Source organism: Thalassotalea agariperforans, assembly GCF_053470345.1.
Map to the genome: position 1 here is coordinate 1 of NZ_JBQMWH010000014.1, position 85,284 is coordinate 85,284.

The 85,284-nt window shown below is 37.9% G+C and carries 60 protein-coding genes and 1 riboswitch; of the genes, 39 read left to right on the top strand and 21 right to left on the bottom strand.

What is annotated here, in order from left to right; genetic code table 11:
• Window positions 1–430: 430 nt before the first annotated feature.
• Window positions 431–1,207: a type I methionyl aminopeptidase gene (gene map / locus ACSLUO_RS14850; protein ID WP_448249639.1), complete on the bottom strand. Its 777-nt coding sequence runs from the start codon at window positions 1,205–1,207 to the stop codon at window positions 431–433.
• Window positions 1,200–1,406, bottom strand: a complete 207-nt coding sequence (locus tag ACSLUO_RS14855) for a ParD-like family protein (protein ID WP_448249641.1) — start codon at window positions 1,404–1,406, stop codon at window positions 1,200–1,202. Before ACSLUO_RS14855 ends, map begins: the two co-directional genes overlap by 8 nt.
• Before the next feature lie 299 nt (window positions 1,407–1,705).
• Here ACSLUO_RS14855 and ACSLUO_RS14860 point away from each other — a divergent pair, with 299 nt between their 5' ends.
• Genes ACSLUO_RS14860 through ACSLUO_RS14895 form a run of 8 tightly spaced genes read left to right on the top strand, consistent with a single transcriptional unit; the run spans window position 1,706 to window position 12,762 of the window.
• Window positions 1,706–2,974, top strand: coding sequence for a family 16 glycosylhydrolase (locus tag ACSLUO_RS14860; RefSeq protein ID WP_448249643.1), 1,269 nt, complete (start codon window positions 1,706–1,708; stop codon window positions 2,972–2,974).
• Window positions 2,975–2,993: 19 nt separating this feature from the next.
• Window positions 2,994–4,685, top strand: coding sequence for a sodium:solute symporter family protein (locus tag ACSLUO_RS14865; RefSeq protein WP_448249645.1), 1,692 nt, complete (start codon window positions 2,994–2,996; stop codon window positions 4,683–4,685).
• Window positions 4,672–5,877 carry a glycoside hydrolase family 117 protein gene (locus ACSLUO_RS14870; RefSeq protein ID WP_448249648.1) on the top strand — a complete coding sequence of 402 codons (1,206 nt, stop codon included), beginning with the start codon at window positions 4,672–4,674 and terminating at the stop codon, window positions 5,875–5,877. The genes ACSLUO_RS14865 and ACSLUO_RS14870 overlap by 14 nt, the downstream gene beginning before the upstream one ends.
• A 1-nt stretch (window position 5,878) precedes the next feature.
• Complete coding sequence (locus ACSLUO_RS14875; protein WP_448249650.1) at window positions 5,879–7,069, top strand: glycoside hydrolase family 117 protein; 1,191 nt, start codon at window positions 5,879–5,881, stop codon at window positions 7,067–7,069.
• An 11-nt stretch (window positions 7,070–7,080) separates the two neighbouring features.
• Window positions 7,081–9,366 carry an FAD-dependent oxidoreductase gene (locus ACSLUO_RS14880; RefSeq protein WP_448249652.1) on the top strand — a complete coding sequence of 762 codons (2,286 nt, stop codon included), beginning with the start codon at window positions 7,081–7,083 and terminating at the stop codon, window positions 9,364–9,366.
• A gap of 20 nt (window positions 9,367–9,386) precedes the next feature.
• Window positions 9,387–10,565 (top strand): lactonase family protein, encoded by a 1,179-nt coding sequence (locus ACSLUO_RS14885; RefSeq protein ID WP_448249654.1) that lies wholly within the window; start codon window positions 9,387–9,389, stop codon window positions 10,563–10,565.
• Window positions 10,566–10,611: 46 nt separating this feature from the next.
• Complete coding sequence (locus ACSLUO_RS14890; RefSeq protein WP_448249655.1) at window positions 10,612–11,175, top strand: RNA polymerase sigma factor; 564 nt, start codon at window positions 10,612–10,614, stop codon at window positions 11,173–11,175.
• A gap of 3 nt (window positions 11,176–11,178) precedes the next feature.
• Window positions 11,179–12,762, top strand: a complete 1,584-nt coding sequence (locus tag ACSLUO_RS14895; RefSeq protein WP_448249656.1) for a LamG-like jellyroll fold domain-containing protein — start codon at window positions 11,179–11,181, stop codon at window positions 12,760–12,762.
• A 226-nt stretch (window positions 12,763–12,988) separates the two neighbouring features.
• Here the strand turns inward: ACSLUO_RS14895 and ACSLUO_RS14900 are convergent, their stop codons facing one another.
• A complete protein-coding gene (locus ACSLUO_RS14900; protein ID WP_448249658.1) occupies window positions 12,989–13,900 on the bottom strand; it encodes a dihydrodipicolinate synthase family protein in 912 nt (303 codons plus the stop codon).
• Window positions 13,901–14,313: 413 nt separating this feature from the next.
• Here ACSLUO_RS14900 and ACSLUO_RS14905 point away from each other — a divergent pair, with 413 nt between their 5' ends.
• The 4 genes from ACSLUO_RS14905 to ACSLUO_RS14920 all read left to right on the top strand — a co-directional run bounded on the left by ACSLUO_RS14905 (window position 14,314) and on the right by ACSLUO_RS14920 (window position 22,698).
• A complete protein-coding gene (locus ACSLUO_RS14905; RefSeq protein WP_448249659.1) occupies window positions 14,314–16,944 on the top strand; it encodes a TonB-dependent receptor in 2,631 nt (876 codons plus the stop codon).
• 185 nt (window positions 16,945–17,129) lie between these two features.
• Window positions 17,130–17,864, top strand: coding sequence for an IclR family transcriptional regulator (locus ACSLUO_RS14910; protein ID WP_448249661.1), 735 nt, complete (start codon window positions 17,130–17,132; stop codon window positions 17,862–17,864).
• Between the two features lie 154 nt (window positions 17,865–18,018).
• On the top strand, window positions 18,019–19,722 hold the full coding sequence (locus ACSLUO_RS14915; protein ID WP_448249663.1) for a glycoside hydrolase family 2 protein: 1,704 nt from the start codon (window positions 18,019–18,021) through the stop codon (window positions 19,720–19,722).
• A gap of 84 nt (window positions 19,723–19,806) precedes the next feature.
• On the top strand, window positions 19,807–22,698 hold the full coding sequence (locus tag ACSLUO_RS14920; protein ID WP_448249665.1) for a glycoside hydrolase family 2 protein: 2,892 nt from the start codon (window positions 19,807–19,809) through the stop codon (window positions 22,696–22,698).
• Window positions 22,699–23,027: 329 nt separating this feature from the next.
• On the opposite strand, the gene ACSLUO_RS14925 is transcribed toward ACSLUO_RS14920, so the two are convergent.
• Complete coding sequence (locus ACSLUO_RS14925; protein ID WP_448249740.1) at window positions 23,028–23,939, bottom strand: LysR family transcriptional regulator; 912 nt, start codon at window positions 23,937–23,939, stop codon at window positions 23,028–23,030.
• Between the two features lie 179 nt (window positions 23,940–24,118).
• On the opposite strand from ACSLUO_RS14925, the gene lldD reads away from it, so the two are divergent.
• Window positions 24,119–25,255 carry an FMN-dependent L-lactate dehydrogenase LldD gene (gene lldD, locus ACSLUO_RS14930; protein ID WP_448249667.1) on the top strand — a complete coding sequence of 379 codons (1,137 nt, stop codon included), beginning with the start codon at window positions 24,119–24,121 and terminating at the stop codon, window positions 25,253–25,255.
• 126 nt (window positions 25,256–25,381) lie between these two features.
• Here lldD and ACSLUO_RS14935 read toward each other — a convergent pair whose 3' ends face one another.
• The 3 genes from ACSLUO_RS14935 to ACSLUO_RS14945 all read right to left on the bottom strand — a co-directional run bounded on the left by ACSLUO_RS14935 (window position 25,382) and on the right by ACSLUO_RS14945 (window position 27,518).
• Window positions 25,382–26,767 (bottom strand): ATP-binding cassette domain-containing protein, encoded by a 1,386-nt coding sequence (locus ACSLUO_RS14935; protein WP_448249669.1) that lies wholly within the window; start codon window positions 26,765–26,767, stop codon window positions 25,382–25,384.
• Between the two features lie 91 nt (window positions 26,768–26,858).
• Window positions 26,859–27,290, bottom strand: a complete 432-nt coding sequence (locus tag ACSLUO_RS14940; protein ID WP_448249671.1) for a hypothetical protein — start codon at window positions 27,288–27,290, stop codon at window positions 26,859–26,861.
• Between the two features lie 6 nt (window positions 27,291–27,296).
• Window positions 27,297–27,518, bottom strand: a complete 222-nt coding sequence (locus ACSLUO_RS14945) for a hypothetical protein (protein WP_448249673.1) — start codon at window positions 27,516–27,518, stop codon at window positions 27,297–27,299.
• Window positions 27,519–27,783: 265 nt separating this feature from the next.
• On the opposite strand from ACSLUO_RS14945, the gene ACSLUO_RS14950 reads away from it, so the two are divergent.
• Entirely contained in the window at window positions 27,784–28,056 is a 273-nt protein-coding gene (locus tag ACSLUO_RS14950; protein WP_448249675.1) for a helix-turn-helix domain-containing protein, read from the top strand.
• A complete protein-coding gene (locus ACSLUO_RS14955; RefSeq protein ID WP_448249677.1) occupies window positions 28,049–29,293 on the top strand; it encodes a type II toxin-antitoxin system HipA family toxin in 1,245 nt (414 codons plus the stop codon). Before ACSLUO_RS14950 ends, ACSLUO_RS14955 begins: the two co-directional genes overlap by 8 nt.
• Before the next feature lie 188 nt (window positions 29,294–29,481).
• Here the strand turns inward: ACSLUO_RS14955 and ACSLUO_RS14960 are convergent, their stop codons facing one another.
• The 7 genes from ACSLUO_RS14960 to ACSLUO_RS14990 form a co-directional block, all read right to left on the bottom strand.
• Entirely contained in the window at window positions 29,482–30,162 is a 681-nt protein-coding gene (locus tag ACSLUO_RS14960) for an amino acid adenylation (RefSeq protein WP_448249679.1), read from the bottom strand.
• Entirely contained in the window at window positions 30,162–33,071 is a 2,910-nt protein-coding gene (locus ACSLUO_RS14965) for a UvrD-helicase domain-containing protein (RefSeq protein ID WP_448249680.1), read from the bottom strand. Before ACSLUO_RS14965 ends, ACSLUO_RS14960 begins: the two co-directional genes overlap by 1 nt.
• Before the next feature lie 137 nt (window positions 33,072–33,208).
• The gene (locus ACSLUO_RS14970; protein ID WP_448249682.1) at window positions 33,209–38,599 is read right to left on the bottom strand and encodes a glycosyl hydrolase; all 5,391 of its coding nucleotides are present in this window, start codon (window positions 38,597–38,599) and stop codon (window positions 33,209–33,211) included.
• 80 nt (window positions 38,600–38,679) lie between these two features.
• Window positions 38,680–40,191 carry a tryptophan halogenase family protein gene (locus tag ACSLUO_RS14975; RefSeq protein WP_448249684.1) on the bottom strand — a complete coding sequence of 504 codons (1,512 nt, stop codon included), beginning with the start codon at window positions 40,189–40,191 and terminating at the stop codon, window positions 38,680–38,682.
• 16 nt (window positions 40,192–40,207) lie between these two features.
• On the bottom strand, window positions 40,208–41,437 hold the full coding sequence (locus ACSLUO_RS14980) for an AGE family epimerase/isomerase (protein WP_448249685.1): 1,230 nt from the start codon (window positions 41,435–41,437) through the stop codon (window positions 40,208–40,210).
• Window positions 41,438–41,448: 11 nt separating this feature from the next.
• Window positions 41,449–42,609 (bottom strand): glycoside hydrolase family 130 protein, encoded by a 1,161-nt coding sequence (locus ACSLUO_RS14985; RefSeq protein ID WP_448249687.1) that lies wholly within the window; start codon window positions 42,607–42,609, stop codon window positions 41,449–41,451.
• A gap of 88 nt (window positions 42,610–42,697) precedes the next feature.
• Window positions 42,698–44,086, bottom strand: a complete 1,389-nt coding sequence (locus ACSLUO_RS14990; protein ID WP_448249689.1) for an MFS transporter — start codon at window positions 44,084–44,086, stop codon at window positions 42,698–42,700.
• A 66-nt stretch (window positions 44,087–44,152) separates the two neighbouring features.
• Between ACSLUO_RS14990 and ACSLUO_RS14995 the strand changes: the two genes are divergently transcribed.
• The 3 genes from ACSLUO_RS14995 to ACSLUO_RS15005 all read left to right on the top strand — a co-directional run bounded on the left by ACSLUO_RS14995 (window position 44,153) and on the right by ACSLUO_RS15005 (window position 47,955).
• Window positions 44,153–45,310 carry a LacI family DNA-binding transcriptional regulator gene (locus ACSLUO_RS14995; RefSeq protein WP_448249691.1) on the top strand — a complete coding sequence of 386 codons (1,158 nt, stop codon included), beginning with the start codon at window positions 44,153–44,155 and terminating at the stop codon, window positions 45,308–45,310.
• Between the two features lie 105 nt (window positions 45,311–45,415).
• Window positions 45,416–46,588: an AGE family epimerase/isomerase gene (locus tag ACSLUO_RS15000; protein ID WP_448249693.1), complete on the top strand. Its 1,173-nt coding sequence runs from the start codon at window positions 45,416–45,418 to the stop codon at window positions 46,586–46,588.
• A gap of 8 nt (window positions 46,589–46,596) precedes the next feature.
• Complete coding sequence (locus ACSLUO_RS15005; RefSeq protein ID WP_448249694.1) at window positions 46,597–47,955, top strand: phosphohexomutase domain-containing protein; 1,359 nt, start codon at window positions 46,597–46,599, stop codon at window positions 47,953–47,955.
• 84 nt (window positions 47,956–48,039) lie between these two features.
• Here ACSLUO_RS15005 and ACSLUO_RS15010 read toward each other — a convergent pair whose 3' ends face one another.
• Window positions 48,040–48,699, bottom strand: a complete 660-nt coding sequence (locus tag ACSLUO_RS15010) for a nitroreductase family protein (RefSeq protein ID WP_448249696.1) — start codon at window positions 48,697–48,699, stop codon at window positions 48,040–48,042.
• Window positions 48,700–48,877: 178 nt separating this feature from the next.
• Here ACSLUO_RS15010 and ACSLUO_RS15015 point away from each other — a divergent pair, with 178 nt between their 5' ends.
• Entirely contained in the window at window positions 48,878–49,789 is a 912-nt protein-coding gene (locus ACSLUO_RS15015; RefSeq protein ID WP_448249698.1) for a LysR family transcriptional regulator, read from the top strand.
• Between the two features lie 56 nt (window positions 49,790–49,845).
• On the opposite strand, the gene ACSLUO_RS15020 is transcribed toward ACSLUO_RS15015, so the two are convergent.
• Complete coding sequence (locus ACSLUO_RS15020) at window positions 49,846–50,817, bottom strand: alpha/beta hydrolase (RefSeq protein WP_448249699.1); 972 nt, start codon at window positions 50,815–50,817, stop codon at window positions 49,846–49,848.
• 63 nt (window positions 50,818–50,880) lie between these two features.
• Window positions 50,881–53,538, bottom strand: coding sequence for a glycosyl hydrolase (locus tag ACSLUO_RS15025; RefSeq protein WP_448249701.1), 2,658 nt, complete (start codon window positions 53,536–53,538; stop codon window positions 50,881–50,883).
• Window positions 53,539–53,865: 327 nt separating this feature from the next.
• On the opposite strand from ACSLUO_RS15025, the gene ACSLUO_RS15030 reads away from it, so the two are divergent.
• The 7 genes from ACSLUO_RS15030 to ACSLUO_RS15060 all read left to right on the top strand — a co-directional run bounded on the left by ACSLUO_RS15030 (window position 53,866) and on the right by ACSLUO_RS15060 (window position 63,395).
• Window positions 53,866–56,808, top strand: a complete 2,943-nt coding sequence (locus tag ACSLUO_RS15030) for a TonB-dependent receptor (protein ID WP_448249703.1) — start codon at window positions 53,866–53,868, stop codon at window positions 56,806–56,808.
• Between the two features lie 71 nt (window positions 56,809–56,879).
• A complete protein-coding gene (locus ACSLUO_RS15035; RefSeq protein ID WP_448249705.1) occupies window positions 56,880–58,550 on the top strand; it encodes a glycoside hydrolase 5 family protein in 1,671 nt (556 codons plus the stop codon).
• On the top strand, window positions 58,540–59,061 hold the full coding sequence (locus ACSLUO_RS15040) for an NUDIX hydrolase (RefSeq protein ID WP_448249707.1): 522 nt from the start codon (window positions 58,540–58,542) through the stop codon (window positions 59,059–59,061). The genes ACSLUO_RS15035 and ACSLUO_RS15040 overlap by 11 nt, the downstream gene beginning before the upstream one ends.
• A gap of 158 nt (window positions 59,062–59,219) precedes the next feature.
• On the top strand, window positions 59,220–59,606 hold the full coding sequence (locus tag ACSLUO_RS15045; protein WP_448249709.1) for a hypothetical protein: 387 nt from the start codon (window positions 59,220–59,222) through the stop codon (window positions 59,604–59,606).
• A gap of 24 nt (window positions 59,607–59,630) precedes the next feature.
• On the top strand, window positions 59,631–60,404 hold the full coding sequence (locus ACSLUO_RS15050) for a hypothetical protein (protein ID WP_448249711.1): 774 nt from the start codon (window positions 59,631–59,633) through the stop codon (window positions 60,402–60,404).
• Window positions 60,391–62,298, top strand: a complete 1,908-nt coding sequence (locus ACSLUO_RS15055) for a sialate O-acetylesterase (protein ID WP_448249712.1) — start codon at window positions 60,391–60,393, stop codon at window positions 62,296–62,298. Before ACSLUO_RS15050 ends, ACSLUO_RS15055 begins: the two co-directional genes overlap by 14 nt.
• On the top strand, window positions 62,298–63,395 hold the full coding sequence (locus ACSLUO_RS15060; protein WP_448249714.1) for a GDSL-type esterase/lipase family protein: 1,098 nt from the start codon (window positions 62,298–62,300) through the stop codon (window positions 63,393–63,395). The genes ACSLUO_RS15055 and ACSLUO_RS15060 overlap by 1 nt, the downstream gene beginning before the upstream one ends.
• Window positions 63,396–63,886: 491 nt before the next feature.
• Here ACSLUO_RS15060 and ACSLUO_RS15065 read toward each other — a convergent pair whose 3' ends face one another.
• Window positions 63,887–65,599: a protein adenylyltransferase SelO family protein gene (locus ACSLUO_RS15065; RefSeq protein ID WP_448249716.1), complete on the bottom strand. Its 1,713-nt coding sequence runs from the start codon at window positions 65,597–65,599 to the stop codon at window positions 63,887–63,889.
• A gap of 154 nt (window positions 65,600–65,753) precedes the next feature.
• Window positions 65,754–66,338, bottom strand: coding sequence for a TetR/AcrR family transcriptional regulator (locus ACSLUO_RS15070; protein WP_448249718.1), 585 nt, complete (start codon window positions 66,336–66,338; stop codon window positions 65,754–65,756).
• A 243-nt stretch (window positions 66,339–66,581) separates the two neighbouring features.
• Here ACSLUO_RS15070 and ACSLUO_RS15075 point away from each other — a divergent pair, with 243 nt between their 5' ends.
• The 9 genes from ACSLUO_RS15075 (at window position 66,582) to atzF (ending at window position 78,072) form a co-directional block, all read left to right on the top strand.
• Window positions 66,582–67,136, top strand: a complete 555-nt coding sequence (locus tag ACSLUO_RS15075) for a carboxymuconolactone decarboxylase family protein (protein WP_448249719.1) — start codon at window positions 66,582–66,584, stop codon at window positions 67,134–67,136.
• A gap of 159 nt (window positions 67,137–67,295) precedes the next feature.
• The gene (locus ACSLUO_RS15080; RefSeq protein ID WP_448249720.1) at window positions 67,296–67,946 is read left to right on the top strand and encodes a DsbA family oxidoreductase; all 651 of its coding nucleotides are present in this window, start codon (window positions 67,296–67,298) and stop codon (window positions 67,944–67,946) included.
• Window positions 67,947–68,197: 251 nt separating this feature from the next.
• A riboswitch (guanidine-I (ykkC/yxkD leader) is annotated at window positions 68,198–68,347 on the top strand.
• A gap of 54 nt (window positions 68,348–68,401) precedes the next feature.
• Window positions 68,402–69,445, top strand: coding sequence for a putative urea ABC transporter substrate-binding protein (locus ACSLUO_RS15085; RefSeq protein ID WP_448249721.1), 1,044 nt, complete (start codon window positions 68,402–68,404; stop codon window positions 69,443–69,445).
• Between the two features lie 107 nt (window positions 69,446–69,552).
• On the top strand, window positions 69,553–70,377 hold the full coding sequence (locus ACSLUO_RS15090) for an ABC transporter permease (RefSeq protein WP_448249722.1): 825 nt from the start codon (window positions 69,553–69,555) through the stop codon (window positions 70,375–70,377).
• A gap of 9 nt (window positions 70,378–70,386) precedes the next feature.
• On the top strand, window positions 70,387–71,157 hold the full coding sequence (locus tag ACSLUO_RS15095; protein WP_448249723.1) for an ABC transporter ATP-binding protein: 771 nt from the start codon (window positions 70,387–70,389) through the stop codon (window positions 71,155–71,157).
• A 2-nt stretch (window positions 71,158–71,159) separates the two neighbouring features.
• A complete protein-coding gene (locus tag ACSLUO_RS15100; protein WP_448249724.1) occupies window positions 71,160–71,879 on the top strand; it encodes an urea amidolyase associated protein UAAP1 in 720 nt (239 codons plus the stop codon).
• A 10-nt stretch (window positions 71,880–71,889) separates the two neighbouring features.
• Entirely contained in the window at window positions 71,890–72,528 is a 639-nt protein-coding gene (locus tag ACSLUO_RS15105; RefSeq protein WP_448249725.1) for an urea amidolyase associated protein UAAP2, read from the top strand.
• A 118-nt stretch (window positions 72,529–72,646) separates the two neighbouring features.
• A complete protein-coding gene (gene uca / locus ACSLUO_RS15110) occupies window positions 72,647–76,276 on the top strand; it encodes an urea carboxylase (RefSeq protein ID WP_448249727.1) in 3,630 nt (1,209 codons plus the stop codon).
• 11 nt (window positions 76,277–76,287) lie between these two features.
• The gene (gene atzF, locus ACSLUO_RS15115; RefSeq protein WP_448249729.1) at window positions 76,288–78,072 is read left to right on the top strand and encodes an allophanate hydrolase; all 1,785 of its coding nucleotides are present in this window, start codon (window positions 76,288–76,290) and stop codon (window positions 78,070–78,072) included.
• 127 nt (window positions 78,073–78,199) lie between these two features.
• On the opposite strand, the gene ACSLUO_RS15120 is transcribed toward atzF, so the two are convergent.
• The gene (locus ACSLUO_RS15120) at window positions 78,200–79,108 is read right to left on the bottom strand and encodes a LysR family transcriptional regulator (RefSeq protein WP_448249731.1); all 909 of its coding nucleotides are present in this window, start codon (window positions 79,106–79,108) and stop codon (window positions 78,200–78,202) included.
• Window positions 79,109–79,298: 190 nt separating this feature from the next.
• Here ACSLUO_RS15120 and ACSLUO_RS15125 point away from each other — a divergent pair, with 190 nt between their 5' ends.
• The 4 genes from ACSLUO_RS15125 to ACSLUO_RS15140 all read left to right on the top strand — a co-directional run bounded on the left by ACSLUO_RS15125 (window position 79,299) and on the right by ACSLUO_RS15140 (window position 83,082).
• Complete coding sequence (locus ACSLUO_RS15125) at window positions 79,299–80,267, top strand: LLM class oxidoreductase (protein WP_448249732.1); 969 nt, start codon at window positions 79,299–79,301, stop codon at window positions 80,265–80,267.
• A 13-nt stretch (window positions 80,268–80,280) separates the two neighbouring features.
• Window positions 80,281–81,123 (top strand): SDR family NAD(P)-dependent oxidoreductase, encoded by an 843-nt coding sequence (locus ACSLUO_RS15130; protein ID WP_448249734.1) that lies wholly within the window; start codon window positions 80,281–80,283, stop codon window positions 81,121–81,123.
• A 39-nt stretch (window positions 81,124–81,162) separates the two neighbouring features.
• The gene (locus ACSLUO_RS15135; protein ID WP_448249736.1) at window positions 81,163–82,149 is read left to right on the top strand and encodes a zinc-dependent alcohol dehydrogenase family protein; all 987 of its coding nucleotides are present in this window, start codon (window positions 81,163–81,165) and stop codon (window positions 82,147–82,149) included.
• 102 nt (window positions 82,150–82,251) lie between these two features.
• On the top strand, window positions 82,252–83,082 hold the full coding sequence (locus ACSLUO_RS15140; protein WP_448249737.1) for a DUF4437 domain-containing protein: 831 nt from the start codon (window positions 82,252–82,254) through the stop codon (window positions 83,080–83,082).
• A 442-nt stretch (window positions 83,083–83,524) separates the two neighbouring features.
• Here ACSLUO_RS15140 and ACSLUO_RS15145 read toward each other — a convergent pair whose 3' ends face one another.
• Window positions 83,525–84,823, bottom strand: coding sequence for a hypothetical protein (locus tag ACSLUO_RS15145; protein ID WP_448249738.1), 1,299 nt, complete (start codon window positions 84,821–84,823; stop codon window positions 83,525–83,527).
• Between the last annotated feature and the right edge of the window lie 461 nt (window positions 84,824–85,284).

Sequence of the window (85,284 nt, forward strand, 5' to 3'; positions counted from 1 at the left end):
TCGGTTTTAATCGATTTAGCGGCTTGCTTCGCAAACGCTTCAAGTTCTTTCTTATTCATAGTCTGCCTATCCTAAACCCTACATGGGTATTAATGATAGGCAGTTACACAGATTTTGTTACAGGGTCGACTACAGCTAGGACAACTACTCATACACTTCCTGCTTATTTGAGATGAAGAAGCCCTTTTTAAACAAGCCATCTCCGAATATTATTAAATTAACAAACTAAAATTTACTAATATAACCCTGTAATATCAAGTAATTAATTACTCTAATAACAATGTGATTGTAAAAAGATGGTTAAATGCACGCTGTCCCCGATAAATATTGATAAAGATTTAGTTCAACTATACCTCAATGGTATAAACCTAGACTCTAGCTATTTTGATGGCGTTCAGAATTCTGTATCAGTATCAAAGCAGTTTTAAGTTCAAAGCTGTCGTTCATCTTCGCGAAGGGTTAGCACTTCATAACCTGTTTCCGTAACTAAAATAGTATGCTCCCATTGGGCAGAGAGTTTTTTATCGCGTGTAACAACTGTCCAACCATCTTTTTTAGTTTTTATTTTCTTTGAACCTTGATTGATCATCGGTTCAATAGTGAAAGTCATTCCCGCTTCTAATGCTAAACCCGAATGAGGCTTTCCGTAATGGAGAACTTGCGGATCTTCGTGCATTTCGGTACCAATACCATGACCACAATATTCTCGAACAACGCTATAACCCGCCGATTCTGCATGCTTTTGAATAGCATGGCCAACATCGCCCAGCGTAGCTTTTGGTTTTACGGCCTTAATACCTTTCCACATAGCCTCATAAGTAGTTTTAACTAAGCGTTTAGCTTCAGCGCTTGTTGCACTGAAAGTATACATTTTACTTGAGTCACTGATAAAGCCGTTTTTTTCTAAGGTGATATCAACATTTAAGATATCTTTGGCTTTTAGAGGGTACTTATCATTGGGTACGCCATGGCATACCACATCATTTACAGAAGAATTCAGTGAATACTGATAACCATATTGCCCTTTACTCGCAGGCCGGGCGTTTAATTCATTAACAATGTAACTTTCTACTTTAGCGTCAATTTCTAGTGTTGTTATACCCTCACAAATAAAGTCATCGAGCATTTTAAACACTTGAGCTAAAAGCCTGCCAGACTCTCTCATGAAGTTAATTTCTGCTTCAGTTTTTATCATTGTTTTATTCATGTAATAACTCTTCAATCGTAAGATTTTCTTTTAGCAATTGATTTTTAATGATTTCATGAAAAGTAAGTGTTGGATTTAACTCCGCAAGCATACCCATTTTGATCCAAAATTCAGCTTGAGAGTTGATTGATCTAGACATGACATTACTCGATTTTCTAATTTCATCATGTAACTGATCAGATATTTTAACTATTCCCATTATACATTCCGTATATTATTCGTATACGAAACATATACTGAGTGATACTAGATGTCAATTCACTTATTTAATAACCTAATCGTTCAAACATCTAAAAAAGTTATAGAAAGTAATATTCACTTTGTTCGAACAACTGCTAACAACAGCTTATAACGCTACAGCCATCATTTTTTAGGCTCTTATATCACCTCAATTTAGGTATCTAAAATTTATTTTAACAAAACTAAGTGTCGCTTTAGGTCGTTCAACACAATAGCTTTTATATTCGTCAATTTATCGTATGTAATAAGGTATTAAATATGACAATCCATAAGCTATCACTCGTCGCTTTCTTATTATTAATAAGTAGCCCATTGAAAGCGGAACCTAAAGAAAAAATTAATTTAAATCAGTGGCAACTAGCTTGGAGTGATGATTTTAATTATTCCAACGAACAACTAGATGAAAACTGGATTTCGCAAAATGGATTAACTGAAAATCCGTGGGTACTTAGTAGCCGCTGGCGTGAAAATGCCGTTGTGAAAGATGGTGTTTTGCATTTAATGGCTAAAAAGGAAAATCGTGGTGGCAGCCAAGATTGGACAACAGGTAATATTTGGTCAAAACGCCAATTTCATTATGGCTATTTTGAGGCACGATACAAAATAGCGGCAGCTTATGGTACCAACAACTCTTTTTGGTTTTGGCCTAAAAACGGTGTACCCGAAGGTGAAAAGGCTTGCGAAATTGATATCAACGAAGGGCATTATCCCAACATTATAAACACCAATGTTCACAACTGGACCGACAAATACACACTTCCTAACGGTCGAGTTGCTCATTCGGATAATCAACTACATCACACTTTAGCAGGTCAACCTGATCATACCGTCGCACTTGTTAAACCAATTACAACCCAAAAAGTGCGATTAAGATCACAAAACCCAGCTTCTATTCACATCAACGAGTTTCGTGTATTTGCGCCATCAAAAAATGGCTATCCCGATCCCTTTGACACTGCACAACAAAAGCAACATCAAAATGTCGCATTAAATAACGACGTAACCATTAAAACCAACGGCATTTTTAACCGTCTACCTTCTGAAGAAAAATTTGCAATTGATGGTCGCGCAGATACTCGTTGGGTGTCTGAAAAACATGGCGATAAATTTCTTGAATTAGCTTGGTCGAAACCAATAGAAATTGGCGCAATTCAGTTTATCAATGGCTGGCTACAGGAATATGGCGCTGCCAAAGGTCATTATCGCAATCTAATAAGTGATTACGTACTTGAATACCACAATGGTACAAATTGGGTAGAAATTACAAATTATAACGCTGCAAATATTGCTGACTATTCGCAAGAATATCAAACCTATGGTTTAGAGTGGGATCAAGACTATTTTAAATTTTTCCTAAATGGTGAACTTTATTATCAAATGCGCAATGACGTTTGTTTCAGCGAAACAACCATGTTGTTTAGTTTAGCTATTTTAAAAGCATCGATTGCAGGACCTGTGACCGACGATATTGATGGCACAAGCATGGCCATAGACTGGGTACGTTATTACACCCGTAAACCAGAATAAAAAGTAGGTAGAATCTCATATGAATACAATTGATATCAGCGTCATCATCTTATTCACCTTATTAGTGGTGGGCTGTGGTATGAGCTTTTCCAGCTCAGGTAAAAATATGAAAAGCTTTTTCTCTGCTGGTGGCGCTTTGCCTTGGTGGATGAGTGGCCTTTCACTCTTTATGAGTTTTTTCTCGGCCGGTACCTTTGTTGTTTGGGGCTCCATTGCCTATAAACATGGTTGGGTAGCAGTAACAATTCAGTGGACCATGTGTATTGCAGGCTTGATTATTGGTTTTGTTATTGCTCCTCGGTGGCAAAAAACCCGCGTTTTAACCGCCGCAGAGTTTATCAAAGAACGTTTAGGCTCCAATGTTCAAAAGGTTTACACTTACATATTTTTAGCAATATCTAGCTTTTCAACGGGGGCTTTTTTATACCCAGTTGCCAAAATTGTTGAAGTTTCAACCGGTATTTCTATTGAACACACCGTGATTATATTAGGCATATTAATCTTAATGTATACCGCTGTAGGTGGCCTTTGGGCTGTGATCGTTACCGACATTTTACAATTTGTTGTATTAACGGCTGCAGTGCTTATCGTTGTTCCATTATCTTTCGACAAAATTGGCGGTATTAGTAACTTTATCGCCAAAGCGCCTGAAAACTTTTTTGCTTTCACTAATAGCGAATACACTTGGGGCTTTATCTTTGCATTCGGTTTCTACAATTTATTCTTAATCGCCGGAAATTGGGCGTACATTCAACGTTTTACCAGTGTAGCGACAAGTCAAGATGCCAAAAAAGTCGGCTGGTTATTTGGCGGGTTATATTTAATTAGTCCAATTGTTTGGATGATAGCTCCAATGATTTACCGCGCATTAAACCCTGAACTTAGCGGTTTTGAAAACGAAGGCGCCTACTTATTAATGAGTAAAGAAGTATTACCTATAGGAATGTTAGGTTTAATGCTTGGTGCAATGATATTTGCCACTTCAAGTTCCATTAATACCACACTTAATATCTCCGCCGGCGTTATTACTAACGACATATTTAAACACTTTAAACCAGATGCTTCACAAAAAACTTTGGTGCGTGTTGGCCGTATAGCAACAGGTTCTTTGGGTTTGATAACCATTGTCGTTGCTTTGTTTGTTCCAAAAATGGGCGGTGTTGTTGAAGTAGTTTTTGCCTTAGCCGCATTAACTGGTGGTGCACTTTTCTTACCACCAATTTGGTTATTATTCTCAAAATACCAAACAGGTAAAACAATTCTAGCAACCACGATTATTAGCCTAACAGTTAACGGTTTCTTCAAGTTTATCGCGCCTACCTCCTTCGACCTCACCTTGGGGCGTGCGTCTGAAATGATGTTAGGTGTTGGGTTACCGGTAGCATTACTCACAATTTTCGAACTAATTTTACGAATTCGTAAAATCGAAGCCCCTGGTTATAAAATATTTGTGAACGCAGCCGCCGAAAGAGAAAAAGCTGCACTAACAATAACCGAAAGTGAACATCAGTCTGATAATAACAAAGGTGTACGTGTCATCGGCTTTGGCATTACTTCCACCGGCGCAATTATGTTAGCACTGTCATTAATTTCCAAAAGTGGACAAAGTGTCGTCGCTTCATTAGGAGGTTTAATTTTCGCCATTGGATTGTTGTTATTAATTAAATTTCGTCGTCGCCCGCAGTCAGAGGTTCTAAATGGCAACTCATAAATCGCTTAAAAGTTTTCCTTGGTTAATTCCACAAAATAAACCTGAACGCCAATTAAGCCAAGCAATGGAACGTTTATACGATAACTATTTAACCCCTAGGCCAGAAGATAATCCGTTATTTACCAGCTTTAAATACACTAAGGTTGAGGGTTTCGATTATAACGGGAATGATGGCACCATATCTCGCCGTGACCCGTCTAAAATTATCAAAGTAGATGGCCTTTATTATATGTGGTACACCAAAAGGGATACCATCACGCCACCGCGCGGTGCTGAGCATTGCACCGATGAAATTCCTTCTACCGATTGGGATCTCGCGGAAATTTGGTACGCTACAAGTCATGACGGTTTTACTTGGCAAGAGCAAGGCGTTGCGATAACACGACCCGCTAAACCAGCGCTAGGTTGGCGTTCTGTGTCAACGCCAGATATTCTCGTATGGCAAGGTAAGTATTATCTTTATTATCAGGCTTTTATGGAAGCCAGCGGTCTTAAAGGTGATCATTGTCCTGTCACTATGTCTGTGGCAGAAAAGCCTAACGGACCTTGGTCACCTTGCGGAAAAATTATTGTACCCAATGGAGAACCTGGCAGCTGGGATCAGTTTTCAATCCATGATCCTTACCTGTTGGTATATCAGGATAAAATCCACTTATATTACAAATCCGCTTATGGTGATCGCCCTGAATATTTAGTTGGTAACGGCTTAGCGATCGCTGACAGTCCCTTAGGGCCATTTAAAAAGCACCCGCTTAATCCAATTTTAAACTCTGGCCATGAAACGACCTATTTCCCTTTTAAATCAGGTATCGCTGCTTTTGCTATTAGAAACGGTAACGAGAGTAACAGTATTCAATACGCACCTGATGGCGTGAATTTTTCATTGGCCTCAGTAACCTCGATGATGCCAGTTGCCGCAGGCCCTTATGTACCAGAAGCTTTTACCAACAGTGGTTTTGCATTGGGGTTACAGTGGGGAATGAGTCACTTTTCTGATAAAAAAGATCCAAGCACTAAGCACAGTTTTCTTGCCCGATTCGACTGTAATTTAATGCTTGATGTCGACAATACAGAAATGAAAGAGACTGATGTTATTCATGACCCCAACGTTTTCTTCGCACAAAGTTTAACGCCAGAACAACGAAAACACCGAGAAGAACTAGCCAAAAAACAAGCTAAAGAGAATCGATGAAATGACGACATTAAAAAGTTTTCCTTGGGATATTCCCCAAACCAAACCAGATCGTCCATTGAGCAAAGCAATGGAACGTCTATATGACAATTATTTAACGCCTAGACCAGAAGATAATCCGTTATTTACTAGCTTTAAATACACTTATCTTCAAGGTTTTGACTACGCTGATAATGACGGTACCGTTTCTCGCCGCGATCCATCGAAAATTATCCTTGTCGATGGTCTCTATTATATGTGGTATACCAAGCGTCATACACCAACACCACCACGCGGCCCTGAGGGTTGTAGTGATAGCATTCCTTCAACAGATTGGGACTTAGCAGATATATGGTATGCCACAAGTCGTGACGGTTTTACATGGCAAGAACAAGGGATTGCAGTTGCACGTCCTGAAAAGCCGAAGTGGGGATGGCGTTCAGTATGTACGCCAGATATTTTGCTATGGCAAGGTAAATACTATTTATATTATCAAGCGTTTGTAGAACCAAGCATGGTAAAAGGTGATAACTGCCCTGTCGCGGTTTCTGTCGCCGATACCCCTAATGGACCATGGCTACCGCACGATGAATTAGTAGTTCCCAATGGTGAGCCCGGTGCTTGGGATCAATACTCAGTACATGGCCCTTATTTGTTAGTATATAAGGATAAAATTCATTTTTATTACAAAGCGGCTTATGGTACACGACCTGAATATCTAGTCGGGATCGGATTAGCAACCGCAAGCCATCCACTAGGGCCATTTGAAAAGCATCCGTTAAATCCAGTATTGAACTCCGGCCACGAAACCACCTTCTTTCAATTTAAAGAAGGTATCGCAGCTTTTGCTATTCGTAATGGTAATGAAAGCAATAGTATTCAATACTCACCTGACGGGGTGAATTTTTCACTGGCTGCAACCACATCAATGATGCCGGTTGGCGCTAAACCTTATGATCCTCAGGCCTTTACTAATGAGTCTTTCGGCCATGGTATTCAATGGGGAATTAGTCATTTTTCCGATAAAAAAGATCCAACCACTAAACACAGTTTTCTCGCTCGCTTTGATTGTAACTTAATGCTGCAAGGCGGTAACACAGAGATGAAAGAGACAGATGTTATTCACGATCCAGAAGTATTTTTTGCTCAATCATTAACAAATGAACAAAAGCAAAAACGCCGACAATTAGCGATAGACGAATTAAAGAAATAGAAGAAACTAGCATGATAAAAGAACAATTTAATAAAAGTACCCGTATCAACAAAGTAACCAGCCTAAACACCGATTTTGTCGTCGCAGGTGGCGGCCTTGCCGGTGTTTGTGCCGCAATTACCGCTGCACGAGCTGGCAGTAAAGTCATTCTGATACAAGATCGCCCTGTTCTCGGCGGGAATGCTTCGAGTGAAGTACGTATTTGGGCGCTTGGTGCTACTTCACACATGGGCAATAACAATCGTTGGTCAAGAGAAGGCGGTGTTATCGACGAAATCATGCTGGAAAATTTAAAAACCAACCCTGATGGCAATCCTCTTTATTTTGACGCAATTTTATTAGACAAAGTCATTACCGAAGAAAATATTACCTTATTATTAAACACTGCCGCTTATCAGGTTAATAAATCATCCGATACGATAATTAGTAGTATTGAAGCATTTTGTAGCCAAAATTCCACCCATTACAAAATTGCCGCGCCATTATTTTGTGACGCAACCGGTGATGGCCTCATTGGCTTTAACGCTGGCGCAAGTTTCCGCATTGGTGCTGAATCTCGTAAAGAATTTAATGAACTGTTAGCAACCGAAGATGAATCAAATCAATTACTTGGTCATACCCTGTTTTTCTACAGTAAAAAAGTCGACCATAAAGTTGAATATAAAGCGCCAAGCTTTGCTTATACACAAGAAGAAATTGGTGCTATTCCTCGTTCAAAAAACATCCAAGGTCATGATTCTGGTGTGAAATTTTGGTGGGTTGAATACGGTGGCATTCGCGACACTATATATGAAACAGAAGAAATAAAATGGGAATTGTGGAAAATTGTTTATGGTATTTGGGACTATATTAAAAACAGCGGTAAATTCAAAGATGTTGAAAATCTCACGCTAGAATGGGTAGGCACGGTACCCGGTAAACGCGAAAGTCGCCGCTTTAACGGTGAGTATATGTTACGTCAACAAGACATAATAGAACAAACACAGTTTGAGGATGCTATTTCTTTTGGTGGCTGGGCTATCGATATTCACCCTTCAGAAGGCATATATAGTGATAAACCCGCTTGTTCACAATTCCATTCAAAAGGTGTTTATCAAATCCCTTATCGTTGTTTTATCAGCAAAGATATCGACAATTTGTATTTTGCAGGCCGAAACATCAGTGCTAGCCATATGGCATATGGTTCAACACGCGTTATGATCACTTGTGCTCATGGCGGTCAAGCTGTTGGTGAAGCAGCAGCAATGTGTAAAGATTTAAACGTCCAACCTAAGGCATTATTAACCACTGAAAATATGCGTAACCTACAACAACGATTAAATCGTTTTGGTCATGGTATTCCTGGTATTCCACTTGATAGCAGACAAAATAAAGCAACCTCTGCTGAAATCAATGTCAGTAGTGAATTTGTCCTTACTGGTTATCAAGCTGATGGTAGCTATCAATCACTCGCTCAAACGGTTGCCCAATTAGTTCCGCTTACGGCAGGTAAAGCCCCTAAAATTAGCTTAAATGTAAATGCAAAGCATGCAACCGAGATCACTTGTCAATTACGCACAAGTTTAAAACCAGAGAACTACACACCAGATGTCGTTCATAAAACGATCTCTCTGCCACTAGCAAGTGGTAAACAAACCGTAGCTTTCGACTTTTCCGATATCGACGTCATCGATCAATACGCCTTTTTCTGTTTTAGCGCCAATGATGCCGTTGAAGTTGCGATTTCATCTCAGCTTGTTACCGGAACTTTAGCCGTATTTAATAAAGTACATAAAGCCGTATCGAACAATGGTAAACAGGAGCCACCAGCAAATAGTGGCATTGAAGCATTTGAGTTTTGGACACCAGAAAGGCGACCTAAAGGACAAAACCTTGCACTGTCATTCTCACCAGCGATCCAAGCATATAACAAACAGCAAGTTATCAATGGATATTTACGCCCTTGGCTGAAAAGTAATGCATGGCTTGCTGATTTAACCGACAATCAACCTCAACTCACAGTAAGTTGGCCAGAAAAAACAGCAATCAAAGAAATCACCTTATACTTTGATTGTGATTACGACCATGCATTAGAAACCGTTTTAATGCAACACCCTGAAACGGTCATGCCATATTGTGTGCGCAACTATCGTATTAAGAGTGAAGACGGTACTCTGTTAGCAGACGTTAAAAACAATTATCAAACAATCAATAAAATTAAACTACCAAAAGTGGTTAATTGCCAAAAGCTTGTCATTGAGTTAGAGCATCCGTCTGATACCGTGCCAGCTGCATTATTTGAAATTGAAATAGATTAACCATTAAAAGGAAACAACCGGTGAGAAGTAATAGTTTACTAACAAAGGGCACCAAGCAACTGAAAATATTAGCAATCTGTCTTTTTGCGCTAGTAGGTAGTGGTTGTCAAAGCTCAACAAAAGTTAACGAACAGCCGCTTATTAACAACGTAGCTAACGACAACGATTATTTTTTAATTGGTGGCTATGGTATGACAGATAAATCAGGGGTTTATTTAGTCACTTACAATAAATCGTCACAAGAATTAACAAATGAAAAGCTAGTTGCACCGTCGTTTAACGCGGCCTATTTAGCGTGGCAACCACAAAGTAATACCTTATATAGCATAGCAACAGATGCCGAAAAATCGCCGCTAGTTAATCAATTTAGTTGGAATACCAGCAAACAACAGTTTGGCCTATACAATACAATGAAGATTGCAGGAAAAGGTATATGCCATATCAATGTTAACGATAAACTTCAGCAACTTGCTATCGCTAACTATACCAGTGGTAACATTAGTCGCTTTAGCATTAATGCCGATACAATAGACAATATTGGCGATTTTAAAAATATTGGTAAAAGTATTACAGCACGCCAACAAGCGCCATTTATGCATTATGTCGGCTGGGGAAATGAAAATCGTTACCTTTATGCGACAGATTTAGGTACTGATGAAATATTGGTGTTTGATAGTAAAGACAAAAACTTATCGCCAATACAACGTATAAAAATGCACCCTGGCGATGGCCCTCGCCATCTTGTTTTTCACCCAACTCAAAAGATAGTTTATAGTCTGAATGAGTTAAGCAATAGCATCAGCGTTTTTAAACAAAATAGTGACTCTGGCAAGTTAACCTTTATTGATAAATACTTATTAAATCCGAAAGAAAAAGCCGGTGTCACCAATATTGCGTCTGCAATTCGTATCGATAACAGTGGTCAACATTTGTATGCGGCCGTGCGAGGTGAGAATATGCTATATGGTTTTACAATCAACAGCCAAGGAAAGCTAAGCATGATCAACAAAGTATCAACGGGTGGCGACCATCCGCGTGACTTTAATTTTTCTCCCGATCAAGAGTATTTGGTTGTCGCTAATCAATTAAGCCACCAACTCAATATTATTTATCGTGATAAAAAGTCGGGAAAATTAACCACGACTACCACTAAATTGCCGATGACTTCGCCATCGTATGTGCAACATTTTAGCCGTTAGTGATCAACTAATACTGTAGCTGTAAATTGTGTTTGAGTAAGAGCCTATGACACCGTCCAATGACCTAGATGATATAACACTCATTAACATGACTCTCGATGGTCAACGTCACGCTTATTCGATATTGGTAAGACGTTACGAATCGGCTATCAGGGCTTGTTTAAGAGTGCGGCTAAATAATATTCACGAAGCTGAAGACTTAGCACAAGAAACGTTTATTCTCGCTTATGACAAACTTGAGCAATTCCAAAAGGACGCTACTTTTGCCCCTTGGTTACGCGGTATTGCAATTAATTTATTACGTAACCAACAACGCAAACATTCAGCAATCGCAGTGGGTGGAAATAACGAGCTTGAAAACTTAATCAATCAACAAATTGAACAAAATTACGACAGCAATAACGAAATTGATTTAATATCTCATCTTAGGTTATGCATAGCCAAACTTGATGATAAAATGCGTACCCTACTTAGCGAGCACTTCACTTTGGGTTACTCTCTAACTGAGCTCTGTAAAAAGTATGGTGATCGTCATTCAACCATGACCATGCGTATGTATCGACTCAGACAAAAGTTGAAAACCTGTATTGAAAACAAGGTTGAGGACTAAGCCGTGAAAGACTTTAAAATAAGTAAAGCGCAAGAAAAATTACTCGCTGATTATTTAGCAGGCGAAGACGTAGCTGAACAATTATTAGCTGAATGCCAAGAACATCCCGAATTACTAAAGGAAGTGAGTTCACTCATTGCCCAAGCACGCATTTTATCTGGGGAATTGGACAGCAACAATCACACCGAGATATTTGTCGAAGAAGTAAATGCTCGAATTAATGACCGTCAACAACCTTCTTTATCTGAACAAGTAAACCTGAAATTAATTGATCGCGAAGCCGCCAATAATTGGTTGGATAAGCCTTGGACTATGGCGGCCAGTATTGCTGCTTTTGTGTGTTTTATATTTATCGCCAGCCTTTTTGAAGATCAGCGAGATTTTGCTACTGTCACAAAAATTGCAGCGGTATCCAACAATGAACAACGGCTTTTTTTAGGTAACACTCTCGGCCAAGGCGATATTGAATTAGCGCATGGTTTTAGTGAAGTAACCCTAAAAAATGGTGTCGTATTAGTACTAGAAGCACCTGTTAATTTAACTTTAAATTCGCCTGATAATGTCACTGTACACCACGGTAAATTGGTTGCTCGTGTACCACAAAATGCTATCGGTTTTCGTATCGATACCCCAAGCGCAGAAATTATTGATTTAGGCACCGAATTCGGGGTCGATGTAAACGCCAACGGAGAATCACAAGTTCATGTTTTAGATGGAGAAGTTAAAGCAAGGGCTAATAAAAAACAAAGTTATCAACATGTTAAAAAAGACCAAGCTTTGTCTTTTGATTTAGCCAATAAAATAGAACATATTACCAGCAATCCAAAAGAATTTATGCGAGTTTTACCCGGAAAGTCTGCAGTTAAGCCTAGCTATTTACATTGGTCTTTTAACAACAAAAAAGCCGATGCTTTTACAGAAAACAGCCGTGGTTTCGACGATCATAACTATCCCGCTTATGATATGTCTGCTGAAGGAAATATCAAACAAATTACTGGTGTTTATGGACAAGCGATTGAATTTAATGGCAACGGCGATTGGCTGAAAACTGAATTCCCTGGGATCGAAAGCAACCACCCTAGAACTGTCAGTTTCTGGGTAAAAATTCCAAGCGATTTTTCTACAGATAACGCATATGGCATTCTTAGTTGGGGACTACAAGAAGATTATGCATCATGGCAAATATCCCCTAATCCAGAAACCGAAAATGGAGAGCTTGGTCGCTTACGCATAGGAACTTATAAGGCGCAAGTAGTGGGTAGTACCGATTTACGTGACGACCAATGGCACCATGTAGCGGTTGTTTTATATGGCGGTGAAACATCCGATATTTCTACGCACATATTGTTATATGTGAATGGCAAACTCGAAAAAACTAAAAATAAATCAATCGCCAAAATCAATACACAGCTTGACCATCCAAAATCGCGACCTCTAACCTTAGGCCGTAATATTGGCTATAATCCCAAAGCTAAACATGTTAGCCAAAATTATTTTAAAGGCAGTGTTGATGAACTTTTTGTGGTAGAAGCAGCACTTGATCAACAACAAATAAAAACCCTCATGGAGGAAAATAGACTTTATTAACTATCGTCATTTTTTTGAAGGATGTCGTAACGCTGCGCTTGTAACATAACAATAAATTTGCATTATAAGGTAAGTTTATGAAACGAATATTTGGCAACTTTTTAAGGCCTTAGCGCAGCCTTCTGCTTACATTGCTCACGGCATGTGATGTACAAAACGCCAACAAAGAACTTTTTATTCGAGTAAGTTAATGAGGCTTCAAAAATAAGCCTCAACGTTAAGCTCTTTATCTTTCATCACATTTCTCTATATAAGGCCACAAAAAACCTAATAAATGGTTTACCTCCAACTTGTCGGCATCATCCAATTTTGGCAAAGGCGCCCGAACAATATCGTTAGAAAGTACCCCTCTAGCGGTCAACACAAACTTAGTTAAACGCATACGATAAATCACCTGAATAAGTAGCATAGGTAAAGTTCGCATATATAAATCACGGGCAGCTAATTCATCATCGTTGTTATACAATTGCCAGATTTTTACTTTTAAATCAGTTAGCTCTGCTGCTGGCATAGCAGCAATCGCTCCACGCTTCATTTCGTCGATAAGATAACACGCGCCTCCACCAATAACTCCCTGTAAATGTTTTGGCGCAAGTTTTAGTAATTTTGTAATACGCGCACCTGAAGGCAAGGTTTCTTCTTTGATATATTTAACATTGGGTAACGTTGCAATAATAGAAGTAATAACTTCTGGTGATAATTCTGCGCCAATCGGCTGAGGCGCATTCTGTAATACGATATCTATTTCAGGATAAGCAGTACAAATATCTGCCATAAATTGATGGGCTTGCTCTGGCTCATGTAAAAACTGCGCGGGCAGCAAAATCATTATGGCAGTAATTCCATAAGGCTTGGCCAGCTTAATATTTTCAATAATTTCAAGAGAAGTTCCTTTCCCTACCCCATAAATTATAGGCAAACGTTGGTTATTAGTAACAGATATTACAGATAACAATTTAAGTCGTTCATTTAACGATAAATAATCATGTTCACTTGCGCTTCCAGGAAAAACTAGACCATTAGCCCCTGATTTTATACAAAATTCGACTACGCTTTCCATTGCTTGGCAGTCGATCTTATTATCTGAATCATAAGGTGTTGGTAATACAGGTAAAATTCCACTTAGTATTTTCTTCATACGGTTAGATAACTCATCAATTAAACTCCGCCTTACCTTTATTTGTAATTACACCAGCGGAGTGACACATAATTAATCAAAAACTTAATTAATTATATTTTTATGAGCCAGAGCCTTTCCGTCATATAACATCAATGAATGACGTTAAAATCACAATTTAACTAAGTAGCTACTTAATTAAACTTTAATTTGCTCCACAAATTTTACCTAACCGACTAACCGTAACATCAACAGACTCTCACTAAGATAGAAATAATTCTGCCAGTAATTATTTCATCTTAACAAAATAAATTGTTGCTATAATAGCTACACATTGTTAATTTAAAAATGTCACCAAATGTGACAATTAAAAAACTATAAAATTAAATACAGAGAGTTAATGTATTACTTCTGTAGCAATAGGAAGTTAAAAAATGAAGAAAAAATTACGCACTTTCCGTTACAGTGCAATAGCGTTATCTATGTCATTATCCTTAGCAAATAATGCTATAGCAGAAACAAACGATGAAGATGAAGGTATAGAAAGAATAGTCGTATCAGGAATACAACAGAACTTAACTCGGGCGGTTGCGGCCAAGCGATATTCATCACAATTTGTTGATGTAATTTCTGCTGATGACATAGGTAAATTGCCTGATGCTAACGTCGCGGAGTCATTACAACGTGTTTCAGGGGTTCAACTAGAGCGAGGGATTGGCGAAGGTAGCGCCGTTTCAATTCGAGGATTACGAGAAAACATCGTACTAATTAATGGTCGTCAGGTTTACAGCGGCGGCGGCCGTGGCGACGAAGGGCCAGATACATTAGACTCTTCAACTTATGGCTTGCTATCACTTATTCCATCAAGTTTAGTGTCAAGTATCGAAGTGTCAAAGCAATCAAGTGCAAGTGAAATTGAAGGTGCATTGGGTGGCGTAGTAAATATTGTAACGCGTAAACCGTTAGATAGTGACAAAGAAACCATTGTTACAAGTGTGACAGGCTCCTACGGTGAGTTATCTGGTGACGCCGGTTTAGAGTATTCAGGACTGTATTCTAATGTTTTTTTAGATGGCACATTAGGTGTACAAGTCGCGGCTTCTAAGTCTAATCGAGAATTTCAGGAAGACGGCCTAAATACATTCTCAGGATATGATTTGGTTGCAGGATGGGAAGGAACCGAACACACCGGAAAATTATTATTTAGAGATATGCGCTTTTGGCAAATTAATGATGAGCGCGATAAAACGGGTGTAAATGCTATCGTACAATGGAAACCAAATGACGACTTAGAAATTTATGCAGACACTTTCTTTTCAAAAGTTAAATCTGATCGTCATCGTAATTGGGTTGGGTTTTATAATTGTTGCGGATATAGTGATATTGAAGTTACTTCAGAACCAGGTATTGACGTAATCACAGCTGCAACGGTAAACCGCCCAATGCAAGGTAATAGTGAATTCGCGGATGCTACCGCCGAATTTAGTAGTAATGCTATTGGGGCTTCATTTTTTGCCAATGGCTGGACCTATTCAGGCGAAATAGCTTATACCAAGGCTGAAAATGTCATTGAACAAGATTTTATCCGTTTTCAAATGACAGATGCAACAGCGGTTAGTTGGGATCTGCACGCATCTGATGTGCCATCGTTAGAATTTAGCGAAACAGCGTTATTAGATAAAGAAAAACTAGCATTGACAATTTTGTTTGATAATCATTTTGTTAACGACACTGAAGACCTAGCGTTTAATTTTGATGCGAAAATTGAACTTGACCATAGTTTCTTTAGTGGTTTTTCGTACGGTGCCCGCTTCAATACATTTGAAACTGAAAATGATGGATATTATCGAGACATTAGCCCAAATTTAAATTTGGCTGAAATTGAGGCAAGTTCTATAGGTAACATTAGCCAAGAGTATAAAAATAATGATTTTTTCTCTGGTGATGCTCCAGTAACTACCCAACATTATTTAATAGCCAATGAAGCGAACTGGCATGGTTGCGAAACGTTGAGCAGTTTATTTGATAATGCTCAACAAGCACTTTGTGACTCGACCTCAGCCCCTGATCGAGAATACCGTAACACAGAAGATATTCGAGCAATATTTGTAAAAGCTGATTTCGATTCAGAATTATTTGGCCGCAATATATCTGGTAATTTTGGGTTACGTAACGTTGATAGAGACTTAACGGCTCGTGGCAATATTATTGATAACGCAGATAATTCAGTGAATCCATATGAAACTAAAGTTTCACACTCTGAGCTACTTCCTTCAGCCGTAATGAAAGTAGATTGGAATGACGATTTAGTTTTCCGCTTTGGTGGTGCTAGGGTTCTTTCGTTTCCTAATACGGCAGATTTAACTAGCGGGGTTGTGTTAGGCGACAACTTTACCGGTGTTGGTGGTAACCCATTATTAAATCCGATTGTTGCTAATCAATATGATTTCTCTGTTGAATGGTACTTTGATGATGCATCTTTGCTATCGGCGGGTTTGTTTTACAAAGACTTAAAGTCATTCATTATTGCAGCCGAAGAGTTTAGAAACTTACCTGGTATTAGTGAGCCAATTCAAACTCAAACGAAAAAGAATGGAGAAGAAGGTAAAATTAAAGGTATTGAGTTGTTATACCAACAACCATTTACTTTCTTACCTGGTTGGTTAAGTGATACAGGTATTATGACTTCATATACTTATATCGATAGTAAAACACCATTTATGGATGACAGTGGCAACAATATTCAATTGCCAGGGTTATCTAAAAATAACATCAACATAGTGACATACTATGAAAATGAGACATTTGGTGTCCGTTTAGCCTATAACTGGCGAGACGAATATATCGATTCTCTCGGTGTATCTGATCATGGTATTTATGTGAAAGCTTATGATGACCTTGTCGCTAGCGCTAATTGGAAAATTAGTGACAATATGAAGTTAAATTTTGAGGCGTTAAATTTACTAGATACTCGCCAACAACAATACCATGCTTATGAATATGCGATCCGCCGCAATGTAGAGTTTGGCCGTACTTACAAACTTACTTTTTCGGCTAACTTTTAAGTAATGGCTCTTGCCTTATTGCCCCTCAATAAGGTCTCTCCAAGTTGCGCCCCTGTCAAAAGGGGCGCCTTTTTTAAGTATTCATTGCTTAGAACACGTGCAGCCATTGTGTTTAGTCGCGAATACTATATTATATTCGAGTATCAAAAATTATTAATACGCATAGACATATAGACTCCTCATAAATGCCATCAGAAAAAAAAATTAAATCCCAATTAAATCAAAGTTTGATCGATGGTGTTGCTACTTTGCAAGAGCTTGCATTATCTACCGAACCAGTGGGTTGCCGTGAACTTGCACGTAGACTTCATATGGAGCCAACAAGAGTAAATCGCCTTCTCATTACGCTAGAATATCTTGGAATAGCTCGAAAAACGACTAAGCGAAAATATACAGCAGGCTCAGGTATGCATGTATTGGCAGCTCAAAGTTTATTTGCTTCGGGATTAATCAACCATGCAATAAAACCTATTGAATCACTTAAAAAATTTGGTTTAACTATTGCGCTAGGGATGCTTTGGCGTGATCATGTTAGCTACCTTTACCATGCTCATCCAGGTATGAAATCTACCGAGGCGATTGGTCGAATGGGATTATACCCAGCAAGTTCAGGCGGGGTTGGCTTAGCCTTATTAGCACAGCTTGAAGACCATAAAATTAAAGAAACTTATCAATATATCGAAGATATCCCCAATTATCCAAACGGGATTAATGAACTACTTACCGTGGTAGCAAAAACGAGGGAGCGAAGTTTTAGCTATGTAAAAACCGATGAACAAACTTCAACGTTAGCGATTGCCATAGGTGAGCCAGCATTTTGTGCCATTGGTGTTTCAGGTTGGATCCCCGAAAAAAACCTTAATGATATTTTGCCGAGTTTAAAAGCCGTTGCCAAACAAATAGAAAGTGAAATGCAATAGCACTCATCCCGTCAATAATTTGTGTCGTTATTTATAACTAAAGACAATAGTTTAAAAAACAGCAATGAAGATTATTATGACGACTCACCTAACACTTGTTAAAACGATACAACGCTTAAAGCAGCTATACTTCCTAATTATTATAAATTTATTCATGAGTTATAGCTGTTTAGCAGTAGAGAATAACTGGCAAATATCACTTAACGGTAATTGGCAATTCACAAATCAAAATTTTATTGACGAAAACACCTTATTAAGTAGCGATTTTACGCTTTGGGATAGTTTAATGGTACCTGGTAACTGGGATACCACCGAAAAGTATAAAACTTATTCAGGAAAAGCATATTACCAAAAAAGTTTTAACCTACCCGAGCAGTGGCGAGATAAAAATATTCGCTTAAAATTTAATGCTGTCTACCAAAGCGCAAAAGTTTGGCTAAATGGTCAATTGTTAGGTCAACATGTTGGCGGCTATACGCCATTTGAATTTAATCTTACGCCTTATATCAATTTTACAAAAACAAATTCGTTAGTAGTAATGGCCGACAATAGCTATCAACGTGGCGCTTGGTGGGCTTGGGGTGGTATAAGCCGAGATGTCAGCTTATCTGCCGATAATGATGTTCGTCTTGTTTATCAACATATTACTGCTATCCCTGATTTTGACCAACAAATCATTAATTATCAAATCAAATATAAATTACAAAATTACAGCAACAAAAAACAAACGGTTAATATCACATCATCAGTTCAAGACAATGAACAACACAAAAAGCAATTTTCTAATACCATCACCTTAGAGGGAAAATCAACGGGGTTTAAACAGATCAAGTTTGTTGATGATTTGAAAAATTACCACCTATGGCAACTGGATAATCCTTATTTATATAAGCTCAACAGCCAAATTAGTACCCAGCAGCAAACAATTGATCACAAAGTTGATAATTTTGGTATTCGTAAATTTGAAATACGTGGCGAACAATTTTATTTTAATAATCAAGCAATGCGTTTAAATGGTTTAAACCGAGTACATGACCATCCGGATCACGGCAATACAGAGCCTAAAGCGTTAGTAATAAGAGACATGCAAGACATTAAAAGCCTTGGTGGAAATTTTTCCCGCTTAATGCATGCTCCACTTTCAAAAAGCCTATTAGATGCCTGTGATCGTTTAGGTTATTTAGTGATCGGGGAAATTCCTGTTTGGGGTGATGATGACCCGCAATCTTTTCCAGACAACCCATTAACTAAACAATGGTTAAAAGAAATGATTGAACGTGATTTTAATCATCCTGCTATCGTCGGCTGGAGTGTTGGCAATGAATTGCGTGATCCCCTGCCGCCTTGGTCTGAAAAAACATTAACACCAAGTCAACTAGGCTATATTAACTCAATGTTAGATTATGTTGCCAAACTCGATCCTAACCGGCTAAAAACCTATGTGTCATTAACCGCTTTCAATGCCTCAACCAATAAAAGTAATGAGCCCTATGATAAATTAGATTTTATCTCCATCAATAGTTATGGAAACGCAACTCAAAAAGTAACCGCGACTCACCAAAATTTCCCAGGCAAACCCATTTTTCTATCGGAAGTCGGCATTAAACAAATCGGTGGTGGTGCTGGCGCGAGTTTAAATGAAGAACTTGTAGCCGAGCTAAAACAACTGAAAAACTACCCTTACCTTATTGGTTTTTCACTTTGGGCTTATAATGATTACCGCAGTAACTACAAAGGCACGCCAAAATCCGGCTACCGAGAATGGGGGATCGTAAATCAATATCGTGAGAAAAAAGCAGCGTATTATCAACTCAAAGATATTTTTAATTTCTGGTTAACACCAGCAATAAAAGAATAGTTTTTTTAATAAATAAGTGTCAATTCTTCTCCTCAATAACAATTAGTTATCAATATTAATAATATTAATAAAGAGAATGAAAAGATGTTTAGCAAAACTTTAGTCAAAAACAATAATCTATCCACCCTAGTACTGATTATATTTAGCTTGTTTATCAGTGCTTGTGGTGTTGTACAAAACCAATCAAGACAAAATGATAACCCGTTGTCTTTATCAACAAAGGGTGTTACCACACAAACTCAATCGTTAGCCGGTCAGTGGTCATTTAAAATAGATCGCTACAACGTTGGCCATAAAGAGCAATGGTGGGCTCAAAATTTAAATGTTGAACATTGGGACCAAATTAAAGTTCCAGGTGTTTGGGATGTATATGACCAATATCATGATTATACAGGCACTGCTTGGTATCGTTATCAGTTTGATAGCAAAAAAATCGCCGGATTAGACAAGGTACAACTTAATTTTGACTCTGTTTATCACGATAGCGAAGTTTGGCTCAACGGGACAAAATTAGGTGAAAATAACCTAGGTTTTATGGCCTTTAAATTTGATGTTTCTAAGCATTTAAAAACAACGGAAAAAAACACCTTAGTTGTGAAGGTGAACAACCGAGTAAAACGTGGAGCTGTCTGGAACTGGGGAGGGATACGTTTTCCTGTTTACCTAACTTATCAACCAAAAACACATTTAGAACAAGTTTATGTAACCGCAACGCCCAACTTAAAACAGGGCAACGCAAAGTTAAGTATCCGAACTAAAATTAATACTGATAAAGCTGATTTAAACAACGCCGAAGTCGAGCTTGATATTAGCTACAATAACAAAAATATTTATCAGCAACGTTTCTCTGCTCATAAAGCTATTATCGATGAAAATAACCACTTTAATATCACCCATAATTTAAGCTTAAATAAAGAGCAAGTTACTCTTTGGCACTTCAATGATCCAAACCTTTACAACATTAAAGCAACGCTTGTATTAAATGGAAATAAACATCACCAAATTAACGATAGATTTGGTATCCGCAAGGTAGAAACGAAGAATAATGCTCTTTATTTAAATGGTGAAAAAATCCGTTTAAATGGCTTTAATATGGTGCCCGAAGATAGATTCGATGGTAATTCACTACCATTATCACGTATCAAAGAAGACGTTGATCTATTAAAAACACTTAATGGTAATTTTGCCCGTTTATCAGGACCTGCATTGCCAAAAGCTTATTTAGATTACCTCGATGAAGTAGGCTTTTTATTAATTGAAGAAGTTGGTTTATGGGGCAAAGATAAACTTGTAGACCCTGATCATCCAATGCCTAAGGAGTGGCTAAAACGTTTAGTTAACGATCATTATAATCACCCATCGATTATTGGTTGGAGTGTTGGCAATGAAATTGGTGATCTAGACAAAAACCCTAAAGCATTAGAGTATGTAGAAGGAGCGATCAAACACTCAAAACAACTAGATCCGACTCGACTCGCTGTATATATTTCCTACTCTGCCGATTTCCAGGCAAATGACCCAACTATGTATTCTGATATTGTGATGTTTAATAAATATAACGATCATGAAGAACGACTGAAAGTTGTCCATAATTACCACCCAGAAAAAGCAATTTTCTTTTCTGAAATTGGTACTAAATTAGATGGTGTTGACCCTAATGAGTCTACGTTAGACCCGCAAAGTTTATGGAATGGATTAAAAAAACATCCTTATTTAATTGGTACTTCACACTTTGCTTTCAGTGATTATCGCAGTGATTGGAAAGATGAAAAACCAACTTGGACAACAGATTACTCAGAAAACCGAGCTTGGGGCGTGTTAACGTCTTATCGCACACCGAAACGTGCCTTTGATAAGTTAAAAAACTTTAATGCACCAGTTGAAGAATTAAAGCTAAAACAAATAAGTAACAATAATTTTGAAGTTTCACTACAGCCGAAATCAACCAATACCTTCCCTGCATTTGTTATGCGCAACTATCAAATCGCTTGGTTGGCGAAAAATGAGCAAGGTGAAATAAAAGATGCTGGAACTATTGATTTACCCACAATTACCCCTGGCGATAATGAACTAATCAACCGTTTCAAAGTGACTCAGTCTTTTGACAAACTTAGTGTTCATTTACTCGATCCTTTTGGTTATATCGTAAAACAAGCCGACATATTTCAAGCACTCCCCAAAGCGCCTGTTATTAAATCGATCTTTACTTCACTAGATATTATTCGTGTGACATATGATAAAACAGATATGGCAACAGAATATCAGCTTGAAGTGATAGATAGCGCAGGTAAAAAAATTCTTGGTAAAAAAACCATTAATAACTTTGCCGAAATAGCTAATTTAGAAAAAAATCAAGCTTACCAACTTAAATTAACGGCTATTAACCCATTAGGCGAAAGCAATAATAGTAGTTTTCAACCGGTAGCGACTACGCCAGCAGAATTACCGCCTGTAGTTTGGTCAATTGCCGCAAAAGACGATGCCTTTCATATCGGCTTTTCAGTACACCGCAAAGACTTTAAATATGAAATTCAATATGGTTTAGCTCCTGGTGATTACACAAAGAGTTTCCTCATTGATACTCACGGCGCCACTCGTATTCCTGCGCTAGCGCAAGGTAAAGATCATTATTTTCGTTTAAGAAGATTAGTTACAGGGAGTGTTGATAGCGAATGGACCGATGAATATAAAGTAATTATGCCAACGTCTAAAGGATTGAGAGCACCAAACGATGCTGTATTATTTTCGTCAACTGAAGGCGCTATCTTAGCTTTAACACCGATACAAGGCGCGACAAATTATCGTTTAAAGTGGCAACAAAATAATATCACACAAACACTTGATACAAATTTAGCATACTCTCCATTGATCGCTTTAAAGAAACTTAGCCTACAAAACATTGGCTCTGTCAGTATTGCTACAATAGATAACAATGGAAAAGTTGGCTCATATACAAATGTCAAAATGATCAAGTAACATCAACTTAAGAATATCAGCAAAACAATTATTAGCTGCCCTAGTAAATTCATTTTGCTAGGGTTAGCTCTTAATTCATAACAACGACAAAGCTAACTTTAGCAGCGACTCTCACACGCCAAATTTATCTATAGCCTTATAATAACGGTTGAATTACCTATGTTCACCGAGTTATTAAATTTCGCTAAAGAACTGTGTGTTTGGGAACAAATAAAAAATTACTCGCCTATTTCTATACAATAGAAATATTGCTTTTAAGCGTTTAGTAACAACTTACTAAACGCTTTGTTTATTGCAAACTATTAAAAAACAGCTACTTTACAGAGCATTTAACTATTAGCGATAAAATAATGAGCCCGCGATAAATAACACGATTTAATGTGCTCTATCAGTAGCTTTATTTTTTGAGGCAGTTGCTTGGTAAACGGATAAACCGCATAGACACCGAGCTTTTTCGCCACTAACAGCGGAAAAATATCAACTAGCTGACCATCACATAAATCATGATAAACCAAACACCTTGGCACATAGGCAATGCCATAACCGCCTAATGCGGCTTTTCGTAATGCTGCCGCATTATTAGTAGAGAATGAGCCAGATACCGTGACAAAATAATTGCCTTCGTCAGATTTAAACTCCCAATCACTCGCTCCAGTTGTTTGATAAACATAGCGTAAACAATCATGATTTTTTAATTCGTTAGGCACCATAGGCTGACCATTTTTACTGATGTAATCAGGGGAAGCACACACCACCCATTCAGAATCGATAATATGGCGAGCGATCAAACTTGAATCATCAAGACAACCGGTACGAATAACAAGATCATATCCGCCTTCAATTAAATCAACAAAGCGATTATCAAGTGACATATCAACACTTAAGCCTGGATGACTTTGGCAGAACTCACCTACCGCATCAGCAAGTAATAAATCGCCAGAGATAGTAGGTACCGACATTTTTATATGGCCTTTAACTTTATCACCAAAACCTGAAACGGCATCTTTAGCTTCTGAAGTTAATTGGCTCACCATGTTAGCTCGTTGAATTAACGCTCTACCTGCTTCCGTCAGCGTTAAACTGCGTGTGGTTCGATACAACAACTGCACACCCAGCTCTTTTTCTAAGCGCGCTATATGTTTACTGACTACAGAATTAGTCAGGTTATGTTCGTCAGCTACCTTGCTAAAGCTGCCAAGCTTAACCACCTGTGAAAACAAAATTAAATCATTCGCCAACATCATTATGTAACTTTTGGAAATAGTGTTTATCATTATCTACATTTATCACAAAAATATAAAGTATATAATTGCTTCAGTTACAAATATAAACATTGAACTTTTAATCAAGCTAACTAGATGCCCGACATGCTGATTTAGCAAACTTCTGGTAGTTACAAAATGATAATAGGACTAAAACCATGATTATTTCTGCATCGACAGATTACAGAAAAGCTGCACAAGCAAAGCTGCCACCTTTTTTATTCCATTATATTGATGGGGGTTCTTATAGCGAACATACCCTAAGAAAAAATACCGAAGATCTGGCTGAAATCGCGTTAAGACAGCGTGTATTAAAAAATATGTCGGAGCTTAATTTAAACACCGAAATTTTTGGTGAAAAATTAGCTATGCCTATCGCGCTTGCACCTGTTGGTCTTACCGGTATGTATGCCCGTCGTGGTGAAGTACAAGCAGCCAAAGCAGCTGAAAATAAAGGTTTGCCGTTTATCATGTCAACGGTTTCCGTTTGTCCAATTGAAGAAGTGGTACCGGCAATTGAACGACCAATGTGGTTCCAATTATACGTGCTAAAAGACCGCGGCTTTATGAAAAACGTACTTGAACGTGCCAAAGCTGCTGGTGTAACCACCTTAGTATTTACTGTAGATATGCCAGTACCTGGTGCGCGTTATCGAGATATGCATTCAGGCATGAGTGGCCCTAATGCTGCTGTACGTAGAATATTTCAATCGATGCTTCATCCACAATGGGCATTAGATGTTGGTGTATTAGGCAAGCCACATGATCTTGGCAACATTTCAACTTACCGCGGTGAACCAACCAAATTAGAAGATTATATTGGCTGGTTAGGTGCAAACTTCGATCCTTCAATTTCTTGGAAAGATCTTGAGTGGGTTAGAGAGTTTTGGGATGGTCCAATGGTAATTAAAGGCATTTTAGACGAACAAGACGCAAAAGATGCGGTAAGTTTTGGTGCTGACGGTATTGTTGTTTCAAACCATGGTGGTCGTCAACTTGATGGTGTTATGTCATCAGCTAAAGCATTACCTAGAATTGCTGATGCGGTAAAAGATAACTTAACCATATTTGCTGACTCAGGTATTCGTTCAGGCTTAGACGTTGTAAGAATGTTAGCTTTAGGAGCTGACTGTGCCTTACTTGGCCGTTCTTTCATCTACGCTTTAGCTGCTCAAGGGCAAGCCGGTGTTGAGAATTTACTTGATTTATATGAAAAAGAAATGCGAGTAGCGATGACCTTAACAGGTGCTAAATCAATTAAAGACTTAAACCGAGATTCTTTAGCCAAGTTTTAATTTGTTTTAAATTATTCTCTTAATCACAACTTATCACTTATAAAACTGAACTACTTTAGGGCTCTCTCCTCCCTATAGTGGTTTCAGTTTTTCCAAAAAATATTACGCACGGTTTAAGCAAGCCAATTACAACTTAATATGCTGTTTAAATAACGGTAAATGCTCGTCTGTACGATGGCTAACTAACAAAATAGTACTTTGCTGCTGCTCGGTCAGGTATTCTAAAAAGTTAAGAATACGATGACGATTTAACTCATCTAGCCCTTGAGTGGGTTCGTCTAAAATCAATAACAAGGGTGATTTAACTAAAGCTCTAGCAATTAAAGCAAGGCGCTGCTCACCATAACTTAATTGTTGAAACGGTGTGTTTTGATAGTCTAATAAACCAACTTGCTGTAACCATTGACGAGCAAGTTCAATATGGTGTTTTTCAGGTTGACGATATAAACCGATAGTATCGTAAAAGCCAGAAATCACCACCGTTAACAAATCACCATTAACACGGTATTGTCGATGTAACTCAGCACTAACAATACCCATTTGTTTTTTAAGCTCCCAAATACTTTCGCCTGAGCCCCTTTTGATCCCTAAGACACGCAGATCATTGCTATAGCACTGAGTACAATCTCCGGTAATTAAGTGCATTAAGGTTGATTTACCACTGCCATTACGCCCGCTGATCAAAGTATGTTGCAAGGGCTTTATTCGAACATTTAACTCACTAAAAACATTAACACCGTTGTAAGACACCTTGCCATTGTTAAGTTCAACTAAATAAGGATGATCATAATTTTCTCGATGTTTTAACGTAGCAGGCCAAGTTAAGTTGTTTTCTTTTGGGGTAAGTAAAACATCTAACTGTCGTTTGGTTTCTTCATTGTCAAATTCACCAATAACGTCAAGCTGACCACGTTCAATAAAAGCAATGTTTTTACACCAAGCAGGGATATCTTGGCGATTACTTAACAGCAAAATAATCGTGATATTGTTTTTAGCAAGCTCAGCTAACGCATTTGACAAAGCGTGGCATGAGTCGACATCTAAACTATCAAATGGGTTATCACAAATCAGCAACTCAACACCATTAAAGATAGCTTGTAATATTAATAACTTCCGGCCTTCACCAGTACTTAATTGTCGATAGCCAGTTTCCATGCGATGGCCTAAATTAAACGCCTTAATTAAAGGATCATCCAACTTTTCTTTTGGGAGAAAATCTTTCGCTAGCGTGCCAACGTCATTCGCATCAAGAAAATCACTGGCATCAAGTTTTAACTCATGCTCGTAAATTCGCTGCTGAGTTTCAAACGACACCATGCCAATTTTATCAGCCGGTGGTAGCGTTAATGTATCAACATGTTGTGGTATTAATTTTCCAGCGAACAACTCATCAATATATTGTTTACCTGAGCCATTTTTACCTAAAACGCACCAAGTGGCATGTTTATCTACCTGCCAATGATTAATCCTTAGTTGATGATGTTGTAAGTTGTTAATATCGATCATAAACATAAAATAAATACCAAATTGGTTGAATTAGCAAACCTACTTAGGCGGCTAATTTGAATAATTAAAGCACTATGTATAGCACTTATGAGCACGGTTAACGGCAGCGCCATTTATCTTCAGCTAATAACGCTTGTACTAGCTCGCTATTGTGATCTCGCTGAGTAACCCTAATACTCGGGTAGCCCGCTTTACGCACCGTTTGATGAAAAATAGCGGCTTGGTTTAATTTTTCCGATAAATTACTTTGGCTGCATTGGTTATTCAAACGGATCAACGCAAGCGCCCCAGCTTCTTGTATACTATTTTGCCGTATTTTAATTATCTTTTGCTTAAAATTTGCGTGCACCAACACATATTCTTCACCCATATGATAATCGAACTGATACGGAATGTTATGCTTAGTTAATTTTGAAAGAAACAAGCCATTGGCAAAAGATGAGTCAATCACCTCAATAGAATAAAATTCAGCTTCTTTACTACAACTTACACAAATAAGCATTAATAACACAATCAGAAAAATTTTCATGCTTGCTTAAGACCTTTCTATAATTTGTAAAGTTTCTTGGTAACAAGCCAAACAAAACTGCTCAAACGCATTCAGTTCAGTAATGTTCGGCCAAGCTCCTGTTTTATTATTCAATTGACCAGCTACCTGCGCAATAGCCGCATGTACTTTTGCATACCAACGATGCGCGTCGGGCAAATCAATGTTTTGACTAGCAGCACTATTCAGTAAATTAATCACTTCAGTCATTAATACCGCAACATGTCGCGGCAGCGCATACTCGATATAAACTTGTTACTGTGTCCAACTTTTTTCTTTGCGTGTAGTTGTAATTAACGAGCCCTCATACGAATGCATTATATATTCCCAACACCCGATAAAAGTTAATATAGATTAACTAAAGAGTGATGATTAAGAAACACAATTATCAATGCTATAAAATTGCTACCAAGGTAGCAATAACCTATAATAAAAAGCAATATTAGCTATTATAGTAGCATTTCAGGAACTTTATATGCTCTCATTACTAACCCCTTTTGATTTACAGTTAGAATTTAGCCAGTTTTGCAAAAAAGCTCGAAAAATTAAGGGCTTTAGTAGTAAAGAGTTTTCTGAAAAAACAGGGGTACCCGACAGCACCATTCGTAAATTTGAAAACACAGGTGAAATATCATTTAGGCAGTTTCTCATGCTTTATGCAGAATTAGGTAAGCTCACAGAACTGCAAAAACTCACCCAGTTGACCGATTCTCCGAAAAATTTAGACGAGGTGCTTAAAGATGCTTAAACATAAATTAGTTGTTAAGCGAAAACTCTCTGATGGCAACTCTATCAAGGTAGGCGAACTTGCCGAAAATAAAACGGGAATATATTTTCAGTACAACGAACAATATTTAACGCAATATTCAAGTATTTCCCCTTTTGCTTTAGAAGATTATTTACAAGCCCAACTCGCTCCGCAGATACCGCATAACAAATTACATGGCGTTTTTGCTGACAGCCTTCCCGATGGCTGGGGTTTGTATTTAATGGATAAAATTTTTAGAAAAAATGGTTATGATCCTAAACAAATAACACAGCTAGAACGTTTGGCATTTATCGGTGATAACTGTTTAGGTGCCCTTTATTATGAACCCACCAGTGAGCTTTCTAAAAATATTCCTCAAGAGCACTCTATTCAAACATTAGGTAAATTAGCTGTAGCTGAATTTGAAGGCACAGAGACAGAATTGATTGAAAGCCTCATGAATACGGCAGGATCTGGCGGTGCTAGACCAAAAATCAATGCAACTCAGTTAGCTAACGGTACTTATTCTACTGATAAAGATGCAACAGGTAAGCCTTGTATTATTAAACTTACCTCTGAAAAATTTGCTTTATCACATGAAGAAAGCTTGATTGAATATTGCTGTATGACACTAGCAAATCAATGCGGAATAGAAACTGCTAATTTTGACTTGCTCGAAGCCGAGCACAATAGGTTTTGGCTAAAGCAAGATAGATTTGATTGTATTGGTGACAATGGCCGTTTTCATATGATTTCGGCAAGTGGCCTGCTTGATGCTTCATTTCGAGAACCGTCACTTGATTATGTTGACCTAATAAAAGCGACACGCATGATGTGTGGTGTTTCAGAAGCAAGGAAGTTAATCAGTAGAGCTCTCTTTAATTATTTAATTTGTAATCAAGATGATCACGCAAAGAATTTCGCATTTTTGTCTGATGATAATAACAACTGGCAGTTGTCTCCCTTTTACGATGTCGTTTATTCTCCATCTCCCTATCAGGAACATATGACTTCATTTGCTGGCGATGGTGTAAAACCCACTAAAAAAGCACTTGAACTCATGGCTCGACAAGCAGGTATCAACCCAAAAGAAATAAAACCTATTGCACAAAAACTCATGGATAACATATTAAATATCAAAGAGCTGCTTAACAATTTTGGAGTTTCTAAAAGTAGTTCAAATATCATTCTAAAAATCATAAAAGAAAAGGTTATGCTTTTAAACCAGCAACTTTAAAATATTATTGAACCGTTATTATTTTAATTATTAATAAAGGCTCTATTTATGGTTACGGTAAAGCTTTTGACACCGCATGTTTTATTAAGTTTAGCTTTGAGACAAAAGCGCCTAAATTGTAAATTTTTAGACCTTCCCTGACACATTCTTGTATATTTTCAATGTGTTAGTTGAGGTTGTTTTATAAATTACTGTTTTTTATAATCGCTGAATCTAGCAACGTTGCTAGGTAAATCGTCCGTTGGTTCAAGTTCTTGCTTGTTATCGTCATCTTGGGTGATCATCTGGCAGTATTCAAACAAACGCTCTATTGGAATAAACTTTTCTTTTCTCTGTTTTAAACGTTTAACTTGGCCATTCAGGTAAATGGCTAAATCTTCTGATAGCGCTAATGGCATTTCTTGTAATCCATGCTCTTGCAGCGTTTGTTTCACCCATAAAGTGGCATCAGTAATATGGCCATTAATACTTAAGTCGGTATTTTTCGCCCAGCTAATATCAAAGCTTATGGCATCTAGCTTACTTAACAATAAAACCGCGTCACTATTAGGCAGTAGTTGATTCACACTTATCATTTCAACTAACAAGTGCTGCCATTGCATAGAAAGTTGTTGATGTATTTCGGCTAGCGTTATTGGCCTATAAACAGGCATAAAGCAGGTAAAGCGGCTATGTGCTTCAGTAGCAATAATGGTTTTATAAAATGACCGATAACTATTATCAATAATATGCAGCTGCCAGCTAAACTTTTTCGCATTTGTCACTATGGTATTTCGGCCTTTTTGAGTTTCTACTAACGTAGGTAACTCGGCTTTAAGCCATTTGTCTAACGCTTTACTGGTTGAATAAAATAATTGCATGTTACCCACTAATTCTCCACTAACTCAGGCCAGTTAATTTTTGCTTTATCTACGCCGTTTTTACAGCTCATTAGTTCATTCCCTCGATAATTTTTACAGCCCCAAAATTCACTATGTTTGCTTGCCCGTAACACCATTTCAGCATGACAAACTTTACAGGTGGGTATAATGCTTTTGCAGGCATCATTTAAACACAGCTTGAAACCTTGGTGGCGTGTGCGTGACATTGGGCTTTCACATTGTACGCACGGCTTTTCTTTATGTTCGCAGCGCGGAAAATGTGAGCAGGCATAAAAAGCACCATAACGCCCTGTGCGTTTGGTTAATATGCCGGTGTCGCAGGTCATGCAAGTAATATCGTCAGTGTACGTTTGTTCGCTGTGGCAGTTAAATTCATTCAACTCAATGTGATGATCATTAATGAGTTCATGAACAAAACAGCTAGCATTAGCCATATCGGCAATGATGTACACTCGATGTTTGGCGCGGGTTAAAGCAACATAAAATAGTCGTCTTTCTTCAGCATAGTTATAATCTTCTTGCTGAGGCAAAAGCGCGTCTAACATTGGCGGTGTCGCTTTTTCAGATGGAAAACCATGTTTACCTTTTGTTAACCCTAAAATAACCACATAATCAGCTTCTTTACCTTTTGAAGCGTGGAAAGATTGCGACGCTATTTTTAATAATGGGAACTTTGCGTACAGCGCTTGAAGGTCTGACTTATTCGGTAATTGAAACCAAAAACGCGCTAATAAATATACCGTTACCGGTTTACATACTTTGGCATGAATCGCGTGTAATGCTTCTTCAAGTGCGCCATTAGATATTTCTGGTATTAGGTGCTGATGACTAGCATTTTCCGCTTTTCTTAACAGTGAAATTGCCGGCGCTGACACTTGTGTTATTGAGGCCATAGTTTTGTTTAACTGATGCGGGTTTTTACCAATAAAGGCGGAAGCAACCTCTCCTATTTTGTTATTAAAGCGAAAGGTTAAATCTAATTCAGTTTGGGTAGTAAAACCAAAGTATTGGGCAAATTGGGTGGTTAATTTCAAATCGGCACCGCTGAAACGATAAATCGCTTGCCAGTCATCACCCACGGCAAAAACCGAGCTTCCATGTTGATTATCACGCAGCGCTTTCACTAACCTTGCTCTTGGCTCTGAAATATCTTGAAATTCGTCCACCATAATATAGCGCCACGGTGATTTAAATGCGCCAGATTTTACATAACCTATCGCCTTTACAATCATGTCTTCAAAGTCAATTTCACCACGCTTACTTAATAACTTGTTATAAGCGGCCATGATAGGTTTTAACAATTGTAATGCTTTGGTTATTTGTTTTGGATCGCGCGCTTGTTTAATTAGGTTTGTTTCTGCGTTTTCATCTAAATACGCGGCTTTATACAGGCCAAGCAGTTTACTAAAAAGCTCAGCTAAAACGGTAATTCGCCCGGTTTCTTTTAAGCTTGCTAGTATTGATTCAACCGGCAACATTTCACATTGAATATCAGTGTTCAACAAAGCGGTATGAAGATCACTAAGTAATACGCCTTGTTTATGTTGAGCATATGTTAGCGCAATACATTGAGTATTGTATTGTTCATGGGTGGCATTTTTCCACGCTATGCCTTCGTGGTAGGCGTTTTTATCAATATAAGGAGCTGTATTACCCTGTTCATCAATACCATAATATTCGATATACAGATTATACTCTGGCAAGTAAAAATCAGGCTTATATTGCTGGTATTCAATGGTTTTAACATCAAATTGATATTGCGCTTCATATTGGTAGTCAATGCCATGATAAAAAAGCCAGTTGGCAATATAAAGCTCTCCAAAACTTTTTACTTTATCGCCTTTTAAGCTACGAATGTCGTTGTCATTTAAATATTGGTAATAATCGCCAAGGGTTTTAAAGTCAAAGTCATTTTTTTCTATGTAGTAATATTTATTAAAATAGTTTAATACCAGTGCGCGATAATCAGGATCATTTTCGATGAAAGATTCAAAACACGTTTGCACCCATTTAGCTTTGGCTTTTTCATCTTCGGAAAACACTGAAATACTTGGTTTAGCGCCCTCAACTTGCGAGATAATATTTAGCCCTACACTATGAAAAGTGGTCGCTTTTATTTTATCGGTGGCCAGCTTGTTTTGAATTCTTTCATCCATTTCATCAGCGGCTTTTCTACCGTAGGCAAGTAGTAAAATGTCTTCATACTTTGCTTGCTCACTTGCTACTAAAAAACCAGCTCGGCCGATCATCACACTGGTTTTGCCAGAGCCGGCACCCGCGAGTAATAAGTTATTGTCGTTATCAATCACACAAGCTCTGCGTTGACGCTCGGTTAACGGGTTTGACTCAACCTTATCGAAGAATGATTTGTGTTGTTGAAGCTGCTGATGAATATATTTTTCTTGGTAGGTTTGCGTTAACGTATCATCCCATTTTGCATATTTTTCTAACCATTGAATTTGTTTACTCACCAAAGACAAGGCTTTACTGGTTTTAATCCAGGGCAACCAACGCGCATGTTCTTCGGCAATAGTTACTTTGATTTTGTTAGCGGTTGATTGCCGTAAAAAATACTTGTTAGCGGTAGAGGTAATTTTATTTAGTAACGAATTAAGCTTAGGTAAGTGTGCGTTTACCCAATACTGATCACATTCGGTTTTTAATAAATACTCAGCGCTATACGCCATCATAGTTAATTTATACGTTTGGCTAACGGTTGCAAAACAAATGGTTTGCCCGAAAAAACCAAATTCGAAAGACACCGGCGTAATTAACTCGCTCCAGTTAATTAGCTGGGTAGTTTGTTTGTCGGCTAGCGTTAAACCATTTTTATTAACAGCAACTGATAGTTTTTTGGGAAATATTCGACCGAAGATACTTGATGCAATAACACTCATTAACAGCAGAATTCTTATTGTGGAATTAAATAATTGCCGGCATTTTAAGTTAATAGGAGAGGTAAGTGTAAATAAATCATAAAAATGAATGTAGTTGAATTGCTCAACTACATTTCACCCCTTGTTGTCACAGCAACTTAGTTATGGAGAACTTTTAACGAGCCTATTTGTGGTGCCCAATCCTTACCCGAGACTCCATGTTGCGGGAACGATATGCGTAAATAAGTGAAGTTTCCTACGGGTAACTCAGCGTTGTATGTTACCTTAACCCAACCAGAAGCGAGCACTTCCTCAATAACAGGGCTTAATATTATTCTATTTGATAAACCTGAGCTTTCTGCAACTTCAATAACAAAATGGTTATCGTTATTGGTTTCTGCTTCGAAGTAAGTAATTAATTCAACTCGTTTCATGCTCTGTTCAAAAACATAATCAAGCGATGATGCATAATCACCCCAACGTTTTAATCTGTCGTTATCGCCAAAGAAATACTGAGCATTTCCATTTTCAATAACCAAATTTCCTGCATCAAATGCATTGGCTTTAGAAAGATCAGTGAAGTTATCAACAAAAAGTGATTCATTTGACTGTTTTACATAGTTTGCAGGGTAATAAACTATGTTATCGATTCTATAAATGGTTCCTGCTTGGTTATCCCCCCACTGAGGGAAAACAGTTAATGGTGATACTACGTTAGCAAGATTAAGAGGTAGAGCACCTACATCATTACTACCCGCTAATGCCAATAACTCATCAATTGGGAACGTATAGTGTTGCCACTGGCTCAACTGAGGTTGTACACCTTCAACACTATTTAAAAACGGCACATCACCAGTACCACAAGGCCAACCACAATCAACTTTAATAAACCAATTACCAGAAGCTCCTTCAGCTTGTTGTATTAATTTCAGATCAAACTCTAAGGTACCACCAGCATAATCAGACAGGTCTGAATTAAATGGTGATAGAAGATCACTAACGGCTCCATTGGCTATATATGTATGTTCTAATACATTTCCACGCTCAATATCATCTACTACAACTGACTGAGTCACAGCTTGATTCGTGCTAGGAAGTGACCAACTTGTAACTTTATCTGCAAATATCAATAATGGCGACACAGTGTAATGTGGATTTCGATCCAATTTTTGTACAAACGGAAGTGCTGGAATACCATAATCGCTAACCAAATTTCCTTGTTCATTTCTAGAAAGATCCGCGTAGCTAATATAGTAAACATCTTCTACAGAAATTCCTTTCGAGGCAATGTCTAATTCATTGATCGCTAATGTGGTATTAGTCCAAAACTCTGCACTCACATCCCAGTATTGTCCAATTTTATTGCCAATTTTTAACGTTTGAACAGTTGCTGTATTGGCCATTAACGTCACTTCACGGTCAAAATTCAGTAATAGTGAACCACCTTCTCGCACAATCGAGTCTATGCGCGGAGCTAAATATTGATCGTTATATTGATAAACTGAATTAAACATAACGTCAGCTAAACGCTCCCCAATAGGGAGTTTAGCTAAAGGGTGAATAGGATCTTTATACGCAAAGATCTCGATATCTGTTTCCCAATCCAATGGGATGTCGTGAATAGGGATTAATCTTACTTTTTCTGTGTATTTTTGATCTGCTACGACTGCTTGCTGAGCCTGACGATGATCCGCAAAACCAGAATAATTACCATAGTTAGTCGATTCTCCCGAAAACGGATCTTGTCCGTTATAGGGAGCTAACTGAATCAAAGCAACGTCTAATAACTCTTCATTTCGGTTAAACAAAGCGCTCCATGAATCTATCAATGCCTTAATGTTATAAACATTGGCTTCGTAAACAGGATCGCTCTCTCCTTGGTACCACACAAGCCCTTTAATATTAAATCGAGTTAATGGACTTACCTTTTGATTGAACAACGCAGACGTCTGAACATAGTTGTCCCAACCATGAGAATTCCAATCCAATTGATCAGCAACTGTGAAATATTTATCTGGTACATATTGATTTTGTTGGGAAGATACATACGCACTAATTTCGCTTGACTCTAATACAGTTTCTCTTGGTAACCAAGCTTGGATTTTACTGCCGCCTCTGTGTGCATTAATTATTGCAACGGGAATCTGTTCACCAATCTGATTAAATTCATCTACCATTTTCAATGCAAAAGTAGCACCAATTGCTGAGCTATCTGCAATCCCACTTCCAGTTTCAGCTGTAGTCCAATTACCACCTAATACGTCAAACTGAGGTTTATAAGGAAAATTGTAATTCCCGTCAGAAACATTTTGGTGAAATATACGGACATTAGAATTATTAATACTATCCATCAATTCCTGAGCACCAACCATTTGACTAATTTTAAGTTCCATATTTGATTGACCCGCAATCACCCATACTTCGCCAACCTGAATATTGTTTACCTGCTTTTCATTTACCGTATCTGATACTTTTAACGTATAAGTGTCATACGATCCCTGTAATGCTGGTAACTCAAGTTCCCAAATCCCAGTTTCAGGAACAACAACATGACCATAAAATATTTCATTGGGGTTCAAGTTATTTCCTAACTTTGCCAGTACAATGGTGTTTGCTTCCGCTTGGCCAAAAAGACGAATAACTTTTCCTTGTTGAAACAATGCATTATCTGAAATCAAAGAATGTAATTTCAAAGGTTTTGTAGGAAGTGAGAAATCAATTCCGTTTAAGTTAAACTCACGACTTATAGTGTCAGTTAGCTCGTTCGGCTTTTCTGCATTCGAACCAGCAGGTTTGAATATGATATTTTCAATTCGGTAAACAGTGCCTTGCTGAGAGTTCCCCCACGTAGGGAACAAAGTCAGTAATGAGGATACTTTAGTTAAATTTAAAGGCATTGCGCCTTGGTCATGACTTCCAGGTAAACTGGTCAAATAATCCATATCAAATGTGTAATGCTGCCACTGCCCTACAATTGGCATTACACCTTCACGACTTGACGTTAATGGCACATCACCAGTTCCACAGGGCCAACCACATTCCATTTTCATATACCAGTTGCCATCAGCAGATTGGGGTAATGTTACAACTTTCAGGTCAAACTCAAGTGTACCTGCTGCATAAACAGATAAATCAATCACTTCACCAGAGGTAAAAGCACTAACGCTTTGGTTTTCTAAGAACGTTATTTCTCGCACGTCGGTAGTGATTGAGCCCACGTCTGAAACTCTAACTTCATCAAACTGGCTTGTTCGCGCAGTAAAAGAGTAATCATCGTTAGTTAATAGTTCAAATACAGGTATTGCTGGAGCTGCGTGATACGCAATATTGTCTATTCTGAATTTAGCTCCTTGTTGCTGCTCCCCCCAAAGCGGGAAAATAACTAAAGGGGATAAGACCTTCGTGGGATCTAACGTTCCATTTGCAATTAGTTCATCAACGCTAAAAGTGAAATGCTGCCAATACCCTACTGTTGGTTTCAACCCTTCTATACTCTCATAAAGGGGAATATCAGCTGTACCGCATGGCCATCCGCAATCAACTTTGATATACCAGTTACCATCAATTGCTTCAGACTCTGCTAACACCTTCAGATCAAACTCCAAGGTTCCTCCGACAAATTCACTAATATCAACCAATGTTTCAGAACGAAACTCGCCGACTACATGATTGTCTGCATACTCATACTCAACAACGTTGCCGTAGAAAGAATCTTCGTCTACAACCACAGATTCAACAATTTGAGATAAAGACGCACTTGGCAAACGCCATTGTCCTAACTGATCAGAGAAAATAACGAGTTTTTCACCTTGGTCTAAGTTTGCTTCAGGAATTTCATAAACTACTTTAGGAGTGGCAGTCCAACCGGGCATATCGTTTAATTGAACTACATTTTGAGCGCTATATAAGCTTTTGATTGCACCTTCGGTATTTTCTTCAAACGTTAATTCAGACCAACTCATAGCGAAAGTCCAAAGTGGTTGCTCGGCTAATATACCTGCAGTAGGTAACTTGGCTGACTCTCCAATAGCTATCGGTTTGTCACCTGCCTTGTTAGCAATAAGATCATATTTTTCATTATCAAATAGCTGCCACTGAGACAAGCTGCCGTCTCGGTCAACACCATAAATGTCGAGAGCAAGGACATCCCAATACTCCTCGCCAGGATCGTAATCATTCAAGTCACTTTCCAAGGTTTCAAAGTCTTGTAAATCCCAAATAAATGCCAGGTTTTTTAACCCTTTTGTCTCTACTAAATAATCATGAGTTAATCTGTATAACTCAGTAGTAAATTCTGGGTACCCATCTAAAGACCACCAAAACAGCGTTTGATTCATTTCGTGGAATGGCCTTAGTAAAACATGAACACCCAAGTCTTGTAGCTCTGAAAGATAAGAAGCATATAAGTCTAAGCGGGACAACCACGCGCCTTGAAGTGAAGTCCCTCTACTTAATAATTCTTGCCACTGTTCAAGTGATAAATCAGACAACATACCGCCTTCACCTTGGTTCCAATCACATCCTTCTTCGACAGTGGGTGGACATACGTGTAGCATGATGTTCAACACCATACCCTGCTGCCAATGTTTGTAAGCTTCTTTGACTAAGTTTTCCCTAAGAGCAATACCAGATGCGTTATAACCAAAATCGTAGCTCCAAAGGCTTGGCCAAACTTGAGCTACTTTTGCCACTTCATTTGTCCATTGACTAGGCTCATTTATCTGAACTTTTTCATCGTTATGAACGCCGACAATCGTCTCAACACCTTGAATCTGTTTTAGGTACTCAATCAGAGGATGAGGCTCCTGTTCAACAATTGAAAACGGTAAATCCGACGTTGCAAAACCTAAAATATCAGCGTTTTCTTTAATAACGGCTACAGGAGAGCTTTCACCTAACTCAATAAAGCGTTTATATAACAATACAGCTAACGCATTTTCATCATTTTTGTATTCAGGTTTGGCTTTTACTCTTTTCCATTTAGCGTCCTGATCACCTGTTGATTTTGTGGTTTTTATTTTGAAAATTCGAACATAATCAAGACGATTATTTATTTCTTCTTCTGAAAACTCAACGTCCCCATTTGGTAAAAAAATGTCGCTCCCGTCATACTTCCAAACTTCACCTATTAACACATTATTCAATTTACTTTGATGCGTACCATCACTAATTTTGATTGTGTAACTATCGAGAGATGCGGGTTGTGCCGGTAAAGTAACCGTCCATTGGCCTGATGAGTTAACTATTACATAGTTTGCTTCAGATGCTTGAGACACGTCATTAATCAACCTTGCTGCGACTAATGTATTTGGTTCGGCATTTCCTGAAATTGATATCGGCTTTCCCTGCTGAAAAACAGCCTTGTTAGCGTATCCATCTAAGAGTTCAAATTTTTCATTCGCTTGACTATACATTGAAGACTGTAATTTAAGCTCATTTAACCAACTCAATTTCTTTTTGAATGTTACTGCCGTATCAGCAATAGAACCAAAAGTTGAAAAGGCTAAGCTTGTTGCTAGAACACAGTTTCTTATGAAACTTTTCTTCATATTGTTATACCTTGTTTTTTTATTAAAATGAAACCGGTTACACTAATTATGCAACAAATTCCTCGTTTAAAACTTTATTCTTATTCGTTAATATGAATCTGTAAATTATATAGTTCAGCCGCATGGCTTGAGTAGTTCATTGATGCCCTTCTGATGAAGTCTTGAACTTTTTCGAAATTAAATTTTTCGTTTTTCACTTCCTTTAATTCCGTAGGAAAACAACCACTACCGGAAAAAATACTGTACCAAGAAGATACTGGATAGTACTTATCAAAACCAAAAAATTGTAATGACTGCCTGAAATGTGCTCCTGAAGCCCAAGCTCTCTTCAGAGATATTAGCTCTTCAGACAGTTCAACATCTTCAGCAATGGCTCGCCAATAATCTGTATCTGTGCGACCGCTGAGTTTGTAATGCAGCAACACATAATCTTTAATACCATCAAAGAGATCTGTTAATTCGTTATTAAATTTATTTCTATTATCAGCAGAACCGCCCGCTTCCCTCCAATAATCAATAAACTTGCCGACTGTTTGTTGTATTAAAAATAAGGCCGTCGCCTCGAGTGGTTCAATAAAACCTTGCGATAATCCTATGGCAACACAATTTTTGACCCAAAACTTATCAAGGCGACCCAGTTTAAAGTTTATAAACCTAGGCTCAGTTTTGAACTGCGTTGACGAATCACTTATAGAATCAATGAACTCACGTTCAGCCTCCGCTTTCGTTAAAAATTCGCTGCTATAAACATATCCATGGCCTTTTCTACTGCTTAATGGAATCTGCCAACGCCAGCCAGCATTCATAGCTGTCGATATAGTTTGGCTTTCACGTATTAAATCCGTTTCTACTGTCTGTACTACAATAGCAGTATCGTTTAGCAATTGATCTTTATAGCTCACAAATGGAATATTTAGCATTTGATTTGCTATAACTGAATTGAACCCTGTACAGTCAAAAAATATATCTCCTTTAATTTCCTCCCCATCTTCTAACACCAATGTAGATATATCTTTGTTTGAACCAATCTGTACTTGTTGAACCTTCTTTTTAATATGTTGAATGCCTTTGGATTGAGCAAAAGTAGAAAGAAAACTAGCTAATTTTGCTGAATCGAAGTGATAGCCATAATTAACCTCAAAAGGGAAGTTTTCTGCGGGTATTGGTGACTTATGTTGCTCGGATAATTTTGCCGTTAGAAAATATTGACTTGGGTTTGCCTCCACATTGTAACCTGAAGTTCGCTGATGGCAATTATAGAAAAACGGTGCCAAAGTATTGTTGTCGATTGTTGACGGAAAAGCATGAAAATAAGAGTTAAAATTTTGATTATTAGACCAATTAACAAAACTGATACCGTTTTTATATGTAGCATCACATTGTGGCATCCACTCCTGCTCTACAATTCCTAAAAGATCAAAAAAGCCCTTTAAAGCCGGTGTAGAGCCTTCTCCCACTCCTATCGTTGGTATATTAGGATCTTCAATTAACACCACACGATAGTCTGGAAGAGATTTTAATAAGGCATTAGCCGTTAACCAACCAGCACTTCCACCACCAACCACCACAAATGTTTTGCTTTGAAGCTCCATAATAACACCTACTTAATTATGACTCTGAATATATGCGATTAAGAATATTTATTGACTCCATCATCGCTCTACCGTTGTGATAAGGCCCTTTCCAAAACCCTGCTTTGTAAGCCTCATATTCTGGCCCTTGGTCTAAAACAGATAGCCAATGCCATTCTCCATTATTTGTATCTAAATGAAATTCTTTAACAAATGACCAGATCCCTTCAACAGCATCAATATAGCTAGCGTTTCCTGTCAATTCATAAGCCGTTAGAAAACCAACTATTGCTTCAGCTTGAACCCACCAACAACTCGATTTATTTACGTCACCAGTTTTAATGTCAATTTCATCAAAAACTTGCCCTTTTTCACCAATACCTTCTTTCAAACAGGTTTCCGCCAACTGAAGCACAGTCGGTGTCAACCTGTTTGTTGTTGATGGATGGCCTAAAGCAACCAAAGACTTTTGAAGAAGCCAACTCGCTTCAATATCATGTCCATAAGAATATGCTTCAGAGTGATCCCCCCAGTTCCTACACATAAATAGTCGTAAATGATATGTGGAATGATCAACAATCGAACTTTGAAAATTATCTAATAATCGTTTAAGTGCAGCACCAACTAATTCGTTCTTTGTCACCTTGTACAGATTGGTATAAGCTTCCAAAACATGTAAATGAGTGTTCATTGTCTTAGGTAAGTTTGCGTCTTTCTCACTTAGCCGCATGTCATGAATCTCTTGCCATTCTTGAGAAAATGCTTCTAAGTAGCCGCCTCTATTTGGTTCATAAGCCTTCTCTTCTAACAAATTGAAAGTATCCATCGCTTTTTTAAGTGCCATTTCATTATTTGTTAATTGATAAAACGCCGACAGTCCATAAATTGCGAAAGACTGTGCATAAGTTTGCTTTTTACCATCAATTTTTTTGCCGTACTGATCGACTTCCCAAATAAATCCACCAAACTCAGGGTCGTCAAATTTCTCAAGCAAATAGTTAAAGCTGCGTGTAGCTAAATACACAGCCTCAGCCTGTAAGTCTCTTGTGAACAGCCCAACCTCACTGAAAAACCATAATAATCTAGTATTGAGAATAATGCCTTTGTTTGCCGAGCAAACAACTGTACCATCCGTTTCTATTTGCCCCCAAAAACCACCATTCTCTTGATCAATAGATTTTTCTGCCCACCATTTCATAATGGATAACAGCTCAGTATTGAATTCTGATTTAAGTTTCTGAAGTGCTGATTTACTAACTGCAGCCATTTACTTTCCTATTAAAGATTTTTGTCAATAAGGTTATTAATGGCGATCACAGATGCCGCTGAACGTAATCCGTCTTCTGGCGTATTAACTACATAATCAACTAACTGCCCAATAGATGATGTAGCAACATGCATTCGGGTATCAGAAGAAGCGTAATAAATAAATACGTCACCGTTTTCATCAGCAATCCAACCATTACTAAACACAACATTTGATACATCACCAACCCGTTCTGAACCTTCAGGAGCTATAAAATGCCCTGCTGGTCTATACGTTATTTCCCAAGGCTTGTTTAAATCAGTCATAAACATATAAAGTACATACCTAAGACCAGCAGCTGTATTTCGTACACCATGAGCCAAATGCAACCAACCTTTATCTGTCTTTATTGGTGCAGGACCTTGACCATTCTTAACTTCTTTAATTGTGTGATAAACCTTGTTATCAATGATCACTTCATCTTTTACTTCAGCCTTAACCATTGAATCAGTTAAACCCCAGCCAATACCGCCACCACCGCCAACTGATATGAATCCGTCTTGCGGTCTGGTGTATAATGCATACTTTCCATTAACAAACTCAGGGTGAAGAACTACATTTCTTTGTTGGCCAGAATACGTAATTAAATCAGGTAGGCGTTCCCAGTTAATTAGATCTTTAGTACGAGCAATACCACACTGCGCTTCAGCAGCTGAAGTATCAGCTAGCTTTTTTTGATCTTTTCTTTCTGTACAAAAAAGGCCGTAAATATAGCCATCTTCGTGACGGGTCAAACGCATGTCATATATATTAGTGTCTGGAATTTCTGTTTCAGGCATGCTGATTGGACGCTCCCAAAAACGAAATCCGTCAATACCATTATCACTTTCAGCGACAGCAAAATATGACTTTCTATCATTGCCTTCTACACGAACTACAATGACATATTTGTCATTGTATTTAATAGCCCCTGAATTCAACGTCGCATTAACTCCAATACGCTCCATTGCATAGGGATTTGTTGCTTCATTCAAATCATAACGCCAATTTAATGGAATATGTTCTGGAGTAACAATTGGGTTTTCGTACTTCTGATAAATACCATTACTGCTGTCTTTTGGAAAATTGACCTGTTCAAGCAATTTAGCTTGTTTGTTAAATAACTTTTCAATTCTCGCTGTGTAATTACTCATTTAAACCTCTTTTACTACGACCGGCAACTTGAAACCGGTTACAATTTTAACGATAAATAAGGCGACGCTATAACACGTCGCCTAAAGATTAAGCTTTTTGTTCTCTCAACTTAGTCTGGACTTCTTTCATTACATTGTCAGATAAACTATAAAAGGCAATTATAACGCCTGACAACAACGCACCTAGCGCAGGAATATAACTTATCATCAACTTTAAACCTTCCTTAGTTGCTTCTGACTGTTCAGTATTTGCCTCATAGCCAAAATACGCTAACGTCCATCCGGTCATAGCCCCACCAAGTGTCCAGCCCATCTTCTGTGAAAAAGACGAGGAAGAAAAAATCAACCCTGTTGCACGACGGCCTGTTATAAATTCAGAATAATCGGCAATGTCTGCATACATTGACCAAAGTATTGGGAATATAATCCCTGCACACATACTAACAATTATTTGTAAAACCAAAATTAGGCCAAATTGACTTTCATCCAAGTAATAAAAAAATATGCTAAAAAATGCGGCCATGACCATGGCAGAAAAAAACGCCATTTTTTTACCGATTAATTTAGCCAATGGAGTAGCCAAAATAACGCCAAGAATATTAGCAGCCTGGCCAATAACTAAATAAGCCGTAGTAATGCCAACTGTTAGACCCAAGAAATCGATACTGTCGATGCTAAATGTATACTTGAAGTAATAAACCGCAGCCCCATCTCTCATACTATTGAACACAAGAGTAGATAAAGCCGCACCAAGCAACACAAACCAAGGCTTATTCTGAATCAAGTTTCGAAGATCTTTTTTTGTATCATTTTTTTGCTCTAAAGAGGGCTGAACTCTTTCTCTCGTCAATCTGAACGTTGCAAAAAATAAAGCTGCAGCAATCGCTCCAAACACAACCATAGTTAATGTCCAACCAAGCTGAGGATCTGGTTCGTTAGTAAAAGAATTACTAAACGTATCAATTAAAGGCTCGATTAGAACAAATGCAAATATGCTTCCTGCAAACGCGAAGACCATTCTAAAAGAAGCTAAAGCAGTTCTATCTTCTGAATGAGATGAAATGACTCCAAGTAATGATGCATAAGGTACATTTACAACAGTGTATGCCATCATCATTAGAGTATACGTAATATACGCATAAACTAACTTAGCTTCAGCCGACCAGTTCGGTGTATAAAATGTAAGGACTCCTATAACTGCAAAAGGAATAGCACCAAATGCCAGAAAAGGTCTAAACTTTCCCCAAGGAGTTTTAATACGATCAGCTACAATACCGACAATTGGATCATTTGCTGCATCCCAAAAGCGACTAACTAAAAACATTGTTCCTACTGCCGCCGCACTAATACCAAAGATGTCAGTATAAAAAACCATTAGGTAAACTGAGAATATCTTCCAAAACATAGAAGACGCGAAGTCTCCCAGACCATACCCAATTTTCTCCAATAACTCCGGCCTTTCATTAACTTGATTCATAAATTTCCTATACAGATAAACTCACATCGTTTTTAAAAATGTAAAACACCAAAACAATGTAACCGGTTGCAAAGGGGATTTCCAGTTATTTTTTCTTTTTGTAAGAAAAATCTGCATAAATACAAGATAAGTTTACTATTTATAGTTGATAATTTTAATTTAATCCTTAAACATTTAGATAAAATTTGGTATAAATGTAACAGGTTTCATTTCATTGATTTTTATAACATGTCCAATATTAGGGAAGTAGCAGAATTAGCTGGCGTATCAACAGCCACAGTTTCCAGAGCGATCAGTAACCCAGATAAAGTTTCAGAAAAGGCCTTAAAAAAAGTCCAAGACGCTATAGATAAAATCGGTTATAAACCGAATATGATGGCTAGAAATTTCAGATTCCATAGAGCATATTCAATCTTAGTGCTTGTTCCTGATTTAGCTAATGCTTTTTTTTCTACTGTTGTCAAAGGTATTGAAGATGTCGCAAGAACGAAAGGTTATAGTATCCTACTAGGTGATACTCGGGATTCTCTTGACAGAGAAAAAGAGTATTTAAGATTATTGAATACCAGCCAAGCTGACGGGGTAATACAATTACGACCCCACCGAGAAGAAGATATGTCAACATTTGTTAATGCTGACTTCCCTGTCGTGAATGCCTGTGGTTGTATTGGAACTCCCTACCCTACAGTCAGAATAGATAATATGGCTGCTCAAAAAACCGTAGTCGATTACTTAATTTCATTAGGGCATACTAAAATTGCAGCAGTAACTGGGCTTTCAGATAATCCTCACTCTATAAGACGTCTTGAAGGATATAAACAATCACTAGCTCAAGCAGGCATTCCATTTGAAAAGTCGCTGGTTTTTGAAGGTGATTTTAGTAAATGGTCAGGTTTAAATGCCGCAACTCAATTTGTCCACATGGATAACAGGCCTACAGCTGTTGTATCCTTTAACGATGAAATGGCGATTGGCCTGATAAAAGGATTTAAAACAGCAGGCCTTTCAGTTCCAAGCGATGTATCTGTTACTGGGTTTGATGATATGGAAGTTAGTAAATATATTGATCCCACTTTAACAACAATTTCTCAGCCAGCTACTGAGTTAGGTAAAACAGCAATGAATTTATTATTTAGACTTCTAGATGATAAAGAAATAACCCAAACAGAGTATGTTTTACCATTTGAGTTCTTAGTTAGAGAAAGTACTTCAGCCCCCAAATAAATCGAATAGAAATTGCTTAATTGCAATTTTTATCACAAAACATTTGTAACCGGTTACAAATGTTTTGTATGATAGCTCCAAGATATGTTTTGGAGTTTATAAATAATGACAAATTTGGTTATAAATACACAAAAGCTCGTTAACTGGTTTAAGTTCGATGCTTTACCGTTGTGGTCAACAACGGGTATAGATAAGCTTACTGGTGGAGTTTACGAAAGATTACTTAAGAATGGGGAGCCGGATCTATCAGCGGCTCGCCGAGTTAGAGTGAACTATCGTCAAATGTATGTATTCTCTCTAGCGCACGAGTTAGGCTGGATGGAAAATGCACAAGACTTGGTTTCAAAAATAAATAACTACCTGAAAAATAAAGCAAAAACAAGCGAATGCGAATCAACCTTTGCCCACCTCTTGGATTACAACAGTAAAATAATAGATCCTAAACAAGATACCTACGACTTAGCATTTTACCTGTTAAGTTGTGCGCAGAGGTTTAAAGCTTTTGATGACCATTCAGCACTAGTTGATGCCGAAAAAATGATGGCTACTATTGATGAAAAAATAAAAGGCATAAATGCTGGTTGGCTTGAAGGGAATTATAATTCTTCAGTCAGAAGGCAAAACCCTCACATGCACTTATTCGAAGCCTTTATTGCTTTGTATCAAGCATCCAAAAATCCTTCTTGGATAGCAAGAGCTGGAGAAATATTTAGCATGTTTGAGTCACACTTTTATGATGCCCAACATGGGGTTTTACTAGAATTTTTTAATGCAGATTGGTCGCCTCAATTTGGAACTCACGGACATATTGTTGAGCCTGGACATATGTACGAATGGGTTTGGTTATTACACCAATATTCAGACATAACCCATTCCCCTATTTCTAGGTATACAGCTAACTTATTTATCAATGCTTTTAAACTAGGCACAAATGTAACCGGTTTGATTTATGATGAGGTCAATCAATATGGTGAGCCCTTAAAAAATACTAAGAGATGCTGGCCAGTAACAGAGTACATTAAATCGAGCTTAGCTATGGCTAATAGCTGTTTAAATTTTGAAGATAAAAATAAATTTGAATCTTACGCGTCCAAAGCTATTGAAGCGTTATTTACGTATTATCTTACAGCAAATACAGCAGGGGCTTACATCGATCAATTGGGTGCCAATGACGAAGTAGTTGTAGATTATGCTCCTGCAAGCACTTTGTATCACCTTATTGTAGCAGCTAAGGAAGCTAGCAATTATTGCAATCAACATCACAATTCAACTTTTTAGGAAATAATATGGAAACGCTAACTTGTTTTAAATCGTACGATGTAAGGGGAAAGGTGCCAGAACAACTGAATCCGGAAATCGCTTATAAAATTGGTAGAGCCTACGTTGAGCATTTTAAGCCTAAAGCAGTGGCTATTGGACATGATATTCGATTGACCAGTCCACAAATAAGTAAAGCTTTATGTAAAGGTATTTTAGAAAGCGGATCTGATGTAGTCGATATTGGTTTATGCGGAACTGAAGAAGTGTATTTTGCTGCTGCAACAGAAAATGTAGATGGCGGAATCTGTGTCACAGCCAGCCACAATCCTAAAAATTACAATGGAATGAAGTTCGTAACTAAAGGAGCCAAACCAGTTAGTTCAGACAATGGCCTATTACAAATAAGGACACTAGCAGAAAAAGGTGAATTTGAAGAGTGCCCTTTAGCTGGTAGTTACACTCAAAAAAATATTGATAGTTCATACCTTAGACACTTATTAAGTTATATTGATACTAATAACTTGAAACCACTTAAATTAGTAGTAAATGCCGGTAATGGTGGAGCGGGAAAAATAATAGATTTACTAGAAAAACACCTTCCGTTTGATTTTATCAAAATTAATCATCAACCTGACGGTAGCTTCCCACATGGTGTACCAAACCCCCTTCTTGAGGAAAACCGATTTGTAACTCAACAGGCAGTAATCGAGCATAAGGCTGACTTAGGCATAGCCTGGGATGGAGATTTCGATCGTTGTTTTTTCTTTGACGAAAAAGGTAATTTTGTTGAAGGCTATTATTTGGTAGGCCTATTTGCAAAATCACTTTTAGAAAAATCCCCCGGCTCTGCAATTATTTATGACCCTAGACTTTATTGGAATACACTTGACGTTGTTGAAAAAGCAGGCGGAAAAGCGGTAATGAGCAAAACAGGCCATGCTTTTATTAAAAATGTTATGAGGCAAGAAAACGCGGTTTACGGCGGAGAAATGAGCGCTCATCACTATTTTCAGTCTTTTTCGTACTGCGATAATGGCACAATACCATGGTTACTGCTTACAAACATTATTTCTACAACAGGTTTATCGTTAAGTAATTTAATTAATGACAGAATTCAAAAATTTCCTTGTAGTGGTGAAATCAATATAAAAGTTGAGCTTACCGCAACCTTCTTTGATGATTTAGCTAACGCATTTAACGAAAAAGTTTTGCATCAAGATCGCTTAGATGGCCTCACCTTGGAGTTTAAAAACTGGCGATTTAACGTTAGAGCCTCTAGCACTGAACCATTATTACGCATAAATGTTGAAAGTCGTGAAGACAGCTCTCTCGTTACTGAAAAATCCAATGAGTTATTACAACACATAAAAAAACTATGTAACTAATTTATTAAGTTAGAATATTAAATGCAGGTATTTAATTTAATATACCTGCATTTTGGTTAGTTACCTTAAATTCATACAAAGTTTTTAAATTACAGTTACCACATCTTCCAAGGGCAGGCGAGCTTTAGGTAAACCTTTATTATAATCCTCACCATCTAAGTGGTAGCCTAGTGCAACGGCCACCTCACAAACATACCCTTCTAATTCTTCTTTGAATATCTCACCAATGAGATCAGTGTCTATCCCTTCCATTGGAGTCGAATCAATATTCATTCTTGCGGTAGTATGAAGTAAATTCCCTAATGCTAAGTAAGTTTGAGCTTTTGTCCAATGACCATTAAACCCTGTATCGTCAGTATTTAACTCTGCAAAAAGAAATCCTTTATTGAGCATATCGTCATACTTTGCTTTTGGTAAATGCCCTGAGCTGACTTCTACATCGACGACCTTAGAATATATTTCTTTAGTAAAATACGGATTATGTGCCAAAAGAATAATATTTGATGCCTCTAATGCATGTTTTTGATTCATTTGGAACTTGTTTTTAAAGGTACTATGGAATCGCTGCTTAGCTTCTTTACTTTCAATAACAAGAAATTTCCATGGTTGAGAATTTACTGAAGAAGGGGACATTCTCAATGCCTCAAGAATTACGCTCATATCTTCATTTGAAATATGTTTGCTAGAATCATAGCTCTTAGCTGTATAACGATTATTTAAATCTTTAAGTACTGGGTGCTGCATTATTTAACCTCTTTAAACGGTGTCATCATGGAGTGTAATTGGCAACTAAAACACTATTCAATAATCACTAACAAATGAATATTAGTATTACTCGGATCTTATTCTTTTAAAAATAAACTAACATCCCCTAAAATAGGGAATAATTATCCCAAAATTCAGGATTAATAAAGGTATTGAAATGGATCTTGATTTAAAAAACTTGGAATTGTTTCTCAAAGTGACCGAAATAGGAAAAATAGGACAAGCCGGAAGTTTGTTAGGTTTATCCACTACAAATGCCAGTCAACGCTTACATCAACTCGAAAGCAATCTGGGCGTTAAGTTATTTCATAGATCCACTAGACGTGTCACTCTTACTCACGATGGCGAAACCTTTCTTCAACATGCCCAGCGCATTATAAATAATTTAGAAGAGGTAAAGAACGTATTCAAAGCTTCAAAAAATATAAAAGGTACACTGAGAATCACTTGTTCATCATCATATGGGCGTATCTATATAGTGCCTTTTATTCCAGAATTTCTTAAAATGTATCCAGAGCTAAATATCAAAATAGATTTTAGTGACAAAAATGTTGATATAATCGAACACGGTTATGATGTAGCAATCCGGATTGGTGAGCTTCATGATAGTACTCTTTTAGCAAGACGATTGGCTGACAACCCAATGTTACTTGTAGCATCTCCAGACTACTTAAAAAAACACGGTACTCTCACGCATCCCCAAGAACTAATTAACCATGTTTGTCTTCCATTTACAGGCCAAAAAAAATGGATATTAAAAGACAAAAATAATAAGAAATTTCAGGTCGATGTGAGTGGACCTATTTCAGTAAATTGGGGGGATGCTATAAGTGATTTAGTTGAAGCTGGAGTTGGGATCGGATTAGCCGCATACTGGCATGCTGGACCAGCGTTAAAACAAAGAAAAGTGGTGCCTATATTCTCTGATCACAAAATTACTTCCAATGCAAAAATTTGGGCCGTTCGCCCTCCTAGCCAAGTTATGCCCGTAAGAGTCAAAGTATTTTTAGACTTTATTGAACACATCATTCACAAAACCAATAAAGAAAGATACGAAGATCTATTGTAAAAAAAGTAATTTAATGGTCGGTAACATTATTCGTTACTGACCATTAAAAATGCTTATCAAAACCCTTTAGCTCTTATATTCCAAGAGTTATTTAGGCATAAATCGCATTCTTTCCCTATGAATACATTCTTCAATGATTGCTTCCCCTTAAGGTGCCAGTCTAACCATTTAATGGTGATTTCGGCATATTCACCACCACTGGGTTCAAAAAAACTTGACTCATGAGGTGTATTATTTCGCCAAGCATGAACAACAGGGATATGATTAATGTAATTAAAGTCAGCTACAGAATTAGGGTAAGCAACATCTATTTCACTACCGCTTAAATACAAAATATTTTTTTTCAAGTACTGAAGACTATCCTTAGTTGCAACGCCACCACCTGGTGCTGCTTTACCAAAGTTCCATGTACCACTATTTAGCGCAACTACTGTTGTAAATCTTGGGTCTGCCCCAGCAGATATCGCTTGTAATCCACCGCAAGACGTCCCCATACTAGCAATATTTAATATGTCAAATTTACCAAAGTATCGACTTTTAGGTCTATAATTTTCCGTAATCACCCAGTCTACGGCTACATTTAACATCCCCGGAAAAGATGGAGCAGCGCGTTGCCCTCTTTCCTCTATAGACAAACTACTTTCTGGCATATCATGCCACTCTCTAAACCTAAGTTCATTTGGTGTTGGCGTACCGACTGCTACAACAATATAGCCATGGGACGCAATTTCGGTTAAAAAGTATTTATAGCCATCACCTTGGCTGCTGCAACCTCCGTTTCCCCATACTACAATTGGAAACTTTTTATCAAAGGTGTTATCAAAAACGGCATTTGGCACATATATAGTATGAGTAGGCAATGTAGTTTCAACCACCATTGTCGATTTGTATATTCCTCCGCCTCCTGCTTGTGCAACTTTTTCAGCTACCACAAACTTTTCTGGCACTTGATTAATCAATCCTGTTTTTTGGCATCCGAATAAATAAACAGTAAAAAAAAACATTAATAGTAATTGATATTTGTTCACATTATTCTCCCAAAAAGCCGTTGTTCACTTCACAACAGCTTCTTCATTTAAATTATGTAAGAACTAATTAGCACTAAATTGAATGTTATCTATCTGGATTACTACACCTATTTGTTCATTACTCCACGGTTGAGGAACGATAACTAATGGCGCTATGACGTAATCAATGGCTAATGGGTTGTCGCTATTGCGAGTTAATAGATCCGCAACAGCAAAGGTATAAGTTTGCCACTCTCCCACAGTCGGCGTTGCACCTTCGATACTGTCAGTAAATGCAACATCTCCTGTTCCGCAAGGCCAACCACAATCAATTTTCATAGTCCAGCCGGTGATTCCTTCTGGTTGTTCAACTACTTTTAAATCAAAAGAAATTGTGCCTTCCTGGTAATCTGATAAGTCCTGTGGATTATCAAAAATTATTTCACTAACAGTTTCACCACCAATATAGGTGTGCTGAATAACGTTTCCTTTATCACCACCAACGTCAACAATGTCTTGTTGTACTTTGTCAGTTTGACCTGCACTCCACCCTTCTACATGGTCTGCAAATACAACCATATTGTCTACAGCTGTTTCTTCGGTGGCTGCTGAAGTCACAAATCTAATATTATCTAATTGAATCACAACACCAATTTGTTCGTTACTCCAAGGTTGAGGCACTATAATCAGTGGTGCTGTAACGTTATCTATAGTTAATGGGCTGTCTGGATTTAACGTTAGCAATCCTGCAATACTAAACTTATATGTTTGCCACACACCAACTTCCGGAACAACACCGTTCATATTGCTAGCTAAGTCTACATCACCCGTACCACAAGGCCAGCCACAATCAATTTTCATAGCCCAACCAGTAATACCACCTGGTTGTTCAATAATTTTTAAATCAAATTCAATGAATCCTTCAGCATAGTCCGATAAATTTTGAGCACTATCAAAGATTAATTCACTAACGGTTTCACCACCTATAAAGGTATGTTGAATCACTTGGCCGTGACCGTCTGAACCCTCAACAATTTCTTGAGTTACATTATCCGGTTGACCATCATACCAACCTAATATTTCCTCATCAAAGACAACCAACTCATTACTTTCAGTAGATTGTTCTACTGGTTCGGCTGGCTCAAATACAATATTATCAATTTGTAAAACCACACCTATTTGTTCATTACTCCAAGGCTGTGGAACAATAACTAACGGAGTTGTTACATTACCTATCGTTAGTGAATTTTCAGCATTAAAAGTGAGAAGCTCAGCTATACTAAACTCATATGTTTGCCATTCCCCAACAGTCGGCACAATCCCTTTTACATTGCTAGTAAGAGGGACATCCCCTGTACCACATGGCCAACCGCAATCAACTTTCATTGTCCAACCGGTTATCCCCACAGGCTGCTCGATGATTTTAAGATCAAACTTCAACGTGCCTTTATCATAATCTGACAGATCAAGAGCTGAATTGGAGATAAGTTCACTGACAGTTTCTCCACCAATATAGGTGTGTTGAATAACATTACCATGACCTTCGCCACCATCTACAATTTCTTGTGTAACCTTATCAGTTTGACCTACTGACCAACCAACAACTTCCTCTTCAAAAATCACTAAAGGTTCAATTATTGACACTTCGGAAGCAGGTACGTCGTACATTACTTTATTGCCATCTGTCCAACCTGGCATATCATCTAGCTTGACAACATTCTCGGCGTTATATAACGCACGAATATCTGACGTAGTGTTATGTTCAAATGTAAGTTCTGACCAACTCATTACAAATGTCCACAAAGGTTGTTTCTCTAATAACTCTGGAGTAGGCAACACATGTACTTCCCCCATTGCAATTGGCTTATCACCGGCTTTATTTACAAGAGCGTCGTATTTTGCTGTTGTGAAGCCAGTGCCATCAGTACCATAAATATCAATAGATAATAAATCCCAATATTCAGCTCCTGGATCGTAATCAATTAGATCTTGCTCTAGTGTTGCAAAATCCTGAACGTTCCAAATGAATGTTAAGTTTGTTAAGTCTTTTTCATTAACTAAATAGTCGCGAGTTAATCGGTATAGCTCAGGTGTGTTTGCTTTCTCTGCTGCATTTTTTGATGACCACCAGAATAGAGTCTGGTTCATTTCATGAAATGGACGAAACAAAACTCGCACACCTTTTTTGTTCAAATAATCTAGGTGAAAAGCCATGTCATCTAATCGTTCCTTCCAAATTTTGTTCAGCTCACCACCATCAGTTAATAAACTAGTCCATTGTTCAGAAGTTAATTCATAATGCATACCACTTTCATTCCAACCACAAGTTTCACCTGTTGTAGGAGGGCATACATGCATCATGATATTAATTAGCATTCCTTGCTTCCAACGTTTCTCTGCTTCAAGGATCATTTGTAAACGGCTATCCACATCACTTTGTGCAAATAGAAAATCGCCACTCCAAAGCCCCGGCCACAGCCCTGTTGCTTTTGCTACTTCTTCAGTCCACTTATCAGGATCACTATTTGGTTCTCTGTTATGAACTCCTACTACCGTTTTTTCACCTTTTATGGAATTCAAATAGTTAAGCATAACAGGTTCTAACAACCTATTATCCTCTATTGGTTGCTGATCTTGATCTTCTACTTCAGGAATAAATTCAATTGTTGGTTCTTCGTTATTGCAAGCACTAATTAAAGCGCAGAAGCTAATCACGGTCCCTAACTTGAGCAAATTGTTCATCTTAACCCCGTTAAATTTGTTGGTTTAATTTATCTTTTTAGTTTTTTAAATACGAATTAACGCACTTTTTACACGTGTGATTATCACATTAAACGACAATGTAATCGGTTACAAGTTTTTTTGCGAATTTTTCTTAAGATGGAAAATAAATTACAAATTTTAGCCCAAAACAGTTGATCAGGCCGAAAAAATCATCTAAATTCAGCTAAGTCAGAAAAAAAAGCGCATTTTTTTTTACTGTATTCTGTAACCGGTTACAATAAATGGTTACTATCAAGTAAAAATGACATGTGTTAAATTTCGAATATAACAAGGTAGAATAATAATATGAAACTTAAAAAAACACTTTTAGCTGCCAGTATCACACTAGGCGTAATACAAAACGTTAACGCTGAAGAAGTGGTGATTGATACGGAAGCAGAGGTTGAAATCATAACTGTAAAAGGAATTCGTGGATCAAGTATTCGTTCAATTTATGATAAAAGAAACGCAGATTCAATTATTGATACAATCTCCGCAGAGGATATCGGGAAACTGCCGGACATCACAATCGCTGACTCTCTTCAACGTGTAACCGGTATACAAATTTCACGCTCAGCTGGAGAAGGCGCGCAAGTCAATGTCCGAGGTTTATCTCAAGTAACAACACTAATAAATGGCGAACAATTTATTAGTGCAGGTTCAATAACTGGTTTACAGCCTGACTACGCTGACGTTCCCGCAGAGCTTTTAGGCGGAGTTGAGGTTCATAAATCTGCAGAAGCAAATCTCATGTCGTCAGGGATATCGGGGACAATTAACCTAAAAAGTCGTCGTCCTTTTGACTTAGACGATGATGGCGCTACATTTTTAGTGTCAGGAGATGTTTCAGATGGAAACTTTACTGACGACAAAGGGCATAAAGCAGTGTTATTCGCAGGTTATAAAGGTGAAGAGTTTGGGGTAATTGCGACAGCAACTAAATCTGAAGCAACACTAGCAAATTACCGATACGGCATGATGTCAGACTTTGTATATCGAAGCTTTAGAGATGACGTAGACGGTGATGGCGAAACTGACGCATTTTTGGGTAATATTGATTATGGTATAACCAATAAAACAGCCGTAAGAGATCGTATTGGTGGCTCACTGTCTTTTCAATATTTAGCCAACGATAATATAGAGTTAATCGGTGATGTATTTTATACAGAAATGGAAAACAACGATTTATTAAATGGTTTGGTTGCTGATAACGCTTGGTCGAAATGGAGTAACTTTATTCAACCTATCGATCTTACAAGTAGAGGTAAAGAAGGGAATGTTGATGAAGAATATGAAGGCGAACAATATTTTACAACAAACTATTTCAACATCCATGCTCCGCGAGTTATGTCAAAAGGTGAAGCTGTTCGAAGTGAACGAGACTCTCTAAATGCAAACTTACAACTAAATTTTGTATTTGGTGATCAATTTAGCGGCTCATTCAGATACATACACGGCGACGCATATAGTCACACTACCAACAACTATGCTGATGCATTTATCACAACTGGTGAGCAACAAAATTTATACAGTAAAGTTGATGGAATCCAACAAGCTGTTAACCCCGGAGGTTGGGGGCCTGATGATGTTATTATAAAAGTCGACATGCGAGGAACTCATCCCACTATGGAATTTCCAGAAGGGTTCGGTAGTAACTTAAGTGAATATGCTCTAGTTTCTACGTTTTCGTCTCGAAACAGTGAAAATGAAGCCAATCTAGATGCACTTCGCTTTGACGGTAAATATGAATTTGAAGATGGGTACGGTCCTATCGACATGATTGACCTTGAATTTGGTGCACGTTTAGCAAAACGTAAAGTAGAATCTTTAGCCTATGATTTAGCCGCTCCTTTTACTCGAAAACTAAACAATAACAGTGGTGACCTTGTTACCGCATACGCAATGTGGAAAGACGCTGGCCTTTCTATCGATGGAGGCACAGGCGACACTATCGGGCGCTTTATCGGTTACGAAGAATTAGATACTCTTGGTTACATAACTCAAATATCTGATTTTGGACCGGCTTCCGATGGCAGCAGTTTCTACTTCATTGACGCATCGACAATGTCAAATTCATTAGCGTTCCAGAATGCTATTTACGATGGCAACGTTAGAGCACCAAGGTGGTTTAGTTCGTACCAAGTAGAAGAAGAAACAGCTACTTCTTATATTCAATTAAACCTATCTGGTGAAATTGGAATTCCTTTTAGAGCAAATATTGGTGTACAAGCGGTTAGTAGCGAAATTGACGTTACTAACTACGCTGGCGGTAATAGCGGTAATTCATACTTAGTTATAGATGAAGTTCGCTACAACTCTATTGCTGGTACACCTGGTCCTAAAACTGGAACTATCGTTACATCAAAACAAACCATGGATTATTTACCAAGAGCTAACTTTACATTCGATTTAAGTGAAGAATTTGTTATGAGATTTTCTTACACTGAAAATCTAACCCAACTTGATGCTAGCCGCCTTGGGCAAGGTGAAGAAGTAACAATGACAGCTTATGGTATTGAAGAATTGCAAGGAGTTTTTCAAGCTCAACGATTAACCAGAAATGGCTCGCCACTGCTAGAACCATGGAAATCTAAAAATCTAGATCTCAGTTTTGAATGGTACTTTAACGACGAAGGCATTATCAGTCTAGGTCTATACAAATTAGATATCGAAAGTTTCCCAACTACCGTCAACACTGAAGTTGAAGGTGTCGCAGACTCAGACGGAGTCATACGTAACAACGGCATCCCTGCAAACTATTGGGTAAATGGCGATGGTGCGGGTCTCGAAGGTATCGAAGCAGGTTATCATCAAGCTTATGACTTTTTACCGGGAATATTCAGCGGGTTAGGTTCAACTATTAACTATACATGGGCTGTAGGTGAAGGTGGTTCGGAAGACTATTATGGTAAAGAACTCATTATGCCAGGAATTTCTGAGCATCAATTTAACGCAATTCTTTGGTATCAATACGACGATTTTCAAGCTCGTGTAGCATATAACTACCGAAGTGAACGTTTTAACGGCACGATTGGCGCTGATGGTCATAACCTTGCTTATATGACAAGCCCAACTAAATTTGTCGATGTTTCAGCGAACTATCAGGTTACGGATAATATTGAAATTTATGTACAAGGGCAAAATATCACTGAAGAGTTCGAAAGTACTTATATGCAATGGTCTGATGTAACAACTAATCAAAATGTATTTGAATCTAGATACACCTTTGGTGTAAGAGCTCGTTTTTAATTTCAGTAGATTTTAAAACATAAATGGCTCAGTTTACACTGGGCCTTTTCCTTATTAAGAAATAAATTATTATGCGACATTATTTAACATTATCAGCAATCGCTTTATTAGCCGCTTGTAGTAATTCTCATCATGAAATAGTCCCTGAAACCATTTCATTAAAGCTTTCAAGTAAAATAGTTGGTTTATATCAGCCATTAGAATTAAGCTCTCAATTTACTGCAAACTGGCAAGACCCGTACAACTCAGTTGACGTAATGACTGACCTAAAGATAGTTACTCCAAGTGGTAAGTTGCTTAGACTACCTGGTTACTTCCACTCAGGTAAATCAGATGAGTTATCAAACTGGTCCTTTAAACTGGCTCCAAAAGAATTAGGTGAATATACCGTTTCATCCGTTGTATATGACGACGGGAAGCTCATTGGTGAATCTCAAATAGCTACTTTTAAATCTATTCCTTCAGCATCTAAGGGCTTCATTGAAGCCAATGACCTTTGGTCGTTTAAATATAGTAATGGAGAACTTTTTAGAGGAATTGGTGAAAATTTTGGCTGGGAAGCTAGAGACGAAGATGACTCTAAATATTTTAGTGAATTACATGAAGACAAAAGATTCAATTACGACTATATGTTGAGAAAATTAAGTGACAATGGCGCCAATATATTCCGAACTTGGATGATTTACTGGAACCTTCCGGTAGATTGGAAAACAGTTAAAAACTCCTCTCGATATTCAAACGATGCCACAAGGTTTAATGACTCGGGTGTTGTGAGAATGAATGAATTAGTGGCTCTAACCGAACAACATGGAATGAAAATGATATTATCATTAGATAGTCACGCAGGATTTGACGACATTGCTTGGCAATTTAATACCTATAGTCAATCTGTTGGAGGACCAGCAAATACGCTAATCGATTTCTTTGTTAATACTGATAGCAAGCAAAGATACAAAGATAAACTAAGATTTATGGTAGCAAATTGGAGTTATAGTACGGGTATTGCTGCGTGGGAATTTTTTAATGAAGTTGATAATATCATGTATGACGGTTACGACAGAAAGATTGACGATAACATTGTCGTGAATTGGCACACAGAGATGAGCGACTACTTGTCGCAAATAGATCCGCATGAGCACTTGATCACTACAAGTATTTCGCATAGAGCAGTAACCGGATTATTTGATATTAAAAACATCGACTTTAACCAGTCACATTTATATAAAGTTACTAATGAAATTCCAGAGATTATAAACGAATTTGTTACAACACATAACAAGCCATACTTTGCTGGAGAGTTCAGTGCAGAGTGGGATTGGAGTAAAAATTTTAATGAGTTCAAAGATGAAATGGTTTCTGATTTCAAACGCGGTTTATGGTACGGCTTATTTTCTCCAACACCTATTATGCCATTAAGTTGGTGGTGGGAGTACTTTAACGAAAATGGTACCGACAGCTACTTTGCTAATGTACAAAAAATAAACGAAATTATGTTGGCAGATGGTCCTATTTCAAAGGTTGATTGGCCAATAAGCCCAGAGAACTTAACCGAGTATGCTGTTCAAACTACAAACAAAGTGTTCGTATACTTATTAAATAATACTGACACCCCAATCACATGGAAAAATAGCGATAATTTAAGGCTTCAATCTATATATCACTGTGAAACAGGACAAATGTCCAGCAGCAGTAACCTTCTGTTACTTCCTAGTGAAGATTATATTTTGATTTATGGAAAATAATTCAATGTTTATTCATTGCCCAAATTGTACAAGCAAAAATTTTGACTTCTTGAATCAACATAAATGGTCTTGCACAAATTGTGGTTTTGAATATTTTCACAATGTTGCCGCCTCAGTAGCAGCCCTAATTGTAGTAGACAATGAAATTCTATTAACAAAAAGAGCTAAGGAACCAAAAAAAGGATTTTTGGATTTACCTGGCGGGTTTGTAGATCCAAATGAATCTCTTGAGCAAGCTTTGACCAGAGAAATAGCAGAAGAGCTGGGAGTTGATTTAAATATCAGTACGTATTTAACTTCATGTTCTAATACATATACGTATAAGAACATCATTTATAAAACGTGCGACAGCTTTTTTATCTGTTATCTTACCAAAAAACCTAAAATATCCGCTGATAGCAATGAAATTTCTTCATATCAGTGGATAGATCTAAAGCAAATCAATGACAGTAAGTTTGCCTTTGAGTCATCCAAACTAGCGATTCAAAAAATGTTATCAACTAAAAAATAACTATTAGATAAGTGACTGAACAAATATATCACAAACCACAATGTAACCGGTAACTTATAGCGGAAAATATACACTAAATGAAACTGTATAATAAAACGATTTTCTCACTATTTATTGTGACTACTCTTTTAGCTTGTAGCAGAGAAGAGCCCAAAGTTTTGCCAAAACTAGACCGTGAATCACCAATAACAGGAACACTACTGGATAGTTTTGATTTATCAGGAGTTGAATATAACAAAGCAACTGAAAACTTTACTGTGCATTCTTTAATTACCAATGGTGCTATATTCCAACAAGAAAAAGAGATCCGTTTTGCTGGGATTGCAACACCAAAAAACCTTATCGCGGTAGAACTAAAAAACGACATCAACCAACAAGAAGTACTGACTTATACACGAGTACCTGAAAGCGGAGAATGGTTAATTACTTTGCCTTCACAAAAGGCCTCTTTCGACACCTATACATTGACTATCTCCAACGGACAATTCCAATCACGTATAAAAAATATATTAATTGGCGAAGTCTGGTTGGTTGCAGGGCAATAAAATATGGAAATGAAGGTAAAAGAAATGGATAACAGTTCCTATTGGATGGCTAACGCAAATGACGAGGTCATTAGAATTTTCTATCAAGATATGAAGATGAACAATGCTAATCGCCTGAAAGAGCCTAATTTTGATGTTGACGGTGGTAGATGGTTGGTAGCTAACTCTTGTAGTAACTTTGAAAACAGTAACTTAGGCAATGCAGAAGGTATCCCTGCTCCACCATTTAGTTACACTTTAGGCAATACAACTTCAATAGCTAAAACAATAGATTTATTTTCTGAGAAGATTACCGACTGGCATCAACCAAGAAGCACAAATATTACACAAGAGATTGTTAATACTGACGACACAAGAGGCAACGTACTTCAATATGTGTTCGCCGGTGATCAATCAGTCAGTAAGTTAAAGCCCAATTTCATTATGGACTTAAGCGCTTATTCAAGAGGAGTTATTTCTTTTGACTTTAAGCTGATCAAACAACCTAATAATAGCCCAAACGCCAATTGGTATTATAAAGTCGATTGTGGTTGGCCATGTGGCACTGGTGATGTAGCTCTAAACAAAAGTAACGAAGGCCATACTCCAGAACTTGGTGTTTGGCAGACCTATACTGTTGATATTGAATATTTAACTGCTCTTACCGGTGGTATTGAATCAAATGCAACACCTTTAAATTTAAACAATATTGTATCTCCTGTTGTGTTATTTCCTACTTGGGGAAACAATCAACAAGGCGCAATTTATCAATTAGATAACGTAACTATTAAAGCAAGGACTAATCATGAAACAAATTAGTTTATATCTACTATTAATTAATATGCTTTTATTTCAGGGGGTAACTGCAGCTGAGCTTAAAGTTCACGGTTTGTTCGGTGACAACATGGTTCTACAACGGAACCAGCCTATAAAAATATGGGGGCAAGCAGAAAGTGACGCCATTATCAGCGTTAAGTTCGCCTCATTAAAATCAGATATCAAAGCTGATGAAAGCGGTTTTTGGAAGACCGAATTTCCAGCTCAATCTCAAGGAGGCCCATATACTCTCTACATTGAAAGCAAGGAGAAGACTCTATATTTCCATAACTTATTAATAGGAGATGTATGGGTTGCATCAGGGCAATCCAATATGGAGTGGAAAGTGAGTTGGAAAATTGACAATTACCAGCAAGAAATCATAGATAGTGACTTCCCTAACATCCGATTTTATAAAACAAACACTAAAGTCCTAGTTTCCCCCTCTGATGACATTGAAGGGACCGGTTGGCGAATTGCGTCTCCAGATACTGTTGGTGATTTTTCTGCCGTGGCTTGGTTTTTTGCTAAGCACGCCAACAGAAACACTCAAATTCCAATTGGAATAATAGAAAGTAATGTTGGTGGCACTCCCGCTGAAGCTTGGAGTCCCATTGAAGCATTGCTAAAACACAACGGCTATAAGAACATAGCAAAAGACTTCAAAGACAACCCTCAAGACAGAAACGAACGAATTAAACAAAGAGGGATAAATGAACAATTAAAATGGGAGATTATTAAAAGTAACCAAGGTATTAAGACCTTAAAGATACCATCCAATGATTATGATTATTCGAAGTGGCCTACTGTTGAAGTTCCATTTAGTCAACCAATAGAAGACGTTGTATGGTTGAAGCGAACCTTTAATATCCAATCAATTCCAAATACTGCCACAATTTCATTTGGAGAGTTAAACCAAATTGCCCACATATTTATTAACGGTAAACAAATCGTTTATAAAAACTGGGAGGACTCCATAAAACCATACATCATTTCTCCTGAACTGTTACAGGTTGGAACTAACGTTATTACATTAAGAGTAGTCAATAGTTGGGACAACCAAGTTATTGTAGGTAAAAAAGATGAAACATGGTTAAAACTAAACGAAGCAAAACAAGACCTTTCCGGCAATTGGTATTATTCAAATAACATTGAGCCCAGCATCCCAACCGTTGAACGAATAAGTTGGTGGCCATCAGTTTTATATAACGCCATGATCCACCCTTTAACCCAATACCCAATCAAAGGAGCTTTGTGGTATCAAGGAGAGAGTAATACTGATCGACCAGATGACTATACAATTCTCTTTCAAGATATGATAAGTAGCTGGCGGAAAAAATGGAATATAGGCAATTTTCCATTTGTTTTTGCTCAACTATCAAGTTGGAAAGACATTCAAGAAGTACCTTACGAAAGCGAATGGGCTAATTTACGCTATGCTCAAGCCAAAGCGCTGGAATTACCAAATACGGGAATGGCTGTTACTTTGGATATAGGAGATGCTAAAGATATTCATCCTAGAAACAAGCAGGATGTCGGAAAACGCCTTTGGCTTGCTGCAAAAAACATAGCCTATCCTGACAATATTTTTCATAGAGGTCCTACCGTCACAGGTATTACTGTAACTAATAATCAAGTAAAAGTAGCATTTAATCAAGAACACAGTCTAGAGCTACGTGGTGACAAGCTAATTGGATTCGAAATAGCGGGAAAAGACAAAATATTCATCAATGCATCAGCAAAAATAAGCGGTAAAAATGAAGTTACAATCTTCAACTCTAAAGTATCAAACCCTAAATACTTGAGATATGCATGGCAAGACAATACTCCTGCTAACCTATATAACAACTTAGACCTTCCAGCTGAGCCATTTAAATACACAATAGAAGATCAATAATGAAAAATAACAACCGCTACACTATATCAATAAAATCTAAATTTTTAGCTATACTTGTTCTGCTATGCAGTTTCTCTGTGTTTGCGGAGTTTGTGAGTCCCGACGCGAATAATATCCGATACGTTGGTAGGATTGATCATTTACCAAGCTCTCCATTTCTAACCTGGCCTGGTTCACAAATAGAATTCAAGATTACAGGTAATAAGTTAGTTATTCACCTAGATGACCAACAAGGTAAGAACTACTTTAATGTAATTTTTAATGGAAAGAGTGATCACCCTTATGTACTTGCTGCCGAAAAAGGAAAGCAAGCTTATGATTTAAGTCACATGCTCACTAACGCCACGAATCACATCAAAATATTCAAACGTACGGAGGGTGAGGAAGGCGGTACACTATTTTTAGGTATTGATTTAGAAAAAAAGGCAAAACTACTCCCTCTCTCCCCTGCCCCTAACCTTAAATTGGTATTTTATGGTGATTCTGTAACTGTCGGCATGGGGAACGAAGCAGCTCATAATTCAAAAGACGACAAAGTATCTGAAAAGAATCATTATTTATCTTATGCCTCAATCACGGCCCGAAACTTAAACGCGCAACATCATACTATTGCCAAAAGTGGCATTGGATTTATGGTTAGTTGGTTTGATTTCATTATGCCAGAGTATTACGACCAACTTACCGCAGAAAATAATAACGACTCGAAATGGGATTTCAGCCAGTATCAAGCAGACATCGTTGTTGTTAACTTAGGCCAAAATGATACATGGCTAATCAATAGCGAAAACAAACTAAAGGCCTCCCCTGCAGAGATAATACAAGAATACAAAAAATTTATTAAAAGCCTAGTCACTAAACACCCAAACGCCAAATTTGTGTGTGCACTGGGTAGCATGGATGTTACAGAAAATAACACTTGGCCTGATTATATAAAACAAGCAGTAACTGAATTAAAGCAAGAGCTCCCTTTCTTATTCATTAAGACATTAAACTTTGATTTTACCGGTTACCGTAACCATCCACGTGTCGACCAGCATTATGCTAATGCTAAAAAGCTAACCAACTTTATTAATTCACATTACTTACCTTCTAATTAGCCTTAGACGCCGTTAATATAGGAGATGCTGACTAATATTCGTATAAAGAAGTGCTCACTTAGAATGGTATGTGCGGCATTAGAACAAACAAAATTTGTGAAAATATAGTTATTCAACATCCAATAAATTTTGTGCAGTTATCATGGTGCCTATACACGTTCCCAAAGGCCGAGTTTTAAAGGCTTATATGCAGCGTTATTGATTTTGACAAGGTTCTCAGATGGATATGGACATTAGGGTAACACAGGAGCAGTTACCGAGAATAACCATTCTCTTCAATCAATGCCTTGCCTCTATTCTCGCTAAGCGAGCACTTTCTTATACTGATTGGTATAATACCTTCTCCACATAGGTATGTATCCGCGCGATTATGTAATTTATTAACCTAGGTTTTAATTTAAAGATTTTTATCCAATTTTTATAAAGCATAAAAGACTCATTATTAAAAATATGATCAAGTCTAATAACTAACGTACAACACCACGTTCTGTTTAAGAAGAACAGCTGTAATGCGACACCCCTCCCGCGTCAAAAAAGGCTGCGGGTTTTAAGCAGTAGTATTTGTTTTCAACCTCTATTGCTTGCTCGTTATAAGGTTGAGTTAGTACTTGTTGTAATTCATGAACAAGGGAAAAGTCACCGTTATGAGCATTTTGATATGCTGAAACTACGCGCCATTCTCGCCAGGTGTATTTAGGATTGTTTTGTTGCATGATTTGCTGTTTTTGCGATTGTTCTTCGATATCGCCACTTGGGTTCATCAAGCTTCGCCAACTTTGTAACCAATGCTGCCATTGTTCGTTTAGGTCATCGGTCGGAGCTGCATAAAAGCTTTTGCTTAGGCCAGAAATGTCCTTTGGCATATTCGACAGTTCACGGAAGAAAATGGTGTAATCTACCGACGTTTTTGCCATCAAGGTTACCAGTTGAGCAAACAGCTCGGGCTCAAAGGTATTTAAGCCAAGTTTAGCTGCCCACATGGTTTCACTCTTGTTTTTCATGACCGAATCGAATTCATTATTTATCTGTACTAATGCTTCTAACGCCTTAGGATCTGACAAGAGTAATGGCTGTACTGCCTTACAAAACATCTCGAAATTGGTTTTGGCAGCTGCGCCTTGATTGAAAAAAGAAAAATGCTGGCCACCACCTGTCCAAGGTTGGTAGTAAGGTTCAAAACGCTCTACAAAGCCAAAAGGTCCATAGTCGAGTGTGTAACCTCCGCAAGCACAGTTATCACTATTAAAGTTTCCTTGGCAATAACCTACTCTAAGCCAATGGCTGATCAGGCTGGTTAAGCGCTCACGAAATGCCGCGGCTAATTGCACAATTTTTTCGGCAAGTGGTAGCTCGTGATTGATATCATTTGCATATTCACGCTCAATTAAATGTAACACAATCATTTCTAACTCTTCTAATGCGTCCGAATGCACATTAAAACGAGCACGACGGCCAAAAAGTTCAAGTTGGCCTACGCGCAAAAACGAAGGTGCAACACGCGTTGAAATAGCAACTGGAGTAGCCACCGTAATATCAGGATTTGTTGAATATGAACCTTCAGAATACCAAGGCCGGCTTGCGCGTTCAGATTGTGAAACAAATAAGCATAATGAACGAGACGTTGGTACACCTAACGCGTGCATATGTTCTTGCACTAAAAACTCTCGAATGCTTGAACGCAATACTGCTCTACCATCGCCACCTCGGCAGTAAGGTGTTGGCCCTGCGCCTTTTAACTGCATTTCCCAGCGTTTGCCATTAATAACGGCTTCATATACCGAAATAGCACGGCCATCACCATAACCATTTCCTGTGCGAAAAGGACATTGCTGAATGTATTCAGTACCGTATATCGACAACGCGTAACCCGTAGCCCAGCCAACAGCTTGCATCGGCTCGGGAACAACTGACATATCACCAGAAAATAACCGAGCAAAGTCTTCGGTATGCGCTAGGCTGTTATCAAAACCTAATTCCGCAAAAAATGTATCACTGTGTGCGATATATTTAGGATCAGCAATTGGAGTAGGCTTAACTGGTACATAATGCCCCGAATAAACTTGTCTTGGCTGATAGTCGTCACCGGTTTCAGTTGCATCAGGATCACAGTTAAGATTATTAAGTAAAGAGTAATCCGTTAACTTAGCCAAATCATCAAGTGTGTAAACACTTACTGGAGCATTCGTGGTTGTTTGGTTCGCCATATTATTCAATTACCCATTTATTATTCATCAAATATAAAAGTATTATATTGGATTTAGCGACATCATTGTTATGACTTTAGTCGCGAAACACCCTCTTTTACCCACTTATTACTTTAACGCGTAAATGATTAATACCATTGCGTATAAAACAAGATCAAAACGGATAATGTTGAAATATTTCGGCAATTTTACGATAAAGCAGTTCTTGATCCCGGTTAATCTTAGCAAACGTGCGTAAACCGGCTATTTGTATTTGTACGTGATTTGCTAAATCTTGTGCATTTTTAGTGCTATCTACTTCATTTAGCTGTTGTGCTTGTTCAATTAAATTAACAAATTCCGTTGATATTTCAGCTAAATGCGTTTTGGTAATATCAATAAGATCTTGATTATCCTCGGTTAGCTCGCCAAGTGTTTTTGCCAACATACACATACCATTAGGTGCCGTATTTTGTGTGTCAACAACTTGTGCTTTTACAAATGCTTCCAATGCTGCAATGGGTGAAGCATGTGTTTGTTGGCATTGTTGCAGTAGTTGAAGCGCCATATCCGTGTAATTTCTTAAAGCCTCTTTAAATAAGCCATCTTTATTACCAAAAGCAGCATAAATACTGCCCGGACGCATATCAATTTCATCTTGTAAATTACGCATTGAAGTGGCATGAAAGCCTTTCTTCCAATAAAGATCCGTGGCTTTGTTGACGACTTCTTGGCGATCAAATTTTGCAGTTTTAGCCATGTTTCCTCTAAATAAAGTATTGAACAACCGTTCAATTATAAGCTGTATAAAGGTTAAGTAAAGGTAAACGTCATTAGTTACTATTTTCTACCTAGCCGCAAAACCCGAGCATTCTTTTATTTACAGCTAATTAAACGCATAACAATTTATTTGAGCAATCGTTCAAATAAATATTGAACGATCGTTCATTTATATCTATACTGCTTAAATACTAGAAATAAGAATTGAACCTTGGAGCAAATAATGAACGACTTTACCTTCCACAATGTAGCTACAGCGCCACAAGAAAGTAAAAAAATGTTAGAGCAAGCAGAGCAACAAATGGGGGCTATTCCTGGTTTATATGCGGTTATGGCGGAATCACCTGAACTTTTTAATGCCTATCAACAATTGCATCAATTATTTACAGCCACATCATTTGATGCTGAAGAACTGACCGTAGTGTGGCAAACCATTAATGTGGCGCATGAGTGTCGTTATTGTGTTCCTGCACATACGGGAATCGCGCACGCAATGAATGTTGACCCTGCTATAACCGAAGCTCTACGAAACCAAACAGCTTTGCCAACAGATAAATTACAAGCATTACATGATTTTACTTTGGCTGTAGTCAACTCAAGAGGCAATGTGTCTGAAGCGCAATTAACCGCTTTTTTTGCAGCTGGCTATCAGCAAAAGCAAGTTTTAGAAGTGATCCTTGGTTTATCGCAAAAAGTCATTAGCAATTATGTTAATCATCTTGCTAAAACACCAGTAGACCCAATGTTTGAAAAGTTTTCTTGGCATAAATCACAATAAAATAATCAACCGTTGTGATCACAACGCTTAATTTACTTTTACGTGCTAAAAATTGAAAAGTGAATAATGTTGCTACATATAGCAATAGTTAAAAATACATGCACTCACGGGTAAGCAGTAAATATGTTTACTTAAATTGTTTTTATAGAGAGTAACAACATGAATAAAAAAATTAAGTTAGATATCATTTCTGATGTCGTTTGCCCTTGGTGCATTATTGGTTACAAGCATTTAACTGCCGCGATAGAAGAATTAAACCTGCAGGATAAAATTGAGCTTGAATGGCAACCATTTGAACTTAATCCTGATATGCCCCCTGAAGGTGAAGAGTTACGTGCCCACGTAGCTAGAAAATATGGTTCAAGCAGAGCTGACAGTGATCGTGCTAGAGAGAATATTACCCAAGCTGGAGCACAGTATGGCTTTAGCTTTAACTATTTTGATGACATGAAAATAGTAAATACTTTAGACGCACATATTTTACTCGATTATGCCCACCAGTTAGGGAAAAAAACAGAGCTTAAAATGCGTTTATTCAGCGCTTTTTTTACTGAGCAGAAAGATATTTCAGATCGTAATACTTTAATACAAGAAGCAGAAACCGTTGGCATTAGCGCAGCACAAGCGAAAGCAGCCCTCGCTAATAACGAGCTAAAAAACAAAGTAAAATTATCAATTGTACAATGGCAACAAATGGGAGTAAGTAGCGTGCCTACGGTGGTTTTTAACCGCACAAGTGCTCTTACCGGTGCTCAACCACAAGCAGTGTTTAAACAAGTATTATTAGAAATGGCAGAATCAATCACTTAAAAAAACGCTAATTATTAATTTAGAAATAAACACTAAAAGTAGCAAACCATTTGCACAGGTATGGTGCTTTTTCAAATTTAATTGCACTAAAATTGCAATAACTGCTCGAGTTCAAGCGCAATAAAACAACGGTTGGATAAGCAATAGCCTCTATATTACATGGGGGCTTGGATAGCGTTTTTTAAAGTTGGTCTAAATTATGCCTATTAATAATTAAGCGAGAGTTCAATACTATTGAACTAAGTTAAAGCCAAATGGATATCTAGGGTTCCGATTCTGATAACAGCATAACAGTCTGTTATTTGAATGTCTGGACCAAGAGTTATCAACCTGGCATTGTATTATTTTAATACAAGTTGCATCTGCAATAGGTTACACGGAGGGATAAAAGCCCGGGAGGTCAGTTATTGAACCTCGTGCGCCCAAAAACCGTATAAACCTTGGAGATGTATAATATGAAAAACCTAAAAATCGCTATACTCGCACTTACCTTATTAACTTCCTTCACCTCTACGAGTGCCTTTGCAAAAGATAAATTTTCAGTATGTTGGTCAATATATGTTGGTTGGATGCCGTGGGATTATGGTGACAGTTCAGGCATCGTAAAAAAGTGGGCCGATAAATACAATATTGAAATAGATATTGTGCAAATCAACGATTACATCGAATCAATTAACCAATACACCGCAGGTCAATTTGATGCTTGTACTATGACCAATATGGATGCGTTAACCATTCCATCAGCAAGCTTTGTTGATAGTACCGCATTAATTGTTGGTGATTTCTCTAACGGTAATGACGGAATTGTTTTAAAAAATGCAACCTCACTAAAAGAGATTAAAGGACAAAAAGTTAATCTTGTTGAACTGAGTGTTTCTCATTACTTGTTAGCCCGCGGTTTAGAAAGTGTCGGTATGTCTGAAAGAGATGTCACCGTAGTTAACACTTCAGATGCAGATATGGTTGCAGCGTATACAACTGCTGATGTAACGTCAGTTGTCACTTGGAACCCGTTGTTATCCGAAATCACCGCAATGCCTAAATCTACCGCGGTCTACAACTCTTCTAACATCTCTGGTGAAATTATTGATTTATTAGTGGTAAATACTGAAACCCTAGCTCAAAACCCTAAATTAGGTAAAGCGTTAGTAGGCGCCTGGTATGAAATAATGGACAAAATGCAAGCTGACAAAAACGTATTAACCGAAATGGCGATTGCTTCAGGTACTGATTTAGCCGGTTACGAAGCCCAACTTGCAACCACTAAAATGTTTTACACTCCAGCATCGGCTGTTGAATTTACGAACAGCAAACAACTACCTAAAACAATGGAATACATTGCTAAGTTTTCATTCAAACATGGTTTATTAGGCGAAGGTGCCGCTGATTCAACATTTATAGGTATTGAAACACCAGCTGGCATTGTTGGCGACAAGAAAAATATAAAATTACGTTTCAATCCTAGCTTTATGGAAATGGCTGCAGACGGAAAGCTTTAAGCTTTTTCCCTCAAGTTTCAATCTGAACATGGCATTTAACGCCCTGTTCAGATTGTAAACTTACGTCGTAGTTTCCAATATAAATCAAACCTCAAGGTGATCAGTGAATGAAACGATTAATGAACTTCACACCAAGCAAACCTTTAGCCATTTTTTTGAGTATCGTGCCATTTATTGCTGCGTTATTTATTTATTGGAATGCCTCCAATGCCCGATTGGCGGAAAACCCTAATGACAAACTATTACCAAGCTTTACCCAAATAAGTAGTGCTGTTGATCGTTTAGCCTTTAATGAAGATAAGCGCACTGGAAAATATATTTTTTGGGAAGATACCAGCGCAAGTTTGTATCGCATAAGTTTAGGTATTTTAATTAGTGCAAGCTCCGCCTTAATCATTGGCTTACTAACAGGAATGATCCCGCTTGCTAGGGCTAATTTATCTCCTATCGTTACGATCATTTCACTCATTCCGCCCATGGCGATTTTGCCGATTTTATTTATCACTTTTGGCTTAGGTGAGCTTGCTAAAGTGATGTTAATTATTATCGGAACAGCACCCGTTATTATAAGAGACATGCAATCGAGAGTTTTGCAATTACCTGCAGAGCAATTAATTAAAGCGCAAACCTTAGGTGCTTCTACTTGGTTAGTCTCTATTCGTGTTGTCTTACCCCAAATTTTACCGCGATTATTAGCTTCTATGCGGTTATCACTAGGCTCTGCTTGGTTATTTTTAATAGCAGCTGAAGCAATTGCCGCCCAAGAAGGTTTAGGCTACCGAATTTTCTTAGTCAGACGTTATATGTCAATGGATGTGATTTTCCCTTATGTAATTTGGATCACCATTCTTGCATTTGCGATGGATTTTGCACTTAAAAAACTATCTCATGTTGCGTTCCCTTGGTATCACGCCACTGAAAATGACAAATAAGGAATAAATATGAGTTTTTTAACCGTTGAAAATGTACATAAGTCTTATGGCGACAACCTAGTGCTTGAGCGTTTAAGCAAGAACGTTGAACAAGGCGAATTTATTTCCATGGTAGGCGCTTCCGGCTGTGGTAAATCAACTTTCCTTAATATGTTATTAGGTAAAGAGTCGCCTTCTAAGGGAAAAATTACTTTAGAAGGACAACCATTAATACAAGAACCCGATGAAGACCGCGGCATTGTATTCCAAAAATATTCAGTATTTCCGCATTTAACTGTTTTACAAAATGTCATGATTGCTGATGAATTTTCGCAAGCTAAATGGCTAGGTTGGACGTTTGGTAAAACAAAAAAACAGCTAAAAACAAAAGCAATGGAATTTGTTGATGCTGTTGGCTTAAGTGCTGCTATCGATAAATATCCGCACGAACTTTCCGGCGGTATGCAACAACGTTTGGCAATAGCACAAGCGTTAATGAAGTCTCCTAAAATTTTATTATTAGACGAACCCTTTGGCGCTTTAGATCCGGGTATTCGAGCTGACATGCATGAGCTTATTCGTGATATTTGGCAAAAAAACAACTTAACCATCTTTATGGTCACCCACGATATTAAAGAAGGTTTTGAATTGGGTTCACGATTGTGGGTATTTGACAAAATACGCCACGATCCACAAGCACCTAACGCTTATGGTGCTCAAATCACTTTTGATCTTTCACTTACCTGCGAAAGCTCAAAAGTAACTGCTCAAACGACAATTGAAAACATGGAAATAAATTAATCATGTCAGAACGTATTTTATATAAAGACATTCTCCCAGGGGGAAAACATTGGTCGATGCGTATGCGTCGTGGTACTAGTTTAAAATTAATTGATCTTGAGGGCGGTGCCAATGTAGCAGCATTGTTTTACAACCCTGAAAACCTACTTGAACGCTACAATGCTCCTGATACCTTGAAATGTCAGCATACTTTTAAATTAACTAAAGGGCATTGTTTGTATTCAGATATGGGACGAATTTTCTGTTCTATTGTTGATGATTCCGTTGGCTGGCATGACACGGTTTGCGGTAACAGCAATCAAAAAATGGTAGATAAAAAATGGGGCGAACAGAGTTACCAAAAAGATCAAAACCAATGGCTTCAAAATGGTAATAATGCCTTTTTAGTAGAAGCCACTAAATACGGTTTAGGCAAAAAAGACTTGGCCGCCAATACAAATTTCTTCAGTTGTGTAACGCCAAATGACGAAGGTGATTTAGAATTTAAGGCTAACGCTTCAAAGGCGGGAGACTATATAGAGTTACGTTTTGAAATGGACACAATCGTCTTACTTCATACCTGCCCTCACCCAATGAACCCAGTCACTGCTTATCCTTTTAAGCCGATTGAATATCAAATTCTCACTTCTGATCCTGTCAGCGATGATGACTTTTGTAAAAACGCCTGCCCAGAAAATCAACGGGGCTTTGAAAATAACCGTCTTTATTATTTAGGCTTATAAGGAGAATGCCATGATTGTAGCAAGCCAATTACAACCCGAAAATGCCATTGTCCGCGATATTGTCGATGCCGGTGACTATTATTTAAAAACCATAAAAAAGGGCCAGACGGTAAGAATTCTTGATCTTGAAGGTAATCAAGCAGCTGACACCCTATTTTATAGCGCGAAAGATGTTAGTGAGCGTTACAGCGCTATCGATACCATTCGAGAGCAGGGAAATGTTTACCTAACCGCAGGCACAATTTTAATGACTAATGATTGTAATCCGTTACTAAAAATTGTTGCCGATACCTGTGGTCGTCATGACACATTAGGAGGAGCATGCGCTACCGAAAGTAATACCGTGCGTTATGCATTAGAAAAAAAATGCATGCACGCTTGTCGAGATAGTTGGTTACTCGCCATAGCCGAAAACGAAGAACTTGGTTTAAATAAAGCTGATATTACCCATAACATTAACTTTTTTATGAATGTGCCAGTAACTTCTGACGGCAAATTAAGTTTTGCTGACGGTATCAGTGGCGCAGGTAAATATGTTGAGTTAACCGCACTAATGGACACCATAATGTTGATCTCAAACTGTCCACAATTGAATAACCCGTGTAATGCCTATAACCCAACGCCGGTTGAAATATTGATTTGGAATTAGGGTTATTTCAAAGCAATCGTGAAGTTTGAATAACAATAACTCAATTTAAAGCAGTTAGGACGACCATACTGCTTATTATTATTCGCGGGACGACCCGCAACGTTCAGGGCTAAATAGTATGTTTAACACTGTTTTAATCGCTAACCGTGGTGCCATTGCGTGCCGAATTATAAGAACTTTAAAAAAGCTCGGTATTAAAAGCATTGCTGTTTATGCTGAAGCCGATAGAGAATCACTGCACGTTAGGCAAGCTGATGAATCCTTCAGCTTAGGTGAAGGAACTGCAGCACAAACCTATTTAAACCAAGATAAAATTATCCGCATTGCACAAGAATCGGGTGCTCAAGCCATTCATCCGGGTTACGGATTTTTAAGTGAAAATGCTGATTTTTCTGAAAAATTATCACAAGCAGGCATTTGCTTCATTGGTCCAACACCTAAACAAATGGTTGATTTTGGTTTAAAACATCAAGCGCGTGAACTCGCAGAAGCAGCAGGCGTACCTTTAGTGCCCGGTAGCCCGTTACTTGAAAATATCGATGAAGTAATTAATTTTGCTAATCAAGTCGGTTATCCCGTGATGCTAAAAAGCACAGCTGGTGGCGGTGGTATTGGTATGCAACGTTGTGACGACCAGAGTCAACTCGAAAAAGCATTCACCAATGTTAAATATTTAGGAGCACAAAACTTTTCAAATGATGGCGTATTTCTGGAAAAATTTGTTGAAAAAGCACGTCATATTGAAGTTCAGGTATTAGGTAATGGTTGTGGTCAAGTCGTCACTTTAGGTGAACGAGACTGCTCTAGCCAACGCCGTAATCAAAAAGTTATTGAAGAATGTCCTGCGCCGAATTTATCGGATGATGTTCGCGATAAAATGTTTGCTACCGCCAAGCAGCTGATGACATCAATTAACTACCTAAACGCAGGTACCGTTGAATACATATACGACGATGTATCGGAAGAGTTTTACTTTTTGGAAGTGAACACTCGCTTACAAGTAGAGCACGGTATAACAGAAGCCTGCTTTAATATTGACTTGGTTGAATGGATGTTAAAAGTTGCTTTTGAAGACAAAGCTGATTTAACACCCATAGCAAACTTAACAGCTAAGGGACACGCCATTCAAGCACGAATTTATGCTGAAAACCCAGTGAAAAACTTTCAGCCTTCAGCAGGATTATTAACACAAGTAAATTGGCCTGAAACCGGTCAATTTGATAATGAAAATTTACGTATTGACCATTGGATTGAAGCAGGCTTAGAAGTTTCACCTTTTTTTGACCCTATGCTTGCGAAAGTGATCGTGCATGCGAACGACAGAGAACTTGCTCGCAAAGGACTTAATAAAAACCTAGCTCAAACTGAATTATATGGTATTGCTACTAACGTTGATTATGTGCGCCAAATTTTAGAAACGGAACTTTTTCAACAAGGTAAAGTTTTCACCCAAACACTAAATACCTTATCAGCAACATATAATGGCTTTGAAGTCATTAAACCTGGCACCATGACCACTATTCAAGATTACCCTGCTCGTTCAGGCTATTGGGATATAGGTGTACCACCTTCAGGTCCTTTTGACTTTTATTCTTTTAATTTGGCCAATCGTTTATTAAATAATGCCCAAGAAGCAGCCGGCTTAGAAATTACCATTGCAGGCCCTACTTTACAGTTTTATACCGATACGCAAGTGGTTATATGTGGTGCTGAAATTGCCATTTCGCTTGATGGTAACGCTTGTGCGATGAATACCATCATTGATATTAAAGCCGGTCAAACATTAAGTGTTGGAGAGGTTAAAGCTAAAGGCGCTCGTGCTTATATGGCGATATTGGGTGGTATTCAATGCCCTGATTATTTAGGCAGTAAAAGTACCTTTACCCTCGGGAAATTTGGTGGTCACTGTGGCCGCGCCTTACGAACAGGTGACTTTTTAGCGCTGACTGAGAACAGAACCAAAGTTAAGCAACCTCTGCTAGCAAACATCAGCTCGATTACTGCACCACTAACCAACCATTGGCAAGTGCGTGTTGTTTATGGTCCTCATGGCGCGCCTGACTTTTTCACCCAAGACGATATCAAAACCATTAACCAACATCAGTGGGAAATACATTATAACTCAAGCCGAACAGGCATTCGCTTAATTGGTCCTAAACCAGAATGGGCGAGAGAAAGTGGTGGTGAAGCCGGACTTCATCCTTCCAATATTCATGACAATGCTTATGCCTTCGGTACGGTAGATTTTACTGGTGATATGCCTGTTATATTAGGACCAGACGGGCCAAGTTTAGGTGGTTTTGTTTGTCCTTTCACTGTTATTTCGGCAGACCTTTGGAAATTGGGGCAACTTAAAGCGGGAGATAAATTAAGTTTTGAAGTTGTCGATTTAAGCACTGCCAAAGCAATAGAAAAAGCACAACTAGCACAGTTATCAACACTGACACCACAAAAAATTGATTATGCGCCAATAACACTAAGCCATGAAAGTACTCCTATCATTGATACCTTAGTCACAGATGATGGCGAGCCAGATCTCGTATTTAGGCAAGCTGGCGATAAATTCTTGTTAGTGGAGTATGGTGAATTGGTGCTTGATTTAGCGCTACGTGCACGTGTACAAGCCTTATTAGAATCGGTTAAACAAGACAACATTAAAGGATTGCTAGAGTTAACGCCAGGTATTCGATCTTTACAAATTCATTACGATAGCTTGTTAGTTTCGGTACAAGACATTATCGCCCGCGTGAAAGTGTTAGATGTTGAACTCGGTGATACTAGCCAGTTAAGTTTTAACTCTCGCATCGTTCACCTGCCGTTAAGCTGGGATGATAAAGCTTGCCAACTCGCTATCGAAAAGTATATCCAATCGGTTAGAAAAGATGCACCTTGGTGTCCTTCAAACCTTGAATTTATACGTCGCATTAATGGCTTAGCCGATATTGAAGCCGTTAAAAACATTGTTTTTGATGCTAATTATTTAGTACTTGGTTTAGGTGATGTTTATTTGGGAGCGCCGGTAGCGACACCGCTTGACCCATGCCACCGCCTAGTAACCACTAAATATAATCCGGCACGAACCTGGACAGCAGAAAACTCAGTAGGTATTGGTGGTGCGTATATGTGTGTATACGGCATGGAAGGTCCAGGGGGTTATCAATTTGTCGGCCGTACAGCCCAAATGTGGAATCGCTATCGCCAAACAGACGTATTTGATAAACCATGGTTATTACGTTTATTTGATCAAATTAAATTTTACCCCGTTTCTAATGAAGAACTTGAAATCATTCGAGCTGACTTCCCCATTGGCAAATGGCAACCCAAAATTGAAGAAAGCATTATTTCAATGCCAGATTTAGCCAAAGAATGGACTAAACAACAACGCGATATTGATAAATTCGTAGAGCAACGAGAGCGTGCATTTGAACAAGAAATGTCTGATTGGAAAAACACTGGCCAACTAGATTATCAAGCAGAGGTGGAAACCGCACAAGATGAGTCGGAACTTGTTTTAGAAGCAGGAGAATTTGTTATTGAATCTTCAGCTGCGGGCAGTGTTTGGTTAGTAGAAGCAAGTGAAGGTGATTTACTTGGCTCAGGCGAAAGCTTAATTATTTTAGAATCAATGAAAATGGAAATTGGTATTTCTACCCCAGAGTCAGCTCGAGTGGTAAAAATACTTGTAGAAGCAGGACAACAAGTTCATGCAGGACAACCCCTTGCGATTCTAAAAAAACAAGAAATATAGTGAGAAGTTATATGAATTTATCAATTCCAGTATTAAAAAAAGCGTATCAAGAAGGGAAAGTCTCTCCTGCAACGGTGTTTACACAGTTACGCGAAGCATCGCAAAAATTAGACAATGTTTGGATCCACTTATTATCAGAAAGCGAATTACAGCCTTACCTTGATAACTTGTTACAAAAGTCACCGGAAGATTGTCCGTTGTGGGGGATACCATTTGCAATTAAAGATAATATTGACTTAGCTGGCATACCAACCACGGCTGCTTGCCCAGCGTTTAGTTATGTCCCCGAAAAGTCTGCACATGTGGTTGAATTACTAATCAATGCTGGTGCCATACCTTTAGGTAAAACCAATCTTGATCAATTTGCTACAGGTTTAGTTGGAACCCGCTCGCCTTACGGCTCTACACCAAATTCTTTTAATAAAAACTATATTTCGGGAGGCTCTAGTTCTGGCTCTGCTGTCGCTACAGCTGCAGGTGTCGTTTCGTTTGCCTTAGGCACAGATACTGCCGGCTCAGGTAGAGTTCCTGCTTGCTTTAATAACCTAGTGGGTTTAAAGCCAAGTAAAGGTTTACTTTCAAATACCGGTCTTGTACCTGCATGTAAGAGCATTGATTGTATTAGTATTTTCAGCTTAACCGCAGATGATGCTCGTACGGTATTTTCTATTGCGGCAGATTATGACGAAACGGACTGCTTCTCTCGTACTAACCCGTTAACAAATCAAGGTTGTGTTGCACTTTCTTCAGAGTTTACTTTTGCAGTTCCTTTAAAAGAACAACTAGAATTTTTTGGCGATGAAGATTATCAGCAAGCCTTTACTTCTGCGATAGAGCAATTAACTGCGATGGGCGGGAGTATGGTTGAAATAGATTTTTCTCCGATGTTAGATGCAGCGCAGTTACTATATGAAGGTCCTTGGGTGGCAGAGCGATATTTAGCAACACAAGATATTCTAGTCAATAAGCCAGAAGCCATGATGGACGTTACTCGTACTATCATCTCTGGTGGCGCTACCCCTAAAGCGACCGATTGCTTTTCAGCCATGTATAAATTACAAACATTGAAAAAACTAGCCGATAAATTGGTACATAGTGTTGATGTCGTTGTAACTCCAACGGCTGGTCGTCATTTTACCATAGCAGAGATTGAAGAAGAGCCTATAGCTCGTAATTCACAATTAGGCTACTACACTAATTTTATGAATCTTTTAGACTTTTCAGCAGTTGCCGTACCCACAAGTTTTACTAAAAACAACATGCCTTTTGGCATTACTTTATTTAGTGACGCAATGACAGATCAAAAACTACTCACCCTTGCTAAACGCATTCAAGAGACGACGAAATTACCATTAGGCGCAACAAATAATGCTTACCAAACCACTGAAAGTAGCCTTGCGAACAGCGAAGGTTATATTGATGTCGTCGTTTGTGGGGCACACTTATCAGGCATGGTGCTAAATCATCAATTAACCACTAGAGGAGCCATATTAAAGCAAGTCACCGAAACAGCCACCGCTTACCGCATGTATGCTGTGCCAGGTAAAGTAGAACGACCAGCAATGATCCGAGATGAAGAAAATGGTGTCGCTTTTGCTGTTGAAGTTTGGTCATTACCTATCGCTGAATTTGGTTCGTTTGTAGCCGGTATTGCACAGCCCTTAGGTATAGGTAAAGTTGAGTTAGCGTCAGGAAAATACCTATCGGGCTTTATTGCAGAAGGCTATGCTAAAGACTTAGGACAAGACATTAGTCAATTTAAAGGCTGGCGAGCTTACCAAGCACGAGAAAAGTAATAATACATAGCTAATGAAAGCGACTTATCCTTGGATGAGTCGCGCTTTTCTAATATCCTCCCCCCCTAAATTGCTATTGAAGTAATCAACGGAGACTTTTTTAAAATTAATAACAAAACTAACGATATTAAGTTTCCCAAATCGGCGGGCTACCAATTTTTTCAATTAAAAAATCAATAAATACTCGTACTTTAGCCGTTAATACATTGGATTTGGGATACACCAACCAAATAGCTGATTGATCTTCAATTTCATAGTCAGGCAATACTCTAACTAAACTACCTTCCTTTAATTCATTGGAAATATTCCAGATAGAACTCATGCAAACCCCCACTCCCGCCTTGGCAGCAACACGCATGCTAGCACCATCATCACAGTCAACCCTAGGTTTCCCCCCTAATGGCGGAAAAAAGGCACTATGGTTTTTCGCTATTGAATTGAGTTTTCTTCGTTTTACATTTCCAAAAGTTAACATACGATGATTTATTAAGTCATCTGGCTGCTGAGGTGTCCCGTATGTTGCAAGATAAGCAGGTGATGCACATAAAATTCGTGTATCTTTAGCTAACCGTCGACCAATCAGGCTACTGTCCTCAACAGCATAATTACGTAATGCCAGATCAAAGCCACCTTCAATCAAGCTGGTTTGCGTATCAGACAGTTTAAGTTCAACATTAACATCCGGATATCGTTCTAGAAACTCCGGTAAAATTGGCGCAATAAACAGCTGTGCAAAAGTGCTAGAACATGCGAACTTTAACGTTCCCGAGACATTTGGGTTACCAAGCCCAAGCGCCGCTAACGCGGCATCTTCTTGTGCAATGATTTCTCGTGCAAAAGGGAGAAATTCAGCCCCTTCAATCGATAATGCAACTTTTCTTGTCGAACGATGAAAGAGATCGGCTCCTACTTGCAGCTCTAGCTTAGATAATCGTGCACTCGCCACTGAGGGAGCTAGCCCTAACTTTCGCCCTGCCGCACTAATATTTAGCATATCAGCCGCCATAACAAATAATCTTAGTCCGTTTGTGTCCATCAATTATATTCAAAAACCGAATTATGATTCCTTTTATACGTTATTTATATGCAAAATCAACAACTATATACTTCATACATAAATAATTTACAGCAGTACAACTTGATGGATTTCATTAATTGCCTCCATCAAAAATTTATTGCAATAAAACTGTGTGTTTTTGTGTCGCCCTAACAGGTAGGAAAGTAAAATGTTAGCCCAAGGTATAAATGAAAGAACAACATTTCCCCGATTAAACTCCGGCTACAATGCCGTGTTTCAGCCTGGAAAGCTTTCAATTGGCTTGGTTGCTCCTATTGAGCACTACAGCATTAATTCACTACCAAACATGCAAGAAAGTTTAGCTAGAGTACAACTAGCAGAGCAGTTGGGCTTTAAAGCCGTATGGTTAAGAGACGTGCCATTTAATGTCCCGTCGTTCGGTGATGTCGGGCAGATTTTCGACCCCTTTGTTTACCTTGGCTTACTAGCCGGACAAACATCTAACATTGCTTTAGGTGTTGCAAGTTTAATCCTACCTTTACGACACCCTGTGCACGTAGCTAAAGCTGCAGCATCAGTAGATATACTTTCTAACGGTAGATTAATTTTAGGTATTGCCAGTGGCGACCGCCCTGAAGAATACCCTGCTATGGCTGTCAATTACCAAGAACGCGGCAAATTATTTCGTGAAAGTTATCATTACCTTCGTCAGTTAGCGCTAAAAACACCTGAATTTACCAATACATTTGGGGACATTAGCCGCGGTATTGATCTGTTACCTAAACCAACGACTGGCCGCTTACCTTTGCTTATCACTGGCGCTTCACAGCAAACACCTGATTGGTTAGCGCAACATGGCGACGGATGGATCACTTATCCAAAACCGCATGCATTACAGGCTCAATTTATTCAACAAATTAGAAAAAACAATACTGAAACAGAGTTATCCAAACCAATTATGGAACCTCTGTATATAGATATTACCGACGATCCCAACAGTAGACCGCAACCAATTCATTTAGGGTTCAAGTTAGGTATTAACCAACTTCGTCAATATCTTATATCACGACAAGAAATTGGCGTAAATCATGTGGCATTAAACCTACGTTTTAACCAAGCCAACATCGAATCAACGCTAAAAAATATCGCTGAACATGTGCTACCGAGCTTCAATTAAAGGATTTAACGAAATGAAACAAACAATTTTATTAACAGGTGCAACCGACGGCATTGGTTTTGAAACAGCCAAAAAGCTTGTCTCTCTTGGTCACACTGTATTATTGCACGGTCGCAATATTGCAAAGTTAACCTATGTAAAAAACGCGCTAACGCAATTAAACCATAGAGCCATTATTGACACTTATCATGCCGATTTAAGTCATTTATCAGAAGTAGAGCTTTTAGCAAATACCATTACACAGCAATACCATCATATTGATGTTCTTATTAACAATGCCGGTGTTTTTAAAACACCGCAGCCAATAACAGACGAAGGCTATGATGCCCGCTTTGTTGTTAATACGATTGCTCCGTATCTATTAACTACCAAGCTTCTTCCTTTGTTAAGTAAAAGCAGCCGTATAGTTAACGTATCTTCAGCCGCGCAGGCAAGTGTCAATTTAGCCGCGTTACGAGGCGAACAAAAACTAACAGATGGCGCAGCCTATGCCCAAAGTAAGTTAGCGCTCCTTATGTGGACTTTTCAATTAGCAAAAACACTTGGTGCTAATGCTCCAACACTAATTGCCGTAAATCCAGCCTCATTCTTAGGAAGCAAGATGGTAAAAGAAGCCTATGGCTCTGAAGGTAAAGATTTAACTATAGGTGCTGACATTCTTGTTCAGTTAGCACTTAGTACTGATTTTTTACCAATATCCGGTAGCTATTTCGATAACGATATAGGTCAGTGGGCGCAACCTCATCCTGATGCACTGAGTGCTCAAAAAAATGCGTCAATAATTACGGTAATAAATGAAATTCAACACAAACTCAAACTCAAACTCAAACTAACTAATACTCAAGTTAGTGAATAAACACAACAAGTTATTTAATCAATAGCTTAGGAGAAAATAATGAAAGCAATGATAGTAAATACCTTTGGCAACTCAGATGTCTTTGAACTAGCAGACATACCTAAGCCGCAAGTAAAACCTGGACATGTACTTGTAAAAATTATGGCAACCAGTGTTAATACGGTTGATACCATGATCCGCCAAATGGGGGCTGATTTACCACTATCTCCAGCAACTCCAGCTCTATTAGGGATGGATTTTGCAGGTGTTATCGAAGAAGTTGGTGACGATGTTACCGAATACAAAATTGGTGATGAAGTATACGGCTGTGCCGGTGGTTTAGCTGATTTACCCGGAACTTTAGCGCAATACATTGTAGCCGATATAAACTTACTTGCTTTAAAACCTAAAAACATTTCAATGCGTGAAGCTGCGGCATTACCTTTAGTTGCTATAACAGCTTATGAAGGTTTACAACGAGCAGGTATTAAATCAGGTCAAAATGTACTTGTTCATGGTGGCTCTGGTGGTGTTGGCCATATTGCATTACAACTAGCCCGCTATTTTGGTGCTAACGTTTTTTCAACTGGCGGTGGTGAACCACAATTAGCACTGATTGAACAATTAGGTGCAACACCAATTAACTACCGAACTGAGTCTGTTGAAAACTATGTAAAACAGCATACGGATGGCGCTGGTTTTGACATAGTGTTTGACTCTGTTGGTGGTACCAATATGACAAATTCTTTTGACGCAGCAGCTTTAAATGGCCATGTTGCCACAACCGTATCAATGGTAGAACTTGATTTAACAACAGCTCACTTTAAAGGTTTATCTTTACATGTTGTCTTTATGCTTATTCCAATGCTTCACAATTTCCGCCGCCATGAGCATGCCGAAATATTAAAAGCGTTAACGACAATAGTTGAAGCAGGCGGGTTAACACCAATACTTGATGATCATGAATTCGACTTAACCGAAATAGGCAAAGCACATGATCGTTTAGCTAGTGGACAAGCCATGGGCAAAATAGTTGTTTCAGTATAAATAAAAAATAGCCTGAACTTAGTTGCGTTATGGCAACTAGGTTCAGCACATTCAACATCAACTATTACTAATTGATAACACCAAATTTAGGAAATTTTCTTTATGAAAATAAATTTTAACTCAGTAATTCTATGCTCGTTATTACTTGCTGCACCAACATTATCAGCCCATGCAATAGTAAAACAATCTAAAGTTCTTACAACAGAAACGTTAAAATGGGGCTACCTAAATCCACTACGAGGCGATAAAAGCCCAGGTGCCACAGATCTTTGGGGAGACCGTACAAAAAATATCGCGACGGGTATGTTAGTAAAGTTTAATAAAGGCTTTTTGTCACCACCTCATATCCACAACATTTCTTATCGTGGAATTGTGATCCAAGGACTGATGCATAATGATGATCCGACCGCAGAAAATTTGTGGCTACCAGTAACTTCTTTCTGGACACAGCCGGCTGGTGAAAACCATATAACCGCAGCTAGTGGTTTAACCAACTTAATTTATCTTGAAATAGATGAAGGGCCATATTTAGTTCAACCGTCAGATCAACATTTTGATAATGGCGAACGGCCAATCAATATTCATGCATCTAATTTAGTTTGGCTACAAGAAGAGCAATCAGCCATTATTAAAGGGAAAAATATTGAAATTTCACCGCTTTGGCAAAAAAGCACAACAGAACATACCCAAGGTTATTTACTAAAATTACCAAAAGGAAAATCAGGAAAAATTGACACTAATGCCAGTGATTACAAGGTTGTTATTATTCAAGGTGATCTTAATTATCAATCTTTGGAAACCCCTGAACCGACCCATTTATTACCTGGCAGTTTTGTTAGCTCCGCAGGCACATTTACTCACCATATAAGGGCCAACAATGAATCAGTGCTCTATATCCGTAGTAATGGAAAATTTACCGCAGCGTTTGAGTAATTATTTCGCCCAAACATACGAGTTTGTGTTTCATGAAATAACACAGCCTTACTACCATCTGCGTTCATTGCGCGATTATTCAAATAAATAAAGAGTTATTGTTTCATTTATCTATTAAAAACATGTCTAATAACTCTTTAACATACGGATTTTCTATAAATTTAAAGTAATACTTCCCCCCACTTTCCGCCTCTAGCAGGCAAAATAAAGCAAGTTCGTATACAAATTTTTATCAAGATAAGCATTATTTACATGCAATTAAGTTATGGTGTTAATCAGCTGAAAATTTTCTATTTTTGACTTAATACAACTTTTTTTAAAAAATTATCTAGCCCTGTTTTACATCCACATAAAAATAATAAACAGAATATTTATTAATCAAGATGGCGACACAAGCGCCATTAAACGAGTTATATTTTTATATTTATGGATTTAATGTGGATCAAAAGTTTAAAAAGCGATTTGTACGAGAATCGCGGATCATCTCTAAATAGTTCTTATGTGTTGACGTTCTAGCAATATAAAAACCTAACTCTTCAGAATAAATTATTGACGCTTCGTTAATTTCAGATGAGCACTGATGAATAATTTTTTTGTCTTCAAGCCAAGTAACACAAGGGTTTCCGGAAGAATCGTTAACAGCCGCTTTTGCCAAAATATCAGACATGGCTTGTTTAAACTGTTTCATTGAGTAAGACGGAGCAATTTTATCTTTAATCACTTGCCAGCTATAATAACGCCCTCCCCCAATACTTTGATGTGAACACCAAATTGAAAACGCGATTCGTAACGAGTTGGTTTCACTCATTAATCGCATATCTATTTTTGAAAAAGGTCGTTGATTATTAATTAAATATTGATAAATTCGATTAATCAATCGTTGCTCAAACTCAAGTCGATAAGCAACTCGCTTATCTGTTGTTAACTTATACTCTCTGATCTTAAAGTGAATAACGTTTAGCTCGTATTCATCTAAGCCCATTTCTTTCATAGCTTGTGTATTAGCATTTTCAATAAAAAATTCAGTACCACTTAAACGGTTCATTGAAATTTTTAAATTATTACGTTCGCCTGAGCCAACGCCCTTCCCCATTGCTTTTAATATATCAACTTCGAAAAAATCAAATAAGGTACTTTTTACATCTGATAATAAATCTGCATTTACATTGGCAGCGTTAATCCTATATTCAATTGTTCTTTCCACTAAGGATAATAAAGCCATGTAATAACGTAAGTCGTTAATTCTGGCAATACGTTCATTATTAGTTGTGGTAACAGTTACCTTAATTGGTTCATCATTAATATATACAGTAGTTTCTTTTCGTTTTGAGGTACTTTTAGAATTATATTCCAGTGCCGTAAATAAAAATAAACAGACTAAATCATCTGCTAAACCGTACTCAATTTTATCACTAACACTTAACGCTTTATTTTCTTGTAAAGACAAAGAAATTTGATCCGGTTGTGCAGGCAACGAATTACTATTTAAATAATCAATATTTAGTTTAAATAATGATGCATAGCGTTTCTTCGATTCATGGACATTACAACCTAACTCTATAAAAACAGACTTTTCTACTAATTTTTTTAATGTCTGCCTAACCGTAACAACTTTCCTATTTAACTTTTCAGCTATAGCTTCGGCATTACAATAACCGTGATCAAATCGGTCACTTGAAAGTACTGTCAAAATTGCTGATAGCAGCACCCTTTCATTATTTTTTAAATTTAAATTTTCCATTGCAAAAATAAGATCCTGCGGTAAGCAGTCTCCTAAAGTAATCAATGGCGGTGGCAAATTAGTAAATTTTAGATCAATTAAACTCATGGGCGTTATTTTTATAAGCGTTTGCACATAATATACTACGAATTAAAAATATAATCACATATTGTCTGACTAAATTTATATTTCCTAACAATTACAATTGAATACTTCCATTCACTCTATTTTACTTTTTTATTCCAACACAGCTAATTATCCAGTTTTATTTAGTCCAAGTGTTGGACTGCAAATTCAGTTTATTGTTTAGTCCAAGTGTTGGACTTCAAATTAAGTTTATTGTTTAGTCCAAGTGTTGGACTTCAAATTAAGTTTATTGTTTAGTCCAAGTATTGGACTTCAAATTAAGTTTATTGTTTAGTCCAAGTATTGGACTTCAAATTAAGTTTATTGTTTAGTCCAAGTATTGGACTTCAAATTAA

Excerpts from the sequence above, each read along its gene's own strand:
- ACSLUO_RS15075 (WP_448249719.1), top strand. The coding sequence starts at position 66,582 with ATGAACGACTTTACCTTCCACAATGTAGCTACAGCGCCACAAGAAAGT.
- ACSLUO_RS14865 (WP_448249645.1), top strand. The coding sequence starts at position 2,994 with ATGAATACAATTGATATCAGCGTCATCATCTTATTCACCTTATTAGTG.
- ACSLUO_RS15145 (WP_448249738.1), bottom strand. The coding sequence starts at position 84,823 with ATGGAAAATTTAAATTTAAAAAATAATGAAAGGGTGCTGCTATCAGCA.
- ACSLUO_RS14935 (WP_448249669.1), bottom strand. The coding sequence starts at position 26,767 with ATGTTTATGATCGATATTAACAACTTACAACATCATCAACTAAGGATT.
- ACSLUO_RS14980 (WP_448249685.1), bottom strand. The coding sequence starts at position 41,437 with ATGGCTGCAGTTAGTAAATCAGCACTTCAGAAACTTAAATCAGAATTC.
- ACSLUO_RS14880 (WP_448249652.1), top strand. The coding sequence starts at position 7,081 with ATGATAAAAGAACAATTTAATAAAAGTACCCGTATCAACAAAGTAACC.
- ACSLUO_RS15095 (WP_448249723.1), top strand. The coding sequence starts at position 70,387 with ATGAGTTTTTTAACCGTTGAAAATGTACATAAGTCTTATGGCGACAAC.
- ACSLUO_RS15010 (WP_448249696.1), bottom strand. The coding sequence starts at position 48,699 with ATGCAGCACCCAGTACTTAAAGATTTAAATAATCGTTATACAGCTAAG.
- ACSLUO_RS15090 (WP_448249722.1), top strand. The coding sequence starts at position 69,553 with ATGAAACGATTAATGAACTTCACACCAAGCAAACCTTTAGCCATTTTT.
- ACSLUO_RS14965 (WP_448249680.1), bottom strand. The coding sequence starts at position 33,071 with ATGAGTGTTATTGCATCAAGTATCTTCGGTCGAATATTTCCCAAAAAA.
- ACSLUO_RS14855 (WP_448249641.1), bottom strand. The coding sequence starts at position 1,406 with ATGGGAATAGTTAAAATATCTGATCAGTTACATGATGAAATTAGAAAA.
- uca (WP_448249727.1), top strand. The coding sequence starts at position 72,647 with ATGTTTAACACTGTTTTAATCGCTAACCGTGGTGCCATTGCGTGCCGA.
- ACSLUO_RS15080 (WP_448249720.1), top strand. The coding sequence starts at position 67,296 with ATGAATAAAAAAATTAAGTTAGATATCATTTCTGATGTCGTTTGCCCT.
- ACSLUO_RS15135 (WP_448249736.1), top strand. The coding sequence starts at position 81,163 with ATGAAAGCAATGATAGTAAATACCTTTGGCAACTCAGATGTCTTTGAA.
- ACSLUO_RS15060 (WP_448249714.1), top strand. The coding sequence starts at position 62,298 with ATGAAAAATAACAACCGCTACACTATATCAATAAAATCTAAATTTTTA.
- ACSLUO_RS14860 (WP_448249643.1), top strand. The coding sequence starts at position 1,706 with ATGACAATCCATAAGCTATCACTCGTCGCTTTCTTATTATTAATAAGT.
- ACSLUO_RS15100 (WP_448249724.1), top strand. The coding sequence starts at position 71,160 with ATGTCAGAACGTATTTTATATAAAGACATTCTCCCAGGGGGAAAACAT.
- ACSLUO_RS15050 (WP_448249711.1), top strand. The coding sequence starts at position 59,631 with ATGGATAACAGTTCCTATTGGATGGCTAACGCAAATGACGAGGTCATT.
- ACSLUO_RS14955 (WP_448249677.1), top strand. The coding sequence starts at position 28,049 with ATGCTTAAACATAAATTAGTTGTTAAGCGAAAACTCTCTGATGGCAAC.
- ACSLUO_RS15125 (WP_448249732.1), top strand. The coding sequence starts at position 79,299 with ATGTTAGCCCAAGGTATAAATGAAAGAACAACATTTCCCCGATTAAAC.
- ACSLUO_RS14900 (WP_448249658.1), bottom strand. The coding sequence starts at position 13,900 with ATGAAGAAAATACTAAGTGGAATTTTACCTGTATTACCAACACCTTAT.
- ACSLUO_RS14920 (WP_448249665.1), top strand. The coding sequence starts at position 19,807 with ATGTTTAGCAAAACTTTAGTCAAAAACAATAATCTATCCACCCTAGTA.
- ACSLUO_RS15065 (WP_448249716.1), bottom strand. The coding sequence starts at position 65,599 with ATGGCGAACCAAACAACCACGAATGCTCCAGTAAGTGTTTACACACTT.
- ACSLUO_RS14910 (WP_448249661.1), top strand. The coding sequence starts at position 17,130 with ATGCCATCAGAAAAAAAAATTAAATCCCAATTAAATCAAAGTTTGATC.
- ACSLUO_RS14890 (WP_448249655.1), top strand. The coding sequence starts at position 10,612 with ATGACACCGTCCAATGACCTAGATGATATAACACTCATTAACATGACT.
- ACSLUO_RS14870 (WP_448249648.1), top strand. The coding sequence starts at position 4,672 with ATGGCAACTCATAAATCGCTTAAAAGTTTTCCTTGGTTAATTCCACAA.
- ACSLUO_RS14940 (WP_448249671.1), bottom strand. The coding sequence starts at position 27,290 with ATGAAAATTTTTCTGATTGTGTTATTAATGCTTATTTGTGTAAGTTGT.
- lldD (WP_448249667.1), top strand. The coding sequence starts at position 24,119 with ATGATTATTTCTGCATCGACAGATTACAGAAAAGCTGCACAAGCAAAG.
- ACSLUO_RS15030 (WP_448249703.1), top strand. The coding sequence starts at position 53,866 with ATGAAACTTAAAAAAACACTTTTAGCTGCCAGTATCACACTAGGCGTA.
- ACSLUO_RS14985 (WP_448249687.1), bottom strand. The coding sequence starts at position 42,609 with ATGAGTAATTACACAGCGAGAATTGAAAAGTTATTTAACAAACAAGCT.
- ACSLUO_RS15035 (WP_448249705.1), top strand. The coding sequence starts at position 56,880 with ATGCGACATTATTTAACATTATCAGCAATCGCTTTATTAGCCGCTTGT.
- ACSLUO_RS14925 (WP_448249740.1), bottom strand. The coding sequence starts at position 23,939 with ATGTTGGCGAATGATTTAATTTTGTTTTCACAGGTGGTTAAGCTTGGC.
- ACSLUO_RS14975 (WP_448249684.1), bottom strand. The coding sequence starts at position 40,191 with ATGGAGCTTCAAAGCAAAACATTTGTGGTGGTTGGTGGTGGAAGTGCT.
- ACSLUO_RS15120 (WP_448249731.1), bottom strand. The coding sequence starts at position 79,108 with ATGGACACAAACGGACTAAGATTATTTGTTATGGCGGCTGATATGCTA.
- ACSLUO_RS15085 (WP_448249721.1), top strand. The coding sequence starts at position 68,402 with ATGAAAAACCTAAAAATCGCTATACTCGCACTTACCTTATTAACTTCC.
- ACSLUO_RS14950 (WP_448249675.1), top strand. The coding sequence starts at position 27,784 with ATGCTCTCATTACTAACCCCTTTTGATTTACAGTTAGAATTTAGCCAG.
- map (WP_448249639.1), bottom strand. The coding sequence starts at position 1,207 with ATGAATAAAACAATGATAAAAACTGAAGCAGAAATTAACTTCATGAGA.
- ACSLUO_RS15040 (WP_448249707.1), top strand. The coding sequence starts at position 58,540 with ATGGAAAATAATTCAATGTTTATTCATTGCCCAAATTGTACAAGCAAA.
- ACSLUO_RS14945 (WP_448249673.1), bottom strand. The coding sequence starts at position 27,518 with ATGACTGAAGTGATTAATTTACTGAATAGTGCTGCTAGTCAAAACATT.
- ACSLUO_RS15015 (WP_448249698.1), top strand. The coding sequence starts at position 48,878 with ATGGATCTTGATTTAAAAAACTTGGAATTGTTTCTCAAAGTGACCGAA.
- ACSLUO_RS15005 (WP_448249694.1), top strand. The coding sequence starts at position 46,597 with ATGGAAACGCTAACTTGTTTTAAATCGTACGATGTAAGGGGAAAGGTG.
- ACSLUO_RS15055 (WP_448249712.1), top strand. The coding sequence starts at position 60,391 with ATGAAACAAATTAGTTTATATCTACTATTAATTAATATGCTTTTATTT.
- ACSLUO_RS14990 (WP_448249689.1), bottom strand. The coding sequence starts at position 44,086 with ATGAATCAAGTTAATGAAAGGCCGGAGTTATTGGAGAAAATTGGGTAT.
- ACSLUO_RS15130 (WP_448249734.1), top strand. The coding sequence starts at position 80,281 with ATGAAACAAACAATTTTATTAACAGGTGCAACCGACGGCATTGGTTTT.
- ACSLUO_RS14915 (WP_448249663.1), top strand. The coding sequence starts at position 18,019 with ATGAGTTATAGCTGTTTAGCAGTAGAGAATAACTGGCAAATATCACTT.
- ACSLUO_RS14905 (WP_448249659.1), top strand. The coding sequence starts at position 14,314 with ATGAAGAAAAAATTACGCACTTTCCGTTACAGTGCAATAGCGTTATCT.
- ACSLUO_RS14970 (WP_448249682.1), bottom strand. The coding sequence starts at position 38,599 with ATGAAGAAAAGTTTCATAAGAAACTGTGTTCTAGCAACAAGCTTAGCC.
- ACSLUO_RS15140 (WP_448249737.1), top strand. The coding sequence starts at position 82,252 with ATGAAAATAAATTTTAACTCAGTAATTCTATGCTCGTTATTACTTGCT.
- ACSLUO_RS15105 (WP_448249725.1), top strand. The coding sequence starts at position 71,890 with ATGATTGTAGCAAGCCAATTACAACCCGAAAATGCCATTGTCCGCGAT.
- ACSLUO_RS14875 (WP_448249650.1), top strand. The coding sequence starts at position 5,879 with ATGACGACATTAAAAAGTTTTCCTTGGGATATTCCCCAAACCAAACCA.
- ACSLUO_RS15000 (WP_448249693.1), top strand. The coding sequence starts at position 45,416 with ATGACAAATTTGGTTATAAATACACAAAAGCTCGTTAACTGGTTTAAG.
- atzF (WP_448249729.1), top strand. The coding sequence starts at position 76,288 with ATGAATTTATCAATTCCAGTATTAAAAAAAGCGTATCAAGAAGGGAAA.
- ACSLUO_RS15025 (WP_448249701.1), bottom strand. The coding sequence starts at position 53,538 with ATGAACAATTTGCTCAAGTTAGGGACCGTGATTAGCTTCTGCGCTTTA.
- ACSLUO_RS15070 (WP_448249718.1), bottom strand. The coding sequence starts at position 66,338 with ATGGCTAAAACTGCAAAATTTGATCGCCAAGAAGTCGTCAACAAAGCC.